96 protein-coding genes and 1 pseudogene (2 of these 97 cut by a window edge) are annotated in these 115,343 nt (G+C 46.0%); 49 read left to right on the top strand and 48 right to left on the bottom strand.

Features of this window, described 5'->3' with window-relative positions; genetic code table 11:
- Positions 1–650: the start of a long-chain-fatty-acid--CoA ligase gene (locus OL444_RS17400; RefSeq protein ID WP_264731114.1), read on the bottom strand. It extends 898 nt beyond the left edge of the window; only the first 650 of its 1,548 coding nucleotides appear in the window; its start codon is at positions 648–650; its stop codon lies beyond the left edge, outside the window.
- 215 nt (positions 651–865) lie between these two features.
- Between OL444_RS17400 and OL444_RS17395 the strand changes: the two genes are divergently transcribed.
- Positions 866–1,033 (top strand): hypothetical protein, encoded by a 168-nt coding sequence (locus OL444_RS17395; RefSeq protein WP_264731116.1) that lies wholly within the window; start codon positions 866–868, stop codon positions 1,031–1,033.
- Between the two features lie 108 nt (positions 1,034–1,141).
- Here OL444_RS17395 and OL444_RS17390 read toward each other — a convergent pair whose 3' ends face one another.
- The 4 genes from OL444_RS17390 to OL444_RS17375 all read right to left on the bottom strand — a co-directional run bounded on the left by OL444_RS17390 (position 1,142) and on the right by OL444_RS17375 (position 4,632).
- Positions 1,142–2,935, bottom strand: coding sequence for an AMP-dependent synthetase/ligase (locus OL444_RS17390; RefSeq protein WP_264731118.1), 1,794 nt, complete (start codon positions 2,933–2,935; stop codon positions 1,142–1,144).
- Positions 2,936–3,107: 172 nt separating this feature from the next.
- Complete coding sequence (locus OL444_RS17385) at positions 3,108–3,614, bottom strand: DinB family protein (protein WP_264731120.1); 507 nt, start codon at positions 3,612–3,614, stop codon at positions 3,108–3,110.
- 430 nt (positions 3,615–4,044) lie between these two features.
- The gene (locus OL444_RS17380; RefSeq protein WP_264731121.1) at positions 4,045–4,254 is read right to left on the bottom strand and encodes a hypothetical protein; all 210 of its coding nucleotides are present in this window, start codon (positions 4,252–4,254) and stop codon (positions 4,045–4,047) included.
- Positions 4,255–4,428: 174 nt separating this feature from the next.
- Positions 4,429–4,632 carry a hypothetical protein gene (locus OL444_RS17375; RefSeq protein ID WP_264731123.1) on the bottom strand — a complete coding sequence of 68 codons (204 nt, stop codon included), beginning with the start codon at positions 4,630–4,632 and terminating at the stop codon, positions 4,429–4,431.
- Positions 4,633–4,757: 125 nt separating this feature from the next.
- Between OL444_RS17375 and OL444_RS17370 the strand changes: the two genes are divergently transcribed.
- Both OL444_RS17370 and OL444_RS17365 read left to right on the top strand, forming a co-directional pair.
- The gene (locus OL444_RS17370; RefSeq protein ID WP_264731125.1) at positions 4,758–5,255 is read left to right on the top strand and encodes a GNAT family N-acetyltransferase; all 498 of its coding nucleotides are present in this window, start codon (positions 4,758–4,760) and stop codon (positions 5,253–5,255) included.
- 344 nt (positions 5,256–5,599) lie between these two features.
- Complete coding sequence (locus tag OL444_RS17365) at positions 5,600–6,529, top strand: DUF6562 domain-containing protein (protein ID WP_264731127.1); 930 nt, start codon at positions 5,600–5,602, stop codon at positions 6,527–6,529.
- A 57-nt stretch (positions 6,530–6,586) separates the two neighbouring features.
- Here the strand turns inward: OL444_RS17365 and OL444_RS17360 are convergent, their stop codons facing one another.
- Positions 6,587–8,041: an aminoacyl-histidine dipeptidase gene (locus OL444_RS17360; protein WP_264731129.1), complete on the bottom strand. Its 1,455-nt coding sequence runs from the start codon at positions 8,039–8,041 to the stop codon at positions 6,587–6,589.
- 306 nt (positions 8,042–8,347) lie between these two features.
- On the opposite strand from OL444_RS17360, the gene OL444_RS17355 reads away from it, so the two are divergent.
- From OL444_RS17355 to OL444_RS17345, 3 genes are all read left to right on the top strand, one after another.
- The gene (locus OL444_RS17355) at positions 8,348–9,076 is read left to right on the top strand and encodes an AAA family ATPase (RefSeq protein ID WP_264731131.1); all 729 of its coding nucleotides are present in this window, start codon (positions 8,348–8,350) and stop codon (positions 9,074–9,076) included.
- Between the two features lie 139 nt (positions 9,077–9,215).
- Complete coding sequence (locus tag OL444_RS17350; protein WP_264731133.1) at positions 9,216–10,478, top strand: hypothetical protein; 1,263 nt, start codon at positions 9,216–9,218, stop codon at positions 10,476–10,478.
- Between the two features lie 97 nt (positions 10,479–10,575).
- Entirely contained in the window at positions 10,576–12,201 is a 1,626-nt protein-coding gene (locus OL444_RS17345) for a dihydroxyacetone kinase subunit DhaK (RefSeq protein ID WP_264731135.1), read from the top strand.
- 145 nt (positions 12,202–12,346) lie between these two features.
- Here the strand turns inward: OL444_RS17345 and aceA are convergent, their stop codons facing one another.
- Positions 12,347–13,624, bottom strand: coding sequence for an isocitrate lyase (aceA, locus tag OL444_RS17340; RefSeq protein WP_264731137.1), 1,278 nt, complete (start codon positions 13,622–13,624; stop codon positions 12,347–12,349).
- Between the two features lie 36 nt (positions 13,625–13,660).
- Complete coding sequence (gene aceB / locus OL444_RS17335; protein ID WP_264731139.1) at positions 13,661–15,265, bottom strand: malate synthase A; 1,605 nt, start codon at positions 15,263–15,265, stop codon at positions 13,661–13,663.
- Positions 15,266–15,450: 185 nt separating this feature from the next.
- Here aceB and OL444_RS17330 point away from each other — a divergent pair, with 185 nt between their 5' ends.
- A complete protein-coding gene (locus OL444_RS17330; protein WP_264731141.1) occupies positions 15,451–16,932 on the top strand; it encodes a helix-turn-helix transcriptional regulator in 1,482 nt (493 codons plus the stop codon).
- Positions 16,933–16,945: 13 nt separating this feature from the next.
- Positions 16,946–17,431 (top strand): DinB family protein, encoded by a 486-nt coding sequence (locus OL444_RS17325; RefSeq protein ID WP_264731143.1) that lies wholly within the window; start codon positions 16,946–16,948, stop codon positions 17,429–17,431.
- Here OL444_RS17325 and OL444_RS17320 read toward each other — a convergent pair.
- The 3 genes from OL444_RS17320 to OL444_RS17310 form a co-directional block, all read right to left on the bottom strand.
- Entirely contained in the window at positions 17,420–18,502 is a 1,083-nt protein-coding gene (locus tag OL444_RS17320; RefSeq protein ID WP_264731145.1) for a DNA alkylation repair protein, read from the bottom strand. The two genes, OL444_RS17325 and OL444_RS17320, sit on opposite strands and share 12 nt — an antisense overlap.
- Before the next feature lie 228 nt (positions 18,503–18,730).
- Positions 18,731–19,174 (bottom strand): carboxymuconolactone decarboxylase family protein, encoded by a 444-nt coding sequence (locus tag OL444_RS17315; RefSeq protein WP_264731147.1) that lies wholly within the window; start codon positions 19,172–19,174, stop codon positions 18,731–18,733.
- Between the two features lie 72 nt (positions 19,175–19,246).
- The gene (locus OL444_RS17310; protein ID WP_264731149.1) at positions 19,247–19,822 is read right to left on the bottom strand and encodes a Crp/Fnr family transcriptional regulator; all 576 of its coding nucleotides are present in this window, start codon (positions 19,820–19,822) and stop codon (positions 19,247–19,249) included.
- Positions 19,823–19,974: 152 nt separating this feature from the next.
- Here OL444_RS17310 and OL444_RS17305 point away from each other — a divergent pair, with 152 nt between their 5' ends.
- On the top strand, positions 19,975–20,688 hold the full coding sequence (locus OL444_RS17305; RefSeq protein ID WP_264731151.1) for an aspartate/glutamate racemase family protein: 714 nt from the start codon (positions 19,975–19,977) through the stop codon (positions 20,686–20,688).
- Between the two features lie 56 nt (positions 20,689–20,744).
- On the opposite strand, the gene OL444_RS17300 is transcribed toward OL444_RS17305, so the two are convergent.
- The 7 genes from OL444_RS17300 to OL444_RS17270 form a co-directional block, all read right to left on the bottom strand.
- Positions 20,745–21,476, bottom strand: coding sequence for an FkbM family methyltransferase (locus OL444_RS17300; protein ID WP_264731153.1), 732 nt, complete (start codon positions 21,474–21,476; stop codon positions 20,745–20,747).
- A gap of 32 nt (positions 21,477–21,508) precedes the next feature.
- Positions 21,509–21,766 carry a helix-turn-helix domain-containing protein gene (locus OL444_RS17295; RefSeq protein WP_264731155.1) on the bottom strand — a complete coding sequence of 86 codons (258 nt, stop codon included), beginning with the start codon at positions 21,764–21,766 and terminating at the stop codon, positions 21,509–21,511.
- 775 nt (positions 21,767–22,541) lie between these two features.
- Positions 22,542–23,579, bottom strand: a complete 1,038-nt coding sequence (locus OL444_RS17290; RefSeq protein ID WP_264731157.1) for an Atu2307/SP_0267 family LLM class monooxygenase — start codon at positions 23,577–23,579, stop codon at positions 22,542–22,544.
- A gap of 298 nt (positions 23,580–23,877) precedes the next feature.
- Positions 23,878–24,453, bottom strand: coding sequence for a TetR/AcrR family transcriptional regulator (locus tag OL444_RS17285; RefSeq protein WP_264731160.1), 576 nt, complete (start codon positions 24,451–24,453; stop codon positions 23,878–23,880).
- Between the two features lie 117 nt (positions 24,454–24,570).
- Positions 24,571–25,656, bottom strand: a complete 1,086-nt coding sequence (locus tag OL444_RS17280; protein WP_264731162.1) for an oxidoreductase — start codon at positions 25,654–25,656, stop codon at positions 24,571–24,573.
- Positions 25,657–25,707: 51 nt separating this feature from the next.
- Positions 25,708–26,052 (bottom strand): YciI family protein, encoded by a 345-nt coding sequence (locus OL444_RS17275; protein ID WP_264731164.1) that lies wholly within the window; start codon positions 26,050–26,052, stop codon positions 25,708–25,710.
- Between the two features lie 154 nt (positions 26,053–26,206).
- Entirely contained in the window at positions 26,207–27,046 is an 840-nt protein-coding gene (locus OL444_RS17270) for an alpha/beta fold hydrolase (protein ID WP_264731166.1), read from the bottom strand.
- Between the two features lie 458 nt (positions 27,047–27,504).
- Here OL444_RS17270 and OL444_RS17265 point away from each other — a divergent pair, with 458 nt between their 5' ends.
- The 4 genes from OL444_RS17265 to OL444_RS17250 all read left to right on the top strand — a co-directional run bounded on the left by OL444_RS17265 (position 27,505) and on the right by OL444_RS17250 (position 32,343).
- Complete coding sequence (locus OL444_RS17265; protein ID WP_264731168.1) at positions 27,505–29,925, top strand: ABC transporter permease; 2,421 nt, start codon at positions 27,505–27,507, stop codon at positions 29,923–29,925.
- A 251-nt stretch (positions 29,926–30,176) separates the two neighbouring features.
- Positions 30,177–31,271, top strand: coding sequence for a DUF1266 domain-containing protein (locus tag OL444_RS17260; protein ID WP_264731170.1), 1,095 nt, complete (start codon positions 30,177–30,179; stop codon positions 31,269–31,271).
- Between the two features lie 66 nt (positions 31,272–31,337).
- Complete coding sequence (locus OL444_RS17255) at positions 31,338–31,769, top strand: GNAT family N-acetyltransferase (protein ID WP_264731172.1); 432 nt, start codon at positions 31,338–31,340, stop codon at positions 31,767–31,769.
- A gap of 115 nt (positions 31,770–31,884) precedes the next feature.
- Positions 31,885–32,343: a hypothetical protein gene (locus OL444_RS17250; protein ID WP_264731174.1), complete on the top strand. Its 459-nt coding sequence runs from the start codon at positions 31,885–31,887 to the stop codon at positions 32,341–32,343.
- A 629-nt stretch (positions 32,344–32,972) separates the two neighbouring features.
- Here the strand turns inward: OL444_RS17250 and OL444_RS17245 are convergent.
- The 3 genes from OL444_RS17245 to OL444_RS17235 form a co-directional block, all read right to left on the bottom strand.
- Positions 32,973–33,623 (bottom strand): class I SAM-dependent methyltransferase, encoded by a 651-nt coding sequence (locus OL444_RS17245; RefSeq protein WP_264731177.1) that lies wholly within the window; start codon positions 33,621–33,623, stop codon positions 32,973–32,975.
- Between the two features lie 116 nt (positions 33,624–33,739).
- Positions 33,740–34,513 (bottom strand): helix-turn-helix domain-containing protein, encoded by a 774-nt coding sequence (locus OL444_RS17240; RefSeq protein ID WP_264731179.1) that lies wholly within the window; start codon positions 34,511–34,513, stop codon positions 33,740–33,742.
- 216 nt (positions 34,514–34,729) lie between these two features.
- Positions 34,730–35,803, bottom strand: coding sequence for an SDR family oxidoreductase (locus tag OL444_RS17235; RefSeq protein WP_264731182.1), 1,074 nt, complete (start codon positions 35,801–35,803; stop codon positions 34,730–34,732).
- A gap of 116 nt (positions 35,804–35,919) precedes the next feature.
- Here OL444_RS17235 and OL444_RS17230 point away from each other — a divergent pair, with 116 nt between their 5' ends.
- A complete protein-coding gene (locus OL444_RS17230) occupies positions 35,920–36,714 on the top strand; it encodes an AraC family transcriptional regulator (protein ID WP_264731184.1) in 795 nt (264 codons plus the stop codon).
- A gap of 71 nt (positions 36,715–36,785) precedes the next feature.
- On the opposite strand, the gene OL444_RS17225 is transcribed toward OL444_RS17230, so the two are convergent.
- From OL444_RS17225 to OL444_RS17215, 3 genes are all read right to left on the bottom strand, one after another.
- A complete protein-coding gene (locus OL444_RS17225) occupies positions 36,786–38,051 on the bottom strand; it encodes a DUF4374 domain-containing protein (RefSeq protein ID WP_264731186.1) in 1,266 nt (421 codons plus the stop codon).
- A gap of 25 nt (positions 38,052–38,076) precedes the next feature.
- Positions 38,077–40,479 carry a TonB-dependent receptor gene (locus OL444_RS17220; protein ID WP_264731188.1) on the bottom strand — a complete coding sequence of 801 codons (2,403 nt, stop codon included), beginning with the start codon at positions 40,477–40,479 and terminating at the stop codon, positions 38,077–38,079.
- A gap of 118 nt (positions 40,480–40,597) precedes the next feature.
- The gene (locus OL444_RS17215) at positions 40,598–41,347 is read right to left on the bottom strand and encodes a hypothetical protein (protein ID WP_264731189.1); all 750 of its coding nucleotides are present in this window, start codon (positions 41,345–41,347) and stop codon (positions 40,598–40,600) included.
- A 268-nt stretch (positions 41,348–41,615) separates the two neighbouring features.
- Between OL444_RS17215 and OL444_RS17210 the strand changes: the two genes are divergently transcribed.
- Positions 41,616–42,155, top strand: coding sequence for an RNA polymerase sigma factor (locus tag OL444_RS17210; protein ID WP_264731191.1), 540 nt, complete (start codon positions 41,616–41,618; stop codon positions 42,153–42,155).
- 135 nt (positions 42,156–42,290) lie between these two features.
- Here OL444_RS17210 and OL444_RS17205 read toward each other — a convergent pair whose 3' ends face one another.
- On the bottom strand, positions 42,291–42,821 hold the full coding sequence (locus tag OL444_RS17205) for an NAD(P)H-dependent oxidoreductase (protein ID WP_264731193.1): 531 nt from the start codon (positions 42,819–42,821) through the stop codon (positions 42,291–42,293).
- Between the two features lie 235 nt (positions 42,822–43,056).
- Between OL444_RS17205 and OL444_RS17200 the strand changes: the two genes are divergently transcribed.
- Together OL444_RS17200 and OL444_RS17195 are read left to right on the top strand one after the other, a co-directional pair.
- On the top strand, positions 43,057–43,419 hold the full coding sequence (locus tag OL444_RS17200) for a winged helix-turn-helix transcriptional regulator (protein WP_264731195.1): 363 nt from the start codon (positions 43,057–43,059) through the stop codon (positions 43,417–43,419).
- A 162-nt stretch (positions 43,420–43,581) separates the two neighbouring features.
- Positions 43,582–44,214 (top strand): LysE family translocator, encoded by a 633-nt coding sequence (locus OL444_RS17195; RefSeq protein ID WP_264731197.1) that lies wholly within the window; start codon positions 43,582–43,584, stop codon positions 44,212–44,214.
- 95 nt (positions 44,215–44,309) lie between these two features.
- Here the strand turns inward: OL444_RS17195 and OL444_RS17190 are convergent, their stop codons facing one another.
- The gene (locus OL444_RS17190) at positions 44,310–44,813 is read right to left on the bottom strand and encodes a GNAT family N-acetyltransferase (protein WP_264731198.1); all 504 of its coding nucleotides are present in this window, start codon (positions 44,811–44,813) and stop codon (positions 44,310–44,312) included.
- Between the two features lie 76 nt (positions 44,814–44,889).
- A complete protein-coding gene (locus tag OL444_RS17185; protein ID WP_264731199.1) occupies positions 44,890–45,204 on the bottom strand; it encodes a hypothetical protein in 315 nt (104 codons plus the stop codon).
- Positions 45,205–45,349: 145 nt separating this feature from the next.
- Here OL444_RS17185 and OL444_RS17180 point away from each other — a divergent pair, with 145 nt between their 5' ends.
- Positions 45,350–45,862, top strand: coding sequence for a GNAT family N-acetyltransferase (locus OL444_RS17180; RefSeq protein ID WP_264731200.1), 513 nt, complete (start codon positions 45,350–45,352; stop codon positions 45,860–45,862).
- A 119-nt stretch (positions 45,863–45,981) separates the two neighbouring features.
- Here the strand turns inward: OL444_RS17180 and bioB are convergent, their stop codons facing one another.
- Positions 45,982–46,968 carry a biotin synthase BioB gene (bioB, locus tag OL444_RS17175; RefSeq protein ID WP_264731202.1) on the bottom strand — a complete coding sequence of 329 codons (987 nt, stop codon included), beginning with the start codon at positions 46,966–46,968 and terminating at the stop codon, positions 45,982–45,984.
- Positions 46,969–46,994: 26 nt separating this feature from the next.
- The gene (locus OL444_RS17170; protein ID WP_264731203.1) at positions 46,995–47,618 is read right to left on the bottom strand and encodes a hypothetical protein; all 624 of its coding nucleotides are present in this window, start codon (positions 47,616–47,618) and stop codon (positions 46,995–46,997) included.
- Positions 47,619–47,877: 259 nt separating this feature from the next.
- Between OL444_RS17170 and OL444_RS17165 the strand changes: the two genes are divergently transcribed.
- The gene (locus tag OL444_RS17165; protein WP_264731205.1) at positions 47,878–49,365 is read left to right on the top strand and encodes an aminotransferase-like domain-containing protein; all 1,488 of its coding nucleotides are present in this window, start codon (positions 47,878–47,880) and stop codon (positions 49,363–49,365) included.
- A 106-nt stretch (positions 49,366–49,471) separates the two neighbouring features.
- On the opposite strand, the gene OL444_RS17160 is transcribed toward OL444_RS17165, so the two are convergent.
- Both OL444_RS17160 and OL444_RS17155 read right to left on the bottom strand, forming a co-directional pair.
- Positions 49,472–51,067 (bottom strand): hypothetical protein, encoded by a 1,596-nt coding sequence (locus OL444_RS17160; protein ID WP_264731208.1) that lies wholly within the window; start codon positions 51,065–51,067, stop codon positions 49,472–49,474.
- A gap of 120 nt (positions 51,068–51,187) precedes the next feature.
- The gene (locus tag OL444_RS17155) at positions 51,188–52,024 is read right to left on the bottom strand and encodes a DUF8758 domain-containing protein (RefSeq protein WP_264731210.1); all 837 of its coding nucleotides are present in this window, start codon (positions 52,022–52,024) and stop codon (positions 51,188–51,190) included.
- 499 nt (positions 52,025–52,523) lie between these two features.
- Here OL444_RS17155 and OL444_RS17150 point away from each other — a divergent pair, with 499 nt between their 5' ends.
- The 3 genes from OL444_RS17150 to OL444_RS17140 all read left to right on the top strand — a co-directional run bounded on the left by OL444_RS17150 (position 52,524) and on the right by OL444_RS17140 (position 55,909).
- On the top strand, positions 52,524–54,164 hold the full coding sequence (locus OL444_RS17150) for a peptide MFS transporter (RefSeq protein WP_264731212.1): 1,641 nt from the start codon (positions 52,524–52,526) through the stop codon (positions 54,162–54,164).
- A gap of 202 nt (positions 54,165–54,366) precedes the next feature.
- Positions 54,367–54,822, top strand: coding sequence for a DUF6265 family protein (locus OL444_RS17145; RefSeq protein ID WP_264731214.1), 456 nt, complete (start codon positions 54,367–54,369; stop codon positions 54,820–54,822).
- Positions 54,823–55,345: 523 nt separating this feature from the next.
- Positions 55,346–55,909 (top strand): hypothetical protein, encoded by a 564-nt coding sequence (locus tag OL444_RS17140; RefSeq protein WP_264731216.1) that lies wholly within the window; start codon positions 55,346–55,348, stop codon positions 55,907–55,909.
- A 35-nt stretch (positions 55,910–55,944) separates the two neighbouring features.
- Here OL444_RS17140 and OL444_RS17135 read toward each other — a convergent pair whose 3' ends face one another.
- Both OL444_RS17135 and OL444_RS17130 read right to left on the bottom strand, forming a co-directional pair.
- On the bottom strand, positions 55,945–56,925 hold the full coding sequence (locus OL444_RS17135; protein WP_264731218.1) for a helix-turn-helix domain-containing protein: 981 nt from the start codon (positions 56,923–56,925) through the stop codon (positions 55,945–55,947).
- A gap of 110 nt (positions 56,926–57,035) precedes the next feature.
- A complete protein-coding gene (locus tag OL444_RS17130; RefSeq protein ID WP_264731220.1) occupies positions 57,036–57,377 on the bottom strand; it encodes a helix-turn-helix domain-containing protein in 342 nt (113 codons plus the stop codon).
- 202 nt (positions 57,378–57,579) lie between these two features.
- On the opposite strand from OL444_RS17130, the gene OL444_RS17125 reads away from it, so the two are divergent.
- The 6 genes from OL444_RS17125 (at position 57,580) to OL444_RS17100 (ending at position 69,239) form a co-directional block, all read left to right on the top strand.
- Positions 57,580–57,801 carry a SymE family type I addiction module toxin gene (locus OL444_RS17125; protein ID WP_264731221.1) on the top strand — a complete coding sequence of 74 codons (222 nt, stop codon included), beginning with the start codon at positions 57,580–57,582 and terminating at the stop codon, positions 57,799–57,801.
- Between the two features lie 449 nt (positions 57,802–58,250).
- On the top strand, positions 58,251–58,577 hold the full coding sequence (locus OL444_RS17120; RefSeq protein WP_264731223.1) for a YegP family protein: 327 nt from the start codon (positions 58,251–58,253) through the stop codon (positions 58,575–58,577).
- Between the two features lie 195 nt (positions 58,578–58,772).
- Positions 58,773–62,378: an RHS repeat domain-containing protein gene (locus OL444_RS17115; protein WP_264731224.1), complete on the top strand. Its 3,606-nt coding sequence runs from the start codon at positions 58,773–58,775 to the stop codon at positions 62,376–62,378.
- 28 nt (positions 62,379–62,406) lie between these two features.
- Positions 62,407–66,840: a DUF6443 domain-containing protein gene (locus tag OL444_RS17110; protein WP_264731227.1), complete on the top strand. Its 4,434-nt coding sequence runs from the start codon at positions 62,407–62,409 to the stop codon at positions 66,838–66,840.
- A gap of 19 nt (positions 66,841–66,859) precedes the next feature.
- A complete protein-coding gene (locus tag OL444_RS17105; RefSeq protein WP_264731229.1) occupies positions 66,860–67,723 on the top strand; it encodes a hypothetical protein in 864 nt (287 codons plus the stop codon).
- A gap of 1,180 nt (positions 67,724–68,903) precedes the next feature.
- Positions 68,904–69,239: a DUF1493 family protein gene (locus tag OL444_RS17100; protein ID WP_264731232.1), complete on the top strand. Its 336-nt coding sequence runs from the start codon at positions 68,904–68,906 to the stop codon at positions 69,237–69,239.
- Between the two features lie 9 nt (positions 69,240–69,248).
- Here OL444_RS17100 and OL444_RS17095 read toward each other — a convergent pair whose 3' ends face one another.
- Both OL444_RS17095 and OL444_RS17090 read right to left on the bottom strand, forming a co-directional pair.
- Complete coding sequence (locus tag OL444_RS17095; protein WP_264731234.1) at positions 69,249–69,947, bottom strand: response regulator transcription factor; 699 nt, start codon at positions 69,945–69,947, stop codon at positions 69,249–69,251.
- 42 nt (positions 69,948–69,989) lie between these two features.
- On the bottom strand, positions 69,990–71,423 hold the full coding sequence (locus OL444_RS17090) for a sensor histidine kinase (protein ID WP_264731236.1): 1,434 nt from the start codon (positions 71,421–71,423) through the stop codon (positions 69,990–69,992).
- Positions 71,424–71,881: 458 nt separating this feature from the next.
- Between OL444_RS17090 and OL444_RS17085 the strand changes: the two genes are divergently transcribed.
- The 3 genes and pseudogenes from OL444_RS17085 (at position 71,882) to OL444_RS17080 (ending at position 75,815) form a co-directional block, all read left to right on the top strand.
- Complete coding sequence (locus OL444_RS17085) at positions 71,882–73,081, top strand: RICIN domain-containing protein (protein WP_264731238.1); 1,200 nt, start codon at positions 71,882–71,884, stop codon at positions 73,079–73,081.
- Positions 73,082–73,397: 316 nt separating this feature from the next.
- Positions 73,398–73,721 (top strand): annotated as a pseudogene (locus OL444_RS31990) (carboxypeptidase-like regulatory domain-containing protein); the annotation flags it as partial.
- Between the two features lie 216 nt (positions 73,722–73,937).
- Positions 73,938–75,815 carry an outer membrane beta-barrel family protein gene (locus OL444_RS17080; RefSeq protein ID WP_264731240.1) on the top strand — a complete coding sequence of 626 codons (1,878 nt, stop codon included), beginning with the start codon at positions 73,938–73,940 and terminating at the stop codon, positions 75,813–75,815.
- Between the two features lie 183 nt (positions 75,816–75,998).
- Here the strand turns inward: OL444_RS17080 and OL444_RS17075 are convergent, their stop codons facing one another.
- Positions 75,999–78,152, bottom strand: a complete 2,154-nt coding sequence (locus tag OL444_RS17075) for an Ig-like domain-containing protein (protein WP_264731242.1) — start codon at positions 78,150–78,152, stop codon at positions 75,999–76,001.
- A gap of 510 nt (positions 78,153–78,662) precedes the next feature.
- Between OL444_RS17075 and OL444_RS17070 the strand changes: the two genes are divergently transcribed.
- The 3 genes from OL444_RS17070 to OL444_RS17060 all read left to right on the top strand — a co-directional run bounded on the left by OL444_RS17070 (position 78,663) and on the right by OL444_RS17060 (position 84,089).
- On the top strand, positions 78,663–79,709 hold the full coding sequence (locus tag OL444_RS17070) for a FecR family protein (protein ID WP_264731243.1): 1,047 nt from the start codon (positions 78,663–78,665) through the stop codon (positions 79,707–79,709).
- Positions 79,710–79,924: 215 nt separating this feature from the next.
- Positions 79,925–83,296: a TonB-dependent receptor domain-containing protein gene (locus OL444_RS17065; protein ID WP_264752027.1), complete on the top strand. Its 3,372-nt coding sequence runs from the start codon at positions 79,925–79,927 to the stop codon at positions 83,294–83,296.
- A gap of 31 nt (positions 83,297–83,327) precedes the next feature.
- Positions 83,328–84,089, top strand: a complete 762-nt coding sequence (locus OL444_RS17060; RefSeq protein ID WP_264731246.1) for a hypothetical protein — start codon at positions 83,328–83,330, stop codon at positions 84,087–84,089.
- A gap of 818 nt (positions 84,090–84,907) precedes the next feature.
- Here OL444_RS17060 and OL444_RS31985 read toward each other — a convergent pair.
- The 6 genes from OL444_RS31985 to OL444_RS17035 form a co-directional block, all read right to left on the bottom strand.
- On the bottom strand, positions 84,908–84,991 hold the full coding sequence (locus OL444_RS31985) for a hypothetical protein (protein WP_371879038.1): 84 nt from the start codon (positions 84,989–84,991) through the stop codon (positions 84,908–84,910).
- Between the two features lie 172 nt (positions 84,992–85,163).
- Positions 85,164–86,093 carry a pentapeptide repeat-containing protein gene (locus OL444_RS17055; RefSeq protein ID WP_264731248.1) on the bottom strand — a complete coding sequence of 310 codons (930 nt, stop codon included), beginning with the start codon at positions 86,091–86,093 and terminating at the stop codon, positions 85,164–85,166.
- A 263-nt stretch (positions 86,094–86,356) separates the two neighbouring features.
- Positions 86,357–87,430, bottom strand: a complete 1,074-nt coding sequence (locus OL444_RS17050) for an AraC family transcriptional regulator (protein WP_264731250.1) — start codon at positions 87,428–87,430, stop codon at positions 86,357–86,359.
- Positions 87,431–87,614: 184 nt separating this feature from the next.
- On the bottom strand, positions 87,615–88,193 hold the full coding sequence (locus OL444_RS17045; RefSeq protein ID WP_264731252.1) for a hypothetical protein: 579 nt from the start codon (positions 88,191–88,193) through the stop codon (positions 87,615–87,617).
- 8 nt (positions 88,194–88,201) lie between these two features.
- Entirely contained in the window at positions 88,202–88,999 is a 798-nt protein-coding gene (locus tag OL444_RS17040; RefSeq protein ID WP_264731254.1) for an alpha/beta hydrolase, read from the bottom strand.
- Positions 89,000–89,308: 309 nt separating this feature from the next.
- Complete coding sequence (locus tag OL444_RS17035) at positions 89,309–90,205, bottom strand: helix-turn-helix domain-containing protein (RefSeq protein ID WP_264731257.1); 897 nt, start codon at positions 90,203–90,205, stop codon at positions 89,309–89,311.
- A 238-nt stretch (positions 90,206–90,443) separates the two neighbouring features.
- Between OL444_RS17035 and OL444_RS17030 the strand changes: the two genes are divergently transcribed.
- The 4 genes from OL444_RS17030 (at position 90,444) to OL444_RS17015 (ending at position 94,715) form a co-directional block, all read left to right on the top strand.
- Positions 90,444–91,289, top strand: a complete 846-nt coding sequence (locus OL444_RS17030; protein WP_264731259.1) for a DUF4440 domain-containing protein — start codon at positions 90,444–90,446, stop codon at positions 91,287–91,289.
- 92 nt (positions 91,290–91,381) lie between these two features.
- Positions 91,382–92,449 (top strand): alpha/beta hydrolase, encoded by a 1,068-nt coding sequence (locus OL444_RS17025; protein ID WP_264752026.1) that lies wholly within the window; start codon positions 91,382–91,384, stop codon positions 92,447–92,449.
- Between the two features lie 93 nt (positions 92,450–92,542).
- Positions 92,543–94,213, top strand: coding sequence for an alpha/beta fold hydrolase (locus OL444_RS17020; protein ID WP_264731263.1), 1,671 nt, complete (start codon positions 92,543–92,545; stop codon positions 94,211–94,213).
- A gap of 7 nt (positions 94,214–94,220) precedes the next feature.
- The gene (locus tag OL444_RS17015; protein ID WP_264731264.1) at positions 94,221–94,715 is read left to right on the top strand and encodes a cupin domain-containing protein; all 495 of its coding nucleotides are present in this window, start codon (positions 94,221–94,223) and stop codon (positions 94,713–94,715) included.
- A 158-nt stretch (positions 94,716–94,873) separates the two neighbouring features.
- Here OL444_RS17015 and OL444_RS17010 read toward each other — a convergent pair whose 3' ends face one another.
- Both OL444_RS17010 and OL444_RS17005 read right to left on the bottom strand, forming a co-directional pair.
- Positions 94,874–97,045: a TonB-dependent receptor gene (locus OL444_RS17010; protein WP_264731266.1), complete on the bottom strand. Its 2,172-nt coding sequence runs from the start codon at positions 97,043–97,045 to the stop codon at positions 94,874–94,876.
- 76 nt (positions 97,046–97,121) lie between these two features.
- Positions 97,122–97,445: a DUF6660 family protein gene (locus OL444_RS17005; RefSeq protein ID WP_264731268.1), complete on the bottom strand. Its 324-nt coding sequence runs from the start codon at positions 97,443–97,445 to the stop codon at positions 97,122–97,124.
- 180 nt (positions 97,446–97,625) lie between these two features.
- Here OL444_RS17005 and OL444_RS17000 point away from each other — a divergent pair, with 180 nt between their 5' ends.
- The 3 genes from OL444_RS17000 (at position 97,626) to OL444_RS16990 (ending at position 101,072) form a co-directional block, all read left to right on the top strand.
- Entirely contained in the window at positions 97,626–98,393 is a 768-nt protein-coding gene (locus OL444_RS17000) for a nucleoside phosphorylase (protein WP_264731270.1), read from the top strand.
- An 863-nt stretch (positions 98,394–99,256) separates the two neighbouring features.
- Positions 99,257–100,162: a helix-turn-helix domain-containing protein gene (locus tag OL444_RS16995; protein ID WP_264731272.1), complete on the top strand. Its 906-nt coding sequence runs from the start codon at positions 99,257–99,259 to the stop codon at positions 100,160–100,162.
- A gap of 73 nt (positions 100,163–100,235) precedes the next feature.
- On the top strand, positions 100,236–101,072 hold the full coding sequence (locus OL444_RS16990; RefSeq protein ID WP_264731274.1) for an SDR family oxidoreductase: 837 nt from the start codon (positions 100,236–100,238) through the stop codon (positions 101,070–101,072).
- 86 nt (positions 101,073–101,158) lie between these two features.
- Here the strand turns inward: OL444_RS16990 and OL444_RS16985 are convergent, their stop codons facing one another.
- Complete coding sequence (locus tag OL444_RS16985; RefSeq protein ID WP_264731276.1) at positions 101,159–103,549, bottom strand: TonB-dependent receptor; 2,391 nt, start codon at positions 103,547–103,549, stop codon at positions 101,159–101,161.
- 222 nt (positions 103,550–103,771) lie between these two features.
- Between OL444_RS16985 and OL444_RS16980 the strand changes: the two genes are divergently transcribed.
- The 6 genes from OL444_RS16980 (at position 103,772) to OL444_RS16955 (ending at position 110,171) form a co-directional block, all read left to right on the top strand.
- Positions 103,772–104,713 carry a sensor histidine kinase gene (locus OL444_RS16980; protein ID WP_264731277.1) on the top strand — a complete coding sequence of 314 codons (942 nt, stop codon included), beginning with the start codon at positions 103,772–103,774 and terminating at the stop codon, positions 104,711–104,713.
- The gene (locus OL444_RS16975; RefSeq protein WP_264731280.1) at positions 104,710–105,408 is read left to right on the top strand and encodes a LytR/AlgR family response regulator transcription factor; all 699 of its coding nucleotides are present in this window, start codon (positions 104,710–104,712) and stop codon (positions 105,406–105,408) included. The genes OL444_RS16980 and OL444_RS16975 overlap by 4 nt, the downstream gene beginning before the upstream one ends.
- Positions 105,409–106,252: 844 nt before the next feature.
- Complete coding sequence (locus tag OL444_RS16970; protein WP_264731282.1) at positions 106,253–106,714, top strand: hypothetical protein; 462 nt, start codon at positions 106,253–106,255, stop codon at positions 106,712–106,714.
- A gap of 42 nt (positions 106,715–106,756) precedes the next feature.
- Positions 106,757–108,580: a sensor histidine kinase gene (locus OL444_RS16965; RefSeq protein WP_264731284.1), complete on the top strand. Its 1,824-nt coding sequence runs from the start codon at positions 106,757–106,759 to the stop codon at positions 108,578–108,580.
- 12 nt (positions 108,581–108,592) lie between these two features.
- Entirely contained in the window at positions 108,593–109,225 is a 633-nt protein-coding gene (locus OL444_RS16960; protein WP_264731286.1) for a response regulator, read from the top strand.
- 226 nt (positions 109,226–109,451) lie between these two features.
- A complete protein-coding gene (locus OL444_RS16955) occupies positions 109,452–110,171 on the top strand; it encodes a hypothetical protein (protein WP_264731288.1) in 720 nt (239 codons plus the stop codon).
- A gap of 88 nt (positions 110,172–110,259) precedes the next feature.
- Here the strand turns inward: OL444_RS16955 and OL444_RS16950 are convergent, their stop codons facing one another.
- On the bottom strand, positions 110,260–111,171 hold the full coding sequence (locus tag OL444_RS16950) for a LysR family transcriptional regulator (protein ID WP_264731290.1): 912 nt from the start codon (positions 111,169–111,171) through the stop codon (positions 110,260–110,262).
- Positions 111,172–111,267: 96 nt separating this feature from the next.
- On the opposite strand from OL444_RS16950, the gene OL444_RS16945 reads away from it, so the two are divergent.
- Positions 111,268–112,134 (top strand): creatininase family protein, encoded by an 867-nt coding sequence (locus OL444_RS16945; protein WP_264731292.1) that lies wholly within the window; start codon positions 111,268–111,270, stop codon positions 112,132–112,134.
- Between the two features lie 251 nt (positions 112,135–112,385).
- On the opposite strand, the gene OL444_RS16940 is transcribed toward OL444_RS16945, so the two are convergent.
- Together OL444_RS16940 and OL444_RS16935 are read right to left on the bottom strand one after the other, a co-directional pair.
- The gene (locus tag OL444_RS16940) at positions 112,386–113,423 is read right to left on the bottom strand and encodes a proline racemase family protein (protein WP_264731295.1); all 1,038 of its coding nucleotides are present in this window, start codon (positions 113,421–113,423) and stop codon (positions 112,386–112,388) included.
- A 39-nt stretch (positions 113,424–113,462) separates the two neighbouring features.
- Entirely contained in the window at positions 113,463–114,425 is a 963-nt protein-coding gene (locus tag OL444_RS16935; RefSeq protein ID WP_264731297.1) for an ornithine cyclodeaminase family protein, read from the bottom strand.
- An 862-nt stretch (positions 114,426–115,287) separates the two neighbouring features.
- On the opposite strand from OL444_RS16935, the gene OL444_RS16930 reads away from it, so the two are divergent.
- On the top strand, positions 115,288–115,343 hold the 5' portion of the coding sequence (locus OL444_RS16930) for a hypothetical protein (protein WP_264731299.1). The gene runs 955 nt beyond the window's last position; only the first 56 of its 1,011 coding nucleotides appear in the window; its start codon is at positions 115,288–115,290; its stop codon lies off the right edge, out of view.

Genomic DNA, 115,343 nt, shown 5'->3' with positions numbered 1-115,343 from the left:
ATCGCTACCAGCTGGGTATCTTTTGGCTGCAGCTCCAGTATATCCACTGCCAGCATCGTATTCAACAGCAGGTTGGCATGTGTCAGCTCCGCTCCTTTGGGCTGCCCCGTAGTGCCGGAGGTGTAGATGATCGCAGCGGTATCTTCTGCGGTTGTCTGCACACTATCAAACAAGGGTGGCTGTCCGGCTACGAGCGCCGCAATGGTATCAGCTCCTTCAATAGGCGACGGCATCGCTATCAAAGGCATGATCATAAAAAAATGCGCGCAGCCAGGGGTCTGGTTAAAAGCATCCCAGCCGTATTGGCCCATGGGTAGCTCCGGAGAGCCTACAAAACAACAAAAAGCTTTGGCATCACTGTCGCGCAGCTGATAGGCTATTTCATCGCGTTTCAGCAGGATATTCACCGGCACGACTACCGCCCCGGCTTTCAGGATACCAAAATAAATGATGGGAAAATAAGGATGGTTGGGGCAACTCAGCGCTACTTTATCACCAGGTTGTATACCCGTATGCCGTAGGCCGTTGGCAATACGATTGGCTTCCCCATTGATTTGTTCATACGTAAATACGGTGTCATTGAAGGTAAAGGCAGGCTTTTGCGGATATCTACCGGCACTGCTTTCCAGGATTGCGGATAAGTTGAGCATAACAAACAGTTGTTTTAATGGTGTTAACCTAGGGCACATCATCCGGCAGGCACGATCGGCGCTACCCGGACTATTTATTCATTACCGGATACTGTGGTTATTTTTCATCACTTGATAACATCAATGCAAAATCACCCTTTTACGTGATTTTATTCCCTTCCCATTTTCAGTAAATTAAGGAGTTAACTTATCGTAAACACCCAAATTCTATTTACATGAAAAAGAAACAGACAAAAAAACTCAATCTTGGCAAAATCAAAATCGCAGACCTCAATGCCAGCGAAAAAACTACTTTGAATGGTGGTTTACTTCCTCTTCCTCCAACCGGTCTCCCCACAAAGTTGACCAGATGTTTCATCTGCCCGGTTTCTGACATCTGCTAAGAGGTACCCACTACACCTTGTCCTTTACGCATTGTGTTACAGACATTCGCTCATTACGGCGTATTTATCTGTAACACAATGCGTCTTCATTTACAGGGTGTACGCCCTTTAGCTATATATTTTTGCGATAACGTCTTTGTATTTTTCCAATATCACTTTCCGTTTCAGACTCAGCTTCGGCGTCATTTCTCCGCCGGTGATGCTCCATTCTTCCGGTAACAGCTCAAACTTCTTGATCTGTTCTACATGGTTAAAATAGCTGTTGTAGCTTTCTACCACCTGGGCAAAGGTTTCCAGTACCTTGGGATTCGATACCGCTTCTTCATTGGTGGTAAAAGGAATATTCTGCCGGTTCATCCAGTAGCGGAGATAGGCGAAAGCCGGTACAATCAATGCCCCGGTGAATTTCTGTCCGGCTCCTACTACCATGATCTGTTCAATGAAAGGGCTTTCCTTGAATTTATTTTCGATCGGTTGCGGCGCCACATATTTCCCTCCACTGGTTTTAAACAGTTCTTTTTTACGATCGGTTATTTTCAGGTATTTGTTATCTACCCACACCCCGATATCGCCTGTATGCAACCAGCCATCGATCACGGTTTCTGCGGTCAGGTCGGGGCGTTTATAGTACCCTTTCATCACCGAAGGACCTTTTACACAAATCTCTCCGTCTTCTTCCAACCTTACTTCCAGGCCATTGATCGGCGGGCCTACCGTACCAAATTTTACGCCGCCTGGTTCGCGGCGGTTCACACAAATAACCGGGCTGTTTTCCGTAGGGCCATAGCCTTCATACACCGGTATACGGGCTGCATTGAAAATGCGTAATAGCTTTTCCTGGCAGGCCGCTCCGCCGGTAACAATGTAACTAATGTTATTCCCCAGGGCTTCCCGCCATTTACTGAATATCAGTTTATTGGCCAGCGACAGCTGAAAGTCGTACCAGAAGCCACCGCTTACGTTATTATCATATTTTGTTGCCAGCGCCACAGCCCAAAAGAAGAGCCGCCGTTTGATACCGGTCAGGTTATTACCGGTCGCCATAATTTTTTCAAATACCTTTTCCAGCAACCGTGGCACCGTTGTAAAGCCATCCGGCTGTACCTCTTTGAGGTTGGCACTGATGGTGTCTATACTTTCTGCATAATAAATACCAATGCCACTAAACAGGTAGATATAGCTCACACATTTTTCAAAGATGTGATTGAGCGGTAAAAAACTCAACACCTTGGAAGCAGGTGAATCGTTGAAAGGAAAACTTTCCTTGGATAAAAATACATTGGAAACAATATTCTGATGGGTCAGCATCACCCCTTTCGGTGTACCCGTTGTACCGGAAGTGTAAATAATGGTGGCAAGATGATGCGGATCAATGCTGTCTTTGATAGTGGCTACCTGCTCCAGCAAAGCGGGCGTGGCTTTTTCGCCGATAGACGACCAATGCGGCACACCTGGAATTTCATCAAAGGTATAGATCTCCCGTAACGTAGGTACGCCTTCCCGGATACTCAGTATTTTATCCAGCAAATCCTTACTGCTGACAAACATATATTTTACCGCTGCATCCTGCAGGATAAACTGCAGTTCTGCCGGATTGGTAGTAGGATATACCGGTACCAGTACGGCGCCGGTCTGTTGTACTGCCAGATCTGTAAAGATCCATTCCGGCCGGTTATTACTGATGATCGCAATTTTATCTGCTCCTTCTGCGGTAAAATCATTACCTCCCACTCCCAGCTCCAACAGTCCCGCACTAAAACGGTTAACGATATCTGCTACTTCGGCGGTGCTGTAGGTCTTCCACGACCCGTTTATTTTAGCCGCAAGCATATCTGTTTTGGGAAACTGCGCTAACTGACAGGCGACTGCATCAAAAAGCCTTTTCTTCTGATAACTACTCATACGGGGAATTTAGTGTTTGTTAGTAACGGCTGTTATAAATATACTAAAGTATTGATGAAATAAGCACTGTGCCGGAAAGCTTTTCCTGCCGGGTATAAGGGCCATTATGTAAATGATCCGGGTTAATCAGCTCCATTTACTTCGCGTGCCGGCATCCGGCAACTGTGGGCTATCATGTCATCCGGACACGAATAGCGGCCAGGTGGTGATCGTCGTGTTCCGCCACAAAATAAGCCAGGTCTATCACCCGCATGGGTGTTTTCAGGCGGGGATGCAGCGCCGTTTTTTCCAGCTGTACCTCCTCCAGTCCGCGTAGTTTGCTGACCATCGCAGCTCTTTGCTCCCGGAATTGTTGTAACAAAACAGTGATGGCCGTCGCATTATGATTGGCCTCGTGGGTTTTGCGGTTTGTCAGATCAGCCACTGTCAGCTCTGTGGCCCCGTTGATAAAGTCATCAAAACGGCCGGTCCATAAAGGTTCCATATCCGACAGATGACCAATTTCTTCCTGTATTGTCCACTTTTCATCCCGCTTTCGGGTGAGTATTGCCGGCGGTAACTGCCGGACTATTTCTTCCACTCTTGCTGCTGTTCCTGCCAAACGTTCCAGTATAGAAGGGAAAACACCATTATCTTCTATTAACGGAAACTTCCTGTTAAACCATGCTGTTTGTTTCATTGTGTCTGATTTTACCTTGCCATACTATAAATATACAAAATCAGGTTAACAAAGCATACCGCTTTTCAACACCTTTTTTCCACCGGCACGCTATCCTGCCAATGCCGCCACCCGAAACGCTTTCAGGCCATTCCTACCTCAAAATCACCGGATTATTTTCTGCCGGCATACCGGCAGCAGCCCGTCAGGAAACAGCGCTTCGCACAGACATTAGCTGCACGTATCTTATATAGCCACAGGAAAAAGGAAAAGAGGGGGCAATAAACCAGGGGGGAATATCAGCGATCGAAAAACATAAAGGGGTCACAGGAATCGCCTGTACCAGCAGGTTACAGGCATGGCAACATACAGCTGAGATATAGCTGCAGGACAGTTATACGACCGCACCAGGCGCAGCTGCAACAACCGACCATTCGTGGCAGGATTGCCGTTACTCCAGTACCACACACCGGACGCCCTGCTGTTCCAACAACAACACCACTGCTGACGGTAAGCAACAAGGACCTTCTATCCGTAAAATCCGGTCCCGGTCTTCCAGGTCAAAATTAATCCGGCTATCGGGAAAATGCTGTTGCAGGAGTATCACCAGTTCTTTTGCCCTGGCGACTTCCCCCACATTTGTTTTAAATACTTCTACCATCTTTTTATAATTATGACCACTCCGTTCTACAGGCATTCCTATCCGGAAATGACCACTACTGATAACAAGAACCAGGTACCACAAAACTATCAGAAATCAGGAGCCCTAGCAGGCCTCAAATACGACAATGTAGGGCGCTGATTACGACATTTTTCCCGACAGACATCCTGCACTCTATCGCCCATCTGCCCGGGAAAGCAATAGTACCAGCAGGATAATACTGCATACTACAAAACATACCACAAACAATATCAGCTGAGCCACTTTATTACTGCGGCCATCCCGCCGGGTGGGGGTCAGTGCTGCAGATACCCGGAAAGAAAAGGCTGCAATTCCCAACATTCCGGATAACACAATCAACACAGAAAGAAGGCTCATAAACGATTTTTTAATATCTTGTAAAATATGGAAAAAACAATGATTACTATCCGCATGCGGCGGTTTATTTATTCACCCGCTGATCCACACCCATTTCACGCTGCTACCACACAAAAACTGCTACCATGATGAACGACAGGATACAAACGAACAGATTAATTTTACAACCATTAGCACTTCAGGATGCACCTTTTATTTTTGAACTGCTCAATACGGCTGAATGGAAACAATTCATCGGCGACAGACATATTTATCACCTGCAGGATGCTACTGATTACATTGCCAAAATTCTCCGCAACCCGGATATGGAATACCAGGTGGCCCGGCTGCGGGAAACCGAAGCGCCCATTGGCGTAGTGACTTTTATCAAACGCACCTATCTTTCCCATCATGATATCGGCTTTGCTTTTCTACCGGCCTATGCAGGAAAAGGATTTGCCTACGAAGCAGCATCCACCTTCCTGGACGGACTAAAAAAGAAGGCGCCGGATAGCTATATACTGGCTACCACCATACCGGAAAACGCCCGCTCGATCCGCTTGCTGGAAAAACTGGGATTACAATTCCGGGAAGAAATACAGCTGGCAGACGAAAAACTGCTGCTGTACAGTAAAACATTATAAATACGTTCCGGATGACTGGTTGTCTGATCATAGCAGCACCGGAGAACCAGTCATCCGTTTTCATTTCGATTGATTCCGCTCCTCCCTTCATCCGGTCATAATCTGTGTAGTCATTACCGTGAGTAAACACACCGGCACCAACCCCACAACACTTTACCTTTTTTCAGCCGGCACTAGTCCGTTAACTTCTCCAGCTCCACATTTAGTAACGAACGGGCTTTACTTTTCGGGTGTTTTTTGTTAAATTGATAATAGCAGCCATCTCTCCTATCCATCCGGATACACCCGCCTCTCAAAGCCATTTTCTATTCACAATATTTGCTCACCCAAAACCCACTTGTAAGATGAAATCCTTTCTTTTCCTCCTGATGATGACAGCTGTATTACTGACAGCCTGCAAAAAAGATCAGCCAGCCACCACCCCTCAACCCGGCAGCGAAACCCCGCAATATGCGCTACAGCTAAACGTTTCCGCCTTCTCACAATCCACCGGCGCCATTGACTCCCATACGCCTGCCGCTACTGGCAAGGCAGCGCCGTTGTCGGACAAAATCCGCTACCTGCTATATCGCGTCTGGGATGCCAATACCACCGACGGCATTAAAAACATTTTCCAGCGCAGCAGCGTGGATACCGGATTTGGGCAGATACTGGACACCCTTCCTTCCGGCAGGTACATCATCACCATCCTGGCCTCCAAAGATTCCCTTTTCAATGGTACCACTACAGACGGTTTTGACGATGTACTGCCCAGCTCCGACATCTTCTACAAACGGCTGGAAGTAAGTGTCAAAGGCGCTGTCAATCAATCTGTGCTGCTGGACAGGTATGTCTCTAAAATCAGTGTACTCGTAAAAGACCGGATCCCCTACGATGTAAGTTACCTGACCCTCAAAGTGCAAGACTCCAATGACTTTACACGACCGGCTTATTTTCATTTGCTGACCGGAGAAATCAGTAATGGCGTAATGGGCAGTCACTACTACCGCGAGTGGACCATTCCTATACCCGACTCGCTGAAAGGCACTACCAACTTCCGTTTTGAAACGTATGTGCTGAATACCTCCAATTCGCTTATCGATCTTTACTTCACCGGTAAAGACGCTACGAAAAACCGTATTGTGTCGGGGAAAAGTGTCAATAGTGTACGACTGGAAAATAATAAAAATACGCTGCTTACGGGTACGCTCTTCGATAATTATCCGGGAGGCAATGGGGTTACAGTAGGTGTTAACGCTGACTGGGGACGGGATAGTATTCTTGTTACGTTCTGATAAAACAACTGACACCAACCAGGTAGATGCGCCGTGCATCTACCTGGTTGGTATGATTTACTTCACCGGAATTTCCCGGAGAATATGTAACAGATAACCATAGAATTTATCTACAGAGGTAATCAATACCCGTTCATCGGGAGAATGCGCCCCGCGGATGGTAGGACCGAAAGAAATCATATCCAGTTTACCTAAATGCCCACCCAGGATACCACATTCCAGTCCCGCATGACAAGCGCCTACGTGCGGTTCATGGGTGAAATGATCGTTGTACAGCCGCAACATCAGCTGCAGAATCGCTGCATCTGCCCGGGGCTGCCAGCCAGGATAATCACCGCTGCGGGCTACCTCACAACCAATGCTTTCAAAGGCAGCACCTACGGCAAAGGCCACATCTTCTTTGGAACTTTCTACGCTGCTGCGTTGCAATGACTGCGTAATAAACACGCCGTCTTTGATGGTCACCTTCGCCAGGTTGGAAGAAGCTTCCACCAGGTTGGCAATATCAGGACTCATCCGGAATACGCCGTTGGGCGCCGCATAGATGGCCCGCAACACCTGTTTTAAGTAGGCAGGGTCCATCACTTTTGCCGGCAAGGCCGCTGGTGCTATGGTCAGGGTGAGATTCGCCTCGATGGCTTTGTATTCGTCTTTTACAGTAGCCGTATAGGCTGCAAAGAACGCTTCAAATGCTGCCTTTTCCTTTTCCGGTACTACCACCAGCGCCTTCGACTCGCGCGGAATGGCATTCCGCAAACTACCGCCATCCAGTTGCGCCAGCTGCAGGTCTACCGATTGTGTTGCCTTGTACAACAGGCGGTTCATCAATTTATTGGCGTTAGCCCGGCCGCGGTGTATATCCATACCAGAGTGGCCACCGACCAAACCTTTGATACTGATGTCAAAGGCAACAGCACCCGCTGCTACGGGTACTTCCTGATAGTGACCGGTAGTATTGGTATCAATACCGCCCGCACAGCCAATAGTCAGCTCATCTTCTTCTTCCGTATCCAGGTTCAGCAACACGGTACCGGTAAAATTCGCCGGGTCCAGTTGTTTGGCGCCCGTCATTCCGGTTTCCTCATCAATGGTAAACATGGCTTCCAGGGCCGGATGTACCAGGTCGGTGGACGCCAGTACAGACATGATCGCTGCCACGCCGATACCGTTATCCGCGCCGAGGGTAGTACCCCGGGCTTTCACCCACTCCCCATCCACATACATGTCTATCCCCTGCGTATCAAAGTCAAATACCGTATCTCCGTTTTTCTGGTGTACCATATCCAGGTGTGACTGTAATATCACGGTCTGGCGGTTTTCCATTCCCGGCGTGGCCGGTTTTTTAATCACCACATTTCCGATAGCGTCCTGGCGCGTTTCCAGCCCCAGGCTTTTGCCAAAATCAAGCATAAACGCAATCACCCTTTCTTCCTTTTTAGAAGCCCGGGGTACTGCATTTAAGGCGGCAAAATGCTTCCATAAAATTTGCGGGGATAAATCTTTCAGTTCCATTCCCTTATTTTTTTAAAATATCAATTGCATTTTTTTCAGCTGATCCGGATCACGGGTCTGCTACCTGTTCTTCCCGGATCATTCCGGCAATGTAGCGGAATCCCGCCAGATGGCAAAAAACCAGGGCTGTTTTTTGATGAAAGGATAACTGTTCCGGTACATCTTTTCCGGAATGCCTCGTCACGGAGCGGCCTTCCGGCCGGGGTCTCCAGGGTTATGTGTCCAGGACTATCCGCCCGGCGCTGTTTACTGTGCAAAGTGATACCTTTGCAGGAACTCATTTTGTGCTACTTATTCATTGTTGCTATGCGCTCACAAAAAGGACTGATTGAATTACTGCTGAACCGGGAGAAAATCACACATCCCCGGGAATATCCTTTTAATATTCCCGCATTGAAAAAATTCACTGCCTTAAAATTCCATCCCAAAGTCACCTATCTCACCGGAGAAAACGGGATGGGAAAATCTACCCTGATAGAAGCAATTGCCATTGCCTGTGGCTTTAATCCTGAAGGCGGGTCTATCAACTTTAATTTTGCCACCCGGGAATCGCATTCCGTGCTCCATCAGTATATCCGGATCGCCAAAGGCGCGATACGGCCCAAAGACGGGTTTTTCCTGCGGAGTGAAAGTTTTTTCAATGTAGCCACCAATCTCGATCAGCTGGGCGGACCGCTAATCAACCGGTATGGCGGGGTTTCACTCCATGAACAGTCACATGGCGAAGCGTTCTGGTCGTTGTTTATGCACCGGTTTTCCGGCAATGGTTTATATATCCTGGACGAGCCGGAAGCCGCCCTTTCTCCTACCCGGCAAATGGCCATGCTCACCCGGATGCACGAACTGATCCAACAGGATTCCCAGTTTATTATTGCCACCCACTCTCCTATTGTGATGGCTTATCCGGATGCAGTAATTTATGAACTAACGGAGAATGGCATACGAAAATCTGATTATACCGATACAGACAACTATAAAATCTTCCATCAGTTTCTGCATAATCATACCCATATGCTGAAAATATTACTGGAATAACACCTCTCTACATGATAACAATATGATAAGATATAATTAACGCCCACAACCCGCCACCCTGCAGCCAACGGCTGTACATTTACGCACGTATTTAAACCCGGATAACATATCCTATCAGCAAACCATGCAAATCTCTTCCATGAAACAACACCTTTACACCGGTATGTTTTTAGTGGCAGCCACCCTGAGTGCCTGCAGCAAAACCGATAACCTGGCCACTGCCCCGCAGGCGGTAACCGCTTCCACGCTGACCATTCCACCGGCGGCACCCAGCACCATTACCTACACAGATGAAAGCAACTTTGCCGCCAGCCTTGCCGGCTATGGCTTCCTCACACCAGACCAGCTAAACCTGAACAGAGACGGCAGTGCCGCCGGCTACAATACGGTTTACGGCTTCAACATCCCGGTAGCCAACCAGGTGACCGGTTTCAAATGGAATAACGGCGACGAACAAACGAACGAATGGCGGCCGCAGGGTATTACAGGATTTACCTGGAACAACCGTAAGTTTCTGCTGACCACCTGGTATGGTGTAGATAACAGCACGATTGCCGGTGTACGCAATGAACACAAAGGTGTACGCATTTCACTGGTAGACATTACAAATATGAACAGCATCACCTACCGCCACGTATTACTGGTACAGGATGCCGCCAATATGTCCAACTCCCTGTTGTACCGCGCCTCCAACAGTTATACGCAGCTGGGCGCTTTCTGTCCGGTAACCATCCATGCGGGTGGCGTAGCTTATCATGCCGGAAAAATATTTGTAGCCGATACCCGGCTGGGCATGCGTGTGTTTGACCTGAGCCAGCTGATTGCGGTTAAAAGCGATGCTTCCGACAACCGCATTGGTAAAGAAAGTAACGGCGACCTGAAAGCGTTTGGCTATGGTTACATCCTGCCACAAACCGGCTATTACCGGATTACCAATGCCAATCCATTTTCTTGTATTGAATTGGGAGAAGGCGCTACCAGCAATGAAAAAGTATTATGGACCGGACAATACATTTCTTCCGATGAAACCCAGGTACCACGTGTATTTGGCTTTCCGGTGAATGCAGCCGGCCAGGTGAATACATCTGTACAACCTACGGTGATTACCCCGATTGATAATGATACCACTTTTGTGCATGGCGTACAGGGCGTATTCCGCGCCGGCAGCAAAACCTTTATGAGTACCACCGGCAACAGCCGCTATGAGGGCTCTACTGCGCGACTTGTCAGATACAGCGACGGTACGCCCGCGGGCACCCGTTACCGCTGGCCACATGGTGCGGAAGATCTGTACCGTGACCCGGCAACCGGTTACCTGTGGTGCCTGACAGAATATGAAACCGCCGCCTACAATAAAGATAACCGGTGTGTATTTGCCGTGCGGATAGCCGACTATCAATAAACATCTCTTTATAAAAAACGTCTCGCTGGCAGCATGCCGGCGAGGCGTTTTTGTTTCCGGTAGGGAGCTTTTCGTATTTTGCAACCAAAATAATCCAATGAAGAGCTTTATCAATAAAACAGACCAGATCGTCAATGAAGCCATAGACGGGCTGTTAACCAATCCGCTGTTAGCGAAGCTGGATCGTTTTCCCGAAGTAAGAGTGGTGGTGCGTAAAGACCGAGACCCATCGAAAGTTGCGATTATATCCGGTGGCGGTTCCGGACATGAACCGGCCCATGCCGGCTTTGTAGGAGCTGGTATGCTGACGGCAGCGGTATGCGGCGACATCTTTGCCTCGCCCAGTGTGGATGCGGTATTGTCGGCCATATTAGCCACCACTGGTCCCGCGGGCTGCTTACTCATTATAAAAAACTATACCGGCGACCGGCTCAACTTTGGCCTCGCCGCCGAACAGGCACGCACCCTGGGCCTCCAGGTAAGAACCGTGACCGTAGATGATGATATTGCACTGGGTACTGCCGTGAAAAGACGCGGCCTGGCAGGCACCCTGTTTGTACATAAAATTGCCGGGCAGCTGGCCGAAGCAGGATATGCGCTGGACGACATCGCCACCATCGCCCAACAGGTGATTGACCAGACCATCTCCATCGGGCTTTCGCTCACAGAATGCCAGCACCTGGGCCATCCGCCCACTACCCGGCTAAAAGAAGATCAGGTAGAACTGGGCCTGGGTATTCATGGGGAGCCTGGCATTGAAGTCATTCCTTATGCTGCGGCCGATCAACTGATGGATATTGCGGTGAACAAACTGGCGGCTTATCTACCGGATACCAATGGCAGATACGCCATGATCTTTAACAATATGGGAAGCGTGAGCCCCATAGAAATGAGTCTGCTCGTCAACTCCTTCCGCAAAACCGCGCTGGCAGCGAAAGTAGACTATATTGTAGGCCCTGCCGCCCTGATGTCGTCGATCAACATGAGTGGCTTCTCTATTTCCTTGTTGCTGCTCACACCCGCTATAGAACAGGCTTTGCTGGCGCCGGCTGCTCCTGCAGCGTGGCAGTTGCATCCTTTTAAAGCACCTGCTACAGTAGCCAGTCCGGAACTTCCTTCTACCTTACTGCATGCACCTTCGGCCAACAGCCGCACAGCAGCGCTGATCGCCACTACTGCCGGATTGCTGGTAGAGATAGAAGCCGCCATTAACAGCCTGGATGCGAAAGTGGGCGACGGAGATGCCGGATCTACCTTTGCGCTGGCAGGTAAACGGCTGCTGGCCGTACAGGACCAGCTGCCCCTGAATGAAACCGGCGATCTGTTACTGACCATCGGTCGTATCCTGGCGCGGGAAGCAGGTGGTTCCAGCGGTGTGTTGCTGTCTATTTTATTCACCGCTGCCGGTAACGCCTATACGCAGCAGCCGGATCTGGGTGCTGCCTTACTGGCCGGCTTACAAAAAGTAAAAGATTATGGTGGTGCGAAGAAAGGTAACCGCACCATGATAGATGCACTGGAACCGGCTTTTGAAGCACTGGCGTCGGGCGCTACCCTCAGCGTAGCCGCACAGGCCGCGCGGGCGGGTGCAGACAGCACAAAAGATATTGTGCAAACAACTTCCGGTCGTTCCTCCTATCTTTCCGAAGAAGTGTTAAGAAATATTCCTGATCCGGGTGCAGAAGTGATAGCCCGGGTATTTGAAAAAATAGCTACGCTGTAACTATAACGGGATAAGGTGGCAATAGTACAAATCCTATTGCCACCTTATGAATGGATAACGGCTGTTGAAGCCGTTGTTGCTGCTATTCTATTGATCATTGTACCTGTCTCTTTTTTATTTTCCGGTTGTTCACTGTACGATCCGTTTATACAAACTGGGCGATCTCTGTACTGTCTTTCATCGCCGTAGTAGAACTATTGCCTTGTTGTATGGTATTCTGTACCGCATCAAAATAACCGGTGCCGACAAAGCTTTGGTGTTTCACGGCTCTGAAGCCATGCTCCTGCAAGGCAAATTCTCTTTCCTGCAAAGCGGAGAAACCGGCCATACCATTGGCTTTATACGCCATGGCCAGTTCAAACATCGCCGTATTCAAGGCGTGGAAGCCTGCCAGGGTAATAAACTGGAAGCGATAACCCAGTGCCGCCAGTTCTTCCCGGAAGCCGGCCATCTCCTGTTCTGTGAGGTGTTTTTTCCAGTTGAAAGAGGGCGAGCAGTTGTACGCCAGCAGCTTGCCGGGATATTGTTCATGAATCGCCTGTGCAAAAGCGCGGGCCACGCTGAGATCGGGCCGGGAAGTTTCCATCCACAGCAGATCTGCATAGGGTGCGTAAGACAGTCCCCTGCTGATGCATTGTTCCAATCCATTGCGTACGTGGTAGAAACCTTCGGGAGTACGTTGCCCCGTCACAAAAGCCCGGTCGCGTTCATCTATATCAGAAGTGAGCAGGTTGGCTGCTTCCGCATCGGTACGGGCTATCAGCAACGTAGGCACGTTCATCACATCTGCCGCCAGCCGGGCTGCCACCAGTTTATCGATAGCCTCTCTCGTAGGTACCAGTACCTTGCCGCCGAGGTGGCCGCATTTTTTTGCAGACGACAGCTGGTCTTCAAAATGTACGCCGGCAGCTCCTGCCTCAATCATCGCTTTCATCAGTTCAAAGGCATTCAGGTTGCCGCCAAATCCGGCTTCTGCATCCGCTACAATGGGCGCCATCCAGTCTTTGCTGTTATCGCCGGCAACGGCGTCTATCTGTTCACAACGCAATAAGGCATTATTGATTCGTTTCACTACCTCCGGCACGGCATTGGCCGGATAGAGGGATTGATCCGGGTACATTTGTCCGGCCAGATTCGCGTCTGCTGCCACCTGCCAGCCACTCAGGTAAATCGCCTGGAGGCCCGCTGCTACTTCCTGTATGGCCTGATTACCGGTTAATGCACCCAGTGCGGTGGTGCTGGACTGTGTTTGCAGGTAATGCCACAGTTTCTGCGCTCCTTGCCGGGCAATGCTGTATTCTATCTCCACTTTTCCTCTCAGCTTCCAGACTTCTGCGGCCGTATAAGGGCGACGTATACCTTTCCAGCGGGGATTTTCCGCCCATTCTTTTTGCAGTTCCACTGCTTTTTGCGGAGTCGTCATTGCATATGATTTTAAGCGTGAATAAACGGTGAAGTGTTACAGGATATCCTCGTAGGCCTGTGTGGTGAAGAAGGAAGCAAAGACCGGTTGTACCACCAGACGGTTGAAGATCCGGATGGCGGCCGGGAAGCGGCCCTGCTGGTAGGCATCGCAGCCAATCAGCTGCCGGATATTGTCAATTTCCTCATCGCGTATTTTTTCATACAGCGACTGATCGATGATGGTACCATCGTCCATGACTGCTTTGTATTGCAGCCATTGCCATACCTGGGTGCGGGAAATTTCTGCGGTGGCGGCATCTTCCATGAGGTGATAGATGGCCGCTGCCCCGTTGCCCCGCAGCCAGCTTTCGATGTACAGGATGCCCACGTTGATGTTCATCCGTAAGCCTGCCAGGGTAATGGTACCTTCCGGTAATGCCAGGAGTCTGCCTGCATCAGTGGAGAAGTCGTCGCGCTTGTTGGCCAGCTGGTTGGGCTGCGGCATGTATTCGTTGAATACTTCCAGGGCAATAGGTACCAGGCCGGGATGTGCCACCCAGGTGCCGTCGTGTCCATCTGTTACCTCTCTGATTTTATCGGCCTTTACTTTTTCGAGGGCCTGCCGGTTCGCCGCCTCGTTGTTGCGGATCGGTATCTGTGCCGCCATACCGCCAATAGCGTGGGCGTTGCGGCGGTGACAGGTTTGTACTACCAGCTGGGTATAATCGCGCATGAAAGGCACCGTCATGGTGATCTGGGAGCGATCAGGAAAGAGGTAGCCGGGCACGTTCCGGAATTTCTTGATGAAGGAAAAGATATAGTCCCAGCGGCCACAATTCAGTCCGGCGGCATGTGTGCGCAGTTCGTACAAGATTTCATGCAGCTGAAAAACGGCGGTAATGGTTTCTATCAGCACCGTAGCACGGATGGTACCCTGCGGCAGTGCGAGGTAGTTTTCTGCAAAGTCAAAAACAGCATTCCACAACCGGGCTTCTTTATAGCTTTCTGTTTTAGGCAGATAAAAATAAGGCCCCTGGCCATTTTCCAGCAGTGCAACGGCGTTATGAAAAAAATAGAGACCGAAGTCGAACAGGCTGGCGCTGATAGGTACACCGGCTATTGTCAGGTGTTTTTCTTCCATATGCCAGCCACGGGGCCGTACCAGCAGCGTGGCGGTGTGTGCCTGCAGCTGATAGTCCTTTTCCGGCGTGGTTAGCCGGATGGTTTTGCGTACGGCTGCTTTCAGGTTGATTTGTCCCTGTATCACATTGGACCAGCTGGGCGTGTTGCTGTCTTCCAGGTCTGCCATGAACATAGTAGCGCCGGAGTTGAGCGCATTGATGATCATTTTTCGTTCTACCGGGCCCGTTATCTCCACGCGGCGATCCTGCAGGGCGGGTGGTACGGGGCTGATGACCCAGTCTCCGTTTCTGATGTCCGCTGTTTCGGGGAGGAATCCGGGTAGTTCGCCGGCATCAATTCTTTGCTGGAGGAGGTCGCGTTCTTCCAGCAGTTCCAGTCGTGTTGGGTTGAAGCGCTGGTGCAGGGCTTTCAGAAAAGCGAGGGCGGAGGTGGTTAATATATCTTCCTGGCCTTGTATGGGCGGGCCATTTACTACCACTTGCGCTTGAACCGGAGGAGTGTGGATGGTTGACGTCATGGTATGAATGTTTTCATAAAAATAGGAAAATTTATCAATTAGCGAATTTTTCGCTAAAATATTTTTTCAGGTATTTTTGAGAAATTCAGGTAACTTGTTATCCCTTACCGGAATAGCACCAAAAAGCAGGCATGCGGCACTGCCGCCTGCACCACAGCCGGTACAGCGATCTAAAAAAAGGAAGCATGATTACTGAAAATGAAAGCGTGCGGCTGATCTTAGGACTGAAAGTGCGGAATCTCCGGCAACAACGGAACTTATCCTATCAACAGCTGTCCGATGCGACCAAAATCACAGTCTCCTATCTGCATGATATTGAGAACGGAAAAAAGTATCCCAAGACAGATAAAATACTGGCGCTGGGAAAAGTGCTGGGAACCGATTACGATTACCTCGTATCCCTGACCGGTGATAAAAAATTACAACCGCTGATAGATCTTATCAGCTCTGATTTTATCAATGTCATTCCCTGGGAACATTTTGGTATTGCACCCGCCAGTCTGCTGGAACTGTTTACCAATACGCCCGATAAGGTAACGGCATTTATCAGCACCCTGGTAAAAACATCCCGTGCCTATCATCTTACCCGGGAAAACTTTTATACCACCGCCCTGCGCTCCTATCAGGACATCCACAACAACTACTTCGAAGACCTGGAAACTGCCGCTGCGCAATTCCGGGAAACCTTTACGCTGGCGGCATCGCTGCCGGTAGCAGTAGCTGACCTGGAACAGATCCTGCAAACACAATACGGCATTACCACCGACCGGAAAAAGATGGGGAACATCAATACCCTCAGCAACATCCGCTCGTATTACAGTCCGGCTAAAAAAATACTGTACCTCAACAAACAGTTTTCTGCGGGGCAGGAAGCCTTTCTGCTGGCGCGGGAACTGGGATTTCAGTTTCTGAACATCACCCTGCGGCCGTATGAAACCATCGTACAACGACCGTCTTCTTTCGATCAGCTGCTGAATAATTTCCGTGCTTCCTACTTTGCGGCGGCGTTGCTGATACCGGAAGCATCTTTTGTGGAAGATGTCAGACACGTTTCCGCCAGTGATAAGTGGAATCCGGCAGCCTGGCTACAGCTCCCGGAGAAGTACCAGGTTTCCGGAGAAATGTTTCTCCAGCGGCTGACGAATATCCTGCCACATCACTTTGGTATTGACCAGCTCTTTTTTCTGCGTATGTCCGGTGAAACAAAAGAGGTATATGAAATCACCAAAGAGTTGCACCTGGCACAACTGCACAATCCGCACGCCAACCTGGTGAGTGAACACTACTGCCGCCGATGGCTGGCCATCCGGTTGATGCAGGAAGTACAGCGCCTGCCGGAAAAGAAAAAAAACAAGCACTCCCTGATCGATGTACAGATCTCCCATTACTGGCAAACACACAACCGTTATCTGTGCATTACACTCGCCAAACCCAAAAGTAAAAACAGTACAGACACCGTCAGCGTTACCGTGGGCTTGCTGCTGGACAGTGCGCTCATGCGGTTGATGCGTTTTGTCAACGATGAAAATATTGTCACCCGCACGGTACATACTACCTGCGAAAGATGCTCCATTGCGGACTGTAAAGAACGTGCCATGCCAGCTACCTATGTAGAGAAAAAACAACTGGAGCTGGAAGTCCGCGCGGCATTGGAAAGCCTTGAATAATACCCGTTATCATATGCAACAGACCTATAGAACAGGCGCCAAAGGCGCATTACTGGACGAATACGAAAATGTCCTGCAGGCACTGATCCATGTTATTGCCGACATCAGCGATCAGGAACTCGTACACCTTATTGACACGACCACCAAGAATGACAATTGCCGCTCCTTCCAGACTGTATTGGCACATGTGGTACATGCCGTTTATGCCTATTCTACCTATATCGACAAGCTATATGGGCATACACCGGTACTCCCGGATAAACAATTCCATCCGACGGTATCTCTTTTTATCGCAGACCTCCGGCATGGGTTCCAGTATACAGTAGATGTTTTCCGGGATATAAAAGATACGGAACTGGAAGTGGAAGATGCGGACAAAAAAATCCTTACTCCCTGGGGACAGCTCTATGATATTGAGCAAATGATGGAACATGCCATTGTACACGTGATGCGGCACAGACGGCAGCTTGAAAAATTCAAAATCCTGCTACAGCGTTAAGCGGAAATTTTTCTCCGCCAGCACTTTACCATTTACCATAATGGCAATGCCATGCTTGCCTGCGTAATGTTTGCGTGTAGTCAGGTCCTTAAACAATTGTTGTTTGGTCAGTTTCACTTCCTGTCCGGGTAACAGCGTGATTTCTTTCAGCTTAAATACTTTGGCCGATAATTCACCGGATGCTTTGGGATAATGGATGATATAATCTATTACGAGTTTTTGCGGCGTTGTTTTTTCACTGGTCAATTGCAGTTCAAACTGCAATACCTCTCCCAGCTGAATGGTGGCGGCGCTTAACCGGAATTTGTCCAGCCGTACTTTTACTTCTTTTTCAAAATTGAAGATCGCCAGTGATTCCTGATCTCCTTTTTTGATGAGGGTACGGCTGGCATGTTTGATAATCCACGCGGTATGCGGATGGGTACTGTCCCACCCCTTCACCAGTTGCAGCATGTAGGCGGTATTATCTTTTGAAATATCATTCAGGTGATTGGCTACAGATTTTCTTACATACAGGGTTTCATCTGCCTTTAGTTTTTCCAGGATGCCGGTAGTGAGTGCCGGTTCCTTAATCACTTCATCCAGCTTAAACGACCAGGGCAGCCGCGGCCGGCTGCCTTCGGAGGCCAGTCTTCTTACATGGTGGTCTTTATCATCCGCCCACTTATGCATGACCGTTAGTGTCTTTTTAAAATCAGTTTTCAGGAACTCCCGGATGGCAAACTCCGATGATCCCAGGCTCGTAAAGTCCCGCAGGGCTTCCATCGACAAGCTGAAATATGCTTTCCCATACAGGGCTACAAAGTCGGGCAACACCAGGGCTGTATAGCCGGTGGGCAACAACGGAGCCACATCATACAACACTTTAATGGCTTTTTCATAGGCAGCAGGCAGGAACTGTTGCAACACGATGGAAGTATTCCGCAATCTGGCATTCAGCGACAACTCATCCAGATTTTTAGTGACGGCTTTTATAAAAACAGCGGCATTGAAATGAGGATTTACACTGGCAAAACTATTGGCAAAATGCTGATAGAATGCTTTATTGAACATTTCCTTAAGTGGCTCCATACAGTAGGTAATTACATGAATCAGTGGGGCAAGATAGTATTTTTTTGAGCAGACAAGATAACTACCTGCGTCCTCATGCCGGCAAAGGTACGTATGATGATACCCTGTATAGTTTTGGGGAGATGAGCAGCAGATGCCCATACTCTTTGCCAGGATCAGCGGGCAGCTACGGGGGCAATCTATAAAAGTAAAGGGGGCTTATCCCCCTTTACTTTTGTGTATTTATTTTCAGTCCACTTCCGGCATCATACCGGTACTGACACCAATTCTGTTCCAGGCATTGATGGCAATGATGGCCATGATTAACTGTGCCAGTGTTTTCTCGCCAAAATGTTGCAGGGCATCCTGGTAGGTGGCTTCAGATACGCCGCCGTGCTGAATATTCGTCACTTCTTCTGTCAGCGCCAGCAAAGCCCGTTCTTCCGGTGTAAAAAACGGTGTTTCCCGCCATACCGGCAATGCATATAAACGGGTTTCTGTTTCACCTAATCCCCTTGCATCTTTGGTATGGGCATTTACGCAGTAGGCGCAGCCATTGATCTGGGAAGCCCGGATTCTGATCAGTTCCTGCTGAATGGGGGTAAGATTGGTTTCGCTCAGGTATTTTTCAAAAGCAAACATTACCTGATATGCTTCCGGTTGCAGCTGTTTAATACGGATTCTCTTGTTCATAGTGTTTCATTTTTCTATGATGCAAAGCTCAAGATTTGCGGGAGAAGAAACAATTAAACCAGTTTAAGAAATTCACTTGTTCCTTCTGGCGCGTATCATACTGATGAATTCCGGTGTGAGACCTAAAAAGGAAGCCAGCATGTACTGTGGTACCTGCTGTACGAAGTCGGGAAATGTACGGGCAAATTTGAGATAACGTTCTTCCCCGGATTCGCTGAACAGGGAGTTAATTCTGCTCAAAGCGGCATCACAGGCGCGTTGCAATACCATTCTGAAATAACGTTCCAGTGCGGGCACCTGTTGCAATAATTCTTCCTGTGCCGCGGCGGTTATGATGGCCACTGATGACGCTGCCGTGGCCTGTATATAATACCCGGAAGGCACCTGTTGTTCAAAGCTGTGGTAGTCACATAACCACCAGCCAGGCAAGCCGAACTGTACAATTTGTTCGGTATCATTTTCCCGGATGGTATACTGCCGGAAATTACCGGAAAGCACAAAGTATCTGCCCGTGCATACTGCACCGGCTTTCAGCAAAAAACCTTTGCGGGGTACTTCCTCATATTGCAGGGAAGCCACCAGGTATTGCTGCTCCTTTTCACTGAGCGTTACATATCTGCCGATATGGGTTAAAAGTTGTTCGTACATCACCTGATTACCGGGACAGCATCGCTGCTGCCCTTCTTATCTGTTATAGTAAAATATCTAATTTCTGTATCTGTTACACTCCTGCAAAGCTAGTTACTTTTGTGCAGGGTAATCAAGATAAAACATATCCATCATTATAAAAACTAAAACACATGGCGATGAGAAAAATAGGCCTGGTAGGTGGTATCAGCTGGACGTCCACCCTGGATTACTACCGTTATATCAACGAAGGCGTGAATGCGGAACTGGGCGGATTGAATTTTGCGGAATGTGTCATTGACTCCGTGAACTTCGACGACTTCCGGCGATACAATGCAGCGTATGACTGGGATGCCACTTTTGTATTGCTGGCCGACGCAGCCAATAATCTTAAAAAGGCCGGGGCTACGGCTATCCTGTTATGTGCCAACACAGCCCATATTGTAGCAGACCGGATTGAAGCAGCGGTACAATTACCGGTACTGCATATTACCACAGCCACTGCCGCAGCCATCCAGCAACAACAACTGAAAAAGGTAGGACTGCTGGGTACTTGCTATACCATGGAGCTGGATTTTTACAAAGACAAATTAAAAGCAGCCGGCATTGAGCCGATCATACCGAAAAACCAGGCAGACAGGGATTATATAGAAGATACGCTCTTGCATGAACTGGGCAAAGGCATCATCCAGGCAGATACGAAGCAAAAGTACCTCGCTATCATTCAGCAACTCATTGACAGGGGTGCAGAAGGCATTATACTGGGTTGTACAGAAATTCCATTGCTGATTCAACAGGCAGATGTAGCGGTACCGGTTTTTGATACCACCCGTATCCACGCTGCAGCAGCGGTAGCTTATGCAGTAGCAGCGCCTTCGCTGACATAAACAGGAAAGCCATCTTACGATGGCTTTCTTTTACCGCTCATTGCAGGTTTATAATGTTACTGAAACCGGTTGTTCCGGTAAATCAGATTCTCCCCTAATTGTGTAAAGGAAAAATCATGGGCGGCCATTGCCTTTTGAAAGGAGGCGCTGCTACCGGGTAAAAGCGGTTCGTGTAATTCGATGATCAATACTTTCGTTTTTTCCAGCCATGCATAGTTGTCGGCAAAAATGCTGGACTCCGCACCTTCTACATCCAGCTTTACAATATCCAGGTGCGGCCACTGCTGTGTAGCCATAATATTCGGGATCGATACCGCGGGCAATGCATCCGGAGCAGCAGTGGTTTCTGACACCTGAAAACCCCAGTCTTCCAACCCTTCTGTAATAATACGCAGGTGACAGTCCTTGTTCCAGATGCCGGCTTGTACCGGTATCACATTCGGATAGCCGGCGATATTACGTTGCAGCTGCCGGTAGTTCTGCGTTTCCGGCTCTACGGCTACAATGATGGCATCCGGAAAACGGCTGGCAAACAATACAGCAAACAATCCTATGTTTGCCCCCCCATCGATGATGTACCGGGGTTTGAATGGAAAGTCAATATCATATTCTCCCCTGATCAATACCTGTTTCAGTACCTTAAAATCAGTGGCTCCTTTTCGCAGGTATACCGGGTGTTTTAATTCAGGGAAAAAAATGGTTTCTTTTTTTGCGGATATACTACGGTAAACCGATACACCTGTCAGGAAACCCAATCTTTTGATTCCATCTACTAATGATGAGGACATAGGAGTTATGTTGTGTGATAATTAAATTTGAATCAGGTGTTGTCCAAACGCAGCGTAGAGTCAGTTCCGGTTAACTCCGATATACATACGCCCAGTGCATCCGCCAATGCGATCATAATCATCAACCCCGGTTCGGACTTCCCGTTTTCAAGACGCGAGATATAATTCGGATACGTTTCGATGTGTACTGCCAGATCCATCTGCGTGAGCTTTCTGGCTTCACGCAGTTGCTGTAGTCGTTTACCGAATGCCAGTAGAACGTCTTTTTTTTCTTTCATGCTTAAATTCAAACATATAATTATTAACCACAATAACATATCCACTATAGCATATATGCTATACAACATATACCATAGTATATATTTTCTACTCCCGGCTTACAGTGGCCAATACCGGCTATCAACTGAACGCCCGGCACTGGCACGTAGTTATATATCCGTTGCAGCTGCGATCCGGCCAGTGATTGCACTACATCAACCATACGATATACACCTGCCTTTTATAACAGGGATGCATATACGTTTTAGTGATTGCAGGATTTCTTTCCCGGATCTGCTGGTGCTCACAAGCTGATAATAACTCCTGATGATGTTGTCATGTTACACGGAGCTGGTAGTAATGAAGGTGATTGTTATTGGCAGTAAGCAGCAAACGTGTTGTAGGTAGTTTAAAGTGGACATAGCAAAAATATTGTTAACAGTTTTCGATTACAGGTCTTGCAGCCAGTTATTCGTTTAGTGGCAACGGGTTGTGAACAGTTTTACGGCAGAAGACAGACCATTATTTATTGCAGCAGCTGTATAGGCAATACCTATTTCATCATCACAGCTGCTTTCACCTGACATGCAATGATATTGAAATATTCGCATATCGGATGATAGTATCTTTCTATTCTGTGTGCAGATATTAAAAAGGTAATAGGGTTGTTAACGGGGAACAGTCGTACATCTAAGGGGTTACTGCGCACTCCAGCCATATCTGTGGGGGCAGATACCAGCGGCTGCTTTTTAAAATACAGGGTAAAGTATCCGGATGACACTTTACCCTGACACCAGGCATGGCAGCCTATTTAGCCAATGCCGCTCTTACCTGCGGCGCCACCCGGGTACCGAAAATTTCGATGGCTTTCATCAGGTGTTTATGGGAAGGAGCACCTACATCTAAATGTGCTGTGAAACGGGTAATGCCCAACAGCTCCTGTGCATATAAAATTTTTTCTGCTACTTCGTTGGCATCTCCCACAAACATGGCTCCTTTGGGAGAACAGCCGAAATCATACTGTGTCCGCTGAAAAGGTGACCATCCCCTGCTTTTCCCGATCCGGTCCATCTGGGCAGCATACAACGGGTAGTAATAATCGGCAATGCTCCGGGAATTTTCTCCCGGCAGGCCATGCGAAAACATGCCGGCCTGGAAGGTATCCATGCTGTGTCCGTATTCCTGATAGACAGCTTTATACAACCGGTACAGCGGCAGGAAACGATCAATAGGCGTACCTGCTACAACGGCAAACACCAATGGTAAACCCAGGCGGGCTGCACGCACCACTGATTCCGGCGAACCACCGGCGGCAATCCATACCGGCAGTTGATTGCCTACTGCCCGTGGATATACCTGCTGATCCACCAATGCCGGCCGGAAGCGGCCTTCCCAATTGATGGCAGCCGATTTATTGATTTGCAGCAACAACGCCAGTTTCTCCTCAAACAACGCATCGTAATGCCGCAGGTCATATCCAAAAAGGGGGAAAGATTCTGTAAAGCTGCCACGCCCCGCCACCAATTCTGCACGCCCGCCAGAGAGCAGGTCTACCATGGCAAAGTGTTGATAGATCCTTACCGGATCGGAGGAACTCAGTACCGTAACGGAGCTGGTCAGTTTAATATTTTTAGTCACTGTTGCCGCCGCGGCCAGTATGATTTCCGGACTGGACACCGCGTATTCCGCCCGGTGATGCTCTCCTATACCCACGAGATCCAGCCCTACTTCATCTGCCAGTTTAATTTCTTCTATCAACTCCCTCAGCCGGTCCTGTGCGGGTTGTATATGCCCTGTTACCGGATCAACGTGTAAATCCCCAAACATGCTTATGCCTAATTCCATAAATTGTACATTATTATTTTAGAATAATCATTCCATTATTAATTAAAAAAAATCACTTTTAGCTATTCCTGCTGCGAGCAGTATACACCATACACCACCTCCGGCGCAGGCGTATATCCCGTCGCAAACTCAGTACAAAATGGCCTTCTATCTATTGATGCCATACCCAAAAATAATATTCGCTTCCTGCATCGCCCTCTCGCTCCGTTAGCCTGCTCCCGCCAGCCGGCGCTCTTTCAAGGATTATTCTGCTCCATTTATTAGAACGAACATTCTAGAATAAGGCATAAAAAAAACATCATTGCAGGATGTCTATCATTCCTTTGGCCATCTGCTCTATCATTTTCCGGTCATCAAACAACGTCTGCATCTGCCACAGTCCTGCAAAAGCACCTGTCAGGAACAGGGCAGTCTGCCGCGCATCTTTTTTTGCGTCGATCTCACCGGCGGCTATTGCCTGCCTGATCAGGTCTTCAAAGATTTCTACCAGCGCGGTGGTTAGCTGCTGCAGTAATTGTTTGAGCGCGTCGTCATGTACCGCCATTTCAAAAGAAGACTTCACCACCATACATACCTTCTGCTGTTCAAAAGAACGGGCCACCGCCTTCCTGATGATTTTCTCTATGGCTTTAAGCGGAGATCTTTCTCCCAATGCAGCCCTGCGGTACTCACTATGCGTTTCCAGGGCATAACTACGCAGGCTTTCCATAAACAACTGCTGTTTATCTCCATAGGTATCATAGATACTGCCCCGGTTCACCTTCATCTCACTTACCAGGTCTTCCATGGAAGTAGCATGGTACCCTTTCTTCCAGAAGAGGTTCCGCGCTTTTTCCAGTTTTTCGGTAGGGTTGAATGCTTTATTTCTTGCCATGATGACGCAAAGGTATATTACTAGAATGGTTATTCCAAAATAAATAAACGTGCTGTTATCTTGCTATACCTATCTGTATAAAAAGATAACAGCACGTAACCGATTCAACAGACACCTTTATACCAGCGTGGCCAGTGCTTCTTTGCTAAAACCCTGCACCTCTCCCAACCGGTTTTCTTTTACCTTCTGTACCCAATGCGCATCTCCCAGTATAGACCTCCCCACAGCCACCAGGTCAAATTCCCCCCGATCCATCCGGCGCAACAGCTCATCAATCGCCATCGGCACCGGCGCTTCCGCCGTAAAAGTGGTGGTTACATCCTTATCCAATCCCACAGAACCCACTGTCACGGTAGCTTTGCCTGTTAGCTTTTTCACCCAACCTGCCAGGTTCAGGGCAGATCCTTCAAATTCAGGCTCCCAAAAGCGCCGGGTAGAACAATGAAAAATATCGATGCCTGCCTCCCCCAGCGGTGTTAACCAGTCGGCCACTTCCTGCGGCGTTGCCGCTACCTTGGTGTGAAAATCGGTATAACACCACTGCGACACCCGCATCATCAGCGCAAAGTCATCACCGGTCTGCCGGCGTACTTCTTTGGTCACCTCCAGCGCGAAGCGGCTGCGTTCTGCCAGGGTTTTGCCACCAAAAATATCGGTTCGCTGATTGGTGGCCGGACGGAAAAACTGATCGATCAGGTAACCATGTCCGCCCTGTATTTCCACACTGTTGAAGCCCAGCTGTTTCGCCTGCGCTGCGGCCCGGCCAAAAGCCGCAATGGTATCTGCAATAGCTGCATCTCCCATGGCCACGGCGTTGCCGGTAGCTGATGGCCCTTCAAACGGCGCCGGCGGCAACCAGCCGGAATGATGGTTTTCACAGCCACCGATGTGCCAGAGCTGGGGCGCCATTTGCCCACCAGCGGCCTGTACTTCCGTTAATACCTGTTGCCAGCCGGCCAGCGACGCATCGCCGTAAAACCGCGGCACATCCGGGTCATTGGCCGCCGACGGCCGTTCAATAACGGTTCCTTCTGAAATGATCAGGCCCACTTCTGCTTCCGCCCTTCGCCGGTAATAGCGGGCTACGGCGGCATCAGGTATGCCACCCGGAGAAAATGACCTTGTCATAGGCGCCATTACAAAGCGGTTGCGGGTATTCAATGATTTCAGGCTAAAGGGCCTGAATAAACTTTCGGTATGCATATCCCTATTTTAAAAGATGCGGACAATGTTGTGATCTCCATACGTATTTACCTACCCTCTTTCTTCCGGCAGTAATACGGTTCTTACTTCTACGCTACCGCCCATTTTCAGGATAGGATTCGCCTGTGCCATCGTTACGGCATCTGCTATATCAGCAGCTTTCACCAGCATATACCCGCTGATAAACTCCCTGATTTCTGTGTAAGGTCCATCTGTTACGATATTGCCGGGTTTCACGGTTTTGGCCGGGCCAGCCGCCAGGCGGTTACCTTTGTCGACCAGCTGATTGCGGGCAGCAATGCCTGCCAGCCAGTTCATTCGCTCCTGCATTTGTTCCGGTGTAGGATTGGCGTGGGGCTGATCGTTGATTCTGAAAATCAATAAGAATGTTTGCATGTTATCTGGTTTTATGTTCGTCTTTATGACGATCGAATCAACCGGAGGGGGACAAACTTTTTTTGAGGCAGGAAATCCTTGCTACCTCTGCTCAAAAAAACGGGGCTGGTCTTTAAAAGACCAGCCCCGTTTTTTTGAGTGCTCCTCTCACGCCTCACCCCTGCAGGAAAGATAATACCACTGCGGTTACCAGCGGTACCAGTTTCCCGCTTTGATCCGGTGCGCCGGCTTCCCCAATATAATCGCCATGATCGGCGGGCAGTATCATCAGCCGGGCATGCGGCAGCGTACGGGATAGCTCCAGCGCCTGTGATGCCAGTATCACCTCCACATCTCCGTTGATCACCAATGTGGGCGCCTGGATCGTTTTAATAGCGGCATCGCTGATATCTTTGAAGCCTTTCATCCTGGCTACATCGCGTTCAAACATACGTTGCAGCCCCGCGGGGTCCGGATTGGCTTCCAGGTAGGCTGCCTGCAGCGGCGCCGGCATATGCGCCAGGGTAACATTTTCGAAGCCTTCAAAGAATCCCGGTGGCATACCGCTTCGCTTATACGCCGCCGCCAGCAGTACCAGCTTATTCACCAATGCCGGATGGCGGATACCAATCTGCAAACAGGTAGTGCCACCGTTGCTGAACCCCATAAAGTCGGCCTTGCCAATATGTAGTTGCTGCAACAGGGCCGCTACATCATCAGCGTCCTGCTCAAAACTCAACGGACGGTCAATATCCAGGGTATGCCCGTGCGCCTGTAGCTCCACGGCAATTACCTGATGGGCTTTCGCCAGTTCCGGCAGGATACGGCCAAAAGAAGATTTAATCGTAGAGCCGCCGCCATGCAGCAATACCAAGGGACTACCACTGCCATGGATTTCATAATACAATTGCAAACCATTCACGGCGGCATACCCGCCGTTTGTCTGATGCTGTGCCTTCATGTTAAAACCGATTATCGTCAGGAATAAAGTAATGATAAAAGACCGATGTTGCATATGACATGCTGTTGTTGATCTATACAAACTTACACGGAATCCCGGAACGAAAAGGGAGGTCAGTGCGACAATTAAACGGGCAATTACGTCAGTCTGCCACACCGGTTTACAGCAACGTATAGTCATGTCCGTAATATCACATGAAGATAGTCATCAACATCCTGTTTCCGCCGCTCACTTGCATCTGTAAAATACAACCCTTATTTTTAAGCGGGTTGCTTACTGAAACGATAAAAATCACGCATACCCGCAGTAAAAAAATGATCTTTCAAAAAACAAAATAAATACTTTTCAGCCACGGTTCTGTGCTTTCATAAAAACGAACATGGCATGTCCGGAACTGAACATCCACTGCGATTGCTACAGGTGCTATCTGTTTGATTATGAATAACTAAACAGGCTGGCACTTCCTTTGGTACAGGTGATGACTCTTGTCTACGTATTTAATATAATGATGCATGTTTAAGAATTATTTCAATATCGCTATACGCAACCTGTGGAAAAACAAAGGATTTTCTGCCATCAATATTTTCGGGTTGGCTATCGGACTGGCTACCTGTCTGCTGATGCTGATCTATGTACAGGATGAACTCAGCTATGATCGGTTTCATGCCCATGCGGATCGTATCTACCGGATAGACGGCGATATCAGATATGGCGGCAGCCATTACGACCTGGCTGTAGCACCGGCACCTATGGGACCCGCCCTGCAACAGGATTGCCCGGAAGTGGCCGCCGCCACCCGTTTTCGCAACTATGACGACTGGCTGGTACGCAACGGCGCCCAGAACATCAATGAAGACAAAGTAATTTTTGCAGATAGTTCCCTCTTTCAGGTATTTACGCTGCCCTTAATAGCCGGCGACCCTGCCACCGCCCTGCAACGGCCGAAGACCGTGGTGATCACCGCCCAGATTGCCCGCAAATATTTCAACAGCACCGACGTAGTAGGCCGTACCTTACTGATTAATGATAAAGTCAGCTACGAAATTACCGGCGTACTCAAAGACCTGCCAGGTCCATCGCACCTGCAATTCGACTTCTACGCCTCCCTTTCCGGCATGGCAGAAAGCAGCAACGGCGAATGGCTGAGTAATAATTTCAATACCTACATACTGCTGAAAAAAGGCGCTACTCCGGCCCGCATGGCTACCCGGCTGGAGGAAATCATTCATAAATACGTGCATCCGCAGATACGCAGTGTGATGCAAGCTTCCCCGGAAGACCTTGCCCGCAACGGTAATTTCATCCGTTACACCCTGACACCCCTCACCTCCATACATTTGTACAGCAATAAAATTGCTGAACTGAGCCCCAACGGCGCCATTCAATATGTATATATTTTTTCTGCGATCGCACTCTTTATTTTGCTCATTGCCTGTGTCAACTTTATGAACCTGTCTACCGCCCGCTCTTCCAACCGGGCGAAGGAAGTAGGTATCCGCAAAGCAATGGGTTCGCAGCGCATCCAGCTGATTATCCAGTTCATCACCGAATCGGTGCTGGTTAGCCTGCTGGCCATGATCCTCGCATTGGGCGTCACCCACTTATTGTTACCTGCTTTCAATGAGCTGGCAGGAAAAGCGCTGCAGCTGGGATTATTCACTAATCTCTGGCGGGCGCCATTCCTCCTCGGGCTGGTGATACTGGTAGGCTTGCTGGCTGGTAGCTATCCGGCATTTTTCCTGTCGGCATTCCGACCGGTACAGGTACTTAAAGGTCCTGTTGCAACTGGATTCCGGAAAGGAAAGCTCCGTAATTTCCTGGTGGTATTTCAGTTCAGCATTTCTATATTCCTCATGGTAGGCACCCTGGTGATTTATAATCAGCTGAGCTATATCCGCAACAAACAAATAGGCTATAACCGGGAGCAGGTGCTGGTGATCTCCAATACCCATACCCTGGGCGACCATGCCCGGTCTTTCAAACAGGAACTACTGGGAATGAGCGGCGTACAAAACGCCACCATGACCGCTTTCCTCCCTACCGCCGGCTATCGCGACGACGAACCTTTTTTCCTGACCCCGGTGATGGATCAGAAAAAAAGTATTTCTATGCAAAGATGGACCGTAGACGATCAGTATATTCCTACCCTGGGTATGCAGATGGCCCAAGGCAGAAACTTCTCGAAAGAATACCCTACAGACTCACAGGCTGTTGTCATCAATGAAGCGGCTGCGCGGCTGATGGGATTGACAGATCCTGTCGGACAAAAGATATATGAACTGAAGGATATGCAGGAAAAGCAAGGCAATGGCGCACAAATCATTGGTGTGGTAAAGGATTTTAATTTCAATTCCCTTCGTAAGCAGGTGACACCGATGATCCTTTTTCTCCGCGAAAATAAAGGGAGCCTCGCTATTCGTATTCACAGCAATAATGTGCCACTGCTGCTGGCACAGATAGCCGCAAAATGGAAATCAGCGGTACCCAGTCAGCCTTTCAGCTATTCTTTTATGAACGATGATTTTAATGCTTTATATAAATCAGAAAACCGAATGGGCGTTATCTCGCTTATTTTTTCCATGCTGGCCATCTTCATTGCCTGCCTGGGGCTCTTCGGACTGGCAGCCTATGCAGCAGAACAACGCACCAGAGAAATGAGCATTCGTAAAGTATTGGGGGCTACGACTACTAATATTGTACAGCTGCTATCCCGCGATTTTATCAAACTGGTATTCATCGCTATCCTGATTGCTTTTCCGGCTGCATGGTGGGCTATGCATCACTGGCTGCAGGACTTCGCCTATCGTGTAGCTATTGGCTGGGAGATATTTGTGTTATCCGGATTACTGGCATTACTGATTGCGATGTTCACGATAAGTTTTCAGGCGATCACCACTGCACTGGCCAATCCTATCCGTAGTTTACGGGGATAATGGCCCAGGCACCGCCACCTTTCCGGGCGGATGTTTACACACGATCATCATCTCCCGAAAAAAATAAACGTATAAAAAACCCCTTGCGGCATCTTATCCTGCAAGGGGCTTTCTTTTACACAAAACCCAGCCATCTGCCTGAAAGGCAATATCATAGCTACTATTAGCCCCTTCATCCTTTTTTGTTAAATTAATTGATCGGCAGGAAGATGCTTTCATCTTTAATAAAGAAATTGTATTTTGTTTCAGTTATGAACACATTGTTACAGAATAACCCTCATGAACATATCTTTCCTGTAAGGGGAAAATGGAAATACCTGGAGCAATACAAAAAAACACATCCGTTATTTTATATCGTAGCATTATTATCAGGTGTGGTTTGTCTGTCGCTCTTTTTTTTTCTGATCGTGTCTCTGACACAATTGGCTGCCACTCACTTTCAGCTACCGGAAGGTCGTCAGCGGTATGGCCTGCTGGCATTGATATATGCCTTTCTGCAAACCCTTTGCTGCTTCATTCTTTTTGTCAGATTTCTTTGTCGAACGCCCGTCCGGGAACAACTACAATATTATAAATCCAGCGGCGCCACCCTGCTTCCTGAAGCAAAACGGCAGGCTTTACGCCTGCATGTAGTAGATATGTTTTATGCCGGATTCTGGATTGAAACCCTGGAATACTATCCACTGGCATCGCATAAAGGGAAGCACCGTTATTATGCCCTGTATACAGAAAACAGCCATGAATACCGCACGGTACTTGATGATGACTGGAGTATATTAGATCAGGAAGATTATACTGCCGTTACCGAACAATTGTTAACTACCGGTTACCATAGCGCTTCTTTTGCGGTAACCTTATCGCTGTATAATCAGGAACGCGCGCATAGCAAACGGCTGGCTGCACTCACCGGACTGTCGCAATCCTACATTCTCTCCTGTCTGGAACCTGGCCCTGATGGCAGGCCGCCGCGGCTCATCTGGGGCTATGAATACTGGCGTACAATTGTAGTGGCCCGTAATGCTTTTATGGCCGGCTACATTACGGCGGAAAGAGCCTGGCAAGACATCCTGCAGGCTGCCTCTTTCGCGTTTGAATTGTTTGACAGCTTTGAAGACTTCCACAACAACACGCGGCTGGGCAATGCATTCTGGAGTGATTCCTACGAAGCAGCCAATGAAAAAAGCGTCTGTTATCAGTTTTTCAAAGAAAAATGTGACTGGCCCATTGTGTCGCTGCCATGGCCTGCCCCACAGGGTATCCGGCTGCCCGCAGCCATGGCCGGTGGTTACGCCCATAAAATTGAGCTGGCCCGAAAAATGATGCACCAGCGCGATTCTCTGAATTAATCCCTGCTGTATCTTTGCAGCTGTACAATGATTACCACATTATCATTAATCCGAAAAAAACAGTCTATGCATATCACAGTAAAGGATACGATTCATCAGCCCGACTATGACACAGTACACGAGATGCTGATCAACTACAACCTAAGTAAAACCGCACACCTGAAAGACAGCAATAACGAGCCCCTGGAAATCATCGCCCGGGACGACAACAATGTTGTTATTGGCGGCATTTACGGCCGCTCTCTCTGGGGTACCTTAATGATAAACTACCTGGTAGTAGCCGAAGGCTACCGGGACCAACGCATAGGCCAACAGCTGATAGCCGCCGCCGAACAGGAAGCCGTTAAACGCAACTGCCAGCTGATCAGCCTGAATACCTATTCCTTCCAGGCGTTGCCTTTTTATGAAAAAATGGGCTTCTCCCAAATAGGCGAAGAAGCGAATCCTGTATTGGGTATTACCAAACATTTTCTCTGTAAAAAAGTAGGCCAGCCATAACGGGTACTCCTATACGTAATAAAGCCGCATACCTGCTGACAGGTATGCGGCTTTATTACATTTCAGAATAGTACATGAACTGTTTATCTTCGCAGCTTAATTATACACGTATACGATGAAATTTTGGACGATCGCTTTATTTTGCCTGTTCACCCTGACTGCCAGCAGTCAGACCACCTGGAAAACCTATCCCCATAAAAACGGGTTTACCCTGCAGTTACCGGACTATTTCAAAGAGGGCCTGCTGGTGGCCGGCGGCACGCTGCAATGGTATCCGACTGATATAGATAATGATATATCCGTGACCGTAGAAATATGGGGAGAAGGTACGCAGGCATCCCTGCAAACCAGTTATGAACAGGAACTGCAGACCGCTGAGGAGGTGGTATATAAAACTATCAAACCGGGCTGGTATGTTATCAGCGGCTACATGACCGATGGTATCCGGTTTATTTGCTATCAAAAAAGTATTATCAAAAATAATGTCTTGTATCACCTGCGTATCCGGTATCCGGAAAACAGGAAAGCCTTGTTTGACGGGATACTGGGGAAAATAGCGGCGTCATTTAAGTAATTAGCTGCGGCGCACCGGTGGCTACCGGAGCGCCGCGCTGATTTTATGTTAAGCGATCGATGTTACATTTAACATAACAACGGCAGCTATCAAACAGCTTCCAGATACCATTGCTGACTCCAGCCATCATACCTAAAGTAATTTTTCATATCGTTTTACATTAAGGCTTATCAATACTGGTTTATAAGCAACTGTTTAAGTACAAATGCAAGACTATCCGTAAATTACCACGAGCTGATGCACCACCCAATACACCAATAATTTATTTTTGTTATCACACATTCCTGCTAATATGGACAAGTATTTACTTGCCCTATTACAGGCCTGCATAGCTTAGCTAAAAAACTATCAAACCACATACTGTACAGGATCCTGTTGCACAACAGTTATTCCATCAATTACAAAGTGGTAACGGCCGGTATAAAAGCGTTACCACTTTGTAAACTGCCATTTTCAAAATTTTTATTGTTTATCTACTTGATTAATCTCATCAGTAAATCATCGAATACGGCTTTGTCTTCTATCACGTTTTTGAAAAATAAGGCGTCTACCTGTTGAACGATACGACAGGTTTTCTATAATCTGCTTCTTTCTAATACCATCAACACTTTAGGAGTCGTCAGCTTCCTCTACTTATTGGCCCGGTAATAACAACAGGTACCATACATGGTATTAATAACGCCTCTTTCTGTTACATTTTTAAAACCAGCCTGTCGCATAAATGCCGGCAGTAGTCCATTGACATTATCAGTAGTGGTTCTAAAACCATCTATAAACTGTACGATATAGAACAAGATCCGCATACCGATGGATGTTGGCTTTCCCCAGTCGCCGATAATCAGCTGCCCGCCGGGTTTTAAGGTTCTGTGGATTTCCTTCAGACAGGCTATTTTACTTTCCCGATCCAGGTGATGAAATACCAGCGCACTAAATACCTTATCAAACGATTGATCCGCATAGGGGAACGTTTTTCCCTCATAGAGATCCAGTTGTACCCTTATCCCCTGTTCCTCCATTTTTTTTACCGCAATAGCTCTTACAGCCGGATCAATATCAAGGCCGTGTAAAGTGATGTGATGGTTACGCTGATAAACAAAACTGATATTCTGCGCAGTACCATAACCAAATTCCAGCAGTGTTTCCTGATCCCGCGGGTCCAGTTCATCTACCAGTTTTTCTCTGAATGCAGTTTCAGGCATGGTTACACTGACGATCCGATCATAAAATTGCGTTAACCAATTGTGGCCCAGGGCGGGCGTAAAATTTTGGGCTTTGGACATATGTGTTATTTTAGCCCGAACAGCGGGCAGATGAGGGTTATAAGCGTTTTCTTCACCTGATGATCTCAGGCTGTTAAAGGTACATGCTGGTTAACGCTCTTCTTTGTATAAACCAGCTATTTTAGTCTGAACAATATTTTAGGGGATACGCCAAAGTTTTCTTTGAAAGTTCTGCTGTAGTGGGCACTGTCTGTAAAACCAAAAGTGCAGGCGGTATCTGTAATCGTATGCTGCTGCAGGTAAGGGAGGGATTTCAGGAGTTTGTTCCAAAGCTGGTAACGCCTGAAATTCAGGTTGGTTTTTTCTTTAAAGAGATGTAAAAACCGGGATTCGGAAAGAAAACAAAATGCAGCTATTTCCCGTAGCGACACCACTCTGTCTACATGCTGTTCCAGATGTTGTATGGCTTTGTAAATCCTGTCATCCTCATAGGGATTTATCTGTTCTCCGCGGTCGGCGTTATCAAACAGGCAGGTTTGCAGGGCCGCCAGAAAGGTTGTCCGATCTGTTTTTCGGGTCCGGTAAGCGGTAAATATCTGTTGCAGGTTCTTTACGAGAGAAGGCTGCAGGGCCACTATCTGTTCGGACTGATAGGCATCCAGCCAGGTATATCTTCTGGCACGGACCGGATCTACCCAGATGGTCAGATGGAGGTCGTTACTATTCAGCTGGTGTATGACATCGCTATTGATAAAACAGCCTTCAAATGCCTGCTGCTTTCCATAGGCATTGGTGATGTCAAATGTATCTTTTATCACCACAGTGATTTGCAGGAGATAATGTTTATGTAACAATCCACCGTTTAATTGTCCGATGAACAATCCCCAGTGCGTATCAAAATGTATGTCTGTTTTATCCAGCCACTGCTGTATTTTCCTGGGCGCAAACATCAATTATAAGATAGTAAAATACCAATATTCCGTTTCAATACATCGGTAAAATACAAAAGTATGCTGACATACGATCCACTGCAACTATGCAACAGCCAGGGGCTTCCTCGTGGATGCGGCGCCTGGCTTGTTATACATAACCGCTGCGGGACATACAGATGCGAGGTCCCGCAGCGGACTTGAAGTGATGCTAGCAGTGAAAGATGGAGCTATACTTTATTTTAATGCCGCCGGCGGAATGATCTTTTTTTCGCGTAGTTCATCAAATAAATCAAAGAACATTTTTTTGGTGTCTATAAATTCATGAAAGCCCATCCGTCTTGCTTTGGTGCCATCTGCAAAAAAGTCGTAATCCCAGGAGAAGACAAAATCACCAAATCCCCAGGATGACAGGGCGGCATAACTGTGTGGTTCCAGGTTGTATTTTTCCTGTATCGTTTGCCACAGCGACGCTTTGTCTGCCATGATTGTCTGCAGCGGCATTTGCAGTGGCGGTGCGGTTTCCAGCTGGAAATAACCGGCTATTTCCGGCCAAAGTTCATTCCAGCGGAACAGATCCCCATTGTTGATATTAAAGGCCTGATTGGCAGACTGTGGATTGGTGGCGGCCCAGACAGTCGCTTTCGCCAATAAGCCAGCATCTGTCATTTCCATCAGCTTATCGTAAGCGCCCGGCTTACCCGGGAAACGAAGCGGCAGTCCCAGTTCTTTGGAAATGGCCGCATACACGGCAATCACCATGACCAGGTTCATCGGATTTCCCAATGCTGTTCCGCCTACCACCGAAGGCCGGATAGCGGACCAGGTCCAGGATTTTCCGGCCTGCCGTTTTTCCAGGAACTGCTGCTGATCTACGTTAAACTCAGGTGGCATGTGGCCCGCATCACTTTCCCGCGCCGGTGTTTTGAAAGGTCCCAGGTGGGCGCCGTATACTTTATATCCCTGCATCAGGCTAATATGTTGCAGCCGGGGCGCCACCGGCTCTATGGCCTCCACTACATTCACCAGCATCGCCAGGTTGGGCGGTACCAGCTCTGCCCAGGTGGGCCGCTCTACGTAAGCTGTATAAAAAATATGCGTAACGGCGGTGAGGGTACGTAGTTTTTCCTCCGTAGCTGCTTTATCCAGCAGGTCTACTGCTATATAGCGGGTATGGCCACTATCGGTTCCACCCCGGCGGGACAGGCCGATGATATCCCAGGTACCCAGTTCTTCCAGGTGCTGAATCAGGTTACTGCCAATGACACCATTGGCGCCGACTACAAGTGCTGTTTGTTTTATTGTTTCCATGTTTTATAATCAAAAGCGGTTATGTGAATTAAAATCCTGTTTTGTTATAACAAAGGTCATAGAAAACCATTGGGCAGCCATTGTAGTTATCTGTGATTATTTTGTACATTTCCGCTATGAAACGTTACCGGCAATTTGCACCTGTTGTGATGGCTGATTTTGAGGTAGCCGAATGGCAGCATCCCGAGCACAATCACAATCATTACGAGCTTATCTATATTAAACATGGTACCGGACAACATGTGATTAATCAGCAAGCGGTGTCCTACAGCCAGGGCGATGTATTTTTGCTGGGACCGGAAGAAGCACACTATTTTGAAGTGCATACGCCTACCCGTTTTGTGTACCTGAAATTTACGGATGCCTATCTCCATCAGGCAGGCAACAGTATTATCGGCGGTATACAAAGCCTGGAATATCTTATCAAAAGCCGGGAAACACACCAATCCCGTTTTCATTTAAGCCCGGAGGACCAACACACCGTTGACCTGCTTTTCAACGTGCTGCTCGCCTTAAAACAGGATATACAGCGGAACGAATCGCTCATCTGGATACAGCTGCTGGCGATCTCTTCTCTCCTGCAAAGAAACATGCCGGCATTGAACAGCCTTCACCGCAGCAAAGAGATGCAGGCGGTTTTCTGCTACATCCATAAATACATTTATCAGCCAGACCAGCTGCGGGCCCCGGTGATGGCGGCCAGTTTCAATATGTCCGGGGAATATATCGGGCCTTACTTTAAAAAACATACCGGCACCACCCTGCGTGATTATATCCGGGACTACCGGAATCATTTAATCAAACAAAGGATGGCCAGCGGCCAATTCAGTCTGAAACAGATTGCTGCGGAGTTTGGGTTAACAGATCAAAGTCATGTGCTGAAGTTGCTGCAGCCATCCGGTGCGGCATAGACATCTTCCGTGATATAAAAAAAGCCGGAGCGACTATGCTCCGGCTGCCATCTATGATAAAGTAATCTTTATTATTTAATACGACCAATTCTGCTGATTCCTTTGATACCACTGTGTATCTCCACTCCTTTTGTCAGCGTATTGGCAGTTACATCGTATTTGCCGATATACCAGCGGCCTTCCGTTGTTTTCAATACTACGTATATCTCGTTATTATTTTCGGTATAGGTATCCATCGTTATCTGTACTTTTCCTAATCCGAAACTGTTCAGGTCTTTTACCACTTTTTTATTGCGTACATCAATGATGTAGGAACCCATGAAAGCCAGGCCATTCTTGAGATAGGCATGATGATCAGATCCGGCATAATCGCCCCAGGTAGCGCCACCGCTGATGTTGCCCAATTCGCTCAGGCTATAGGAATAATCCGGATCGATGGTTGTAGCACCTTTTTTAATACGCAACAGGCCATATTTTTTATCCTTGCTGATCGTGCTGAAATAATAATCGCCGTTTTCATCCGTGAAGCTGGAAGAGCTGGCGTGCCAGGCGCCTGATACATGCCCCAGCCGGGCGTCTTTCAACAGTTTCACATTGGTCAGGCCCGGATAATCGCATACCAGCATATAGGCGGTATCAATTTTGGTCATCCAGTTGTAGTAAAATCCGATGAATACTTTATTATCGCGAATCGCAAAACTGGAAGGAGTAATCGGAATATCTTTCTTCTCCATCACCTTCCCGTTGTTATCGCGCAGCTCGAACAGCGGCACGGGGAATTTCACCGGCAGCTTGGTTTTGATGGTTACTGCGGCTGTATCCAGCACATAGAGGTTCTTTTCGATCACATCTTCCGTGGCATTATAGTTCGCTTCCCAGCTCAGGAAGTTCAACCCTTTGTCGTTGAAAACGGTTTTCATCATACCCAGCTGCCAGGAGCCGGCTTCCGCCACCACGTTACCCAGCTTTTTATATCTGCCGTTAACGATTTGCTGTTTACTGATGATGTTGCCATCCTGTGTGAAATAAAAACTGCCGTTGAAAAAGACACTGTAAATATATGCCCAGGAAGTCACGTTATCCGGCTCAATGCCGGAATTAACCGGACTAATCAAGGTATCCTTTGTCAGGTCGCCGGTCACTAAAGTATAATAGTTTTCGCCACTGGTAGCATTACCTACTGTTACAAAGATGGCATATTCCTTTTGTGTTTTTGGTACTACCGGCACTTCCGGTTGTGATACATCGGGTGTTTTGCTGCAGGATTGTAGCATGGGTGCAGCGCATATAACTGCCAGCATCAGGCCGGATACACTTTTCCAGTTGAACCTTTTCATATTGTATATTTTAATTGATATTGAATTACATTAATGACACTCTTAACTTCACGTAGAAAGCCCGTCCGGGTTTCTGTAGTCTGAAATTATCGTATACCCGGTCGTCGGTAAGATTCCTTCCTTCCACCGAAATATTATAGACATCCTGGTTCCAGCTGTAGGCCAATATGAGGGAGTGCACACTTTGACCCGGTACAAAGTTCTGGGTGCCGGCGGTACCCAGTTTAGCCCAGGTGAGATAAAACCAATGCATATACTGGTACATATAATTCAGTTGTACCCGCGTGCCTTTGCCTATCAGGTCGCGCTTTGCCAGCATCAGGTTTGCATTTCCGTATATCCATGGCCGGTTGGGTAATTGTTCCTTATAGGTCAGGCTCACCTGCGGAGTGGCAGGATCCAGGTATTTCCAGTTGTCCAGCGCTTTATCATAGCTGATATTGGCAGACAGATTCACCAGGTCCTTATATCCATAGCGGGCTTCTGCTTCTACCCCATATAAAGTAACACCGGGAAAGTTCTTGCTCTGGGAATACAGGTTATCCGGCAATACCTGTACGGCAATGTAATCTTTGGCGTTCCGGTAAAATGCAGAGATATCCAGATTGATAAAGTGATCGCCGATGAAATGATTGTAATAGGTACCCAGGTTGAAGTTATCGCTACGTTCCGGCTTCAGATCCAGATTGGCCAGTACAAACTGTCCGTTTCCAAACAAGGCGGTCATTTCCGGCAGATTATAGCCTCTTTCCACCGAACCTTTCACGCCCCAGTCCGGCGTGATGCGGTAACGCAAAGCAATAGAGCCGCTGGGATAACCAAAGAAATTCTTACGGGTATAAATTTCTCCGCTCACCGGTTTGCCGTAATCATCAAATGTTCTGCCATCCAAAGCCACCCGGGTACTCATCCCATAATACTTGAGCGTGACCACACTGATGAGTTTCCGATCGAGCCACTGTCCCTGCCAGGCCAAACCCAGTATATGTTTCCCCAGTTTACTCGGCAAACCGGAGAGGTCTTTTTTATTCGGATTTGTTTCCATCAGGTCATACGCTTTCCGTTTGGTGGTACTGAAGGTATAGTTGAGATTCAGGCTGTGGTTATTGTCTTTATCCAGGTTATAATTGAAATTGGCGCGGCCCACATAGCTGTCTTCATAGTATTTTGTAAACACTTCCGGAATACGTTTGCCACCGGAGTTTTCCGCCCAGCCGCCTGTCCAGTCGTAGCGATACATCGCTGTATCTCTGTTCACATCTACATCCCTGGAGTAGTTGGCATACAGGTTGGCAAACAATCCTTTCGTCAGGAAATTATCTTTGCGGTATTTAATGGTGGGCATCAGGTATTTATTTTCTGTCCAGAAGCCACCTCTCACGGCGTTCACCGTAGATCCCAGCTGATGCTGTTTTTTATTTTCTGCATAGGTAAATCCGATGGTAAAGAAGTCGGCCCATTTTACTTTTTCATATCCTACCTCTATCTCTCCCATGGCCGAACGATAGGCATCATGAAAACGGCGGGCCTTGTCGATGCTCACCTGTCTGAAAGCATCGGTACCAGCTTCTTTTTTCACGACGCCCAGCGCTACGTTGTAGGTAGAATCGCTGTACATCATATAATTATTGTCGGAGTAGTTGTAATAAGTACTGGCTCTCAGTTTCAGGCCGTTCTTATTGTTGCGGATACCACCGGTGAGTGCTATCTGGTGTGTATTGAAAGAGCCATAGCTGTAACTCGCATCTAAAAACCGGCGGTTCTTTTGTTTGGTGATGATGTTCACGGCTCCGCCCATGGCGTCTGATCCCAGGTGAGCAGGTACCACTCCTTTATAGACTTCTATCCGGTCGATGAGATTGACCGGAATATTATTCAGTGTCATAGAGCTGCCATACTGCTCCATGGGAATATCATCAATATAAATTTTCGCCGCCAGGCCATTTACCTGGAAGGTAAAATCGGAACCCACTCCGCCAGACTCCCGCACCAGCACACCTGTTGCGCGTTTCAGGATCTGGTTGATATCTGCCGATACGTTGCCGTACTCATTTACATCGATCACATTTACATTAAAGCCCGACTCTTTCAGTTGCTTTACTTTGTATTGGTTGTTGCTGCCGCCGGCTACCACTACTTCTCCCAGCTGGCGGTTATCCGGTATTAAAACAAAATCGATGTGAACCGATTGTTTGGTTTTAAGATAAACCGTACGTGTTTGCGGCCGGTATCCCATAGCAGAAACCACGATGTTCACCTTACCCGTGTTGCCGGTGGTAATATGATAGTTACCGATGGAATCAGAAATAGCACCGGTACTTTTTTCCTGATCCAGGATGAGAGAAGCACCGATGATATGCTCGCCCAGGTTGCTTTTTATTTCTCCGTAAATATGATTGGCAGTAGGATGTTGTGTTTGTTGGGCCATAGCAAGCCCCGTTAACAGGCATAAACATCCTGCTAACAATCCTGTAAAAAATTGTCTCACCGTATATGTGTGCTTTATAAATGAATAAAAATAGCTGTTGGTATAGTACCGTGCCCGGCTATATGATAATAGTAGTGCAACCTTTGTATCCGTCGTTTCGGTTTACCGCATTCAACTGGCTGTTTAAGCTGACTGAAACGGCTTCCGGCAGCATCGACGTGCCGGCTTGTTTAGCGTACAGGTACTTCCGGTTACCTTTTTCCGTACATTCTGTAATAAATCCAGCTACGTAGGCACGTTTCTTTTTACAAAGAAACTTCACCATCCCGCCTTCTTTCCCGCTACTTGTTTTTAAGTATACCCAGGTATCGTCTCCATGCCGGTTATCGATAATCAGGGAATTGGTAAATAACTGATAGCTCTTATCATCCGCCATGGCAATATGCTGCCAGGCGCTATTAGCCGATTCTGACAGTCTTATTTTCCCAACCTGCTGTGGTGTCAGCAGCTGTTTACTTGTATTATCTATAATGACATAAGTGTTCTCATCAGGTAATAGATTTACCTGTTGCCATACATATATACCTCCTACCAACAGTAACAACGTACAGGCCACTGCGATATAGCTGTAATACAGGCGGATCACAGGTTGAAAACCGGTACGCGGCGGTTGCTGCCCAGTATCTTCTTCCACGGTATGGCAACGGATTTTATCCCACATCCGGTTTTTTGCACCGGGGTCGCCAGCTGCTGCCGGGGTGCCGGTAAATGCATCGCCTGCCTGCAACCAGGCTGCTATCGCCGCTTTCTCGGCCTCGTTACAATACCCTTTATAATATTTTTCCAGTAAACGCTTATCTATGTCCATTGGATGGTTATTACAGACATAGTATCCGATTTAGTGGTGATGTCCCGGTGGTAAAATATTTTTTTTGAGGGCATAGGGGATTTTCAATTTTCCGTTTAACATATTCCCGAATTTGAAAATTATTTTCCCGAATGTAAAAGCCGGCCGGGGAAGAAGTGTCTACTTTAGCGTTGCCTGGCGATTTGATGTGCTGCTGCTGATTTCGTGCCCTGTCACGGGTATTCCAACATTTCCAAATGATCCGTTATCTGCTATTTAATCATGTATTGTGACTGATAATAATCCTGTGTTTGAAAAAACCGTTTTCATTATAGATGAAACATCTTTTGTTGCACTTTACAATCAGTACTGGCAGGAAGCATTGACATTAGCGCGGCAATTGCTGCAGGATGATTGCGCTGCAGAAGATATTGTACAAAACATATTCATTTCACTTTGGAAGAGAAGAGCGGAATTACGCATCACACAGCCTATTGCACACTATCTGAAGCGCGCGGTGAAATTTGCCGCAGCAGCCTATATACGGGATCAATCGCGGAAAGAAACCATTTCGATCCATACGTTTACGCCCATTGCCGCCGGGCATACAGATGCTGCTTTATTGCATAAGGAACTGGTTTGTACCGTAAACAATTTTGTGGAGCAGCTGCCTGCTCAAAATCAAAAAGTATATCAGCTGCGTTTTCATCATGCGCTCGATAATCCTAAAATCGCTCATTTATTGGGGATGTCGGAGAAAACAGTGCGGAATCAACTCTCACTTGCGCTCAAACGGATACGTACCCTGCTGGTCAAAGAAGGGTATTGATGCCGGCTCATATACAGGGAACGCTATTACAACAAACAGTATATTGATATACCTTATTAACAACCGGGGAGATGATCTCTAACAGATCATCTCCCCGACTGCTTGACCGGATCCATACCGGCATTGAATTTCCTTTTACAACGCTGCGATGAAAGACAGATACCCCCGCGCACTTTCTGCTATTGTTTCCGTATCAGGATTATACTCTACGCCATAAAAAGCAAAGAATGATTTGTAATCCGCCCGGATGTAATCAAAGGTGACTTCAAAAGGAGCGGTTAATTGTGCCAGGGTGTATTTATATCTGCCGGCGGTGGTGTAATCTTCTTCATTAATACCGGCAGAAATGCCCAATGCTATTTTCTTACCTGCCAGCTTGTAGCCACTGTTGGAACCATATGCCCAGCCATAGGTTAATACTTCATCCAGCCATTTTTTGAAAAGCGGCGGGCAATTAAACCAGTAAAAGGGAAACTGAAAGATAATTTTATCGTAGGCGGCTACCAGCTCCTGTTCTTTTTCCACGTCGATCTTTTCATCGGGATATTTACTGTACAGATCATGTATGGTATATGCTTCGGGATATTTTTTCAGTTCTTCTATCCATCTTTTGTTTATCACCGAGCCTTCCAGGTTGGGATGAATGACAATAACCAGTGTTTTCATCTTATACTTTTTAGATTATTATTTTAAATGAATCCCGGATACTGTGGTTATTTTTATCGTTTCCAACACTGCTGGCCTGTACCATAAAAACCTCCATGATATCCGTGGTACAAATATCGAACGCCCGGACAGATGGAACAATACGGGGCTAAATTATCACCTGGTGATAATTTAATCACCCACCCAATCAGGTGATTCCTTTAAATTTGCCTGTTTAAAACAAGTATATCAACGTATGTATCAACGCAAAATTCCCATTGACTATAATTGTGGCCTGAGTGTGGCGATGGAAGTGATGGGGTCTAAATGGAAGTTTTGTTTATTGGATGAAATAGCCAAGGGCACCCAACGCCCCAGGGATCTGGTAAAGGCTATTAATGGCATTACCAAACGGGTATTGCAGAAGCAACTGGGAGAACTGGAAGTACATGGCATGGTGGGAAAAACGATCTATAAAGAAACACCGGTACGTGTGGAGTATTACCTTACGGCCTCCGGCAAGAGCCTGTTGCCACTCATTGCAGCGCTGGACAAGTGGGGCCTGGATTTCGCACCCCGGCTGGAAAGCATACTGGCTACTGAGATGCAGGCGCTATAAACGTCCCGTTTGTATATGCACCCAATTGGTATCCCCTGGATTGTCTGCAATGGGAGGTTCAAGACCTACCATAAGCTGCCCTGACATACAGGCGCAGGGGATCGCAAAATTCCCTGAAATAGCTTATTTTGTTACCTCCAACGTTATTTAAAACGATATTACATGTTAGGAGTAGATAATTTAAGCGGATTTATATTGGCTGCGATCATCGTCGTCACTACACCAGGCATAGACACCATCATGGTGCTGACAAGAAGTATATCCAAAGGCAAAACAGCGGGCATCTATTCTGCTTTGGGCGTAAGCGCCGGGCTGATTGTACATACGTGTGCCGCCACCTTCGGCCTCTCCCTCCTCTTAGCCAGATCGGCCATTGCCTTTGGCATTATCAAATACCTGGGCGCTGCCTATTTAATTTATATAGGATACAAAGCCCTGACGACTAACGCGCAAGGGATGGAAATCAAGCCCACAGCGATGGATATTACGGGCAGGAAACAAATGTTTCTGACGGCATTTATCAGTGATGTTTTAAATCCTAAAATTGCGATCTTCTTCTTAGCTTTTTTACCTCAGTTCATACACGCTACGGCGATTACAAATCCCATTCCTTATTTGCTACTGGGTGCTATTATGTTTGTGATCACCTTAATCTGGTGTTCCTTTTTAGCATTGATGGGCAGCAAGGCAGCCAACCTGTTCAACAAACATAAACACGCCGAGAAATGGATGAATAAAACTTCCGGCATTGTTTTTATTCTGTTAGGCCTGAAAGTAGCATTGACAAAAAAATAAGGGGGTATATAAATCATATAGCCACGCCCCTGGCGTGGCTATATGATGACAGTTATAACTGCTCACCTGTTTGCGCAGGCCTGGCAGCCCACTACTCAGGCAGGTCGTTGTACAATAAAATACGCGATTTCATCGCCTTCCCGCACCAGGTTCTCTGCCCGTTTGAAGCCTGATTTTTCCAATACTTTCTGAGAACCAATATTGTCAGGCGCCGTTACGGCTACCACTTCCTTCACCTCCGTATGATCGAACAAATAGTGCTTTAAAGCCAGGCACACTTCTGTTCCTACATTTTTACCCCAGTAAGCCTGACTCAGCACATAACCGATTTCCAACTGGCCGGGTACTTCTACAAAATCCCGTCCCAGACAGATACCGATAAAGTCATCGTTGGTAGCATTAAATATGCCCCAGCGGCTCAGCAATCCTTTGCCATAATCTTCCAGTGCAATATTGAACAGGCCAATATATTGTTCCGGAGAACGAGGGGGCAGATAACGGGTAACCGCTTCATCTTCAAAAAGTCCTGTAAACAATCCTACTTCCGCAGGTAAAAATTCACGAATAATAATCGTCTTGCTTTGATAAATTATACGCATAGCTCATCGTTAACGTCAAAAAATCACTAAGTATAAAAACAAAGATCTGTATTTTGAAGGTTTATCGGCGTAATAATTATCTGCATTTTTTGATCACATCGACTGTAACACCTGCTGCCTCTACATAAATCTCTGTTGATCCGGCGGCATGTGTAATACCTATTCCCCCTACGGCTACTATACGCACATCCGTATCTCCCATTAATACGAAGTTAAAGTCAAGTATGTTCGCTATCCCCTTCTCCTCATAACAGGCAGTTATGCGATGTACATAGTTGCCATAGCGATGATTGGGTTGTAATTCCCCTCCTATACCGCCCATACTTTCATCTATAATCCGCAAATCGACATCTCCGATATGATCCTCGTCAATAAATAATCTGGCTTTCATAAATATGCTATTAATGCAATCAGGCCGAAAGATAGGTAATCAGTACCGATGTTGGAGAACGATTAAATTCATTAAACTTTTTATAATTTTAATGTCGCGTAATTTCATACGCCTTGTTCATAACGATCAGCCATATACGAGCAACATGACATACTACACCGACAGACTCCTACTCGACGCATTACAACCCTCCGATCTGACACGCTATTTTGAAATATTTTCAGACCCGGCTACTAACCTGTATAATCCGAGTGGCCCCCTCAAAAGCCTGGAGGAAGCGAGAGCCATCTTCGACCGGCAGCTGACACATTGGACGGAGCATCATTTCGGCACCTGGGCCATTAAACTGAAAGATGATCCTGCTACACTCATTGGTTTCGGCGGCTTAACCTACAGAAAATACGGGGACGAGCTGAAACTCAACCTGGGCTACCGGTTTGATAAAGATCACTGGGGTAAAGGTTATGCCACGGAGCTGGCAAAATATGCGATTGATTTTTGCTTCAACCACCTGCAAAAAGAAACCGTATGGGCTTTGGTAAGACCGTATAATACCGTATCAGTGAAAGTGCTGGAAAAGGCCGGAATGTTGTTGGTCAGCGACCTGGATGATGTACCCGGCGAGGTAAAAAGCCTGGTTTTTCAAGCCACGAGATAGCTATCCATACATACAACGCCTGCACTATATCAGCGCAGGCGTTGTAACGTTTCATTGTTCACTATCGTATAGCCGCTGCTGTTATATATGCAGGCAGCATGTCATATTGATTACCCGGATTAACAGGCCGATACTTCTTTTTTGCTCAGTTTAGGCTCTAATCCGAGGTTTTTCAGCATCATCATATCTTCGTTTACACCCGGATTAGGCGTTACCAGCAAGGTTTGCCGCTCGCCGGTAAAGATGGAATTGGCGCCTGCCATGAAACACCAGGCCTGTTCGGATTCTGTCATTTCAATACGGCCGGCGGTGAGGCGTACCGTAGATGCCGGCATCACAATTCTGGCCGTAGCAATCATGCGCACCATATCCCAGGCGTCTACTTTGGGATTGTCTTCCAGCGGCGTACCTTTCACCCTTGCCAATGCGTTGATGGGTACAGATTCCGGATGTTTAGGCATGGTAGCCAGGGTAAGCAGCATGGAAATACGGTCGCGGTGTGTTTCTCCCAGACCGATGATACCACCGGAACATACGGTGATACCGGCTTTGCGTACGTTATTGATAGTATTGATCCGGTTATCGAATTTCCGGGTAGAAATAATTTCTTTATAGTATTCCTCTGAGGTATCGAGATTGTGATTATAGGCGTGCAGGCCCGCTTCCTGGAGGCGAACGGCTTGTTCTTCCGTGAGCAGTCCCAGCGTACAACATACTTCCAGGCCCATTTCATTGACACCTTTTACCATGTCTATCACGCGGTCGAAATCCCGGTTATCTCTTACTTCCCGCCATGCGGCTGCCATACAGAAACGGGTAGATCCGGTTTCTTTGGCTTTCCGGGCATGTGCCAGCACTGTTTCGGTGGATAATAATGCCTGTACTTTAATGTCGGTATGATACCGGGCAGCTTGTCCGCAATAGGAGCAGTCTTCCGGGCATCCGCCGGTTTTGATGGATAAAAGGGTACATACTTGTATTTCTTTGGCGGAATGCCATTCCCGGTGCGTGTTAGCAGCCTGGAAAACCAGTTCCAGCAAAGGTTGGTCGTAGATGGCCTGGATTTCTTCCAGGGTCCAGTCATTTCTGATAGCTGATGTCATCATGCAATATTGAGTGGATAATAAGTAGTCTATTGTTGTAAAGCGGCGTACTGGTGTACCTCGTGGTCAACAGCGGCCATCCAGGTATCAAATAATTGTTGTTCCAGGGTACGCACATGCTGGGCATGTGTTTCCCAGTTTGGATCGAAGTGATTCAGCTGATTGATCATTTCTTCCAGGTGGCCTTCTTCTTCCAGAATGATGGAGCGTACCATTACTCTGCTCTGTGCTTTATCCAGCGCAGCCTGGTACACCGGGTATAGCAGGTCGGCACGTACTTCTATGGCGTATGTTACGAAGAGGTAGGCCGCATATTTCAATGGCTGCCCTTCCAACCGGAAGGCCGTTTTCAGGTAACGACAGGTTTGCATATCCAGCTGGTGCAGGTAATGCCTCGTCTGGTGTGGCGCCAGCAATTCGTGCAGCTGATAGGTTTTACAGTTTTCGGTATCTATTTTGGCAATCTGTTTCTTCAGGTAATAGGCGTGCCGGTGTTCTTCCGCCGCATGTTTCAGCTGGATAAAGTCTACCAGTGTGGGATGCTCACAGGCGGATATTTTCCTGGCGCCGGCATTCTCCATAAAGGATAACGTATTTAACCACCTGGCGTGCAGGAAATTGCTACCAACAATCTGTTCCAGTAAATCTTGCATATTCAACTTGTTTCCGCTCAAAAGTAGGGGCTAACCGGATGACTTAAATAGGCCAGTTTTCATATTTTAGCTAGTCCGGATAAGGAGCAGCTGTTTAAATATTCGTCGGCACCGGCCTATCTCTCCGCTAGCCGCCCTCCTATTGCTATTATATACTAACAAAATAATCGCATACACATTAAATAAATAACTATATAAATACATCTTCCCATAAATAAAATATCTTGCCGGACTATTAAACCATCATATTCCAGCTAACATGAGTAGTCCGATTCAGGTGCCTTATAAAAGTTTTGTGCAGATAGACCGCCAATCAGGTACCGCTATTTATTTACAGATTGCCCACCAGCTGATCAACGCGATCCAACGGGGTTTCCTCGTCACCGGTACCCGGCTGCCCGGCACCCGCCATTTCAGCGAACTGCTGGAGGTAAACAGAAATACCATCGTAGCTGTGTATGAAGAACTGGATGCCCAGGGCTGGGTGCAAACACATCCCAACAAAGGCACTTTCATTATCGGTAAAATAGCGCCCAGGCCACAGAAGATCCGCAGTACGCCCGAACCTGAGCTGGCCCACTATCCTAAAGTGACCGGATTTTCCTTTAAAAAATCTAACCTGCTGGACAATCCCTTTGAACACTCTTCCTGCGATTACGTATTCAACGACGGCACCCCCGATATCCGGCTGACGCAGATCAGTCATTTATCCAGCCTGTACAGCGCCAACCTGAAAAGAAAGATTAACCACAAAAAGCTGGGCTACTATAATCATGATGGCAGCGAGTTTTTTAAGCAGCACCTGTCTAACTACCTGAATCAGTCGCGCGGACTCCATATATCCAAAGACAATATCCTCATTACCCGCAGTACGGAAATGAGTGTATTCATTGCTTCCGAAATATTATTATCTCCGGGAGATATCGTGCTGGTAGGCACCCTGAGCTATTTTTCCGTGAACATGATTTTCCAGAAATCCGGTGCCCGGATTATGTCGGTACCTATTGATGAAGAAGGGATTGACGTAGCCGCCGTTCGGGATATCTGTCATAAACATAAGATACGGATGCTGTATATCACTCCGCATCACCACTACCCTACTACTGTTACCCTCAGCGCCTCGCGCCGCATTGCCCTGCTTCACCTGGCCGCCGAGTTTGGATTTATTATTCTGGAAGATGATTACGATTATGATTTTCATTATGATAACAGTCCGGTGCTCCCCCTGGCCAGCGCCGACAGCAACGGCATGGTGATCTATATCGGTGCCTTCGGTAAATCGCTGGCGCCAGGTTTCAGAACAGGATTCATTGTAGCACCGGAGAACCTGATGATAGAAATGCGGAAACACCTGGGCATCATCGACCGGCAAGGCGACGTACTGATGGAACAGGTGCTGGGAGAAATGATTGAAGCCGGTGAAATACACCGCTACCTGAAAAAATCATTGAAAGTATACCAGGAGCGGCGGGATCATATTGTGGCCGTATTACAGGACCAGCTTGGGGAATTCATCGATTTTAAAAAACCGGCCGGCGGCCTCGCCGTCTGGACCCGGTGGAAACAACCCATTAACCTGATGCAGCTCAGTAAAGCCTGTACCCGTAATAACCTGTTTATACCGAAAACATTATTGTACCAACACAAATCCCTTACCGCCATGCGATTGGGATTCGGACACTTCACGCTCCAGGAAGCCGCCACCAGTATGCAGATACTGCGGCAAGGCGTACTGGAACAAGGATGAAGATCCTGACGCCGTCCCGTTTTCACCTGAAAATAAAAAAGGAACAAATCGATTTGTCCCTTTGAATAACTGTATTTCTTACTTATACAATGATCAGCTTCACCACTCAGATACCTTTATCATGGAATGCTTCCGGGATAGCATAGCCACCGTTTTTATAGGGTATCGTTAACCGGTCCAGCGGCACATTTGCCCCCATACAACTTCCCGGAATGATCACCAGGTTGTAGTTTTCCTCTTGGCCGGCAGGCTGTAACCACCACCGGTTCTGGCGGCATCGCTGCATGCCATTACCGCCATCATAAGCATCCTGTGTAACAATATTTATTATCGGCTTCAATTTATCGGTGTTAAAAGCAATGACGTCATCCCAGGATACATTGCTACCCATATGTGTAATACCACTGGAAAGCACAATACCGGTAGTGTGGTTGCCCATGTTGATCAGCTTATCAAAATACCCTGCCTGACCATACATGCCACCGCCGCCTGCCTGCAACAGATAAGCGGCTGTTTGCCAGCGGTCGTTCGTTTTTTTGAAAGCCCATACGTCCATCCAGCCGGAAACAGGCGCCCCGGCTGATTTGCCGGCATTAGAGAATACCGCCACACAATATAACTGGTTATCCTGTTGAAAATACATAACAGAGTCCAGACTACGTACGAGCTTCTCCGTTATACCCCCGCCTATCTCCAGCGATACGGTATCATACACGGATTTAGTCAGGCGGGCGATATGCGCTACCTGAAAATCCGGTTGTACCGGCAACAAACTTGTTTCCCCGGAATGTATTTTGGTAATAAGGCTGCGTATATCCCGGCTCAGTTCATAATAGGACTGGTAGGTAGTTACAGCGGTCAGAAATGTTTTTACAATGCCGCCGGTTTTGGTCTGCCCATGTTGTTGTATGAAAGAAAGATATTCCGTTTTATTTTCCGGCACCAGCGTGCTGAGATCTTCTACCCGGTCAAACGAGGAGGTATTATCCTGACCGAACAGGTAATCATAACAATAGCGTTCATACAGTTCCCGTGCATTTCCGACAAAGATGCTGTTGGGATAGGTATCCAGGAACTGTTCCCAGTTAAGCGCCCGCTTGCCGACTGCGTTGAATGGAATCAATATTCCTGCGTCGGCACTGTACAACACGGTATCTTCATCTGCCTGCAGTTGCAGGTAGGCGGTGTAATCAGCTGGCAGGGATGTCTTGAATAAATATGTGTAGAAGGCAGGTACGATGCGTAAGTCCGTATAGCCTTCCCCGATACCCCATGGTTCCACCCCTGCAGTAGCCAGTAAGTCGATACGTTTTTGCACCTTGGCAGGTATCCCGTTTGTTGCCGGATCATAGCTGGCATATTTATCCAGCCATACGCCCTCATTACTCATCATCTTTGTCAGGGCCGTATTTACATATAGCGCCAGGGAACGATACTGTTGCGCGGCCACTTCCCTGCTGATACCCGGCAGCTGTTTTTCAATGGCCTGTCTCCGGCTGATAATACCTGCCACATAGGCTTCCGTGGATAAGGTGGTAGTATCCCCCAGCACCTTATTTACCTGCGCGGTATCTTTACGCGCAGCTACTGTTTCTTTTTTGCGGTCGTCTTTTTTGCCGTCGCCATCACAGGCAGACAACATAACAACGGGAATCAGGAAAGCTGACAGTCCAACCCGGAGGTGCCTCAACAGATACTTCATAGGATAAGTCTTCAATTAATCTTTGGTATATATGAAGATGTAAGATAATACAAGCACCTGTATTTACATAACGATGCAGCACTGCTGTAAAAGCAGCTCTCCCCTTACACAGGATGGCCATTAAAATAAGCTGCCTTGTACCACTGCCGGCGGCATGGTTGGCGGAAATACCCCTACAATGGTGAAGGGCTGTTTGGTACTTGCATGTACCTGTTGTGTGGTCCCCAGAAAGAAATGCAGGTCGCTGTTTCGCGCATATTCCTGCAGGTATTTTTTTCTTACTTCATTGATAGCCCGTTGCTCTTTATCAGGCCCACTGTACTTCTTCAGGCTTTTCCAATAGAGGGAGGCCAGTTGCCAGTCTTCCACAGGTAAGGTAATTTCTTCCTTTTTATCATCTATAAAACGGTAGGAAAATTTGTAGGGCAACTTTTTCATCATGGCAAACGGGTCTTCCGGTTGCTCAAATACCTGACCACGATTTTTCTCTTCCGTTAGTTTCGCGAGGCGATCGCTGTTCCATTCCCGCTCGGTTTCTTCTACCTCAAAGCCCAGTATTCTGGCGGGTTTAAATACTACCAACGAGGTGTAAAATGCTTCGTGTTTAGCTTCTACAATTAAGGTAGACAGGTTCCGGTATATATTTTTCAGTACAATATTTTTTCGTTCGTGCCAATGATCTGCCGTACCTATATGGCCTGTTTTTTTTACGGGCGCATCTACGGTTACCGGCCGGAAACTTTCCAACCTGAAATCGCGGGTATTGCGGGCGAGATCCAGCTCTACCCAGTCATAAGCCTGATATTGTTCTTCGTATGTTTTTTTCGAAAAGGGAATGGGGTATATTCTGATAAAAGTACCATCTTCTCTGAAACCGGCGATGCTCACCTGCTCATCATAATGGGAAGATACCGTGGGATAACTTTTAACAGTAATCAAAACTTTTGTCAAGGGCATGTACAAGATGTTTTATAAAAGATGTAAATCCAATAGCGCCTGCCAGCTGCCGGCAGTGGGGGTTGTCAGATATGTTTTTCTTTTCTCCCGGGAGATGATTGCTGATGTTGATAATAGTAATGACAAGACAATTTCCTATAAGCTGATTTCATTTCGCGCTGTATTAATTTGCTATGGTAAACTATCTCGCAAAACTAAGGTTAATCATTGAAAATAAAAAAGTTAGCAACGGTACTATTCATTTTTTCAGCGACTGTTTTATGTCGATAAATCCCCTCCACCGTTTTTTTAGTCTGATTAACGGGAGATGATGACTACCTACCCTGCCATCTTCTTTTTGCTTTTACGGAAAGCACCATCGCTGCTCCTGACGGATTATTTCTGCTTACCCCTGTTAGATTCCCATCTTTGGCTTATTTTAGCGGTTTGGCGGTGAGGGAAGCGACCAGTTTACTGCTATCAAATTACCTTATACCACATATATATTATTTAATTCTATATGGCAAAATCACGTAATCATCCGGCAGCATTGCCTTTCCTGTTTCTCTCTGAAATGTGGGAGCGATTTGGTTTTTATCTCATTCTGGGTATTTTCCAGTTATACCTGACAGACACCGCGAAAGGTGGCTGGGGTATGGATCGTGCTACCGCAGCGGATATCTTCGGCACCTTCATCGCTTTTGTGTACCTGACCCCTTTCCTGGGAGGACTGATCGCTGACCGCAAACTGGGTTACAGTAAGTCGATTATTATTGGCGGTATACTGATGGGGATAGGCTACATTGGTTTGTCGGTGCACAACCTGACGGTTTTCTATTTGTCGCTGGCACTCATTTGTATTGGTAACGGATTCTTTAAACCCAACATCTCTACTTTGCTGGGGAATGTATATAACGATGAGAAATACCGTAGCCGTAAAGATACCGGGTACAATATTTTTTACATGGGTATCAATATCGGTGCGTTTATCTGTAACTTCTTTGCGGCCTTCCTGCGTAATACCGTAGGTTGGGGTGCAGCCTTCATCGCAGCCGGTATCGGCATGTTCCTGGGCGTGCTGATTTTCGTGATCGGTATGAAACACTACCGCCATGCGGATGTACGTAAACCGGAGCAGGAAGGTGATATGTCGCTGAGCCGCATCTTCTCCGTGGTATTCCTGCCTGCCATTGTTGTGGGATTGGGCGCCTGGTTTATTCCCGGTAATATCTTCGGCTCCGACTCCACCGATGCATTCATCTTCGCCTGTATTCCGATACTGTTCTTTTTTGTATCCCTGCTGTTAAAGGCAGATGCGAAAGACAGGAAGCCCATATCTGCCCTGCTGGCCATTTTCGCCGTATCTATCGTGTTCTGGGCCGTATTTAAACAAAATGGTACGGCACTCACTACCTGGGCACAGTATTATACCAACCGCGAAATACCGGCTGTGATTGAGCAACCTGCCAAACGCCTTTACCTGGTAGAAACCGTGCAGAACAAACAGGATTCCGTTACCGCATACGATAAAGAATTCAGGGTAATACGGGATGCTGCTGGTAAACCGGCGAAAGTATGGGATAAGGTACCTTACTTCAAGAACGTAGCACCAGAGAAAATGCCAGCGGAAGGAAGCAGTATCAGCTTGTATAATACAGAGCTGTTCCAATCTATCAACCCTTTCTTTGTCATTACCCTGACGCCATTGATTGTGTTGTTATTTGCCTTGCTACGGAAACGTAACAAGGAACCTTCTACTCCGTCGAAGATAGCCTGGGGCCTGCTGATATCGGCTATGTCTACCATGATGATGGTGGGGGCCGTGTATGTATGCAGCAATGGTGCCATCAAAGCATCCCCGTGGTGGCTGATCGGCTGTTATGGCGTTATCACCATCGGAGAACTGTTCTTAAGCCCGATGGGATTATCATTGGTATCTAAACTCAGCCCGGCACGTATTACCTCCCTGATGATGGGTGGTTGGTTCCTGGCCACCTCTATCGGTAATAAACTCTCCGGTATTCTGGCCACCTTATGGGATACGTACGACAACAAGGCGAACTACTTCCTGGTGAATTTCCTCCTGCTGGGAGGCGCAGCCGCCATCATCTTTATGATGCTGCGCTGGCTGAACAGAATTTTCAAAGAATATGTGAGATAACGATTTCCTTTCGGATAAACATTATCAAAAGAGCACCGCAAAATATGCGGTGCTCTTTTGGTTTAAACGGGTAGCTTATTACCGGCTTTCCATCCGGATATTTGAAGACTTCACTGCGATGTATTAAATTGTGCTACCCGATGAAATGAAGGATATAACTACCATTTATTTCATTCCTTTTCACCTTTAATCACCTGCCACGATGAAACAATTGTTCCTGTTATCTACCCTGATGATCATTGCCACTGCCACATTCGGACAGGCAGCAGCCAGCGATTTCCCCAAACTCCACTGGCTCACCGGCACCTGGAAAAAGACCAACAACAAACCAGGACGATCCGGGTCTGAGCAATGGGAACACAGTACGCCGGCTGCCTTAAAGGGCATTGGCATCCGGCTGCAAGGGAAAGACACCACTTTCACAGAAAAATTAGCCTTGCTGGTTAAAGATGACAGCATATACTATGTGGCAGATGTGCCGGAAAATAAAGCGCCTATTTATTTTAAAGTAACCGCTATCCATCCCAATGGATTCACCTGTGAAAACCCGCAGCACGATTTTCCGAAAAAGATTGTGTACGAAATAGCCGGCAAACATTTAAAAGTGACGACTTCCGGCGATGGAAAAACGGCCCTGTTTTTATTTGAGAAAGAATAACCAGTGAAGAATACCTGCTACCCATCGGCATTTTAGCAACCTTGTCTTATGAGGTTTGCTAAGCGGTAATACAAGGAGGCTGATAAAAAACAGCATCTTATCAGCCAGTTATGTACCGATGCTAAAAACATGTATATTTGAAAAACACGTACCTTATATAATTCCTCTCCCATCTTCCAACATACTAATATAATTTTAACAGGAAAATCCGATTGCAAACGTTGTGCATTCAATGTGCTTTTGTTTTAGTAAGCTAGTAGTAAGCATATTTGGTAATATAGTATCACATGATCTTTACGCATTTACCTTGCGATGGAGGCATAAAAAAAGTAGTTCTTTCTGCCACAAGATTAACTTTACACTGTACCTATGCAAAATCTCCAGTTTTGAACATTTTTTCTCCATTTTGGGATATTTAAAACACGCGCTATTTTTCAACTTTGAAGTGTTAACATACTGCAGGTGTATGAGCAAATATCCGCCATTGCATCCCCAGTAATTCATCATTTCTAAAGCCTATCTTATGGCGTATTCAAATGACAATGTAATTATCCAAGGTGCCCATGGCACCTTCGCAAAGCAATTGGTATTCCGCCAGCGCTTCGGGCAATCTGTTCTTTGTAAAAGACCCCGAAAAACCAATCGCCCTCCCTCCGATGCGCAACAGGCAGTACGGGAGCGATTCCTTACGGCCTCCATTTACGCAAAGTCGGTGATGGCTAATCCGGATTTATTGACCATGTATCAGGCAGCCGCGAAAAATGGGCTAAGTGCTTACAACCTGGCCCTGGCAGATGCGTTCCGTGCTCCGGAAATCAAGGAATTGGATGTGAGCCCATACACGGGTCTCATAGGCAGTACTATTCGGATACGTGCCATCGATGATTTTAAAGTAAACGCGGTACAAGTCTCCATCTTTAGTGCCGCCAATGAATTATTGGAAGAAGGCGCTGCAGCAATGAGCAACAATGGACTGGACTGGATATACACCGCTACAAAGGAAAATCAGACACCGGGCGGTTGTACCGTAAAGGTTAAGGCCAGCGATTTGCCGGGGAATATTACCCTAAAAGAGCAGGTTATCTAGCCATTCTCAGAACCGGGTAGTAATTACCCGGTTCTTTATTTCCGGTAATGCTTTGGTGTACAACCCACCATACCTTTAAATGCCCGTGTAAAAATAGAAGTAGTCGTATAGCCCAATTCCAGGGCTATTTCACCGATGGGTATACTGCTTTCCTTTAGTAATTTTTTGGCTTTATCAATCCTTGCTCTCGATACCCATTCATGGATCGTTACGCCATACATCAACCTAAATCCCTCTGCCAGTTTTTTAGGGTGAAGATGAACATACCGTGCTAATACCTGCTGGTTAATCGGTTCGTGTATTCGTTCTTGTAGTAAAGTACTTATCTCATGCAAAGCCTGGAGATCCTCTTTGGAAAAATGATAGCGGGTATTAAAACTTCTTTTAGCCGCACTTAATTCTTCAAGATATAACAATAGCAGATCGTAAATGCGGGCCCGTAAAAACAGTTCTAATTCTGCATCTTCCAGGTTGCAATTATAAATACCGTTTAATATTTCTTTGATTCTGGGTGTTATCTCCGCCGCCATTTGCTGTACTCCTTTCCCACTTTCATTCATCACATTTTCACACACATCACGGAGTACCTCATACTTGTTCCCCAGTTCCTGAATAAGTTCCTGGTTGAAGTTAATCTGGAATACAACTGCTTCTCCACAAGGCATGGCTGCCGTATGCTTACCCACTGGTACATAATAAAGATGGTACCAACCTTCCGCTAACATCGCCTTACCAAAGCCATTGAGGTTACAAGGTATGATTCCTTTGAGCACATAGCTAAGTGTAATCATGGGCTGCCTTGCCTCCACTTTTACACTTACCTGTTGCTTCATCCGGAATACATGTTGATAAATAGCAAAGTCTGTTTTATGAAAAGATTGTAGTAACACACATCCAAAGCTTCCATTGAAAGTAACAGTATCTAAAAATGGTAATAGTCCACTCTTACTATAAGGTGGACGGATAGTCGTTACCGTTATATCTTTTTGAAGATATTTAGGCAGAATAAAGTTCATAGCGATATGGGGTGACAGTTACAATAATATCTGGGGCACAAATCTGAAATACACAATAAATATACTAATTTATTCACCTCAGGATACTGGCCGGTTTGGCGAGCGCCTGGTTATTTTTTGGACTGAATTTTCTCTTTTGCTTCGAAAGCATCTATTACTGCAATTACGTGGTCTTTATGAACTGGTAAAAGGTTCCCTAATCTAATCATGTATTGAATTAAATCAGGTGAGGTGGTGGCCATATTTATTTGACTAGTAATCCCCCTTACAAGATAATCAAGTGAACAATCCAGCACATCGGCAATTTTGGCTGCCACCTCGATCGAAGGTTTGATTTCATCCCGTTCATACTTTCCAACAATATCCCTCGAGGTGCCGATTGCATCACCTAATTCAGCTTGCGTCCAGTTCTTATCCTTCCTTGCTAATGTGATTTTCTGGCCGAATGTCATAATGTATTATTTATTTCTAAAACTAGCGATTTAAAGTTAAATGTGAATTAAATCCCTCACTCACCATGTTTATGACAACCGTTCAATGTTACACAAACAGCACATTTAATGACGCACAAATGACACTAAAAAGATAAAAAAGACACTTAAAATGTGCCATTTAAATAACTTTATTGTATTTTTGTGATAAATAATTCACATCATGAATACACAGTTAATCCACCGAAAAGCTAAACTACATGCTAAGAGTACCCCCCGAATGTATGAATGGAAAGAGGTTCCCTGGTTAAACCTTTCAGGCTACTGGCTTGAAAAAGCCGGATTTGAAATTGGTGATAGTATCACCATTTCAGTAAGTCATGAAACACTGGTTATAAACATTGCTGGCAAAGCTGCCAAACCAGGATCAATCCGGGAAGATTAATCTAACATATCTCCATTAAAAGCAACTGATTCCTGAGGGCGGGACCTATAAAAACATTTCCGCCCACAGGAAATCATCGATCGTTTACCACAACTATATTTGAGACGTTATTTTGGTGATCTATCGGGATATTTATACGATATATCCCACCCCTCCAGGCAATTGTTTTCAATACCATAGTATCAACACGATCTCCCTTCACACATATCAGCTTATTTAAAACTATCGAACCTTGTTACAAAAAATATAACAAGAAAAGCTGCATAGCGAAATGAACAATTTTGTTATTAAAATGGTTACCATACGGTGATTATCCCAAATTGATTTATAGTGCTGTTGTCTCTTAATAAGTTTAGCTCCCGGATGCAAACCATCAAACTGATTACTCGTTGCCTTTCAACTTACTTTTATAACAGAGAATCTCTAACGCTACTAAACACTAAACATTTATGGGTAAGTTCATTATTAAAACTGCTAAAGACGGACAACATTACTTTAACCTCAAAGCAAACAATGGCCAAACTATTCTGTCGAGTGAAATGTACACCACAAAAAGTGCTTGTAATAACGGAATCGATTCAGTTAAGAAAAACGCTCCTGATGAAAACCGTTACGAAAAACTAGTTGCAAAAAACGGGCAACACTATTTCAATCTAAAGGCCTCAAATGGACAAGTAATTGGCACCAGTGAAATGTATGAATCCTCTTCAGGAAGGGATAATGGCATTGACTCAGTCATAGAGAATGCCCCCACAGCGACTGTAGAGGAAGAATAGGACACATTGGAGATAATGTCGGCTCGCCAGCATTATCTCCATTTGAATTTATGCGCCACTGATTTATACAATTTTGCCGGAAATGATACCTAATCCGTATCAATTGGCATGCTCCAGTAAGCCCCCACCCGAATAAATAGCACTGCTATCCATTTGCCGTGAAAATAGCTTTATTGATAAGATAAAGCCCCTGCTATGATCCCTGATATATTGGTATTCATCCGCCAGAAAATATCCTATGCATTGTTTGCAGCAGCAACCCTTACCCATTTTACCACCGCTGCTCAAACCGGCAACGTTGTGCTGTACCATGTTCCCCCGGCCGTTCAAACAGCTTCGCTAGGAAAGTTTGTAGAGGTGCCGGTAGGCCATTACAGCGGCATTCCCAACATCAGCATACCCTTGTATGAACTGACTGTAAAAGATGTTACGCTGCCCATATCACTCAGCTACCATGCTTCCGGCATTAAGGTGCGGGATATTGCCGGGCCGGCCGGCCTGGGCTGGACCCTCAATGCCGGTGGTATGATCACCCGGATTGTGCGCGGCTACCCGGATGATCACGACCCCTATAAAGAAGGCATGGCCGACGCAGACGACTACTATAACAGTCAGTATAAAGCGCGTATTGGCACTAATATAGGCGGTTTTGAAAGCAACTTCACACTCCCGGAACGTATCGACATGATATTCAGCACACCGGGAATCGATGCCGAAAGAAAACAGGTAAATCCTTCTCCCTACTCCCGGATAGATATGGAGCAGGACCTTTTCTATTTCAACTTCATGGGCTACACCGGGCAGTTTACCTTCACCAATAAAGGGGTGCCGATGACGTTGTCCGGTAGTGATCTTAAAATGGAATACGATAACCGTAAATTCAAATTTACGGATACAAGAGGAGTACAATACTTTTTTGATTCTACAGAAACAGCCCTCGATGAAAGCGCCAATATGCACTTTATATCTGGTGGCCGCCTCTATAATACCAGCTGGTATCTCAGCAAAATATACCTACCTGATCATCAACAGACGATCACCTTTTCCTATAAAAAATACTATAATCATGAATTGTATGATGAGAACGCCCTGTGGTCCGCTCCTCTATGGATATTGACCAATGTGCTGAAACATCAGGATCTTACCAGGGCAGACTACGCATATGGCAACAATCCTAACTGCATGCCCTTTACCCCCAAATACACCAACGATAAACCGCATTTCTATTCCACCGCCTTGTTCCTGCATGAAATCAACTGGAATAATAATAAAATCAAATTTTATGGCGATACTACCCGCGCAGATATGTACCGGTATCGCTATGATAGTATTGTTGTCACAGCTGGTAGTCAACGCATCAGGAAGGTTGGGTTCTCCTACGATTATTTTAATAGCGCCTCCAGCAGTAAATTATTGAAAAGATTAAAACTACAGGAGGTAGCCGTCAATGATCAGACCCACCGCTTCACCTATATCGAATCTGTACACGGTGTTACCTTGCCGCCGATAGGCGCTGTAGGCGAAGACCTCTGGGGTTTTTACAATGCAGAAGATGAAAATGTACAGATAGGCAATGATAGCAGTCCTTTAAGCAACGATCAGTATCAACCTAATTTCAAAATCTATAAAAACTTCTCCCCACAACAATTATACGGACTCAATTTCCCCAACAGTACCTATAAAAATTCTGATGCCACCTACGGGCAAATAGGCACGCTGTCGGCGATCACTTACCCTACCGGCGGGAAAACCACCTTTGAATATGAAGATAACACGTACAGCGCCTTTTCCTTTACCAGAGACAGTACCATTGAACAAGACCGCTATACCCAACTGGTACTGGATTCCGTATACATGAAATATTGCCGCGCTATTTTTATGATCAGCGGCCCTACTGCGCCGGAACCGGTAGCCATCCGGAACTTCGTTGTACATAAAGCCCAGCAGGTAAAGCTGTGGGGCGATCTGGGCATCAACGTCGGGGTTACCTTCACGGAATATCAAACTCACCTGCGTAATCCCTATCCTTTTGATCCGCCCAAAGCAACCGCCCGGCTGGAACGGTACAACGACAGTACCGGTGCATTTGAGGTATTAAAAACATATACCGTTTCTCCGGTAGATACTATCGGTAATCCTTTTGATGAATACTCCTATAACCAGCTAAAATATAAAGCCAATCCTGATTTCTCCGTGCAGCTTTATCTGCCCGAAGGAAAATACAGGATCTATTGTAATGCGCCCAAACGTGGGCTGCTGGCGGAGATGAAAGTGGACCTGTTATTCCCCTACAAAACCAATGGTATCTATACTGCCGGTGGCCTCCGGGTTAAAAAAATCACGTTCACCGATCCCGTAGATACCAGTGCATCTTTTGCCAAATCCTACACCTATCATTCCGCGAAACGTTCTAACGGCGTATTAGAAACACCCTTTTCTAATATCAGCCAATCCTATTACTACGGGGAAGAACATACGATAACCATCGGTAACAATCTGGAAGGCCATAAACAGGACATCTGCGGCTTCATCAATCTTTCCATCAATCCGCTGATACCACTGGGAAATGCCCAGGGCGGCGTGATCGGCTATGCAGAAGTAACAGAAACCAGCGCAGACAGCAGTCAGATTACTTACTATTACACCAATGGCAGGGATAACCAAAGCTTGTATGCAGATCAACATGTACAGAGCCTGACCTTGCCCACACGTACCCGCGTATCGGAAGATAATGCCTGGAAACGGGGCCTGCTGAAACAAGTGGATTATCGCAACAACAAACAGCAGCTGGTGAAACAGGACTTCTTTCAGTATCTCCTGGATGATAACCTCTCCGATGAGCTATCTGTTTCGCTGATACTGGATGATATCCGGTTGACATTCCCCAATATGCAATATAGCACACGGCCCTATTATGCGTTGCGCACCAGCCGCCATGCCCTCAAGTCGGCCGATTCGTCTATCGTATATACACCAGCCGGCAACTTCACGACCAATACCACTTACGAATACAACAGGAGCTATTCGCATACCTATCCCATCAAAACCACGACCCGTAATGCGGAAGGAGATTACCTCCTCACCCATTACCGCTATCCGCCGGATTTCACCATTGCTGCCGGCACGGCCACACCTGCGGCACTTGCCGTCCGCAATCTGCAAGACAAACATGTTGTAGCGGCTCTCATAGAAAAATATACCCAGCGGCAGGAAGCGGATAACAGTAATATACGTACCATCAGCGCACAATACATCCGGTATAAACCCGCCCAGCCTTTTGCGGATACGGTTTTCAGTCTGGATGCCACCACTGGCCTGACGAACTTCACGCCTACCGCCATCAGCGCCACATCGGTGAATACGGACAAACGCTATGTGCCCGCACTGAACTTCGACAGCTACGATACTTTCGGTAACATTACCCAGCAACATAATACCTATGACGCGCCGCAAGCCATTATCTGGGGATATGATCACCAGTACCCTGTCGCGTTCATCACCGGCGCTACCTATGCTACCGTCATCCGTTACGTGGATACGACCGTTATCAATCGACCGGCCAGTGACCAGGCCCTGCGGACAGAACTCAACAAGATTCGCACCGCCCTTAGCGGTACCACAGCGCAGGTCAGCACCTATACTTACAGCCCGCTCACAGGTATTACTTCCGTCACCGATGCATCCGGCAAGACCACCTTCTATGAATATGACAACAACAGGCGACTAAAGCTGATCAACAACCTGGATGGAAAAATTGAACAACTCATTCAATACCGCTACCAACAACCGGTTACCCAATAATGTATTGCTTGTTTTAATTCCGAAAAACATGAAGACATTTTTATCCATATTCCTCAGCTGTCTGCTCACTGGTATAACAGTAGCCGTACAGGCCCGGCAAATACCCGGTGGCAATGGTTTACCTGCCGCTACGCCGGTTTTATTACCCTTACCTTATACTGGTATGCAGGTAAATAGCATCCGTAAGCGGGAGCCCTCCATCCCCACTGCAGATACCCTCGTGGTATTAAATGCGACTGATATAAAAGCCGTGCGGGAATCGACCCAATACTTCGATGGTCTGGGCAGATTATTACAACAGGTACAAAAAGGAGCCAGTCCTGCCGGTAAGGATATCGTTACACCCGTTGTATACGACGACCAGGGCAGAGAAGCCTATACCTATCTGCCTTATACAGCGGCAGACAATAACGGGAAGTTTAAAGCAACTCCTTTCACCGGGCAACAGGCTTTCCTGCGGCAACAATACCCCGGCGAACAAATTTATTACCAGGAAACGCAATACGAACCTTCTCCCCTGAGCCGGGTCACTAAAACACTGCCACCCGGCAACAGCTGGGGCGGTAGCGGCAAAGGTGTTACCCAACAATACCTGGTAAATACTGTTGCCGATGGCGTACGTATCTGGGACATCGCCCCCGGAGCACTTCCCACCAGCAACACTGGTCGCACCTATGCCGCAGGTGCCTTGCTGAAAGAGATCACCACCGATGAAAACGGCAATCGTAGCGTTGTGTTTAAAGATGCCGAAGACCGGATACTACTCCGTAAAACGGCTACCGCGGCCAATGCCGCCGATGGACATCCCGGCTGGCTTTGTACCTACTATGTGTATGATGATCTCTATAACCTGCGGGCTGTCATCCCACCCAAAGCAGTAGATGCCATTAAAAGCAACTGGGTCATGACACCAACTGTTGCCGCCGGGCTTTGTTATCTATATGGCTATGATGGCAAAAGAAGAACCATCTTCAGAAAAATACCGGGAGCAGATACAACGGAGATCGTGTATGATGTGCGCGACCGGCCTGCCTTCACGCGGGATGGTAACCTCCGTAACCAACAACAATGGCTGGTTACTTTCTATGATGCCTTGAACCGGCCTATATCTACGGCTTTGTATAAATCTGCTGCCAGCAGGGCCACGCTGCAGAACAGTCTTAATACCGCCACCAGCAGCACCCAGGCCATCAGCTATACTTTTCCGGGCGTCACCGATTTATCGGTCAATAACTTCGACGGACGGCCGCAATACAAAGCGACGGAATCTGTCACCCTGGAAATGGGGTTTGACACCGGTGGCGGCACCGATACCGATATTTTTATTGACACAACGCTCACCAGCGGCACCACTACGGTAACGGCTACCCATTCCCTGCCGGGCATCAATACCGCGGCACTCATCCCGCTAACGTATCATTACTACGATCACTACAACTATACCGGTGCGCTGGCGGCGCAGCCGGCAGATACCTCCCGGTTGCAAACCGGCGGCTATCCTTATCCGGACTATGCCTCTTCGCCCGTCAGTGCCCCCAAAGGCTTCCCTACTGGTACCAAAGTTCGTATACCCGGTACCGATACCTGGCTCACCACTACCTCCTACTACAACCGCAAAGGACGTCTGGTACAGACCATCAGTGAAAATGCCAACAGCGGCCAGGATATCACCACCACCTTGTATAGCTTCGACGGGAAAGTACTCAGTACCTATAACCGCCACAGCAATCCGCGTAGCCGGGTAACATCAGACATAAAGTGGCTGAATATCCTTAGCTACGATGCAGCCGGCCGTCTGCAAAAAGTAGCCAGACAACCCAACGACAGCGCCCTTAAAACCATTGCGCAATACACCTACCATGAAACCGGCCAGTTAAAAACAACCACCCTGGGCAACAACCTCGAAAGTCTTACCTACACCTATAACATCCGCGGCTGGCTGAAAGGTATCAATAGCGACTACGCCCGCAGCGGTGGTAATCATTTTTTCGGGACCGAGCTACATTACGATTACGGATACACGCAACAACAGTATAATGGCAACATTGCCGGGATCACCTGGCGCAGCAAAGGAGATCCGCAAGGACGCTCCTATGGCTACACCTATGATGGCGCCAACCGCCTGCTGAAAGGTAACTTCACCCAGTTCAACGGTGGCTGGAATACTTCCGCCGGCATCAATTTCAGCATGCAAATGGGTAATGGCACCGACCCCAACACGGCTTATGACGCCAATGGCAATATACTGGCCATGACGCACCAGGGCTTGAAAGGCGCCGCCAGCACCACCATCGATAACCTCACCTATACCTACCCTGCCCACAGCAACCAACTGCAAGGCGTGGCTGATGCTGCCAATGATCCCTCCTCCCAGCTGGGAGACTTCAAAGAAGTAAACGGCACCGGCAACAATGACTACAGCTACGACGACAACGGGAACCTGACCCGCGACGCCAACAAAAACATCCCTGCCAACGGCATCATCTATAACCACCTGAATCTGCCCACTTCCGTTACCGTCACCGGTAAAGGCACCATTCAGCTTGTCTACGACGCCGTGGGCAACAAACTACGTAAAACCGTCACCGACCTCTCCACCTCCCCGGCTACCACCACGGTAACCGACTATATCAAAGGCATCGTCTATTGCAACGATACCTTGCAATACCTGCCCCACGAAGAAGGCCGGATCAGGCTCGTACTCAGAGACAAACAACCCATCAGCTATGTATATGATTACTTCCTGAAAGACCACCTCGGCAATATCCGCAGCGTGCTCACCGAACAAACAGATTTCAGCATTTACAAAGCCACCATGGAAACGGATAAGGCGGCTCTGGAAAACACGCTGTTCAGCAACATCGACAACACGCGGGTTCCCAGGCCGGCAGGCTACCCCACCGATAGTAGCAGCAATAAATCTGTGGCCCGGCTATCGCCCGGTAATAACGGCAAAAAAACCGGTCCTTCCCTTGTATTAAAAGTAATGGCTGGAGATACCTTGCAAATAGCGGCCAAAGCGTTCTATAAAACGGACCAGGCCCCGGCGGCGGCTAGCACACCGGCGGCCACCATGCTGGCGGACCTGATACAGACATTTAGCGGCAACGCTGCGGCTGGTGGCGACCATGGCGCAACGTCTCCGGGTAACTTTACCCCTTTTAACGCCAGCTTCTTTCATAGTGATTATCAAAAAATAAAAGAAAAAGATCCTGAACGACGTCATCAGGAAAACATAAAAGCTTATCTTAATTACATTTTGTTTGACGACCAATTTAAACTGGTTGATCAAAGTAGTGGTGTTAAACAAGTAAAAAAATTCCCCGATAAACTTCAAGTACTTCAATCTGATAAAATTGTTGTCAACAAAAGCGGCTTCATGTATGTTTATACCAGCAATGAGAGTCCTTACAACCTATTCTTTGATGATGTTATTGTTACCAAGACAGATGGCCCTTTACTGGAAGAGACACATTATTATCCATTTGGGTTGACGATGGCAGGGATTAGTTCTAATGCTTTCAAAGGAACTTCTTATATTGAGAATAGAATCAAGTATAATGGAAAAGAGTTGCAACGAGGAGAATTTGGAGACGGTAGCGGATTAGAGTGGTATGACTATGGCGCGAGAATGTATAACCAGCAAACTGGGAGATGGTCGGTAATTGATCCGTTAGCTGATAAAATGTCAAATTTCTCTCCGTATAATTACACATTCAACAATCCTCTAAAATATGTAGATCCAGATGGAAAAGGCCCTCAAGATATCGTATTTTTTGACAGAGCAGGTAATGAAATCTATCGAATTCCATCCAAAACTCAATTTAGAACATTTGTACAAACTGGAGATTTAACATTTGGAAATTTCGCATCTGGTAAAACATTTTCCGAAGCCACAATGCCAAAGATTGCAAATGTAAGTGGATTTAATTATGATCAACCAGTATATCAACAACATGATTATCTAATATCTGCTCAAACCTTCCTTTTTAATGAAAGATTAGAAATGGCGAAACTCTCTACTCAAACAAACTCTTTACCCACTCCAGACGATGACCATACAATAGGGTCTGACTTACCTCAAAAATTAGATGTCAACCTAGTAAAATCGATGGCTTTAACAGAATCTGGAGCGGGCACAGTAAGTGGTAACACTGGGACTGGCAAAACAGATATAATGCAATCAAATGTTAAAGGGGATTGGTCAGATATGAAAATAAGATTAGGTTTAGAAAAAGGACAACAAATGACAGCTAAACAAAGTATTCATTCTGGCATCGAGCTACTTTTTATAAAAGGTATGTCTTCCGATTCAAAAGGAAATATGAATTGGAGAGCAGGAAACAATGGAGATTGGTTAGACGCCATCAAACGATATAATGGTGGTGGAGATCCAAACTACATGAAAAAGATTCTGGAAAGGTACAATAGCATGCAGAAAGCAACTAAGAACAATTATTGACATTTTCATATTACATAGAATGAGAAACTTAATTATTGGCATTACTCTTATTACTCTTTTCACTGGGTGTACATCTCAATCCGATAAGAAAACAATAAATGCTACACCCTCTTTTGCATCATCTGATAAATATGAGAAAGGATACCAAAACAAAGAGTCTGTCGATCCGATAAGCCGTAGTGAAGTTGTAAAATTCATCATAGATGATCTTAATACAGACCTGACTAGAAAAAAAAAATTTCTGGAAGCCTTCCCTCATTTATTTAATGGGCTCACCCCCAATGACATAAAAAAGATAACACACTTCAAAAAAGTACTACTTAAAAAATGGGGAGAAACTGACATTTATAATTTCGAGTTATCCGAAAACCTGCCGGAAGTAATAGATAAAAAAGGAATTTTAGTCGTTAGTAAGAAAAGGGCGCAAGCCGCTGTATTCTTTTTGGAACATTTACGACTTGTGAAGCTAATAGAAAGTGACACAGACTACTTCATTGGAGGTACTCATATCTCAAAATCAAAAGGCTATTTTTATTTATATGATTTCGATGGCCTAGACTTTCAAAGTAGTTTCAATACCTTATCTAATCAATATTGCAAAAATGGAATCCCTATTTACAATAATAGTATGGATTGTATCAGCTATCAACCATTTGAACTGCAGTTTCAAAATATTGACATCAACAAAGATGGCCTGCTGGATCTTTCTTTTTCTGGAAATCTATTATCTTTTTGCAAAGAACTCGAATTTGGATACGGCAGAAAAGATCGTAAACCAATATCCGTATCACAATTGAACATTACATTTCTCGCAAATAAATCCAATGATAAAATTGGATGGGTTTTATCCAATAATTCTCCCTGCAATGATCTTTACAAATAACTTCTTGGAAAATAGAGAACCAAGCACTCAAAATAGATCTCTGTATCTTAATTCACTACTATCATTTATTATTTTTATTATCATAGCTATCAAAGACATACTTGTTAGTTATGTTCAAGTAATTCCTGAAAGAAGTCCATCAAATAGGTTAATTAGCTGGTTTGTGGTATTACCTCTTTCAATAATTGGAATTATTATAGCACTTAAGATAATGAAATATTATATCCATCAATGGTTTGATCAGCATTCTATTGTAATAGATAGAACTTTCGTATTATCTCTTCCTATACTAGTATATGTCTCATATTTTGTTTTCCAACTGATCATTAGTTTATGAGTTATCGACAGCCACTAAAGATCAAAATAAATAGTAGACAATTTCTCTGACTGAATAGACATCGATCCTAAATCCATCCGAAAGTAAAACCTCTCTAAATCCGTTACATAGAGCAATTCAAAAAACTACTGATAAAATATGAAGCACCTGCTTTTTGTTACTAGTATATTAATCTACTGCTTTAAAGTAAACGCACAACAAAATAAAGACGAATACAAGTCAATGATAGATTCCGCTATTAATATTATGTATACCCGATACCTGGACGTAACCAAAAAACAGCCTAATAACGACTATCTTAATAACCTGTACTTATTAAACGAACAAAATCAGCCTTTAAACGATATACCCTCCAACAGTAAGTTTAAACTTATTAATGTTTACGATGATAGAAATAGGAAAGCACTCTCAAAGGGCATATATGCATGGAAAGTACTTACAATACTAAATAACAATCGACTAACAATCAACATTATGGATTATTACATAACCTATAAAAATCGTGACTATAACTTCTCGAATGGAGGAGGTTCAACAACGATATTTGAATATTCCTGTAAGGAAAATAAGTGGGTATTAATCTCATTTCACAACCGGGGAATTTAATTTATAGTACCTCCAAGGCATCCCATGTTCCAGTAACAACATCTATTAAAAATATGGTAAGCAAAGATTTAGTTTTAAGTTTTGATAATACATCGGCAGAATCTTTAGTAATTATTATAGATCCACCATGTGAAGATTTTGTATTAGCTCCTGGACAGGTCTTAAAACTAAAGAGACCATTAAACATAAAAATGATTTACTTGCGTTTGTACACTAAAAACTGACCATATCAATACTATGGATAAGCCATTCAGTAAATTAAAAGACTTTGTAATCAGGCAAGCTCATATTGATAACGAAGAGATTACCTCAGAAACAATGCTAGAAGACGATCTTGGAATAACGGGCGATGATGCCGTAGAATTCATAATCGCCTTTGGGAAAGTATTTAATGTAGACGTTTCTCATTTTATGGCCGCAGAATATTTTGAACCAGAAGGAGATATAATCATACCTGCTATCATGCGGTTTTTAACCGGTAAAAAAAAGAAGGCAACCAAAAAACTAACTGTTGGACATTTAGAAAAAGCTACAGTTGCAGGTAGGTTAGATGAAAATATTATCAATAGCTGATTGGCCCAATCATACCACCTTAAAAACATACCCCACTCCATACACATTTTCAATACTCACCTGCTCCGAATGTACCAACAACTTACGCAGTCTGGAGATAAACACATCCAGGCTTCTGCCCAGAAAATAGTCATTATCTCCCCATAGCTGTACGAGAATATCTTCCCGTTTCACTACTTTGTTCTGATGGCGAAACAGGTATTCCAGTAGTTCTGCTTCCCGCGGCGTCAGCATGATCTCTGGCTGATGCCGGATGACTAGTTTCAGCGCGTCTTTCAGAAACAGGATATCTCCTGCCTCCAGCTTGGAGGTAAGCGGCAATGGGAAACTGCCGCCGTCTCTCCTTTTGATAATATTTCTGATACGCAGTACCAGCTCATCAATGTCAAAGGGTTTGGTAATATAGTCGTCGGCGCCAATTTTCAATCCATGTAACCGATCGTTTTTTTCTTTACGGGCAGTCAGGAAAATAAAAAAAGTATGCGGCGCTAGCTGCAATACTTCATTGGCCAGCTGAAAACCATCCAGCAGTGGCAGGCTTACATCCAGCAATAGTATATCATATTCACCGGGTTGTTTGCGAAATGCAGCCAGTGCATCCCGGCCATTGGTGTGCCAATCTACTGCAAAGTCCATCACCTCCAGGTATTGCCGCACGACGTTACCCAGGTCAGTTTCATCTTCCGCAAATAAAATCCTTGTTTTCATATCCGTGGTGTTTAATGTATATAAAACGGGGCCATTCTTCAACTACTGTGGCAAAGGAATAGTAACCGTAAAGGTAGTTCCTTTGCCAGGCTGACTCCAGACCAGTAGTTCCCACTCATGCGCTTCAATGCATTGTTTCACATAAAACAATCCCAGGCCTAACCCTTTTACCTTCACCGGCAACGGTTTGGTGTTGCGGTAGAATTTATCAAAAATATGTTTTTGTGTATCCGCGCAGATACCAATGCCATTATCTTCGATACTTATTTCCAGGTGCTTTTTATTACTGCGTGTAGTGACCTTTATTTTCTTTCGCTCGTGTATATTATATTTCATGGCATTGTCGAGCAGATTAAAAATCAGGGTCGTAAAACAGAAGGTATCCAGCCAAACAATATCCCGCGTAGCGTTTGCCTCCAGACACAGATCAATCTGGGCATCTGTATATTTCAACCTGAAATCCAATAGCATCTCATCCAACAGCCGGTGTACCGCCTGTTCTTCCTTATGTAGGGTGATCTCGTTGCAGGCAGTCAGGTCTATTACCTGCGTAATGAGCCGGTGCAGCCGTTCGCTTTGACGCTGGATGACCTCTGTCAGCGAAACGATGTTTTCTTTCCGGTCAATGATTTTTTCGTTGCGCAGGCTTTTGTTAGCAACAATGATGGCCGCCAGGGGTGTATGTAATTCGTGTGTGATGTTGTTGATAAAATCAGATTTCATATCCGATAGTTTACGCTGCCGGAGCCAGTTCAGATAAGTGACAAAGAATAAGGCTACCACGCCGGCAATGGAGAATATCGATAACAGTAAAACAGGCCACATCATTTTCAGGATAGCCAGCTTACGGTGAGGGGTATCTACATAGAGGGCAAACTGAATGCGGTAGCTGTAGGCCCGCAGACTGCTTAATGTCAGGGAAGTAATGCTGCTATGTTTGCTCAAACCTTGCAGGGTACCACCGATCCGGATACCCAGCTTTGATTGTATCCGTTTGTCCAGCAACGGATATACCTGCTCCCTGTCGTACAACGGCATGTATTTATTGCTTTCAAAAGCTACGTCAATTGCCACCAGCAGCAAGGCATAACGCAACTGCGGGTTCAGCTTATTCCGGGTAATAATCAGCTGTAACAGGCTATCGATATTGTTCCTGGCTATCAGCGTTTTCACGGTACTATCCAACATCCGCTGCCGGTATGCGTGAAAGGCCGCCGAATCTGTTCTGTACAGCTGTTCCAGGTGCAAGAGGTTACTTCCTTCAATATACCGGTCCACTATTTTGCCCGCCCCAGGGAATAAATTATCGTTCGCAATGGCATCTTCATACGACTCCTTGATCACCTTCTTTTCCGGGAGATTGTATTGGTCATTCTGTAACTCAAACATGTGAAAGACCAGGTAGATCTGCACGATAGCCAACGTAAAAAAACTTACAATAGCAATGAGGAGGTAGATAGATCTTGATTTCTGCATAGGGTCGGATAGCTCATTTTGCCGTTGGTAAGATAATAAAAGCTTTTGATCCCCGCCCCTTCTGGTGGCCATCTTTAGAATGTGTTAACAATTCATTGAGTATCTGTTGACAACCGGCAATACTACATTTCAATAATTTTGGTGCTATAAATGGTAAACAAATATGTACATGGTGGGCTTAATAGCATCGACATCAACCATGCTTTGAAAATGTTAACCCGGGATCAGCATCATCCGTCCTTATCCTGGCTATTATCTTCCCTGCTGTTAAATAACAGGGGACACTAACGGTAACGAATATGGTAAAACAACACCTATGTGTACGAAACGCCGGCCACAGTAACCGGCATTACAGGTAACCTTTAAAAACAGGCGCAATAAAATGACCATCCGCCTGTTGCGGGAACCCATTCCTGCCAGGACAGGTCTTTCTTTCCTTCATTCATAAACCCAATATCATGATGTTCCGTTTCCGAAGACTGCTATGTATTTCCGGATGCCTGCTGGCATTGGCTTCCTGTAGTAAAAACAGTAAAGACACCCTACCCGAACCTGCAGCTGCCAGCTTATCCGCACAGGCGCAGGCCTTTGTACCTGTCACCGAAACATTTACCCGGCCCGGCTCTCCTTTCAGTTTCAAGTTGATCAATAACAGTCCTGATTTTACCCTTGTTACCAAAACGGCGCTGGTAGATCTCTTTTTTGATGTATATCCCATCATGGTGGCATATCTGAATCCGAATGCGCAAAAAGAGGTGACTGTCATCATTCAGCCAGGACATGAGTATCCCGGATCCGCCTCCAATGGCATCATTACGATCGATGCTGCTTTCATTAATGCCAACCCGATTAACATCGATGTGCTGACACATGAAGTAACGCATATCATCCAGGAATACAAGGTGGGCCCACATTTCATGGCGGAAGGGATCCCCGACTTTGTACGGTATATGATCAATACCCGCAGTGCGGCCCCCGGACCTATATTTGGCGCCCTCGAGCCACGCCCGTTGTCTACCGGTTATAATGTCGCCTCCAGGTTCCTGGTTTGGATAGAGAAACGGGTACTGCCAGGGGCTGTACTGGATGCAGATAAAGCCTGCCGTGCAGGTACCTATACACCGAAGTTCTGGTGGACCCGCACCGGCAGAAGTATTGAGCAGCTATGGACGATATATACCGCCAATTCCAACTACGAAGGTCCGGCCATCACATTACCGCCCTATGTACCCGTACCCGGCGGCATTCTGTCTGACGGCGCATTTAAAATCATAAATACCATGAGCCTTCTTACACCCGATATCAGCCGCGCCTCCACCAACGACAACGCAGACTTTATGCAATGGCACTACGAAGGTAACATGAACCAGCTGTGGCAGCTGATTCATCAGGGCGGTAACTGGTACCGCATCTCTACCGGCCACAGTGCCAAGGTACTGGGCGCAGTGGGTAACAATATCCAGCAGATGGAATGGACAGGCAATGACCAACAGCAATGGAAGCCGGTACAAAACCCGGATGGCAGCTGGCTTTTCATCAATAAACAAACCGGATTGATCTGGGATGTGGCTAACGCCAATAATACAGCAGGTTCCAGGATTATTCTGGGGCATCAGCATGGCGGCAGTAGCCAGAAATGGACCCTTACGGCACTTTAATGCACGCTTCATAAAATGAAACGGATGGTTATCCTCCGGGATATCCATTCGTTTATTGCTGCGTAGTAAAAATGAGGACGATAATAATCTGTTTATTATAGCAGCGATTTTTAAGCCCGGATTTCCAAACAGGCAGGAAACATATCAGATTCGTTGCCTAATGGCGCGTTCGGATGGGGGATTGCTATAAATTTTCAGTCTGAGAATCAGTTAAATAGACAAAATATTTAAACACTTAGCTATCTAGACTAATAAATTAGTTGATTAACTAATTTATTAGTTATACGTTTGAGGGCATCTAATTCCTACAAACGTTATGCTTATTACATTGCCTACATCCACCCGATTTTATTACTGTTTAGGTTTCATTTTCGTTTTGTTCTTCAGCAAGATGCCTGTTAATGCCCAGCAAAAACTTAGCATCGTTACCGGTGAAGTGGTGGATGAAAAGGGCGCCCCCCTCCCATTTGTACAGGCAACTTTAAAAAGCAGCAAAGATTCCAGCACCATTAAAACGGTACTTGCTGATGATCGGGGACACTTCTCATTCGAAATCCCTGCAGGTAAATATCTGATAGCGCTGAAGATGATGGGGTATGGTACATTTTACCCGAAAGCTTTCGATATACTTGCTGCACAAACGACATCGCTTGGTATCATCCGGTTTCAACCAGCGGTGACACAACTGGCCGCGGTAAACATTTCGGCACAGTTGCCATTTGTAGAAAGAAGAGCGGATAAACTTATCGTAAACCTGAACGGATTGGGTTCCGGCGCCCCCATCCTGGAAGTGATGAACCAATTGCCGGGTGTTACCGTTACACCGGATGATCGGATTAGCCTCAATGGAAAATCAGTGCAGATTTATATCGATGGCAAAGCCACTCCCCTCTCAGCTGAAGCCTTGGCGGGAATGTTAAAAGGTACTTCGTCGGCCACAGTTCAAAAAGTAGAACTCATCGCCCAACCGTCGGCCAAATATGATGCGGCAGGTAATGGCGCTATCATTAACATTATCCGCAAACGCAACTACAAAGCAGGATTAAACGGCAACATCTATGCTGGTGGCGGGATAGGGAGATTTGGAAAAGCAAATGGAGGTATCAATCTTAATTACAAAAGAAAGTTTTATAACTTAATATTGAATGTTGATTACAATTACAACAAGTATTTTTACAACAGCTACATTGCTTCTACCTTTCTTGATGCTGCCGGAAAAACAATTGGTCAATCCACCGCTGATATTCAAAGCACCAGAACCAATAGCAATTATACGCCCAATTTGGGCATGGATTTCTATCTTTCAAAACGCACGACCCTCTCTGCATCCATTAAACCAACATTTCAAACCTTTCACCGTGACGGCGTTGCTAATATCAACAACAGGCAGACAGGAAACGGCCTTGTAGCATCGCAATTTATGAACCTGGTTGATATTCATGCGAGCAATTTCTCCTCCGGATTACGCCTGCAACATCAAATAGATACCGTCGGGCGGGAACTAACGATCGATTGGGATTATTACCATTATGGCAACTATAATGACCAGGATAATAGCACCCTCACTTTCAGTCCGGTTTCCAATCGGAAAAGTATAATAGCGCAAGACCGTATTTTTGATACGTATGCATTTAAAATGGATTATACCCATCCATTAAGCAATGGTGGCCAGTTAGAGATGGGTATAAAAACAAGTTATGTCAATTCCCAAAATGCTAATTTTTATCAGGATCCGGTCAGTCAGCAAACCGATTTATTCGCTTATAAAGAAAGTATTACCGCACTCTATCTGACCTATAGCCGTACGAAAAAAAAGATTTCCTATCAGGTAGGTATAAGAGGAGAATATACGCATGGACAGGGCGAACAGCAATTTGCAACAAACCGTTTTACCAGCAGCTACTTTCAGCCATTTCCCTCACTGCATGTTGACTACAAATTATCTGAAGAACATAACCTTAGCTTAGGGCTCAACAAAAGGATAGAACGCCCCGGTTATGAAAGTTTAAATCCTTTGGTGCGGATCATTAGCAGTAACAATTTACAACAGGGTAATCCTGCACTTCAACCTGTAATTGCCTACAATGCTGACTTGTGGTATGGCTATAAAAATTCATTTTTCTTCGGCCTTACCTACAGTTATAGTAAGGATGATTTTACCAGTCTTTCTATTCCGCTAAATGATGGCATCATTACCACCTTGCCTGGCAACGCCGATTATGCGGGCTATTTCACCTTGCAGGCCATGTACGGCAAACAAGTACTACCCTGGTGGTACACCAGTACAAATGCTATTTTATCGCAACGATCTTTTAAAGGTGTATTTAATGATGTATTACTACAGAGCAGGGGTATTATCAGTCTGTCTGCCACTTCGTACAATAGCTTCTCCCTCAGCAAGAACTGCTCTGTCATGGTTCTTTTCAATTACCGCGGCAAAAGCATGGATCGTAGCATTACCAACCAGGCTTTCGCCTATTTAACCATGGGTATCCGGCAGCAGTTTTTGAATAAACGAGCAGCGGCTCAACTTAACTTTATGGACATTTTTAAATCATACCGAAATTACTACCAGCAAAACAGCGGGGCTGTACAGCAATTGTGGCAAAACCAATTCGAAACCAGCATGATTAAATTAAACCTGAGTTACAACTTTGGTGGTGCCATCAAAAATGTCAGGAAAAATAATGTAGCCGAAGAAGAAAAGAAACGAAGTACTTTAACCGAAAATTAAGTACCCGGTTCCATTCTGTTAAACGTTCTTTTATAGCTATTATCTATAGCAATTGCAGGTCATTATTCGCCTGAACATTTTTCAGCTGGCTGGTGGAAATATAGGCAGCAATAGCATTTCAACAGCTACCATCCAATCGGTCATGCCGGACACATTTGTCAACGCGCCCGGCATGACCAAATCTTATCTTGTCAGCATCACCCGCCCAACATACACCTCGCCTGCACTTTTTCTGATCTCAATAAAGTAGATGCCATTTGACAGCTGCGGCGCAAACATAAATCTGTTATCCGCCAATATATTCCGCTGTACCTCCATACCTCCGGCATTCCTGATAATCAGCCAACTGCCGGCGAGTATTGTCTTCTCCTGCAACCGTACTTCACCAGCGCTGGGATTAGGGAATAAGGTCAGTGTGTGCGTAAACGTTATTGACTTCGAAGCCTGGTGGTAGGCTTGTTTCGTACACTGCTTCACGATTACTTTCACGGGAACACGTTTGGGGAATTCGCATCCATATCCGCCGGCAGCATAGTATACCGTAGTTTGCGGCGGGCTTACTTTAAAATAATATCCCCGATACAGCTGGTTCCCGCCAACAGGCGCATCATACCAACGGATGCGGGCACCCATATATATCGGCACAAATGCGTGCAGGGTGGCGCTATCGCCTTTGCATATGCTCAGGCTATCTGCATCTACCGCAGGTAGCTGGCCGTAACCGTCGATGTTCATCAGTTTATGCGCCGTATCAGAGCGACATCCTGTCACGGCATCTACTGCCTGTACATAAATATCTACGACAGATGGTAATGGCGGCAGAAATCCGTATATGGGAAAGGTACTGGTATGAACCACATAAGCGGTGTCGAATAGTATTTCGGGGTTATACCTGAACCGGAACCTCACCCGATAACTATAGCCAGCCTGATGATTTTCTATTTTTATTTTGGTGGCGCCGCACGTTGGTCCCTGAGGTACCGTAAAAACAGGGGCTGGCAGCTTGCGTACATTCACAGTTACTTTGGTACGTACCAGGTATTCACAATAATAGCCAGTGGTCACATAATAACGGGTCGTATCGGCAGGACTAACCCGGAACTCTTTTCCTCTATGCAGCTGGGTACCTCCGGTGGGGGCATCATACCAGCGTATATTCACGAGGGTATTATTGGGCTGGCCATGGGCATATGCGCGGAGCGTAATACTATCCCCCTTACAGATCGTCACATTATCAGCATCTACATCGGCATAGGTAGCATGTGCGCTGAATATCAGGGTTTGCATGACGGTATCTGACCGGCAGCCGGTGAGTTTATCAACCGCCTGTATATAAAGCCTGGTAGTAACATTGTAGAATTCATTCAGGTCACGCACCACAACGGTATCACTGTTCATCACGGTAAAGGCAGTGTCGAGCAGCTGGCCATCAAGACCATCATATACCGTACGTACCTGGTAATAAACAGCAGCAGTATGGTTGGAAATTCCTATCCTGGGGGCGTTGCAATACACGCTCGGATTTACGGTAAATACCGGATTGGCAGGCTTCGGGTGTACAATGACGGCTATCTTTTTACGATCACTGGTACATCCGCTCTTTGCCGCTTCGGCATAGTAGCTGGTTGTAACAGCCGGACTGACTTTGTAACGGGCACCGGTATAGCGCAAAGTACCGCCCGCCGGGACATCATACCAACGTACTGTTACGCCGGCAGGTACCGTGGCTGTCAACGTGGCCGTATCGCCCCTACAGATGCTGGTGCTGTCGGCCAATTTGGGGGCTGCCAGGGCAGGCTTACGGTACGCATAATACAGATTAAAGCCATTCAGCAACCCCAGGAGCGGGCTGGATAACGTAACGCTCACCCGATCGAAAGTGCTGGCTGGCTTCAGCACAATTTCTGCGCGGTTGTTGCCCCAGAGTCGCAGGTTATTACTGTCTACCCGCTGCGCATCGTTATTGGCGACCGTACCATTGAATGTTTGTATGGTGAGCGCCGCCAAAAGGTTGACTGAGAGAACGGCATTGCCGCTACCAATGCCGATCACGAGCGAATCGCAACCAGCAGTGCCGACAGCAGGAAAAATAAGTGTCTGATACACCGACACCCCCAATAATCCCACACCGATATTAAAAGTGGCGTAATCATTCAGGTTACTGTTATTCACGGCATTGCCTGCATTAGCCACGCCACATAACAGACATAACCCCGTGACACCGGCAGTCTGACTATTGGCGTATACCTGTGCCCGTACTTTGGGCAATAGCAGGCAGCTGAAAAGCAGGAACAGGATCAACATCTTGCTAAAGGAGTAAAATTTGGGTAACATCATACGTAAAGGATTAGAAGGGTCATAAAATTTTTAAAAGATCGTTGGCAGATGCCTGTGTGGAAGCAGGCGACAATAAGGTGTCTGCAAAGTGGTCATACAAATGGTTGCACATTGTCTGTTACATGGAGGGAACATGTTAACAGCATTGAGTCAGGGTAAGTGCCAATTAGTTAAGCCGGTCGATAGTCTTTATTCAGTAATAAAAATACATAGGCGAACCTATAAAGCGGTCGCAGTGTAAGCGTCAGGGTTATCCTGTATTTTCCCGGATACGTACAGCGGCTGTTTTCAGCTGCAGGCAGCAGATCCCGGGTATGAGATGCTTCATACTGCACGGCTTTTTTTATCCTCAAAAAAAAATCGCCTTCGCATAGGTGGTGCTTGAATTATTTTCTCGTCTTTATAGAAAAAGGGGCGCTTATAAACCTTATACATCAGGTAAAAAACGAGTTTAACAGTAATCGTATAGCCGCTTGGGTAGCCGCTTTGCTGTTAACATAAATTTAATACATGAACCAAGCTGCAAGCTACTTACTGCAAAAATTTCTGCAAGGCCGTTGTACGGCCGAAGAGCGCTGGCAGGTATATATCATACTCGACACCAACGAAGGCCGGATATTGCTGGATACGCTGATACGCCGGCGGGAAGCGCTGGCCTGGGATTATCCTCTGGCGGAAAGTATGGCTATGCAGCAGCATATCCGGCAACAACAGCAAGCCATGCAACAGCGTATAGCCGGCTACGAAAGCAGTCTTCCCGCTCCTGCAGTGGTGAAAGAAAAACACACCATCAGCTGGCGCAAATCGCTCAGGTATGCTGCCATATGGACCGGCTGTATATTACTATCGGGACTGGCTGTACGAAAACTCAGTAAAAACCGGCTGGCAGCCACTACTGAAATACGCTATGTAGAAAAGGTCAATCCCAGCGGCGCCCCCAGGCGACACGTTCTGCCCGACAGCACAGTGGTATACCTGGCAGCAGGCAGCCGCCTGAAATATCCGGCTACTTACCCAAAAACAGGTCGCGACATTGAATTGCGGGGAGAAGCTTTTTTTGACGTAACCCGTGATGAGCGGCATCCCTTCACCATCCGGTCGGGCACCATGCTAACCCGGGTATTGGGCACCTCTTTTAAGATAACTGCCTATGAAGGGCAGGAACAACAAGTAGCCGTAGCTACCGGTAAAGTGAGCATCAGTGCCGTACACGCAGAAAAAACAACCGAACTGGCGCTGTTGACACCCGGACATAAAATCACGTACCATCCGGCAACCGGGCAGGCCACCGCCGGCAAAGCAGATATCAGCAGCATGGAACAATGGAAAGCCGGCAACCTGGTGTTTACGGATATGACCATGGGCAATGTGGCCGTAATGCTGGAGCATAGATACGGCGTTTCCGTTCGTTTTGAAAATGCCGTCATCGCCAGACAGGTCGTGAGTGGCCTCTTTTCGGCTACGGAATCCCTGTCGGAAGTGTTGGACATGACAGGGTTTGTGGGCAAATTCAGTTACCGGATCTCTCCAGATGGAAAAACATGTACCATTCAATAAATACTAAAACAGGACAGTAAAAAACAACAATTATGGACAGCAAAATTACCTGATCATCTATCATTAAAAAAAGTGTCCCACCAGCGGCAGGACACCTTATCGCTGCAAAAGCCCTACGATTTGACGGTCTGCATGGCTTTACAGCACCTACCGGGAATACCCGGGTTTACCAATCAATATGCGCAGCAATTCATCAGTAAAACATTTACAATAATATGCAAAAAAACACTTCCCCATCGGGATTATCAGCTATGCTACTTCGAACGGGCAAGCATGTCGGGCTTTCTATCCTGGCAATAGCCCTGTTATTCCTGACATTTCCCCTGCCGGCCAGCAGCCAGCAGGCAGCCGATCAAAAAATCAGCCTGCAACTGTCCAACCGGACCATCAAAGAGGCGCTGGCCGAAATACAGCAACGGAGTGGCTTCAAATTCGTTTATGGCAACGACATCAATAAATACGGGACCGTAAAAGTATCCCTACAGGCCACCGGTATTACGGTAAAAAAAGCGGTAGAAGAAGTATTGAAAAATACGCAGCTGCGCTATACCCTGCGGAACAATCATATCATGATTGATGAAAAGCCCGCCGCCACGGAGCAAACAACGCCCTCCCAACAGCGTCCCGGCCGCATCGGCGGAAAGATCATACATGATCGTGGCGAACCACTTATCGGCGCTTCTATCCGTATCGTGGACAACAACAATGCAGCCACGCAGTCTGCCAGCGACGGCGGTTATATGCTGACCGTACAACCAGGTACCTATACTGTAGAGATCAGCTATATCTCCTTCCAGACCCAGCGCATCACGAATGTGGTGGTAAAGGAAAACAGCCTCACGCCCCTCACCATAGCCATGAAGGCGAAAACAAATACACTGGATCAGGTGGTGATTACATCCGGCTACAAGAAAGCCAGTATATCAGGATTGCTGGCCAAACAAAAACAGGCAGCTGAATTATCAGATGGGATTTCTGCCGAACAAATTGCCCGCAGCCCGGACAACAACGCCGCAGACGCTTTGAACCGCGTGACCGGCCTCACTACCATCGACAAAAAATATGTAGTGGTACGTGGTATGGGCGAACGCTGGAACGAAACTGCCATTGATGGTATTACACAACCCAGCACGGAGCCGGTTAAAAAATCTTTTTCCTTTGACCTGATACCCGCCAGCCTGATCGACAACATCGTTGTGAGCAAAACACCTACACCAGACATGAACGCCAACTTTGCCGGCGGATATGTACAAGTAAACACCAAGGATATTCCGGATCAGGATTTTTTCACCGTTTCATTGGGTACTTCCTACAATGATCTCAGTACTTTCAAAGAACAACTGGGACGTAAAGCCGGGAAGCATGATTACCTGGGTTTTGATGACGGCCGCAGATCACTTCCTTCACGGGATCAATTGAAAACGACCCTTGAGCTGGAAAATGAAATCAAAGGAAAAGCCGCCGATAACCCTAATTTGTATGAGCAATCGCGGCTATTTACCCACGATAACTTCACCACCTATTCCAGCAATACACCTATGGGATTGAATGCAAAACTGGCCGGTGGTAAAGTATTCCCTATCGGTAAAAACAATACCAATAAGCTGGGCTTCGTGGCTGCTGTATCCTTTAAAAATTCGCAGGAAACCGAGCAGATTGACCATTTCACCAGAGGTGGCTGGCAATCGGCTATAGGTCCTAATCTGGACGACGATCACCCCAACAGCCAATACCGGAATACTGGTAATACCTATAATACCAATACCACCTGGGGCGGTTTATTCAATACAGGCGTGCAACTGGGTAAAAACAAGCTGGTATTTCGCAATGTCTATTCCCACATCTTCAACCAGGACTTCACCCGTATCAAAGGATGGTCTAAAGACCAAACCGACTATGCAACGGATATCCCTGGCATAGAAGAAGTGAACAGACCCCTGTACACCGACTTCATTCAAAATAAACTGGAAGGCCGTCATGAAATCGGTAAAGTAAAAGTTGATTGGGGCCTGGCACATACGCAAATCCAACGGGTACAGAAAGATGTTACTTACCTCGGCTATTCCAGCGACAGAATCAATGGCGAGGCGGTTTACTTCCCTGCCACCAACACCCAAAGCACGACCAGCCGCTTTCCTTTCAGCCGGGGGAACTATGCCTACCAGGGGAAAGACCTGAACTGGAATGTAGCCATCTCTGTTCCTTTCAATGTATACGGCGCAAAACAAATTTTCAAGGCAGGTTATTTTGGTACCAATAAAAATGGGTCGCAGGACTACTTCGAAGCAGGCCTTTATAATGTACCAAATAATCTGCCCAAAGAATACAGAGGCATTTCAGCGGCTGACTTACAAGACCCTAAGAATTTTCACAAAGATGGTTTTGCCTGGCTGCCTACCATCGGGGGTAACTCAAGGTATGAAGGCAACATCTACCAGCATGCTCCTTTCGCCATGTTCGACAACCACTTCGGTAAATTCAGACTGGTATGGGGTGTGCGAGCAGAATACTTCAAATATGAAGAGGTAACCAATCCGAATGATGGCCGCTATGGCGCGATGGATACGCCATTGAAAGAAGAAAAGAAATGGCAGTATTTACCGTCTGTTAACTTTACCTATAGCCCATGGACGGATTTCAACTTCCGCCTCGCCTATGCGAAAACAGTTTCCAGACCACAGTTTGCTGAAAGAAACAGATTTTCGTATTACGATCCCGTATATTCTGCCTATATCTGGAATGCCCCTGTGGTGTCTTCTGTAACCGATGGTTATGATTTTAAAGCAGAGTGGTACCCAGCACCCGGCGACCTGATTTCTGCAGGCCTATACTACAGAAATATCGCTGACCCGATAGAAATGTATAATGCCCTGACGGCGACCAATAAAAGTGAATTTACCCTGAGAAACTCCAAAAGGGCCCAGGTATTTGGTCTTGAGGTAGATATCCAGAAAAACTTTGGTTTCATTCATGACGCATTGCAACCACTGAAATTTACCGGAAACCTGTCTCTGAACAATAGCATCGTGGATACCTACGGCCGTACGACGATAGACGAATATGGCAATACACTTGAGCTGGACAAGGAAGGCAAACCGGTTTCCAAAGACGTGGTATACCGCGACAACCGGCCGTTATACGGACAATCTCCCTACAGCTATAACCTGGGCCTCGCCTACCAGACCAACAAATGGGGCGTCAACCTGCTGTATAACAAAACCGGCAGAAAATATACCCTGGTAGGTTCTTCCCTCCGTTATTCGGAGTTACAAAATCCTTATGGTAAAATGGATGCACAGATCAGTTACAAATGTTTAAAGAACAGTAATCTCGAATTCGTGCTCAACATATCAAACCTGTTCAATGAAAGCATTCTCTTTTATACCAACGAGGGTAGCTATACCTACGATGACGAAGTAAAGAATGTAAACAATAAAATGGATCCCAGATTGGATAACCCGACCTTCTACACCGAACATATGGTGCTGAAACCAGGCAAATCCAATAACTATGACAAAGGAGATCAGATTACCTATAAATCAAAAACCGGTCGCCGTTTTACGTTGACAGTAAATTATAAATTCTAAAAAAAGTATCACGCTTTAATAAAATCATCGCATGAAGATATTACCTAGCATCTCCAGGCAAATAGCTGTACTAGCGGTTAGCTGTTCCTTTTTTGCCTGTACCAAATCACAGGAAGAACTGTATCCAAAGAATAATATCATCGAAATCAATATCAAAGGGTATATCGCCAAAGATTCCCTGCAGTTTAAACTGGGAGAAACGGTGGTTAAACCTAACCTTACTGAACCGGGTAGCTATTTCCAGGGCAACGTCGATTTAGTGCAGCTATCCAATGGCGCCACTAAATTTTCTATTCTGAACGGTAAAGGAGAACAGCTTTTAGAGAAAAACATTGATGGCGCCAATGTTACCAATAAGGTTACGTTTTATTACAATGGTGTTTCCATCGTTGATAAATTACCGGAGATGCCGGCAGTAACGCCTGGTAATGTAGGCGTACTCGTTAGTTTTCCTGAAAGAACTTTCAGTAAGGTACCTATCAGTGATATTGCATTGGAAGTAACGCTGCAACGAAGAGGCAAACCTACCATTACCAAACTATATGCCTTCAATGAAGATGCGACAGCTTTTATAGATCTGGAAGTGGCTTCTTACTATCCCTATATCAGCTTCAAACTTGTAAAAGCCGATAACCCCAAGGAAAGATATCTGCCGAATGGACTAACGGCCAACTTTACACTGAATGCACCACAGGCGGATAAAAAGTATGCGATGCAGGTACAGGAAGCGGTAGACGGATTTGGTAACTTCTATGGTGTGGAGGCAGTGGAAATATCACAATACCTGGAGTAGGCTATTTCATTTGCTTATCAAGCATAAAAAACAAGCAAAAGCCATCCCGATGGGGATGGCTTGCTCTTTTGGATATCGTAAGAATGTACTGATAAAACATATCATGATGTGACACATCTTATCAGTACATTAAAGTACTTTTCATTAAGTGGAGAAAATGGGATAAGTAATGCTGAAATAGTAGTAAAAAAAGATTCTTAGCCGTCAAACAGCAGTAGTATGTCCTATTTTGCATTCCTTCCGCTGGCTATTACCATCCGCACAGCTTACCTGTAATTCGTTGGCTAGGCTTTTTTATTAAATAACCATCAAAACAATCAATCATGGAAAAATTTGGACTATTAGGCAAAATCCTTAATAGAAATGAAATGAAAGAACTAAATGGGGGGGTATCCCAGATGTTTAGTAACTGTTATCCCACTGAATGTAGTGGTGGTTCAGCACGATGCTTTCTTGGTTGTCTTAATAATTGCCCTCAAGCCTCACGCACTTGTTTATTGCAATGTGGTTTAATTTGTAAATAAGTTGATAACTAAGTGATGCAATCTATCTTAATTCACAAAAGAAGGTGTATTTAACAACACCTTCTTTTTTAGGATTTCTTTCGTTTATTATATGAGCAAACCGAAATCATTAGGGAGTGTAGGGGGCATCGTGTTGATTGTCCTATTTTTTGCGTTAAATATGCCATTTTATGCTCCTTTTTTTTGCAACTGCAAAGGTACCATCAATAAAACATTCTAACAGCTCAATATTGCCTATTGCTTCAAGATCCTGTGCCAAAGTCTCTAATATTTGCGTAATACACCATCATTACTTCAACTACTGAAACGCCTAAAACATGTGGAAGAAGAAGGAAAACGATCTGGCAAATTTATCCACGTAGCACCTATTCTCAATATCCATAGTATTTTACTTTAAATCTCTCTATCACCATATATACAATGTCGGTGATAGAATAAGCAGACTTAGAATTGCCCATTGATCATTTGCCAGTTCTTATTTTCTTTTTGACATGCTATATAGTTCTATACACAAAACCACGCAATGGAATTATTTTATTTATACTCATTTTCATATCACACTCACCTTCGACAAATCAATCGTGCGTAAGCCTTTAAGTGCCGCAAATGTCAGCTTATCCATCATCGCACCGTCGAAGCAAACGGTTTTCATGGCCAGGTAAGATTTGTTCGTCAGGGAAAATGGTAGTTTGAATGATACATGCCGGAGGGTGGCTCCCCTGAACGAAACATCGTTCATAACAGACTTGTCAAACCGGACGCCGATAAAGGTCTGCCCATCCAAACACAATCCCCGCAGGTCGCAGGCATTGAAGTCTACATTATTGAAGATACACTGCTCAAAGGTGGTTTTTCTAAGGTCAGCCTTGCTCAGGGTCACATCGGTCAGCGTTGCCGCTACGAACTTCGCGCCCTGGCCCGACATACTCAGGACAGTACGTACCAGGATGGATTTATGGAAGCTGGCATCGGTCAGGTCGGTGATGGAAAAATGGCAGTCCGTCAGATTGGCGCTATCAAAATTGGCTTCCTGCGCATCGATGATTTCAAACGAACTACCTGTTAAATCAGCACCCGCAAAATTGGCTCCGCGCAACGGACTTGTTTTAAATTTCCCTTTGTGTAAAACGGCCCCCGCGAAATTGGTCCCCTGCAAATCTACCACCGCCAGGTTGATGGATACCTGGCGCTCCGGACTACCTAAGCCCGGCTTGTTTTCAGGAACAGATGGCTGCTCCACTGATATATCCGAGGCTATTTCATGCGCTGCCGGAGGCGTATCTGATGAAAAATAGTTCAGATCAACACCCAATAGCTCCGCAAGCCGGTTGAAAGTAGTGATATCCGGCATTGACTCACCCCGCTCCCATTTCCCTACTGCCTGCGGGCTGATAAACAACTGTTTCGCCAGTTGTGCCTGAGACATATGATGAGCCTTTCGTGCCTGGGCAATTTTGCCACCAATTATTTTAGTATCCATATAACCTGCATTTTTATGCGTTCGATCCGGTAAAGATAATCTGATTCATCCCTGTTATCCCTAAAAACACCGCACCCGTTAGTTGTTCTGCCGTTGTTTATAGTGGTTATCTGACAACCGGTAGTTGTATCCGTTGAAATGCGCAACGGGCTTATGAAATCGCGCAACGGAAAGAGCTCCTCTCCCATGACTATACGATGGCTGGTTGGGAGGTGGCAACAAAAGAGCAGACCTGCAAACGGCATTGCACCCCGATTATCCCATTACTCTCCTGGCTGTATATTTATATGCAACGCTTTCACATAACTACTGGGAGAAAGCTGTGTAATCTTTTTAAAATTGCGGTTAAAGCTGGTTTTGGAATTGAACCCACACTCAAATGCCAGCGCCAGCAGGGTATACTGCTGGTTCTCCGGTTGTAGCAGCAGTTGTTTAAACGCTTCCACCCGGTGTACATTGATGTAGTCATAAAAACTTTTCCCTTCTTTTGAATTGATTACCTGGGAAAGGATGGCAGGATGTACGTCCAACGTTTTGGCCAGATCGCCCAGGGTTAGTTCCGGATCTTTGTAACATGTCTGTTGCTGCATGAGTGTTGTCAGTGCGGTATGAATCCGGATGGCTTCCGTATCTGTAAGCCCGCTTTTTTCATACTTCACTTTTTCACCCGTTACATCGTCGGGAACAGCTGCTGCTTCAACCTCCGGCGGCGTCTCAGGCGACGCGATCACAGCGGGCAGGTATACTTCATGCGTCGGTGGCAGGCTGGAGAAGATGCCCACCTGCCGGATACCAAAGTACCCGATAAAGAAAATAAATAGCGCCACGACGATATACAACGACTGCGCCGACTCGAAAAATATCACCACCATCCATATGACGCCCATTCCGCCAATGAGGTAACGTAACCAGTTGAGTGTAATCTTATCGGTATTGGAAAACTGTACAGCCACATGCTGCCGGTGCCGGCGCAGCAGCCGTAGCGATAATATGACGTATACCACGCCGGAAATAATGATGCTGCTAACGATCCCCTGGAACAGCCACTCAAAGCCGGAAGGTCTTACTAAGCCCAGCTTTTCCTGCACAGACATACTTCCCAGCACAGGCGCCAGGATGATGGCGGTCAGCACAGCCGGGATGAAGTGGAGTATATTACGCCATCCGTACCGTTGCTGGCCTGTGAGATACAAAATATACAGATACAGGAAAGGGCCATGCAGGAAGGGAAACGGCAGCTCCCATCCGATGAGTGCAGGCATGTCGCTCATCTGGTTGGATGCATACCAGCCGATGAGTACCTGGTGAATCATCGCCAGGAATAACCAGGTACTCATGATTTTATCCGCTGTACTTTTTTGTCGCTTGCTGATCAGGATGATAAACAGGAATAGCGCGATAAAAACACCTCCTATATATATGATACGCCAGTCCAATAACATATAAGTTGTTAATGCAATGTCTGAAATACCAAATATAAGGAGTATTAGCTGGTTTAGTGGTGTCTGATGACACTACTTTTCATCGTGCCAGTTGTATACCCACGCCTACCTCTATACTGATCTGCTGGAAAGTGCTGACAGGATACCCCTCAAAAGGATAAAAAGGCAGATAAACCCTGGTATTGAAGGTATGTCGTTTTCTTCCGAGCGACCAGTCCAGCAACAATCCCACATCCGGCAATACCGTGCTGGATTTGGTAGTGATCTTTTCCAAACCCGGGTAGTCCAGCGTTTCTTTGAACGCCACCCGCCGTACACCGCCCATGGCCAGCACAGTAAGCCGGACAAATTTCTGCGGCCCGGTCATCGTATACCCTGCCCCGAATTTCTGCGAGAACTGCAGGCTATAATTCGTTTCAATGTTGTAGGTGTTTTTAGCCACAGCACTCGCTAACATAGTATGCGACCCTACAACCCAGTTTCCTTTTATGGGATATTCCAATAAAAGGGAGGCCAGTCCTTTTACCGGAAGGCCCCAGGGTAATACCCCGATAGCAGGTTTGATGGCAAGACCAGGTAAGGATGATCGGGTAGATGGGGTTTGTCCGGATGCACTGGCAGTCAACAGCAGCAGGCAAATCAAAAAATGGTTTCGCATAAGTGGTTTTAAATGTTGTCAAAGAAAAAGGCAAGCGCCTTGCTGATGTTCGTCTTTTTAGAATCGAGGTGGCCTTTCCCGGGCGCGATATAATCCTGCTGCGCATAGTTTGGATAGTAGGTCTGCAGGGCCTTGCGAAAACCTACAAACGGCGGACGCATCTTTTCTTCCATCTCTCCCAGCCCCAGGAAGAAAGTGCCGCTTCCCTTCCTGTTCTGCTCCCGATAGGCCTGTTCGTTTCTGAGTACAATGGCATCGTCGTACCAGAAGGAAGGACTCAGACACAGGTAGCTGGCAAATACCCGGTTGTGATTTGTAAAGCAATGCCCCACGAATAATCCGCCGGCGGAATGGCCTAATATTCCCCGGGCTGCCCGGGCAGGAGTTGCATGAAATTCCGTTTCTATGCGGGGAATCAGCTCCGTTTCTATAAACCGGATAAAGGTGTCCGCGCTGCCGTTGCCAATATTACTGGGCGTCGGCGTATAGTCGTCGAGGCGGTTATAGCCCCAGCCGATACCTACCACTATCACTTCCCGGTGATGGCTACGGGCCTGCTTTTGACACTCCACCGCCACCATATCAAAGTCCAGCTTTGCATCCAACACATAAAGCGTGTGGTATTTCCCGGCAGGCGTATAATTTTCCGGTAAGGCTACTTTAATGTCATAGTTCCCGCCATTCACAGTGGAGGTAAGGCTAAATTCCCTTATCCGGCTTTTCTCTATGGTTTCCTTCTTACAAGCCGAAAACAACAGGGCCAGAACCAGACATCCTGCCAGGAGCCAGGTACTACATAATTTCATTTGTTCGCGATTTTAAAGTAAAAGATGTGGCCCAAGTCATGGCCATTTCATAGCGGCAAAACTATCAAAGCCGTTCCATCCAAACGGGTCATCAGATAAGGTGGCACCTGTTCAGATAAGGGTTTCCGCGTGCGATGGTACCTTGGGTTGTGAGAAATGGAGGGTTTGGTGGACGTGTATTTTCAGGCCAGGGTTTCGCCCTCGCATAGCAGCATCATGCCATGACAAAAAATCAGGGAGTTAATCAGTGGGGAGTTATCCTATAAAAAATAACCAAACAAACTGGTATTGGAGGGTATCGTTTTATTATTATTGCTGCATCCGATATTCATTGGGAGTAATACCAACCCGTTGCTTAAACAAACGGGTAAAGTGCGCCGGATATTTAAACCCTAATTCACCAGCCACCTGGCTAACAGATTTATCCAGATCAAATATTCTTTCCTTCGCGATGTTGATAATCTTGGTTTGGATATACTCTTGTGCCGTCTTTCCGGTTTCCTTCTTCACCAGATCGCCAAAATAATTGGCGGACAGGTTCAACTCACCCGCACAATAAGCAACTGACGGCAATCCCAGATGCTGGGACTTATCAGATTCAAAATAATCATTCAACAGCTGTTCAAACCGTTCCAGTACTCCTTTATATACGTGTTCCCTGGTAATGAACTGCCGGTCATAGAATCTTACACAGTAATCCAGCAATAATTCAATGTTGGAGGCAATCAGTTTTTTACTGTGCTTATCAATCGCATGTTGTAGTTCATAGTTGATTTTCGAAAAACAGTCCATCACGATCTGCCGCTCCCGCTCAGATAAATGCAGTGCCTCGCGCGTATCATAAGTAAAGAAGGTATAATCATTGATCCTTCGTCCGAGCGATGTACCAGGTATTAAATCCGGATGGAATACCAATGCATACCCTTTAGGCTGATACATCTCCCCATTGCTGTTTACCCCTGCTACCTGTCCCGGCGCCAAAAACACGAGCGTACCTTCCTGGTAGTCGTATGTATTACGGCCATAGGTAATATCACCGCATTTCACTTCTTTCAGAAAGATGGTATAAAATCCAAAATACATGCGGGCACCGCTCCTGGGATGCGCCTTCGACAGATCCACTACGCTGACCAGCGGATGCAGCGTTTCATTATTATTAAAAGCATTATAATCGCTAACTGTGTTGAATTTCAGCATATTATCCATAAAACAACCCCTGGTATTTTCCTGTTAAAATTACGGAATAATCAGGTCGGCTACTGCATGATTCCCGCTCTTCGGTAATAATGGTAATAAGACCCGTAATTGATATAAGCATGAACCCGAAAATGTGCATCACCTTTGTAAAGACAAATCAAACGACGTTCAAGATTGATTTTGGTACTTATCAGAGCCGGTCATTATAAGGAACGTCATCGACCATCTAAATAATTAAAGCAAGCATATGGGAATAGTAAAAAACCTCACCGTATTGTTTTTTGTGATACTGTCTTTACAGGTGACAGCCCAGGAGGCTCCTGTTTTCCCGAAAGGGGAAATGGCCACGAATACAGACAATTTCACCGGAACGATCTGGCTGAATGAGTTCGTGAAGGCTGATAGCAGTTTCGATTTTAACATAACAGGCGCCACATACAAACAGGCCTCCATACTGGATTGGCATATGCATCCCGGTGGACAAATACTGCTTATCACAGCAGGCAGCGGGTATTATCAGGAGAAAGGCAAGCCGGTGCAAATCGTGCATAAAGGGGATGTTATAAAATGTACACCGGGGGTGGAACACTGGCACGGCGCTACACAGAACAGCGACTTTGCGTATGTGGCCATATCTCCGGCACAAAAAGGAAAAACAATTTGGTCCGGGAAGGTTAGCCGGGAAGCATATAACCAGATAAATCATTCCGATCAGCATCCTAAAAATGACGTGCAGGAAATCATCCGTCTTTCTACAACAAAATGGCACTGGATGGCAGATCGCCAGATTGATTCCCTGGATGCGCTGTTCCATGAAAAAGCAGTTTTCGTTCACATGGGAGGAACCATGACCCGAATGCAGGAACTACAGGTCATTAAAACAGGATCCATCCAGTATAAGCAGGCAGATATTCAGGAAACTACGGTACAACTGATCGGTAATACGGCTATTCTGCTGAGTAAAATACGACTGCTGGCTGTTGTCGGCGGCCATGAAGTCACCAATCCGTTTGTGGTAACGGAAGTGTATATAAAGGAGGAAAATGGCTGGTCGTTAGGCTCCCTGTCTTTTACCCGGCTGTTAACTAAATAATGACGCTGTTTTGTTGTATACTTTTCATACCGGTTAAAATATCGTTTATGCTTATCCGTAGGGTATCAGGGAATATATATTTTGCATTGTTGATGGCCCCTGTATTCATGGGTGGCTGCGCTGTCAGCAAGTCGGGCGCCGATACAGGAAGATTAGTACTGCGGCAACAAGGCAGTTTTGCAATAGGCGGCACTGTTGTAATCAATCCCGGGGCTTTTGATCCGATCAAAGATGGCGCTTACAATCCGGTTAATCCCAGCACTGCAGGTCAAACACTTCATGTAGATCACGCCTATGTTTTTTATCAGATACCGGAGTATCCAAGAAAACTGCCCCTGGTATGCTGGCACGGACATGGACAGTCCACGAAAACATGGGAAACAACACCGGATGGCCGGGAAGGATTTCAGACCATCTTCCTGCGGCGAAGATTCCCGGTATACCTGATCGATCAACCCAGACGGGGGCATGGCGGGAAAAGCCCTCAGCCCATTCACCTTATCCCCACCGCGGACGATCAACTATGGTTTGGGATATTTCGTTTAGGCGTATGGCCAGACTTTTATTCTGGCGTTCAGTTCTCCAAAGATCCGGAAGCATTGAATCAATTTTTCCGGCAAACGACGCCCAACATCGGCCCTTATAATCCGGAAGTAAATATGGATGCTGTATCTGCGCTGTTCAATAAGATTGGCGACGGCATTCTGGTAACCCACTCGCAAAGCGGAGGGCTGGGTTGGCGTACAGCGCTGAAAAATCCGCATATCAAGGCCATTGTTTCTTATGAACCAGGCGGTGACTTTATATTTCCGGAAGGAGAAGCGCCAGACTCCATCCTATTAGGCGGGCGTATTATCAGGCCGGCTACTGTTACGCTACAAGAGTTTCAGGCACTCACCAGGATTCCCATCGTCATTTATTACGGTGACAATATCCCTGATAGTCCGAGTACGAATCCCGGACAGGAACAATGGCGGGTATTTCTGGCCGTTGCCCGAAGATGGCGGGATGTAGTGAATAGGTACGGTGGCGATGTTACGCTGGTTCATTTACCGGAAATTGGGATTCATGGCAACACCCATTTTCCTTTTTCGGACCTAAACAATATGCAGATTGCCGATCACCTATCGGCATTTTTACGGCAGAAAGGACTTGATTAAACGGTTATTCATAAAAACGATTGTCGCAATCATCATCAATAAAAGTAGTAGCATGGCTGCGTAGCATCCATTTATTGAAATAAAAGCGAGTAAATGAAACTATTCAAAAATATTATTCCGGGAGCATGGTTCATGGCGTTTGCATGCATATGCGGAACCGCGAAGGCTCAACAACAAAACGATACAGACAAAGTACTTACAGCCAGGCAGGAAAGCATCATTCCTATCGCGGCATATGCCGCAACCGGCAACCAGGCATACCTGAGCCAGGCGCTGAACAACGGATTAGATGTGGGATTGCCTGTCAATGATATCAAGGAAATACTAGTGCAGTTGTATGCCTATGCAGGGTTTCCCCGAAGCCTGAACGCCATCGGCACATTGGAGAAAGTTGTGAACGACAGACAACACAGCGGAATAAATGATGCAGCAGGGAATACACCTGCAGCTACCAGGTTCATCCCGTCAAAGTTTGCATTTGGAAAAAAAGTACAGACGAAGTTAACCGGTACAACGAACATCGGCGCCCCTCAAAAGTATGTTCCTGTTATAGATACTTTTTTAAAGGAGCACTTGTTTGCGGATATTTTCGGTAGAGACAACCTGGATTATCAGCACCGCGAGATAGCCACTATTTCGGCCCTGGCCAGTATGGATGGTACGGCGGCACAGCTACGGTCTCATCTGCAGGTAGGCAGGAATGTTGGATTGTCGGAACAACAGCTGCGGCGTGTGGCATTCCTGATATCCACCAAAGTGGGATGGCGGGAAGGCAGTACTGTGACAAGCATACTACCTGAGCTATTCAACACAACAACTGCTGATATCATAAAAACAAAAAATGGTATGACTATGGAAAAGGTAACATTTCCCCAGCAAAATATTACTGTTGCCGGCCATCTGTTTCTCCCTAAGCAATTCGACCGGCATAAACGGTACCCGGCTATACTGGTAGGACACCCGGCCGGTGGTGTGAAGGAACAAACAGCAGGATTGTATGCAGAGAAACTTGCGGAGCAGGGATACATTACCCTGGCATTTGACGCGTCCTATCAGGGAGAAAGCGGCGGAGAACCCCGATTCCTGGAAGACCCGGCAGTGCGTACAGAAGACTACCGCGCAGCTACTGATTATCTGAGCAACCATCCATCGGTTGATCCGGACCGCATCGGTGTGCTGGGAATCTGTGCAGGTGGCGGTTTTGCTATCAAAGCGGCGCAAACGGAACACCGGTTAAAAGCCGTGGCTACTGTCAGCATGGTAGATCTGGGCCAGCTTCGACGTGAGGGACTGAAAGGCATGTTAAAACCACAGCTGCAACAACGCCTCGATGAAGTGGGTAAACAGCGGACACGGGAAGCGCAGGGAGCACCAATAAAGTACGTGAATTATGTATTTAACTCCCGTGAAGAAATTCCGGCTGGCGCAACCGGCATGTACCAGGAAGGGTATGACTACTACCGGACACCCCGGGGACAGCATCCCAATTCGCAGAATAAGTATGTATTCACCAGCCTGGATAAGCTAATGGCCTTTACAGCGCTGGACCATGTAGCCATGATCTCCCCCCGCCCCCTCCTGCTGATTATCGGTCAGGAAGCCGACTCCCGTTATTTCAGCGACGATGCTTTTGCCAGGGCTGCTGCACCCAAAGAGTTGTTTGAAGTTCCCGGCGCATCCCATATCGATATGTACGACAGGCCGGAATATGTACCGCAGGCAGTGAAAAAACTGTCTGATTTTTTTGGTCAGTATCTTAAATAATTCCCGTATGAATCGATGTGCTACTGCAGTAATGTTACTGTTAATGATCGTTATGTATGCATGTGGTGATGAGGAGAAGCCGCCAAAAGTAGTGCAGGAGCAGCTTCCGGATACCATGTTCCCTCATGATAAAACAATTATCAATGGCAATTTTACCGGTACTGCATGGCTACAAATGCTGGTACCTTTTGATACGGTTTATAACACTTCCATAGGGAATGTTACTTTTCATCCCGGCGCCAGGAGCCACTGGCATTTCCATCCCGGAGGCCAGATACTGCTGATAACCCACGGTGAGGGATACTATCAGGAAAAGGGAGCAACCAGGCGGGTTATACGTGCCGGGGATGTAATAAAATGTCCACCCCATGTTATTCACTGGCATGGCGCCAGCAATGACAGTACCCTTACCCATGTTGCGATCGGCCCCAATACGCAGCGAGGGCCTGTTGTATGGCTACAACCCGTGACAGATGAGGAGTACAACAGCAGTTCCCGGTAATGATCCGGGTATTATCTACTCCAATATATAACGTTCCACATGCAAAGTTTCCCTGCTATAAATCGTTAACAGCTGATCTTTCCGGTACACATTCAAAGGCTAACTTCATCAAAGGGCCTTAAACAGGCCCTTTGATGTCTGTCATTCAATTAACGGCTCTACAACTTTAATTTCAGGCCGCCATTGACCACGAAACCGTCCAGCGGCGCGTAAATATCCCTGAAAACGGGATGCGTTACGGTACCGGTATAGATACTATCGAAACGGGTTTGCCGGGTATCCAGGTAATTTTCAAAGTTCACAAACAGGGAGAATTTCTCCCATAGCTTTTCTGCCATGAATCCGCATATCCAGTAGGGCTTGCCGGTGGTACCATCTGTCAGCAGCTGTTTGCTGTAATAATAAGCCTCCAGCCCGATTTTCCACTTGTCTTCTTTTTCATACATCAGCACATTGTTCAGGCGGTGACGGGCCGTGAGCGGATTTTCACGGATGCTACCATTGTCGTTCAGGCGGGCATCCGTAAAGGTATAACCGATGAATAGCTTAAAGTCGCCATAGCCGAACTTGACATTGGTTTCCCAACCTTTGGTATCGATGAACCCATCTACGTTGACCAATTGGTATAGATTACCAGGAGCGCTTTTAAGCAATAACGGATGATTGATACGGGTATAGAAAAACAGCTGATTGATGCTGAAACTTACCTTATCGTCAAACAATGCCGTTTTGTAGTTCAGATCAGCGTTGATACCGTAGGAGCGCTCCAGTTTATTGATATCGGCGTGGATGGGTAATACGGCCCTGTATTGCAGGCGTTCTGTTTCTTCGGTGAATATTGTAGGCGTTTTATATCCTAATCCACCCCCTATACGGGACGATAGTGCCGGCGAAAGCTTAAACAGGGCAGCCACGCGGGGAAGCACTACCAGGCCATAATCAATGACATAGTCGCCCCGAAGGCCGCTTTCCAGCTGTAACCAGTCGGTAGTCCTCCAGGTATTTTGTACAAAGGCGCCTACGGTGTTTTGATCGTAATTGCGTTTGGACAGGTTTTCCGTTGGCTGTTCCCGGAAGTTATCCGTGTAAACATTGACGCCGGCTATCCAGTCCATCTTTTCCCGCTGCCGGTTATAGGTAGCTTCCGTATAAGAAGACCACTGCTGCCCGTCAAACACATAACCGGGCATGGAGAGGGTCCGTTTAAAACGGTTAACGGAATTTTTAACGGTCAGGCTATTCCCTTCACTGAATGTATGATCAAATGAAAACTGGGTGGAAAAACGGTTGCTGTTGTTTTTCTCATAGTAGCTATGGATATTGTCGCCGCTGCCTTTGATATATAGCAGATCGCCACCCGTCCTGTCTTCCGTCGTGAAGTTGACGCCCAGGTTCATCCGGGTTTTCGGGCTGAAATAAACAAACAACTTCGGGTTGAATACATATCGTTCAAATTTCGGGATGGCCGTAAATCCCGTGTTGGAAGGATCATAGGGTTTGTTGCTATTCCGGGAAGCAAAAACGGTGAGCCCCACCTTGTTGAACCGCTGGCCATAAAATCCGTTGAGGTCCAACCCGCCGGCGGAAGTACCATTAATCAGCAGGCGAAGTTCCCGTTCTGTTTCCGGCACCTTGGATATCAGGTTCACCAGACCGGCAATAGCGCCGCCACCATACAAGGTGGAAGCGGCTCCTTTGATGACTTCCACCTGTTTCAAATCAAGTGGCGGTGTTTGCAGCAAGCCTAAACCACCGGAAAAACCAGCATAGAGGGGAAATCCATCTTTCAGGAGCTGCGTATAACGACCGTCCAGACCTTGTATGCGGATACTGGAATTGGCCGACGTAGCTGAAGTCTGCTGCGTTTGAATACCGGTGCTTTCGTTGAGCATCATGCGAATGTCACCCGGCTTCATGTTGCCTTTTTCTTCCAGTTCTTCTCCGGCAATAAACTCAACCCGGGTAGGTATGTCCTGGATACTACGATTGCTGCGGGTGGAAGAGATGACCACCTCCTCCATTTCTTCCCCGGCGTGTTCCAGGTAGATAGTAACCGTATCCGTTGTCAGCGGGAAAGAAAAGGTATCAGATTTTTCCTGATACCCAACATAGCTGCAGGTAATCACCTGCCGTCCATTGGGAATGCCGCTGATGGTAACCATGCCAAAATGGTTTGCTTTCGCACCTTTGTTGGTACCGGTGAGTACAGCCGTGGCGCCGACCAGGACTTCCTTGCTGTCTGCGTCTTTTATAAATGCGGTGAATGTGTTTTGCGCCAGGCACAGTTGGGCAACGCACAGTAATAATATCGTGCTGGGTGTTTTAAACATTTGGTGTTGGGTATAAATCAAATAATAGCAACGTACACCACGCGGAAAGCATGGTACATCGAAAAACAGGAAGCATTCAGCATAGTTGAGGAGGCTGCCAGATGGATGCCGCAAATTCGGGAAGGGGTTGCGCGGCATGATCGTAGTAGGTATTCCTGGGCAGCGGTACGCCCTCCGGCACCGATTTAGTGATGTCTGGTACCACTACCCCATGACAGGTATTGCAGGAGAAAAAGGGGCTGCAGGGTAGTTCTGGTTTGTTGTGGTCATCATGATCCTGGTGCTCCTGGCCGCAGCCGATCAGCACTGCCTGCTCCTCACAACAATAATCATCTCCACAGCACGGAATGGCGGAGAGTGTGAGTACATACAAGGAGAGGATAATGACCAACCACTTCATAGCAGCAAATATAGGGGTGATTTGCTTGCTACGCAATCGTATTCCTGATTTTCATCTACACACAATAGCTACAATCAGCCATGATAGCATATCCGGCTAACAGAAAAGTCATTTTAACATGACCAGCATCCGCCAAAATCGTATCTTAACAAAAAAAACTGCACCCATAATTTGTAAGCCATGAGCGTACCTGTATTTCCTAAAAAAATGAATGATGCCGTGATCATTAGTCCATTACAGCATCTCAACGCTGAAAAGGGAGAACTGGAAAACTTCAAAGTACCTAAAGGGGTGATCGTATGTTATGAAGAATACATACTGGCGCACATCAGCGAGTTTTACCACGTCACCAAAAAGCGGTTCTGGACCTGCGATATCTATTATTTCGAGGATACTTCCGGCGAGGTGGCCATCGTGGGAAATTTCGGAATTGGGGGGCCGGCAAGCACCCACCTGCTGGAAGTACTGATTGCAGCAGGCGTAACAAAGTTTGTGATGCTCGGGCATGCCGGCGGCCTGCAAAAGTTCAATGAAATCGGGAAGATCATCCTATGTGAAAAAGCCGTCAGGGATGAAGGCCTTTCCTATCACTATCTGGAAGCCAGTGATTATGCCTATTCATCCGTTGCGTTGACCCATCAACTAAAAGCGGCATTGGAAACGGCACATGCGAACTTCCGTATCGGCAGTACCTGGACGATAGATACCATGTACAGAGAAACGATCAGTGAGATCAGACACTACGAACAAGCAGGTATTGATACCGTGGAAATGGAAGCTGCTTCTATGTTTGCGGTAGCTACTTTCAGAAAGGTAGATATGGCCGCCATGTTCGTGATCAGCGATCATGTCACCTTTGAAGAATGGGACCAGCACCTGAATGCGGCGGATACCCAACAGGCAATTTTACAGACCGTGAGGATGGCAAAAGATGTGCTGGCGGGATAATCTTTCCGGAGCTATCTCAACTACTTTATTGTTGCTGCTGCTATAATAAAAAAAGGTGTCTCAAAATAATTCCTGAGACACCTGCTGCTTTACCTTTCAGGTAAACAATACGCATGCGATTACCTGCTTAACCACAAATCTCCTGACATCTGACATTGCAATATTCAGTGTTATGGGTGCTATGAGTGCATCCATTCATACAGAAGTCAAAACACAGGGAGCTCTTTACGCCACTCGCTCCACCTGTAATCGTTTTCATTGCATTTCTTTTCAAACATTTACCTGCTAATTTCTTTTTCATAACATGTTTTTAAAGTTAAACAAAGCAGGAAAATACATGATGTCACTGCGATAAAAAATGTAGTTCCGCAGTATGTATGCTTTTCAGAGAAACAGCAGCCTGTTGCTCTCCACCCGTTACTTGCTACGTTTGCGCGTAATACGGGATGGCTCCCATCTTACCTCCGGGAACTATTCTTGTACCAGCTTTTTAAGCCACCAGGAAATGTAATAAAAGAAGGTGCCTCAAAATGAGACACCTTTTCCTACCTTTCAGGTATAAATTTCTCAGATGACTACGCTCTTAACCACAAATATCCTGGCAAGCTATCCTGCAGTAACCAGCACTATGTGTGTTAGTGCATCCATCCATACAGAAGTCAAAACACTGGGAGCGCTTTACGCCGCTCGCACCACCTGTAATCGCCTTCATTGCATTTCTTTTCAAACATTTACCTGTTAATTTCTTTTTCATAACATGCTTTTAAAGTTAAACAAAGAAGAAATATACATCATGTCACTGCGGTAAAAAATGTAATCCGTATCTCAGGAAAAAGTTTCAACTTTGCAAATCATATCACTTTATGGCAAAAGGAACCGTGTCTCTCGAACAGTTCTACCAGGATAAATATGGCGGCCTGCCCGAAGATTTACAAAAAAACATCGGACAGTTTAATGTTTTCAGGATTGAAGACCGGTTGCGTACCGGCACCACCTCGCCCACTTTTATCCGTAGAGACTTCTTCAAGATTATGCTTTTTCAGGGAGATAATATTTTCCATTACGGTAACACCAGTATTCCCATCAGCGGGCATACGCTCCTATTCTTTAATCCCCGGACACCCTACACCTATGAGCCATTGACGGCTGATACCAGCGGCTATTTCTGTGTATTCAAAGATGAGTTTTTCAAAGAGAACCTACGGCTGAATCTAAGCCAGCTGCCTTTGTTCACGGCGGGCGCACAGCCTGTGTTTAGCCTGGATGACGCCAACACCAATGAATTGAAAAGCATTTTTGAAAAAATGCTCAGAGAATTTGATACAGACTATCTCTATAAATATGAACTCATCCGGAACTACGTCAGCGAACTAATCTATTTAGCGATGAAATTCCAGCCTGTCAGCAGCTCCTTTGAACACCCCAATGCGGCAGCCCGGGTGACAGCTGTTTTTACAGAATTGCTGGAGCGGCAGTTCCCGATTGACTCAACCTCGCAGCGTTTTGAACTGCGCTCTCCCAAAGCCTTTGCGGAAAGGCTCTCCATCCATGTCAACTACCTTAACCGCGCCATCAGGCAAACAACGGGGCACACAACCACTGAGCTTATCTTTGCGCGTATTACAGCAGAAGCCAAAGCATTGCTACGGCATACGAACTGGAACATTGCCGAGATCGGCTATGTACTGGGATTCGAAGATCAGGCTCACTTCCATCACTTTTTCAAGAAGCAGACCACCCTCAGTCCTTCTGATTTCAGACAGGTTTGAATTTGACAAACAATGGTTTGTTTACCACAAAAACGGAAGTCGTCCTTCCGGTAATTTTGTGCTAAAACAACATATGAGTCAATCAAAAGTCTGGTACATCACGGGCGCATCTAAGGGAATGGGATTATCGCTTGTAAAAGCACTATTGGCAAAAGGCGACCGCGTGGCCGCTACATCGCGCGCCATTACTACATTTGAAGCATTTAACGCGGCAGGCGACAACTTCTTGCCATTGGAAGTTGACCTGAAAAGTGAGACATCTATCGCAGCCTCCATACAGCAAACCATGGCGCAATTCGGCCGGTTGGACGTAGTAGTAAACAATGCCGGTTATGGATTAGGTGGCGCACTGGAAGAACTCACCCCGGCGGAAATCGATGATAACTTTCAGGTTAATTTTTTTGCGGTCATTCGTGTGATTCAGCAGGCAATGCCTTATCTGAGGCAACAACGCTCCGGCCATATCATCAATATCTCCTCGATTGCAGGCTTTGCACCTGGTACCGGCTGGTCGGTATACAGCGCTGCAAAATTTGCCGTGAGTGGTCTTAGCAACGCTTTGGTCAATGATCTGTCACCGCTGGGCATCCACGTAACCAATGTGATGCCCGGTGCATTCAGAACCAGTTTTGCCCAGGCAGATGTTATTGCCTACAACAAGCATCAGATAGCAGACTATGCCCATTTACGGGAATCCCATCACAAACTGAATAGCATGAACGGCACACAACCAGGCGATCCGGATAAGCTGGCAGATATATTCCTGCAGCTGGTAGCCAGCCCCCACCCTCCTGCTGACTTGTTTCTGGGTAGTGATGCCTTCCTTCGTGCAAAAAATAAAATAGCCCAATTGCAGGAGCAAATGGAGGATTGGAGGGAGGTGTCGTTTTCAACGGATTATGTTAGATAAGATGCCATATTAGTCTGACACGGTTACTATGGTATAAAAAATAAAGCCCCACGCTGTGCGTGGGGCTTCTAAAACACCGGTGAACCTTAATTCGCCCTGTTCCGCTCCTCTTCATTACCAAAATCCCGTTGCTTTAACTTCATATTGCTGCTGCCTATTTTATAGCTGATGGAAATCCTTCCTCCCCTGCTATCGCCATAAGACCGAACCGTATTCTTTACGGCATTGGAATAATAAGTAATAAGGGGCCGTTGTGCATTCAGCAGGTCTTCTCCTGTAACCGTAAGCGTGAGTTTCTTATTCATCAATAAGAATTTCATCGAAACATCCAGGATATTTAAGGATGCAATATGAAAGATCTGGTAACGACCTGGTAACTGCAAAGCATAGTTAACACCTACAAAAACAGACTTCGACCGGTTCAGGGTAAAATCATTATTGGTATAGATGTAGGCATTGTATCCATCTACAGATTGTACAAAGCTGGTTTTGGATTTCACATGCTGATAGTTCACATTAAAACCGGTAAGGCTATTCCACCATGCCCACTTATTCATATTGTAAGACGTAGAAAAGCCCAGCTGATAGGTATTGGCATAATTCACCGGTGTCAGCCTGGTAATGTTGGTAGCCTCATTTACAATTGATAACTCCTGTCCGAAATCGGTCACCCGTGAATAATACACGGAGTTTACCCATTGCTGGTTTTTCACGTAGGAGAATTCCAGATTATCGATATAGGATGGTTTTAAAAACGGGTTACCTTCTGAATAAAAATAGGGGTTGCTGCGCACCACAAACGGGTTCAGGTAGTCGAAATCCGGTCTGCGAATCCTGCGGCTGTAGTTGAGTGAAAAAGAGTTGTTATCGTTTGGCACATAGGTTACATAAGCCGTTGGGAACAGTTTGATATAGTTATTATCGTTCATCTGGTCCAGGTTTTGGGAGTAGCCTTTGGTCTGTGTAGCTTCCATCCGCAATCCCGCCTGCGTTTCCCATTTATCGGTTATTTTTTTACTGGCAGAAAAATACAACGCTTCATTATACTCCTTGTAATTAAACACATTGGATTGATCGGTATTGAAAACAGGCTTTCCGGTATGATGATCGTAGACAACCAGGTCATTATTGGTATTGGTATAGGAAAACCGGCCACCAAGACTCAGGTTAGCCCATTTATAAGGCAGGGTTACATCCGTCTTGGCTGAATAGTTTTTGATGCTGTTGACATTGGTGTTGGCAGAAGCAAAGAAGGAGCCTGGCATAATACTTTTGTTATGTGCCAGCTCATTGCCGGAGAAGAACCGGTCATCGGTTTTCCGGTAATCGAAGAAGTCAATGTCTACTGTAATATTCTTTCCCAACGTATCCAAAGCAATGGCATGGTACCAGTTAAGGGCATTCATATTAGGTTTGTTGTTACCCTTTACATCTGATACAACGAAACCATCCGCGGCGCCGGTTGCATTATTGAAGCGGGTCGTAAACGGCTGATTAGCGGATGTACGGTCTGTAAAGCTACCCAGGTACTTGATACCTGTTGTCCATTTGGTCGTCAGTTTATAGTCAATGCCCAGGCCGGCGCTCACTACATCACTTTCAGATCTGTTACGTACCTCTTGCTGCCAGCGCTCCTTTGTATAAAATATTTGCTGCTCAGAGGTGGTCAGTAACCGCTCCTTCCCTTTGTTTAAAGAGGCCTGCAGCGAAAGTTTATTGTGATTATAGTTGAACAGCCCCTGCAGGTTTCCGCTGGCATAGGTCCGCTGCGTATAAGACGCCCCGATGGTGGCATCCCATGAATTGGCCTTTGCCTTTTTCAGTTTAATATTGATTAATCCGCTGTTACCTTCCGCTTCGTATTTTGCCGGCGGCGTGGTGATCACCTCTATACTTTTGATGTTAGCGGCCGGAATGGATTTCATAAAGTTTGCCAGGTCTTCCTTCGGCATTCTTTGCAGGCGATCGTCTATCATGACCATTACCTCTCCTTTGCCTATAATGGAGATATCATCATTTTGTACCCGGATACCTGGCGTGGATTTCAGGGCTTCCAGTGCAGTACCTCCTGTTGGCATTACGGCATTTTCTATATTAAACACCAGGCGGTCTACTTTCTGTTCGAAAAGCTTTTTCCGGCTGGTGATGGTGATACCTTGCAGTGCCGTACCTTCCTGTACTTCGATTACCCCCAGGTCCATATCCTTATCTAACAGGAGGCTACTGTTGCTATATTCCTTTCCAAATTGTTTTATGATCAAACGATAATTACCCTTACCGGCTTTCATGGAGAAATATCCCAACGTATCTGTCATGGTCTGCTGAACGGGTACAGAATCGTTTTTAAGCAAAGTGACATACATAAATGCAAGGGGATTTTTTTGTTGGCCGACAACTTTTCCCTTGACAGAAAATTGCTGGCTGAAGGCGTAGGAATAATTCAAAATGATGGCCAGTAAGAAGATAATCCGTTTCATGTGCTGTGAGTTAAAATGTGACACAAAAGTCTATGGAACAGGTCCTATAAACTATTTTTATCGACAAACCCCTCCCGTTTATCTACAAACCCGGTTTTACATCTTTCTCAAAATCAATACTTTTGTAAAAACAATCAGATGCTTTATAAGGGGACATTATCAAAAAAGACTGAAACGATCATCCATCTCATATTTTGGGTACTTACCGCGTATTTTACCTTCGTGAAGAACCCAATCAATGCGCGGTTATCGATCCCCGACCTGTTTTATATGACCTACGCGATTGTATTTATCTGCACCTTTTACTTTCACTATTTCATCGTGATGAAGCAGGTATTCAGATCCTTTGGGTGGGGAAAGCTACTGGCAGGCCTCTTCATTTCCTACCTGTTTTTCACGGGGGCCCGGTGGCTGACAGAGCAGGTGATTACCAAAATGCTGTTTGACCGGGAAAACTACATCAATCCCGAATTTGTCAACTATATGCTCGACAACCTGCATTATAGCAGTATGCCCATTATTTTCAGTTCCTTCCTTTGGCTGGGCATTTATTTCATCCGGCTACTGGAGTACAATCAGGTGATCCTGGAAGAAAATAAAAACATCGAGATTAAATTTCTAAAGGCCCAGATCAATCCGCATTTTATATTCAATACCCTGAATAACATTTATTCCATGGTGTATTTTCAATCGGATAAATCATTGACCGCTATTGAAAAGCTAAGCCAGATCATGCGGTTCACCACCTATGAATCACAAAAGGAAAAAATTCAATTACGGGATGAAATCAATTACATCAACGCCTATATAGAACTGGAACAATTACGGCACCACGAAACCGGCTATATAAATTTTATCAGTGAAATCGAAAATGAGAGCGTCCTGATTCCTCCTTATGTATTGTCTCCCTTAGTGGAGAATGCCTTAAAACATGGGACCACCTCCAACGAGCATCCTATAGATATAAAGATTACCGCCAACAAAGAACAGCTTATTTTTAAAATAAAAAACGAAATTGGTACACAGAAGAAAGATAAGTTAGGCGGCATCGGGCTCGACAATCTAAAGAAAAGACTGGAGATTCACTACCCACATACGCACCAGCTACATTTAACCAATGAAAAAAATTGGTTTACAGCAGAATTATCAATAAAATTAAGATGAAGAGAAAATTAAATTGTATTATACTGGACGACGAACCATTTGCGGTAAAACTCATCGCAGATTATGTTACCAAGTTTCCGCAGTTCAATACGCTGTATGCAGGCAGTGATGCATTTAAAGTAATCGAAATACTGAACAAAGAGGTGGTAGATCTGATCTTCCTGGATATCCAGATGCCGCAGCTCACCGGTATTGAACTCATGCAGCTATTTAATCAGAAACATAATTTTATCATTATTTCTGCTTATCCGCAATACGCGTTGGATACCTATCAGTTTCATGTAATCGACTTTTTATTAAAGCCGGTTACTTTCAACCGGTTTTATCAGAGTATAGAAAAGTATAATCGCTGGCAGCAAACCTTTCAGCATACGGATACCGACGATTTTCTGTTTGTGAAAGCTGACCGGAAGCATTATAAAATTGCACCCGATTCGATTCTGTATATCGAAGGCCTCAAGGATTATATCCGGATTCACACCAGCGACGAAAAAATCATGGTATTGGAAAATATGAAAGATATGCTGGAAAAGCTCCCCACCAATCAGTTTGTTCGTATTCACCGATCGTACATTATTCCCCTGAATAAAATCAAAGTCATTGAAGGCAATCAGATTCAATTGACGGATGGCACTTATCTCCCTATCGGAGAAACCTATCGGAAAATGGTGAGTGAATGGGTAGGTCGTTCTTAATACAATAGTTATTTATGATTATGTACCAGGTAAGATATCCGGGTATATAAATCCCTCATTTCATATTAACAATAAAACCTTCAGGGCATGGGAGGTTTTATTGTTACATCCTTCTCTTTTTCTACTACTGCAAATTCCAGATTTCCCCATGCAACCGATACCAGCTTAAGATGATCCAGGCACACATTAAAAATGTGACGACGCAACAGTAAGCGGAAATTAGCTTGAACCGCTATTATATTTTATAAGAAGATGTGTAGCTCTTTCCATACATGCCTTCGGATTGTTACCAGCTTTTATTTCATAAATGCCTAAAAGGATCAAATTGTCGGATCTTTGTTACATGGAAAAGAGATAGCCCGGAAAACCTATGGAGGAGCGTGCCTATGACAGTGATTCGCCCGATCAAAGACAGGCATACAGGGAGTTGAACTCATTGCTCCACATAAAACGAATCGATTCAAACCTCCGCCTCAAGATCGACGACAATTCAGAAGGTAGAAAACAGCAGGCTTTTTTTGCCAGGCTCAATGCTTGCAAAAGAGTTATTGATTGTCATGATAGGAATACTGGCTGCTGTCAGATTTCTGTTCAGCCTGCTTTTGTCTTTTTTAGATAAACAAAGTATCTTTAATTGTATTCCAAGCTCCCTTGGTATACAATACTATCTGATTTTCCTGAGTTTAACAATGCCACCAGTTACGGAAACCTGGAAATGGCATAACAGTAGTTATCCCTATTACCATTAACCCACTAATACCCCTTTTGAGGTATTTCGCGTTGAAACACATCCATTACCTTTAATAAATTATTCATTTTAAATAACCATTAAACATATCTATCCATGACAGACGCCAGACATATTTTTTTAGAGATTGATACCTATAAGCTTATCAACGCTTCCATACATGATAAAGGTGGAGATGCACTGGTACTTGAAAATACCAGATTATTCGATCAGGGCTCCATGGCATTAGGAAATCCTATACAAAGCTTTACTATTCCGGTGAGAGAGAACCTGGATATTTTTTTCACTATTCTTCCTCATCTATTGTACACAGATCATAAGCTATATTTCGAGGAATTGAAGCAAATGGAAAAAAGTGAAATAAAAATTATAAGCTCTCTGAATTCGGGAGAACGTCCGGTAAGCTTTAAAGTGACTGTTGAGAAAGCTCCGAATGATAGCAAACTAGTATTCTCTCTGAAAGCAGCACTTCAATATCAGCAGGGAACTGATATTAAAATAATGAATTTGTCAATTGATCCGGTATTAAGAGCTAACCAGGGACACGGTGAAGATTAAATCGTAAGCAAGTTGAATGGACAAAAAATCATAGGAATCTTTTTGGGCCTTTTATTTGGTAGTTGTGGTATTGTGATCGGCCAGCATCAGGACAGAGCAGACAGCCTTAAATTATTGCTGGCTGAAAATGATACGCTTTCTGCATTGTCTAAAATGACTATCCTTGCACAAATTTCTGCCTACTCTTCCTCTCCTGATGAAGTATTGCTTTATGCAGACAAGTTGCATAAAATGGCCTCTTCGCACCGGCATACAGGTTATACCATCGAAGGACTTCAATCCAGAGGAGTGGCTTACAGATTAATGGGAAACTTAAAGATGGCATTGGAAAGCCTGTTCTCAAGTGCAAGTCTTGCGATAGAACACGGAGAGAACAGGCGGCTGACAACCACCTATCTGGAAATCGCCAATACATACGTTGCAAACCATGATCTAAAGAACGCACTGCTGTATAACAAGAAGGCCATTAACATAATAAGACGATACGGCGATAAAGAGCAATTGGCCATCAACCTCCTTAATACGGGATATAGTTACTATACACTTAATGAACTGGATTCTGCCTTGTTGCTCTATAATGAAGCCGCTCCAATTTTTGATACTATAGGTCTTGATATAGGGAGGGCTTATATTGTAGGCAACAAGGCATTGGTAAACTGGAAACAGGGACAATATGATCATGCGGAGAAGGGATTGCTGCATGCCATTGAAATGCTTGATCCATTGGGAGATCAGTTTGGCATTGCAGACTATCGGAATAAGCTGGGCCGGATTTATGCAGAGCAAGGTAATACAGATGAAGCGATAAAGCATACACTTAAAGCACTTAACATTTCCCATGAGCTGGATATGAAAGAACAGCTCAGGGATGCCTATCTCCTATTGTCAGAACTCTACAGAACGAAGCGGGATTATGCCAGGGCATTTAATTATCAAAGCCGGTATGTTGTTTATAAGGATAGCATCGAAAACTCGGAAACCACGAAACAGCTGGCAAACCTGAGAACGGAGTTTGAAGTGAGCCTGAAAGAAAAAGAAATTGTACTGTTGGAGAAGCGTCAGCTGCAGAACAGGGGGTATATCATTATCGTTATTTTCCTGCTCTTGCTCGCAGTGCTGATACTACTGTATTTCCGGCAACGTTTTTTGAATGCCCGGCTGATGGCAGAGAATCAGCATCAGCAGCATGATGAGAAAATCAGGAACTTATTGAATGTACAGGAAACAAAAGCTTTGCAAGCTATGGTGCAGGGGCAGGAGCAGGAACGCAAGCGCCTCTCTCATGAATTACATAATCACTTTGGCAGCCTCCTGGCTACTATCAAAGTGAATATGAATGCTATTGATGAAAAGGCCATCTCCAATTATCATACACTTACCATTTTGGTAGACCAGGCCTGCGCTGATATGCGCAACCTGTCACATTCCCTTAATTTGGGCATATCAGATAATTTTGGGCTGGTACCCGCGTTGAGAGAATTAACCCAACACCTGAAACAGGCCAACCAAATGGAGGTGGAGTTTGCTGCATCGATGTGTCAGCAGCAACTCGATGCTAAAAATGAAATTACCATATACAGAATTATACAGGAGCTGGTAAGCAATGTACTCAAACACGCGGAGGCGACTCAACTATCCATTCTGTTAACCTGCTTCGATGAAGAAAACCTCATAAATATAATGGTGCAGGATAATGGAAGGGGATTTAATGTGGAGGAAGCTGAAAGAACCAAATCCGGGATGGGCCTGAATAGCTTAAGGGAAATGATCGCAAATCTTAATGGAGAGATTCGTTTTGACAGCAATCCTGCAAGTGGCACAACCGTAAACATTGATTTGCCTGTTATCTCAACAATGCTCAACTAATTAAGTGCAATTATGATAAAGGTACTGATAGTAGATGATCATCATTTATTCGCAGAAGGCCTGGCTGCGATGTTTAAACCAGCAGATGGTATTATAGTAGTGAGTACTACCACGAATGGAAATGAAGTGCCTCATATTCTGAACACTATTGAAGTAGATGTGATCCTGATGGATCTTGATATGCCTATCCTGAACGGAATTGCCTGTATGGCGTTACTGAAAAACAAAGGGTATGATAAACCGGTACTTGTGCTTACCATGCATCAATCTATCAGACAGATTAAAGATGCGCTTGAAAAAGGCGCTCAGGGCTACATTCTCAAAGATGCATCGAAAGCAGAATTGATACAGGCTATCAATTACACCAGTGAAAGAAAGAATTATTTCCACCCTAAGATCAATGATCAGGTATTCGATTTTTTCAGAAGTAAAAGCTCCGTCAAAAATAACCTGCATCAACTTTCTGACAGGGAAAAAGAAATTATAAAATGCCTTGCCAACGGCATGAATACAAAAGCTATATCGAATACACTTTATATTAGTGAGCATACAGTGAAGACCCACAGAAGAAATATCATGCACAAGCTGAATGTTAAAACCTCTGCCGAGTTGATTATGCTAGCTATCGAGAAAGGAATTATCTAAGATATATGCTTAGCCGCATGGAGCATTGTCCCCCATCCCCATGTATGTACTACCCTTTATTTGCTTCCCATACCACTATTGGGGTATCGATTAAAACCACTCTTTTGCCTGACATATCCACCACCGAAATGTAACAACTTTGTTATGTCTTCAATGCGCATTAAAACAGACAAGGCGATTCCGAAAAGCCTGAAAAGAGTAGGAAAATAAACATAATCTATTTAATATGTCTGCAATTACCTGGAATAATGGTCAGCTTATCACGATGGGGCAAGGGGATACCGCCACCTGTACCGGAGGATTAAATCAAGGTCAGATTTATGGTCTTTTCTTTTATAATTATGCCGAAAATGATGCGGATACCAATGTTGTCATTACAGGTAACAACAGCTTGCCACCGGTAACCATTACAGTCCCCGGAACGACTTCCAATCAAGGATTGGCAGCCGTATGTTTTGTAAGTGGAGATGATACTTCGACAATAGCTGCCGCTATTCTGAATGGCAGCCCAGGTGCCAGTATTCAGGCATTTATCGGTAGTGTAAAAATGCCCCTGGATCCCACTGGAATAAATAATGTGCTCCTTCCTCTGGATGGGAAGCCACATTCGTTCACGAAGTTTACCCGCTACGCAGCAGTACCCGCATCTCACTGGTATGCAGCCCAAATTACCAGCAATATAAATGCATTCGTTTCGGTACAATTTACTGAAAATACAGCAACCCTATTCTGTGTGAATGCACCGGCAAATGGACTGGGTAATGCAGTGCAGTATTATGGTAACACGGTACAACCTAAGGTGAGCATTAAAAATAACGCGTATCAATCGATAACCTGGAATTTGTCAGGTAACGGTAGTCAAACAGTGTGGATTAATGCCGACAGTGTTCAAAATTCGCAGCAAGCAACAATATCAGTGCAGTCTCTCACGGAGTTGTTCAGTTAAATAGTCTGCTGGCTTTGAAAAGCGAATATTAAGTATAGATACCTGCTTACTTAATATTCGCTTTACGCACACTCTACCACCATCATATTCAGTACATGTCCTTTTGCAATTCCTTCCGCACAAAAGCTATAAAGTCTTGCTGGAGAATACTTTGCCGGGCAAGCGTTACCAGGCACCAGCACCTTTTCGAAAAATCATCCCGGAAAGGAAGCATTTTCAAATCGTCATTCAATAAAGGAGCCACGAGCCATTTGGCCATCACCGTAATGCCCAGATTCAATTTCACCATCTCCAGGATGACTTCTGTCAAAGGCATTTTTATCACCTTCGCCGGCTCCGCGTTGTTGGGTTTTAAAACGTTTTCAACCAAATCATTATCCCGATCCTCGATATCATACGTAATTAATGTCTGTTCCGGAAAATCCTTCGGGTATAACTGTCGTTGCTTTGACAAGGGATTTTCTTTACTGATAATCACCACCAGTTCATCCTGAAAAACAGGGGTAAACCTGAACAAAGGATTATCATCCAACGGCTGTGTGGCCTGCCTGCTGACCAGCGCTATGTCCAATGTTCCATTTTGCAGAAACGACAAGGGCCCTCTGGTAGCGCCATCCATGATTTGTACGGTTACCAGGGGATAGATCTGATGGTACTTCCTGATTAACCGGGGTAGCCAGTTGTACGTGGTATAGCATTCCGTACTAATCCGGATTGTTCCACTTTCGCCATTTTTTAAGGACTGAATTTCCTGTCCCAGTTTTTGTAATTCCGCGAGCACAATGGCGGCGCTATCGATCATCTTCCGTCCGATGGGTGTGAGGTATAGCTTTTTGCTCCTTCTTTCAAACACCTTGGCCCCTATTTTCTTTTCCAGTTCCTGTACATGGTGACTGAGGGCAGACTGAGAAATATATAGTTTTTCGGCGGCACGGGTCATAGAGCCCTCTTTTTCGATGGCATGGATCACCGTCAGGTGATGCAGGTTGATATTTAACATGAGCTAATTAGATGGATAGCTCAAAATTAATTCATTGTTTTCATAGATAACGGTGTAATAGTTTTACGGCTGGAAATAATCATCAATTCAAAACATATGAAAGGATCTCTATTGGCACTTGCCGCTTTACTTTTTTCCAACTACCTCCTTGCTCAGGCATTACCCGCCCGCTGGGACGAATTAGTAGCCAGCGATTTCCCGGCGGCCCTGCAAAAGTCTTCGAAGACCTGTATTCTGCCCATCGGCATCCTGGAAAAACATGGCCAGCATTCGCCGCTGGGCACTGATTTAATCCATGTACGGGAATGGGCAGCCCGTGCGGTACAATCGGAATATGCCGTTGTTTTCCCGGATTATTTTTATGGCCAGATCAACGAAGCCCGGCACCAGCCCGGCACATTTTCCCTGCCCAACAAACTGATACTCGAACTACTGGAAGCTACCTGTGATGAGATTGCCCGCAACGGTTTTGATAAGATCATCCTCCTCAACGGGCATGGGGGTAATCCGGAGTTTTTGGAATTCTTTATGCAAGGCCTGCTCAATAAGCGCCACCACTATGCCGTGTATCTGTACCGGGCGGAAACCGATGCGGCTTACACCCAGGCCTACCAAAAGAAGCATGTTAGCGATATGGGAGGTGATTTGCATGGCGGCGAAAGCGAAACATCCATTTTACTGCATTACCGGCCGGATTTAATGCGGATGAACCGGGCCTCCGATGACAACGGCGACAACCAGCATCGCTCCTCCTTAGCGGGCTTGTATACGCCCATCTGGTGGTATGCGGCCTACCCTAACCATTACGCCGGTGATGCCTCCAAATCAAATGCGGCCCTGGGCAAATTTATCAGCGATCAGGAGATTGCACAGTTTACTAAAGCATTGAAAATAGTGAAGGCCGATACTCAAACCATCAGATTGCAAAATGAGTTTTTCGACAGGGTGGATCAGTTGAAATAGTTTTTTTCCGTGCAGCAAGGAAGGAAAAACGGCAGGTATTTTTCCACTTACAGTTTTGCCCCTGGTAGCGTATTCCTTACCAGGGGCAATAGATTTGTCTTTCAATAATAACCGTGTTACAAAGATATAGTTACATTTTTCGGGTATGTTGATAGCGGCGCAAAAGCCTGAACATATCTATTGACAATAATTACGCTCCGGCCACTGATGGTAGCCATCATATTTACCCGGAGGTATCCTGCTATAGCTGGTTATCTGAAAATAAACCCTTTTTTAAACGGATCCTCCGGATCAAAATAAAAGGTATGTCGCCCGGTGATAAAAGCGGTTCCACTTACCTCCGGTATTACAGCGTTATGATCACCGAAGGTAGTCAGCTCCCGAACGGTTACGCCCATCGTGCTGCCGGTGATACTCTCTATTACAATGGTTTCATTGATCTTTAATTCCCCTTTTGCATGATGCAGCGCTGCCCGTGCACTGACGCCGGAACCAGTAGCAGAGCGGTCTACCTCACCTTCTGCAAAAATGCATACGTTGCGGCTATGATGTTCTTTCTCCAGCGCAGCTCCTGTGAAAATGGTGCCATACAAGAAACTCAGGTCTTCTTCGAATGGATGCCTGATACTAAAATTGTCCATAACCGCATTTTTAATCCTGCGGCCATAGTCAATCAGCTGGTTATAGTGCGGGGCAGTCAGCTCCAGCTGCAGGTCTTCGGCATTTACAAAGGCATAAAATGCACCGCCGTAAGCTACATCAAACTTTACATTGCCGATGCCCGGCACCATTACTTCCTGGTCTGACAAATACAAAAAAGAAGGCACATTCCGGAAGGATACGCTACTGACCAGTCCATTTTCCATCGTGGCACGGGCGTAAATTTTACCCGCGGGCACATTGATGGTTAGTTCCGGATACGGTCCCTCCTTTTTGATCATACCCGTTTCCAGTACGAGTTTTGTTAATGCAAGAATCGCATGGCCACACATGGTGCTGTACCCTTCATTATGCAGAAAGAAGACATCCATATCCGCATCTGTTGAAGTACTGATCACGGCGCCGTACATATCGGCATGCCCACGAGGTTCCCACATGGTACCCGTACGGATAAAGTCCAGGTGTTCCTTGAAGTATCTTCTTTTCTCCAGCACGGTCTCTCCTTTTATTGCCGGTAATCCGGCAATAAAAACACGCAACGGTTCGCCACCGGTATGCATATCTATCGTCTCTATCTTTAACCATTGGGCAGGTGCTTCCCAATGCAGGTTGTTAAGCAGTGTTTGCATATAGTGAGGGCGGTAAATAATTATTGATAAGATGTTCTTTTAAAAATCGATGTCGGTGCCGATACGACGGGACTTTGCTGTTTCGTATAAAGCCTTTGCCACAAACAAATCAAAGAGCGCCATTCCTGCAGATTTGTAGGCAGTAGTCCCCGCTACGTCTACCTGTATTTCGCCGGTTAAAATTTTTCCGATGGTAAATACATCTTGCTCCTGCAAAATTCCTTTCCTGAGTGGATTGATAATATCGCCGGTTTCTGTTTTAGCAAACACCGAATCAATAGCCAGTTTCCCGGATAGCTGGAAAACCAGGTCCGGCAACTCCTGCATATCAGGTTTGTAGGAACCGATACTGATGAAATGTTTATTTTCCAGTAAACGGATATCGTTGGGTAAAACAGGGGTAGCAGACCTGCTGGCTGCAATAACTACGTTTGTATGTTGCAGTATGGTGGCAGCATCTTCACAAGGGATGACCGTTACTGCCGGAAATTGTTCCCGGAGCGCTGTAGTGAAAGCGGCCATACCTGATGCTGATCGCTGCAAACAATATATTTTTTTCACCGGCCGCACGGCACAGGCAAAGATCGCCTGTTGTATTCCCTGTACCCCACATCCTATTAATCCGATCGTATCAGTATCGGGAGGTGTCATATACTTGATTCCGATGGCGCCCAGCGCGCCGGTACGTAGTGCGGTCAGCTTTGCCCCATTCATGATGGCCAGTGGGAAACCCGTACGGGCATCATTCAGCAACATCGCGCCATTTGTAACAGCCAAATCGTGCTGCCTGTTTCCCGGTACAACAGATACCAGCTTAGTACCAAAACAGGTATCGGAAAAGGAAGGCATGGAAAGAAAAGTATTTTCTCCCCAGTCAATATGCATACGTTTGGGAACCAGGCAACTATTTTGCTCATTGGCAATGAGCGCCGCCTCTACTGCTGCTATCACTTCATCCAGTGAAAGCAGACCTGCAATTTCATGATTGTTTAATACCAGCATTATAGATACATAAAAGTCTTACAAGACCACCCTGAATACTAATGAATACCGTGTAACACGGCCGCCGCCGGAGAACACACAGCTGTGTCGTCCTTTTATGATTAAATTAAACTGTCCATGATTATTTAACCAGGCGACGGCAATCTTACCCGGACTTATTTTTCCGCATCTTATCTCCTTTCATCACAGTTCGCTTCTGTGATGGAGGATCGTTTAAACAGTGCGAAAGTATTCCATATTGTTATGGAGATGGTTACCGATGTTAACCGTTTCTTTGCTAAAATTAACCTGCCCGCTGTCTGATAAATGCATGCAGCGGTGAATCCTACCTCTCTATCTGACTTACAGCATCATTATAGTGCTGATAATAGGTGCAATAGCATGTGGGTATCTTTTTTTACGGTAAAGCCATGCGTTATACTCATTGCGCAACATCAATACAGCATAAAATATTTTCTGTATTTAAAATAACTCTTTTTATCAGGTTAATTCAGGTCAATGGTCGATTTCGACATCGCGCTATCTGGGGTATGAAATATCTTAATAAAAAATTCCCACTGGTAAAGCCATGAAAAATATTACAACTTTAGTCATCGAAGTTTTACCGTTATATAACATGATGCGGCACCACCCAAACCAATGTCACGATCTATACCCAAACAGCCGGCTATCGAAAAACCGTTTTTAACAACAACAGCCACAATTATTTAAAACCAGCGACCGGAGCAGGTCCTATGCCATCATCAGTCAGGTCGCCGGCTACTGTTTTTTTGGAGCTGGTACCAGCCAGTCATCCTATTCTTTTCATCTTAAAAGAGCACTACTATAGTGCAGTATCAGTCATCATTTAAATCTACGCCACATGAAAAATCTTTTAACCCAATCTTTACTGGCAATGATGTGTTTTGCCGTCATTTC

Origin of the sequence: Chitinophaga nivalis (assembly GCF_025989125.1) — a bacterium.
Lineage (GTDB): Bacteria > Bacteroidota > Bacteroidia > Chitinophagales > Chitinophagaceae > Chitinophaga > Chitinophaga nivalis.
This window is presented reverse-complemented; position numbering and strand designations above follow the sequence as displayed.

Bases quoted from the DNA above. Each gene is read 5' to 3' on its own strand.
- OL444_RS17395 (WP_264731116.1), top strand. From the start codon at position 866: ATGAAAAAGAAACAGACAAAAAAACTCAATCTTGGCAAAATCAAAATC.
- OL444_RS17390 (WP_264731118.1), bottom strand. From the start codon at position 2,935: ATGAGTAGTTATCAGAAGAAAAGGCTTTTTGATGCAGTCGCCTGTCAG.
- OL444_RS17385 (WP_264731120.1), bottom strand. From the start codon at position 3,614: ATGAAACAAACAGCATGGTTTAACAGGAAGTTTCCGTTAATAGAAGAT.
- OL444_RS17380 (WP_264731121.1), bottom strand. From the start codon at position 4,254: ATGGTAGAAGTATTTAAAACAAATGTGGGGGAAGTCGCCAGGGCAAAA.
- OL444_RS17375 (WP_264731123.1), bottom strand. From the start codon at position 4,632: ATGAGCCTTCTTTCTGTGTTGATTGTGTTATCCGGAATGTTGGGAATT.
- OL444_RS17370 (WP_264731125.1), top strand. From the start codon at position 4,758: ATGATGAACGACAGGATACAAACGAACAGATTAATTTTACAACCATTA.
- OL444_RS17365 (WP_264731127.1), top strand. From the start codon at position 5,600: ATGAAATCCTTTCTTTTCCTCCTGATGATGACAGCTGTATTACTGACA.
- OL444_RS17360 (WP_264731129.1), bottom strand. From the start codon at position 8,041: ATGGAACTGAAAGATTTATCCCCGCAAATTTTATGGAAGCATTTTGCC.
- OL444_RS17355 (WP_264731131.1), top strand. From the start codon at position 8,348: ATGCGCTCACAAAAAGGACTGATTGAATTACTGCTGAACCGGGAGAAA.
- OL444_RS17350 (WP_264731133.1), top strand. From the start codon at position 9,216: ATGAAACAACACCTTTACACCGGTATGTTTTTAGTGGCAGCCACCCTG.
- OL444_RS17345 (WP_264731135.1), top strand. From the start codon at position 10,576: ATGAAGAGCTTTATCAATAAAACAGACCAGATCGTCAATGAAGCCATA.
- aceA (WP_264731137.1), bottom strand. From the start codon at position 13,624: ATGACGACTCCGCAAAAAGCAGTGGAACTGCAAAAAGAATGGGCGGAA.
- aceB (WP_264731139.1), bottom strand. From the start codon at position 15,265: ATGACGTCAACCATCCACACTCCTCCGGTTCAAGCGCAAGTGGTAGTA.
- OL444_RS17330 (WP_264731141.1), top strand. From the start codon at position 15,451: ATGATTACTGAAAATGAAAGCGTGCGGCTGATCTTAGGACTGAAAGTG.
- OL444_RS17325 (WP_264731143.1), top strand. From the start codon at position 16,946: ATGCAACAGACCTATAGAACAGGCGCCAAAGGCGCATTACTGGACGAA.
- OL444_RS17320 (WP_264731145.1), bottom strand. From the start codon at position 18,502: ATGGAGCCACTTAAGGAAATGTTCAATAAAGCATTCTATCAGCATTTT.
- OL444_RS17315 (WP_264731147.1), bottom strand. From the start codon at position 19,174: ATGAACAAGAGAATCCGTATTAAACAGCTGCAACCGGAAGCATATCAG.
- OL444_RS17310 (WP_264731149.1), bottom strand. From the start codon at position 19,822: ATGTACGAACAACTTTTAACCCATATCGGCAGATATGTAACGCTCAGT.
- OL444_RS17305 (WP_264731151.1), top strand. From the start codon at position 19,975: ATGGCGATGAGAAAAATAGGCCTGGTAGGTGGTATCAGCTGGACGTCC.
- OL444_RS17300 (WP_264731153.1), bottom strand. From the start codon at position 21,476: ATGTCCTCATCATTAGTAGATGGAATCAAAAGATTGGGTTTCCTGACA.
- OL444_RS17290 (WP_264731157.1), bottom strand. From the start codon at position 23,579: ATGGAATTAGGCATAAGCATGTTTGGGGATTTACACGTTGATCCGGTA.
- OL444_RS17285 (WP_264731160.1), bottom strand. From the start codon at position 24,453: ATGGCAAGAAATAAAGCATTCAACCCTACCGAAAAACTGGAAAAAGCG.
- OL444_RS17280 (WP_264731162.1), bottom strand. From the start codon at position 25,656: ATGCATACCGAAAGTTTATTCAGGCCCTTTAGCCTGAAATCATTGAAT.
- OL444_RS17275 (WP_264731164.1), bottom strand. From the start codon at position 26,052: ATGCAAACATTCTTATTGATTTTCAGAATCAACGATCAGCCCCACGCC.
- OL444_RS17270 (WP_264731166.1), bottom strand. From the start codon at position 27,046: ATGCAACATCGGTCTTTTATCATTACTTTATTCCTGACGATAATCGGT.
- OL444_RS17265 (WP_264731168.1), top strand. From the start codon at position 27,505: ATGTTTAAGAATTATTTCAATATCGCTATACGCAACCTGTGGAAAAAC.
- OL444_RS17260 (WP_264731170.1), top strand. From the start codon at position 30,177: ATGAACACATTGTTACAGAATAACCCTCATGAACATATCTTTCCTGTA.
- OL444_RS17255 (WP_264731172.1), top strand. From the start codon at position 31,338: ATGCATATCACAGTAAAGGATACGATTCATCAGCCCGACTATGACACA.
- OL444_RS17250 (WP_264731174.1), top strand. From the start codon at position 31,885: ATGAAATTTTGGACGATCGCTTTATTTTGCCTGTTCACCCTGACTGCC.
- OL444_RS17245 (WP_264731177.1), bottom strand. From the start codon at position 33,623: ATGTCCAAAGCCCAAAATTTTACGCCCGCCCTGGGCCACAATTGGTTA.
- OL444_RS17240 (WP_264731179.1), bottom strand. From the start codon at position 34,513: ATGTTTGCGCCCAGGAAAATACAGCAGTGGCTGGATAAAACAGACATA.
- OL444_RS17235 (WP_264731182.1), bottom strand. From the start codon at position 35,803: ATGGAAACAATAAAACAAACAGCACTTGTAGTCGGCGCCAATGGTGTC.
- OL444_RS17230 (WP_264731184.1), top strand. From the start codon at position 35,920: ATGAAACGTTACCGGCAATTTGCACCTGTTGTGATGGCTGATTTTGAG.
- OL444_RS17225 (WP_264731186.1), bottom strand. From the start codon at position 38,051: ATGAAAAGGTTCAACTGGAAAAGTGTATCCGGCCTGATGCTGGCAGTT.
- OL444_RS17220 (WP_264731188.1), bottom strand. From the start codon at position 40,479: ATGGCCCAACAAACACAACATCCTACTGCCAATCATATTTACGGAGAA.
- OL444_RS17215 (WP_264731189.1), bottom strand. From the start codon at position 41,347: ATGGACATAGATAAGCGTTTACTGGAAAAATATTATAAAGGGTATTGT.
- OL444_RS17205 (WP_264731193.1), bottom strand. From the start codon at position 42,821: ATGAAAACACTGGTTATTGTCATTCATCCCAACCTGGAAGGCTCGGTG.
- OL444_RS17200 (WP_264731195.1), top strand. From the start codon at position 43,057: ATGTATCAACGCAAAATTCCCATTGACTATAATTGTGGCCTGAGTGTG.
- OL444_RS17195 (WP_264731197.1), top strand. From the start codon at position 43,582: ATGTTAGGAGTAGATAATTTAAGCGGATTTATATTGGCTGCGATCATC.
- OL444_RS17190 (WP_264731198.1), bottom strand. From the start codon at position 44,813: ATGCGTATAATTTATCAAAGCAAGACGATTATTATTCGTGAATTTTTA.
- OL444_RS17185 (WP_264731199.1), bottom strand. From the start codon at position 45,204: ATGAAAGCCAGATTATTTATTGACGAGGATCATATCGGAGATGTCGAT.
- OL444_RS17180 (WP_264731200.1), top strand. From the start codon at position 45,350: ATGACATACTACACCGACAGACTCCTACTCGACGCATTACAACCCTCC.
- bioB (WP_264731202.1), bottom strand. From the start codon at position 46,968: ATGATGACATCAGCTATCAGAAATGACTGGACCCTGGAAGAAATCCAG.
- OL444_RS17170 (WP_264731203.1), bottom strand. From the start codon at position 47,618: ATGCAAGATTTACTGGAACAGATTGTTGGTAGCAATTTCCTGCACGCC.
- OL444_RS17165 (WP_264731205.1), top strand. From the start codon at position 47,878: ATGAGTAGTCCGATTCAGGTGCCTTATAAAAGTTTTGTGCAGATAGAC.
- OL444_RS17160 (WP_264731208.1), bottom strand. From the start codon at position 51,067: ATGAAGTATCTGTTGAGGCACCTCCGGGTTGGACTGTCAGCTTTCCTG.
- OL444_RS17155 (WP_264731210.1), bottom strand. From the start codon at position 52,024: ATGCCCTTGACAAAAGTTTTGATTACTGTTAAAAGTTATCCCACGGTA.
- OL444_RS17150 (WP_264731212.1), top strand. From the start codon at position 52,524: ATGGCAAAATCACGTAATCATCCGGCAGCATTGCCTTTCCTGTTTCTC.
- OL444_RS17145 (WP_264731214.1), top strand. From the start codon at position 54,367: ATGAAACAATTGTTCCTGTTATCTACCCTGATGATCATTGCCACTGCC.
- OL444_RS17140 (WP_264731216.1), top strand. From the start codon at position 55,346: ATGGCGTATTCAAATGACAATGTAATTATCCAAGGTGCCCATGGCACC.
- OL444_RS17135 (WP_264731218.1), bottom strand. From the start codon at position 56,925: ATGAACTTTATTCTGCCTAAATATCTTCAAAAAGATATAACGGTAACG.
- OL444_RS17130 (WP_264731220.1), bottom strand. From the start codon at position 57,377: ATGACATTCGGCCAGAAAATCACATTAGCAAGGAAGGATAAGAACTGG.
- OL444_RS17125 (WP_264731221.1), top strand. From the start codon at position 57,580: ATGAATACACAGTTAATCCACCGAAAAGCTAAACTACATGCTAAGAGT.
- OL444_RS17120 (WP_264731223.1), top strand. From the start codon at position 58,251: ATGGGTAAGTTCATTATTAAAACTGCTAAAGACGGACAACATTACTTT.
- OL444_RS17115 (WP_264731224.1), top strand. From the start codon at position 58,773: ATGATCCCTGATATATTGGTATTCATCCGCCAGAAAATATCCTATGCA.
- OL444_RS17110 (WP_264731227.1), top strand. From the start codon at position 62,407: ATGAAGACATTTTTATCCATATTCCTCAGCTGTCTGCTCACTGGTATA.
- OL444_RS17105 (WP_264731229.1), top strand. From the start codon at position 66,860: ATGAGAAACTTAATTATTGGCATTACTCTTATTACTCTTTTCACTGGG.
- OL444_RS17100 (WP_264731232.1), top strand. From the start codon at position 68,904: ATGGATAAGCCATTCAGTAAATTAAAAGACTTTGTAATCAGGCAAGCT.
- OL444_RS17095 (WP_264731234.1), bottom strand. From the start codon at position 69,947: ATGAAAACAAGGATTTTATTTGCGGAAGATGAAACTGACCTGGGTAAC.
- OL444_RS17090 (WP_264731236.1), bottom strand. From the start codon at position 71,423: ATGCAGAAATCAAGATCTATCTACCTCCTCATTGCTATTGTAAGTTTT.
- OL444_RS17085 (WP_264731238.1), top strand. From the start codon at position 71,882: ATGATGTTCCGTTTCCGAAGACTGCTATGTATTTCCGGATGCCTGCTG.
- OL444_RS17075 (WP_264731242.1), bottom strand. From the start codon at position 78,152: ATGATGTTACCCAAATTTTACTCCTTTAGCAAGATGTTGATCCTGTTC.
- OL444_RS17070 (WP_264731243.1), top strand. From the start codon at position 78,663: ATGAACCAAGCTGCAAGCTACTTACTGCAAAAATTTCTGCAAGGCCGT.
- OL444_RS17065 (WP_264752027.1), top strand. From the start codon at position 79,925: ATGCAAAAAAACACTTCCCCATCGGGATTATCAGCTATGCTACTTCGA.
- OL444_RS17060 (WP_264731246.1), top strand. From the start codon at position 83,328: ATGAAGATATTACCTAGCATCTCCAGGCAAATAGCTGTACTAGCGGTT.
- OL444_RS17055 (WP_264731248.1), bottom strand. From the start codon at position 86,093: ATGGATACTAAAATAATTGGTGGCAAAATTGCCCAGGCACGAAAGGCT.
- OL444_RS17050 (WP_264731250.1), bottom strand. From the start codon at position 87,430: ATGAGTACCTGGTTATTCCTGGCGATGATTCACCAGGTACTCATCGGC.
- OL444_RS17045 (WP_264731252.1), bottom strand. From the start codon at position 88,193: ATGCGAAACCATTTTTTGATTTGCCTGCTGCTGTTGACTGCCAGTGCA.
- OL444_RS17040 (WP_264731254.1), bottom strand. From the start codon at position 88,999: ATGAAATTATGTAGTACCTGGCTCCTGGCAGGATGTCTGGTTCTGGCC.
- OL444_RS17035 (WP_264731257.1), bottom strand. From the start codon at position 90,205: ATGGATAATATGCTGAAATTCAACACAGTTAGCGATTATAATGCTTTT.
- OL444_RS17030 (WP_264731259.1), top strand. From the start codon at position 90,444: ATGGGAATAGTAAAAAACCTCACCGTATTGTTTTTTGTGATACTGTCT.
- OL444_RS17025 (WP_264752026.1), top strand. From the start codon at position 91,382: ATGGCCCCTGTATTCATGGGTGGCTGCGCTGTCAGCAAGTCGGGCGCC.
- OL444_RS17020 (WP_264731263.1), top strand. From the start codon at position 92,543: ATGAAACTATTCAAAAATATTATTCCGGGAGCATGGTTCATGGCGTTT.
- OL444_RS17015 (WP_264731264.1), top strand. From the start codon at position 94,221: ATGAATCGATGTGCTACTGCAGTAATGTTACTGTTAATGATCGTTATG.
- OL444_RS17010 (WP_264731266.1), bottom strand. From the start codon at position 97,045: ATGTTTAAAACACCCAGCACGATATTATTACTGTGCGTTGCCCAACTG.
- OL444_RS17005 (WP_264731268.1), bottom strand. From the start codon at position 97,445: ATGAAGTGGTTGGTCATTATCCTCTCCTTGTATGTACTCACACTCTCC.
- OL444_RS17000 (WP_264731270.1), top strand. From the start codon at position 97,626: ATGAGCGTACCTGTATTTCCTAAAAAAATGAATGATGCCGTGATCATT.
- OL444_RS16995 (WP_264731272.1), top strand. From the start codon at position 99,257: ATGGCAAAAGGAACCGTGTCTCTCGAACAGTTCTACCAGGATAAATAT.
- OL444_RS16990 (WP_264731274.1), top strand. From the start codon at position 100,236: ATGAGTCAATCAAAAGTCTGGTACATCACGGGCGCATCTAAGGGAATG.
- OL444_RS16985 (WP_264731276.1), bottom strand. From the start codon at position 103,549: ATGAAACGGATTATCTTCTTACTGGCCATCATTTTGAATTATTCCTAC.
- OL444_RS16975 (WP_264731280.1), top strand. From the start codon at position 104,710: ATGAAGAGAAAATTAAATTGTATTATACTGGACGACGAACCATTTGCG.
- OL444_RS16970 (WP_264731282.1), top strand. From the start codon at position 106,253: ATGACAGACGCCAGACATATTTTTTTAGAGATTGATACCTATAAGCTT.
- OL444_RS16960 (WP_264731286.1), top strand. From the start codon at position 108,593: ATGATAAAGGTACTGATAGTAGATGATCATCATTTATTCGCAGAAGGC.
- OL444_RS16955 (WP_264731288.1), top strand. From the start codon at position 109,452: ATGTCTGCAATTACCTGGAATAATGGTCAGCTTATCACGATGGGGCAA.
- OL444_RS16950 (WP_264731290.1), bottom strand. From the start codon at position 111,171: ATGTTAAATATCAACCTGCATCACCTGACGGTGATCCATGCCATCGAA.
- OL444_RS16945 (WP_264731292.1), top strand. From the start codon at position 111,268: ATGAAAGGATCTCTATTGGCACTTGCCGCTTTACTTTTTTCCAACTAC.
- OL444_RS16940 (WP_264731295.1), bottom strand. From the start codon at position 113,423: ATGCAAACACTGCTTAACAACCTGCATTGGGAAGCACCTGCCCAATGG.
- OL444_RS16935 (WP_264731297.1), bottom strand. From the start codon at position 114,425: ATGCTGGTATTAAACAATCATGAAATTGCAGGTCTGCTTTCACTGGAT.